The organism is Mesorhizobium sp. AA23, assembly GCF_001672435.1.
Lineage (GTDB): Bacteria > Pseudomonadota > Alphaproteobacteria > Rhizobiales > Rhizobiaceae > Mesorhizobium.
Genome location: NZ_LYTP01000012.1, coordinates 1 through 110,108, shown reverse-complemented (window position 1 = coordinate 110,108; position 110,108 = coordinate 1). Strand labels below are relative to the sequence as shown.

The following is a 110,108-nucleotide window of genomic DNA, read 5'->3' as shown; positions in this document are numbered from 1 at the left end:
CGGCAAGCAGCTCGCCCAGACGCTCGACCGGCTGCAGACCGACCATGTCGACATTTATTTCATGCATCGCGACAATCCGGACGTGCCGGTCGGCGAGTTCGTCGATGCCATGGACCGCGAGGTCAAGGCCGGCCGCATCCGCGGCCTGTTCGGCGGCTCCAACTGGACGATGGAGCGTATGGACGCGGCGATCGCCTATGCCGAACGCACCGGCAAGCAGAAGCCCGGCGCGCTTTCCAACAATTTTTCGCTGGCCGAGATGCTGGAGCCGATCTGGGCCGGCTGCATCACCTCTTCCACCGACGATTGGAAAGCTTGGCTGACGGCGCGGCAGATGCCCAACTTCGCCTGGTCGAGCCAGGGCCGCGGCTTCTTCACCGACCGCGCTGGCCGCGACCGCACCGACAATGAAGAGCTGGTGCGGGTCTGGTATTCGGAAAAGAACTTCGGCCGCCGCGACCGCGCCATCGAACTTGCAAGCAGGCTCGGCAAAAGCCCGATCCATGTCGCGCTCGCCTATGTCCTGGCGCAGCCCTTCCCGTCCGTTCCCCTGATCGGCCCGCGCACGCTGGACGAGCTGGAGGACAGCCTCAAGGCGCTGGATATTGCGCTGTCGCCGGACGATCTGGAGTGGCTGGACAACGGGCCGGAGAGACGGAGGGCGTAGCGCCAATCTCCCCCCTCGAGGGGGAGATGGCCGCAAGGCGGCCAGAGGGGGTCGGTCCGACTGGGCTCGGCCTGCTGCGGCAGATGGAGTTGGCGCTCCACGCGAGGCGACCTCCTCTGGCCTGCCGGCCATCTCCCCACTTGGGGGAGATTGGCAGTTTCGCTGCCCTCACCGATCAACCCGCGTCGACAAGATGATCGACGACGACGTCCGCTCTACTCCCTCCATTGTCCCGATCTGATCGAGCAGCGCGTCGAGATCGCGGATCGACGGCGCGTCGACGATGACGATCATGTCGAAATTGCCGCTCACCGAATGCACCGTCCGGACCGGCGGCATCGCCTCCAGGCTACGCACCACCTTGTCGGCGAGTTTCGGCGTGACGGTGAGCAGCACATGCGCCTTGACCAGACCCTGCTCATAGTCGGGCGACAGCCTGACGCCGTAGCCGGCGATGATGCCGCGCTGCTCCAGCCGCTCGATCCGGCTCTGCACCGTGGTGCGCGACACGCCGAGCTTTCTCGCCAGCTCGGCGGTGGAGGCGCGCGCGTTGGCGCGCAGCAGCGTCAGCAGGGCCTGTTCAGCTTCACTGATCATTTCGACGAAACCCTTCGGCAAATTGTGCTATGTTCATCTTCACTTTGCCAGATTCCGAGCTTCCTTTCGACAGGCAAGCTGCGATGATTCCTGCCAATTCGAACTGACAGGGGTATCGTCATGAAAAACATTGTTGTCGTCGGCGCCGGCAAGATCGGCTCGACCATCGCTGAAATGCTTACTACCACGGGAGACTACCGCGTCACGGTGGTCGACCGCTCGGCGGCCCAGCTCGCCGCAGCCGAATTGCCGGCCGGCGTCGAGAGCAAGGAGCTCGACATCGCCGTGCCCGGCGCGCTTGAGGCAGCGCTTGCCGGCAAATTCGCCGTGCTGAGCGCCGCGCCCTTCCACCTCACCACCCGCATCGCCGAGGCTGCGGCGAAGGCGGGCGTGCATTATCTCGACCTCACCGAGGACGTCGCCAGCACCCGTCGGGTCAAGGAGCTGGCGCGCGAGGGCAAGAGCGCCTTCATCCCGCAATGCGGCCTGGCGCCGGGCTTCATCTCGATCGTCGCCAACGATCTGGCCAGCCGCTTCGACACGCTGGAAAGCGTGCGCATGCGCGTCGGCGCGCTGCCGCAATATCCGTCGAATGCGTTGAACTACAATCTCACCTGGAGCACCGACGGCGTCATCAACGAATATTGCGAGCCATGCGAGGCGATCGTCGAGGGCGAGCTGGTCGAGGTGCCGCCGCTGGAGGAGCGCGAGGAATTCTCGCTCGACGGCGTCACTTATGAGGCTTTCAATACCTCCGGCGGTCTCGGCACTCTGGCCGAGACGCTGAAGGGCAAGGTGCGGACCCTGAACTACCGCACCATCCGCTATCCCGGCCATGCCGCGATCATGAAGGCGCTGCTCAACGACCTCGGGCTGCGCCACCGCCGCGACGTGCTGAAGGACATTTTCGAGAGCGCCCTGCCGGCGACGCTGCAGGATGTCGTCATCGTCTTCGTCACCGTCTCGGGCCGCCGCAACGGTCGCCTGCTGCAGGAGACCTACGCCAACAAGATCTATTCGCACCGCGTCGGCAACCTCGTTCGCAGCGCCATCCAGATCACCACCGCCTCCGGCATCTGCGCCGTGCTCGACATGCTGGCCGACGGCACGCTGCCGGCGAAAGGTTTCGTCCGGCAGGAAGACATCGCGCTCGACGCATTTCTGGCCAACCGCTTCGGCCGAGCCTACGCCCAGCACGAGACGGCGAGCCGCCTGGCGGGCTGAGCTGTGTGATCTCCCCCCTTGAGGGGGAGATGTCGCCGAAGGCGACAGAGGGGGGTCCTCTCAGCCAGTGCAGCGCATGTGAAAGCCAAAGAGGAAGTCAGCGCTTCACGCGCGGCGACCCCCTCTGGCCTGCCGGCCATCTCCCCCTCAAGGGGGGAGATCACGCTCCCTCTAAACATGCAGCGCGTGCCCGAGCGCCTTCAGCGCCGCTTCCTGGAAGCCCTCGCCCTGGGTCGGATGCGCATGAATGGTGCCTGCTATATCCTCCAGCCGCGCGCCCATTTCGAGCGCCAGGCCAAAGGCCGCGGCCAGTTCCGAAACGCCCTGCCCGACCGCCTGGATGCCCAGCACCAGATGGTTGTCCGCGCGGGCGACGATGCGCACGAACCCGTCCTCGCCTTGCCTGGTCATGGCGCGGCCGTTGGCGGCGAACGGAAAATGTCCGATCTTGATCTCGCCGGCGAGCGCCTTCGCCTCGTCCGGCGACAGGCCGGCGGTGACCAGCTCGGGATCGGTGAAGCAGATCGCCGGGATCGCGCGCTTGTCCCAGCCTCGCTTGTGGCCGGCGACGATCTCGGCCACCATCTCGCCCTGCGCCATCGCCCGGTGCGCCAGCATCGGCTCTCCGGTGACATCGCCGATAGCGTAGATGCCCCGCATCGAGGTGCGGCACTGGTCGTCGATGCGGATGAATCTTCCGACCATGTCGAGGTCGATCTGCTCCAGCCCCCAGCCCTCGGTGAGCGGCTTGCGCCCCACCGTCACCAGGACCCTGTCGGCGGCGATCTTGGCGTTCTTGCCATCTGCCGTCTCGACCAGCAGCGCATCGCCCTTGGTCGACAGCCCCTTGGCCTTTGCACCCAGCATCACCTCGATGCCGAGCTCGCCGAGCCGCTTCAGCACCGGCCGCGTCAGCTCGGCATCATATTGCGCAAACACGCGCGGCAGGGCTTCGACCACGGCGACCTGGGCGCCCATCTTGGCGAAGGCCATGCCGAGCTCGAGCCCGATATAGCCGCCGCCGACGACGGCGAGCTTGTCCGGCACCTCGCTCAGCGCCAGCGCTTCGGTCGACGAGATGACCGGGCCGCCGAAGGGCAGGAACGGCAGTTCGGCCGGCACCGAGCCGCTGGCGATCACCACCGCCTCGGCGCGGATCACCTGGCTTCCCGTCTCGGTCTCGACCTCGACGGTCTTGCCGTCGCGGAACGTCGCCCAGCCCTGCACGGTCTTGACCTTGGCTTTCTTCAGCAGGCCAGCGACGCCGCTGTTCAGCCGGCTAACGATGCCGTCCTTCCATGCGACCGTCTTGGTCAGGTCGAGCGTCGGCGGGGCGACCGCGATGCCGAGCGGCCCCTTGCCGCCGGCCATGTTCGCGATCTTCTCGAACTCTTCCGCCGCATGGATCAGCGCCTTGGACGGGATGCAGCCGACATTGAGGCAGGTGCCGCCCGGCTTGCCGAACTCGACGATCACCGTGTCGACGCCGAGCTGCCCGGCGCGGATGGCGCAGACATAGCCGCCCGGACCGGCGCCGATGACGAGCAGCTTGCAGGAGATCTCTTTCATGGGCTTCTCGTTGCTGAGCACGGGGATTTTGGCAGAGGGTTAGGGCCTGGCGAACGCAGACCGTGGCGATTGGCCGATATCCGTGGAATCTCGTCATCCTGGGGCTGAGCAAGGAGCGTAGTGACGCGCGTAGACCCCAGGATCCATGCCGTGACGTGAAGGCGTTGCAACGCTCCAGAATTCTGGTCCGCCGCGCCCTTCGGGCGAGGTCGCGGCATGAATCCTCGGGTCAAGCCCGAGGATGACGAGGGGGCAACGTCGTCCGTATCCATACGACTATTCCACGAAGATCAGCGCCGGCGTCTCAAGCAAGGCCTTGATTCGCTGCACGAAAACCGCGGCGTCCCAGCCGTCGATGACGCGATGGTCGAAGCTGGACGACAGGTTCATCATCTTGCGCGGGATGAACTGCGTGCCGTCCCACCCCGGCCGCACCATGATCTTGTTGACGCCGACGATCGCCACTTCTGGATAATTGATGACCGGCGTGGTCGCCACGCCGCCCATCGCCCCGAGCGAGGTGATGGTGATGGTCGAGCCGGAAAGCTCATCGCGCGTCGCCGTGCCGGACTTGGCCGCGTCGGCAAGCCGGTTGATCTCGGCGGCGCTTTCCCAGAGATCGCGGGCCTCGGCATGCTTGACCACCGGCACGACGAGCCCGGTCGGCGTCTGGGCGGCGATCCCGACATGGATGCCCGCGTGTTGGTGGATAACGCCGGCCTCGTCGTCGAACAGCGCGTTGAGGTTCGGCTGATCGGCGATCGCCTTGACCATTGCCCGCATCAGGAACGGCAGCAGCGTCAGCTTCGGCCGGTCTTGCCGCTTCTCTTTGTTGAGCGCCGCGCGCAGTTCTTCCAGCGCCGTGACGTCGATCTCCTCGACATAGGTGATATGGGGAATGTGCGACTTTGCGAGCGCCATCTTCTCGGCGATCTTGCGCCGCAGCCCGACGACCTTGATGTCCTCGATGCCCTCCTTGCGGGCAAGGCCGGTCGCGCGGGCAAGCTGCGGGCCGCGCGCCAGGAAGGCCTCGATGTCCTCATGGCTGATGCGCCCGGCCGGACCGCTGCCCGCAACCTGGCGCAGATTGATGCCGGCTTCCTTGGCGCGCAGTCGGACGGCAGGAGAAGCCAGCGGCTTTTCGCCTTCCGCGCGCGGCGCGCCGATGATGGACGCCGGGCGCCCAGCCTTCGGCGCCGCGACGGAAGGCTGGGCCGGGATCTGTGCCGGTTTCGGCGCCGCTTTCGAGGCGTCCGACAGCGGTTGGGACTTTGCCTCCACGGGGTCGGCGGGCGCTTCTGCCTTCGGCGCGGCCTTGGCACCGCTGCCTGCTTTCACGTTGCCTTCGCCGGCGATTTTGAGCCGCACGATCGGCGAGCCGATCGCCACCGTGTCGCCGATCTCGGCGCCGAGCCAGAGGATCTCGCCATCGACGGGCGAGGGAATCTCGACCGTCGCCTTGTCGGTCATGACGGCCGCCAGCACCGCATCCTCGCGCACCAGGTCGCCGATCTTGACATGCCATTCGACAAGCTCGGCCTCGGCGACGCCTTCGCCGACATCGGGAAGCTTGATGACATATTCGCCCATCGTCCGGCCTCCCTCAGGCTTCCATGGTCTCGACGAGCGCGCGCCCGACCCGCGCGGGGCCGGGGAAATACTCCCACTCCTGCGCATGCGGATAGGGCGTGTCCCAGCCGGCGACCCGCGCCACCGGCGCCTCCAGATGGTAGAAGCAATTCTCCTGCACCAGCGCCGCGAGCTCGGCGCCGAAGCCGGAGGTCAGCGTCGCCTCATGTACGACGACGCAGCGCCCGGTCTTCTTCACCGAGGCGACGATCGTGTCGAGGTCGAGCGGCAGGAGCGTCCTAAGGTCGATGATTTCGGCATCGATGCCGGTTTCCGCGGCCGCGGCCTGCGCGACATAGACCATGGTGCCGTAGGCGAGCACGGTGACCGCCGAGCCTTGCCGGCGGATCGCCGCCTTGCCGAGCGGTACGGTGTAATGGCCATCCGCCACCTCGCCGAGCTCGTGCTTCGACCAAGGCGTCACCGGGTTGTCGTGATGGCCGTCGAAGGGGCCGTTGTAGAGCCGCTTCGGTTCCAGGAAGATGACCGGGTCCGGATCCTCGATCGCGGCGATCAATAGGCCCTTGGCGTCATGCGGATTGGACGGCACCACTGTCTTGAGGCCGGAGACATGCGTGAACAGCGCTTCCGGGCTCTGGCTGTGCGTCTGGCCGCCGAAGATGCCACCGCCGGTCGGCATCCTGACGACGATCGGGCAGGTGAAATCGTTGTTGGAGCGATAGCGCAGCCGCGCCGCCTCCGAGACGATCTGGTCGTAAGCCGGATAGACATAGTCGGCGAACTGCACCTCGACGCAGGGCCTCAGCCCATAGGCGGCCATGCCGATCGCCGAGCCGACAATGCCGGATTCGCTGATCGGCGCATCGAAGCAGCGGTTCTTGCCGTATTTGGCCTGCAGGCCCTGCGTGCAGCGGAACACGCCGCCGAAGAAGCCGACATCCTCGCCATAGACGATGACGCGCTCGTCGCGCGCCATCGAGACATCCATGGCGTCGCGGATCGCCTCGATCATGGTGCGTCTGGGCATCGATCAGACCCCCGCCTGCTGGCGTTGGCGCCTGAGATGCGGCGGCGTCTCGGCATAGACGCCTTCGAACATGTCGCGCGTCGACGGCTTGCCGCCGGCATGCAGCGTGCCGTGGCTTTCGGCTTCCTTCTGCGCCGCGATCACGGTTTCGAGGATCTCGGCTTCCGCCTGAATGTGGCGCTGTTCCGTCCAGACTTGCTTGTGGATGAGATGGTTCTTCAGCCGGATGATCGGGTCGCCGAGCGGCCAGGCGTCCGATTCCGCCTTCGGCCGGTAGGCCGACGGATCGTCCGAGCTCGAATGCGCGCCGACACGATAGGTGACATATTCGACCAGGGTCGGCCCGAGATTGCGACGCGCCCGCTCGATCGCCCATTTGGCTACCGCATGGACGGCGAGATAGTCGTTGCCGTCGACCCGCAGCGACGGGATGCCGAAGCCTAGACCGCGCGCGGCGAAGGTACCGGAGCCGCCGCGGGCAATGCCCTGGAAGGTGGAGATGGCCCACTGGTTGTTGACGACATTGAGCACGACCGGGGCCTTGTAGGTCGAGGCGAAGACCAGCGCCGCATGGAAATCGGATTCCGCGGTCGAGCCGTCGCCGATCCAGGCCGCGGCGATGCGGGAATCGTTGGAGATCGCCGAGGCCATCGCCCAGCCGACCGCCTGAATGTACTGCGTCGCCAGATTGCCGGAGATCGAGAAGAAGCCGTGCTCCTTCGAGGAGTACATGATCGGCAGCTGCCGGCCCTTCAGCGGATCGGCCTCGTTGGAATAGATCTGGTTCATCATCGCAACCATCGGATAGCCGTCGGCGATGAGCAGGCCGGCTTGCCGATAGGTCGGGAAATTCATGTCGCCAGGCTTGAGTGCCTTGCGGAAAGCGCAGCTCACCGCCTCTTCACCCAGATGCTGCATGTAGAAGGAAGTCTTGCCCTGGCGCTGCGCCATCTGCATGCGCGCATCGAAGGTCCTGAGCGTCATCATATGGCGCAGGCCTTCGAGCAGATCCTCGTCGGTGAGCAGCCCGGCCCATGGCCCGACGGCTTCGCCGGCGCGGTTAAGCACGCGGATGATGGAGAAGGCCATGTCGCGGATGGTGCGCGGATCGACATCGACCTCCGGCCGCGGCACCGAACCGGCCTTGGGGATTGTCACATTCGAGAAGTCGGGCGTGCCGCCGGGCCGAACCTCGGGCTCGGGAACATGAAAGCGCAACATTCCAGCATCGGCCATGACCTTCCTCCTCCAATGTTGCCGGTGCGATAGTTGCACATCCGCGCCGCCATTTCATCGGGCGAGATGGCGGCCGTCCTCCCGGTCATCAGCCTCGTCGAGCCGATGCGGCACATGGCCGACAAGATGCAGATATGGCACCGAAATTTCTTGTCGATGTTTGCAAGCGTCGCGCAATTTGGCGGAAGTTTGCGGAGCGTTTGCCGCCACAAAAGACAATCAATGCATGCGCGCCGGCCGACGCAGCTAATCTCCACCCTCGTGGGGAGTTGCTCGGCAGGGCAGAGGGGCGTGACAGACTCGGCTTCAGGGTCGTCATTCCAGGGCGGAGCAAGGAGCGGAGCGACGCGCGCAGACCGTGGAATCCATGCCGCGACGTTGACGCGTTGCGGCGGTTGGAGAATATTCTGCACCCTGGCGCTCCCCGGCAAAAGTCACGGCATGGATCCTCGGGTCAAGCCCGAGGATGACGAAGAGAGGCCGGCCGCTTCTCCGTTCACTCCGTCTCCGCCTCATGCTAACTCATCCCGCATGGCACAGAAGAAGGGATACGAGGTCGATTCGTGGCTGGCGCGGCCGGACCCGGCCATGGCCATCGTCTTGCTTTACGGCCCCGATCGCGGCCTGGTCGCCGAGCGGGCCAAGACCTTCGCGTTGAAGACCGGGCTGCCGCTCGACGACCCTTTCTCAGTGGTCAAGCTGGATGGCGCGGAAGTCGACCGCGACGAAGGCCGTCTGCTCGACGAGGCGCGCACCGTGCCGATGTTTTCCGACCGGCGGCTGCTTTGGGTCCGCAACGCCAGCGGCCAGAAGGCGCTGGCCGACGACATCAAGGCGCTGACGGCGGAGCCGTCGCCGGATGCTCTCATCCTCATCGAGGCGGGCGACCTGAAGAAGGGCACTGGCCTGCGGGCCATCGTCGAGGCAGCCGGCAACGCCATCGCCTTGCCCTGCTATGCCGACGAGGCCCGCGATCTCGACTCGGTGATCGACGACGAGCTGCGCAAGGCCGGCATGTCGATGACGCTCGACGCCCGCCAGGCGCTGCGCCGCAATCTCGGCGGCGACCGTCTGGCCTCGCGCGGCGAGATCGACAAGCTGGTGCTCTACGCCCATGGCAAGAAGGAGATCGACCTCGACGACGTCAACGCCTTGTCCGGCGATGTCTCCGGCGCCTCCTTCGACGGTGCGGTCGACGCGATGCTCGACGGCAAGGTCGGAGATTTCGACATTGCCTTCACCCGGCATTGTGCGTCCGGCGGCCATCCTTTCCTGGTGCTGTCCTCGGCGATGCGGCAATTGCAGGCGATCCAGGTCATGCGCGGCCAGATGGAATCCGGCGGCCGCAACGCCGCCTCTGTCGTAGCGGGAGCGCGTCCACCGGTCTTCTTCTCGCGCCGCAAGCTGGTGGAAAAGACGCTCGAGCGCTGGAACAGCGAAGCCCTCGGCCGCGCGCTGAACCGGCTGCAGGCAGCTGTGCTGCAAACGCGCAAGCGGCCCGACCTGTCGGAGGCGCTAGCCCGTCAGGCGCTGCTCGGCATCGCGGTGGAAAGCGCGAGATTGGCGCAGAGGTAGGCGATCAGCCCTCCCCTGTGAGGCGATTGGCCGGCGCCTCGGCTTTCGCCTATCGCGGGCGCCGCAAAAAAGAAGAGGCCAACGCAGCGGCCGGCCCTTGTTGTGCCTATCACCAATATATCAGCCTAGATCTAATCTTAAGCCAGAACTTTATTAGTCGGCTAATTTCATGTAATTCAGCTACTTATCGGTCGTCCTTCAGCCGCCGGCACAACTCATCGAGCTGATCCAGCGACCGGTAGTCGACCCGCAGCGTGCCGCCCTTGGCCTTATGCTCGATCGAGACAATCATGCCGATCGTGTCGGTCATCAGCTTTTCCAAGGCCAGCGTGTCGGGATCCTTTCCCGGCGCGCTCGGCGCAGACTTCACTTTGGCCGGTGTTGGTCCGGCGGGCATTTGCGCCAGCGCCTCGGCCTGGCGCACCGAAAGCCCCTCCTCGACGATGCGCTTGGCGAGCCCCGCCGGATCGCCGGCTGTGACCAGCGTGCGGGCATGGCCGGCCGACAACGCGCCGTCGACCAGCATGTCGCGGATGACGTCAGGCAGCTTCAGGAGCCTCAGCGTGTTGGCGACATGACTGCGGCTCTTGCCGATCACCTGGCCGAGATCGGCCTGCGTGTAGCCATGCTCGTCGATCAGCTGCTGATAGCCCTGCGCTTCTTCGACCGGATTGAGATCGGCGCGCTGCACGTTCTCGATGATTGCCAGCTCCAGCGCGGTGCGGTCGTTGACGTCGCGCACGATGAGCGGGATTTCGGTCAGCCCCGCGCGCTGCGCGGCGCGCCAGCGCCGCTCGCCGGCGATGATCTCATAGCGGCCGGGCTGCGACGGCGAAGGCCGCGCCACCACCGGCTGCACCACGCCATGCTCGCGGATCGACTGGGCGAGGTCGGTGAGTTCGGCGTCGCCGAAATGCCGACGCGGGTTCTTCGGGTTCGGGCTGACGAACTCGATCGGCACCTTGCCATCCGCCGCGACCGCGCTCGGCTTTTCGGGCGCGACGGGACGATCGATCTCGCCGATCAGCGCGGCCAGGCCGCGGCCCAGTCTTTTTCTCGATTGGTCTTCACTCATTCTTCTGTCCAGATCGTTTCGGAATCGAATCGGCTATTGGAAATTGCCTGGGCTATTCAGGCGGCGCGCAGCTTGCGCTCGCGTCGGATCACTTCCGAGGCAAGCTGCAGATAGGCCTGGCTGCCGGAACATTTGAGATCGTAAAGGATTGCCGGCTTGCCGTAGGACGGCGCTTCGGAAACGCGCACGTTGCGCGGGATGATCGTCTCGTAGACCTTGTCGCCCATATGCGCGCGCACATCCTGCACCACCTGGTTGGCGAGGTTGTTGCGGCCATCGAACATGGTGAGCACGATGCCCTGGATGGTGAGGTCCGGATTGATCGTGCCGCGCACCTGCTCGACCGTTTCGAGCAATTGGCTAAGGCCTTCCAGCGCGAAGAACTCGCATTGCAGCGGCACCAGAACGGAATCGGCCGCCGCCATTGAATTCAAAGTCAAAAGATTGAGCGACGGCGGGCAGTCGATCAGCACATAGCCGAACGGCGCCGCGCGCGCGGCTGCCGCACGCAGCGCATTGCGCAGGCGCAGCACCCGGTCTGGCGCCGAGGCGATCTCCATTTCGATGCCGAGCAGATCGAGGGTTGAGGGCACGATGGACAAACCCGGCACCGCGGTCGGCACCGCGGCCGCCTCCAGCTCGAGATCGCCGGTCAGCACGTCATAGGACGAGACGGTGCGATCCTTGCGTTCGATGCCGAGCCCGGTGCTGGCATTGCCCTGCGGATCGAGGTCGACGATCAGCACGCGCTCGCCGATCGCGGCCAGCGCCGTCGCCAGATTGATCGCCGTGGTCGTCTTGCCGACGCCACCCTTCTGGTTGGCAACGGTGATGATACGCGGTCCAGTTTTCATGGGTCGATGCCAGTGATTCATTGCGGGGTCGCCGGGTGCAGATCGGTGATTTCCAGAATGACGCCATGAGCGTCTGTCATGCTTGGATGTTCTACCAGATCGAAGCTCCAGCGGTGAGCGCTTTCTTCCACTTCGGCCCGGTAATCCCGGCCTTTGTGAAAAAGCGAACGCGCGCCCTTGGTCAGCCAGGGTGCGGCAAGATCGAGCAGGTCCGGAAGCGCCGCCAATGCCCGCGCCGTAACAACTTCCGGTGCAGAAACAAGTGGATAGCTGTCATCGATGCGTCGCGCCAGCACGCGCGCCGGTAGGCCGAATTGGCCGACGACCGATTGCAGGAACGACGCCTTCTTGCGGTTGCTTTCAACCAGATCGATCGTGGCGCCCGGCCGCTCTGCAAGCAGAAAACCGAGTACCAATCCGGGAAAGCCGCCGCCCGAGCCGAGGTCGACCCAGCGCATTGCGGTCGGCGCGATTCGCGCAAGCTGGGCGCTGTCCAGGATGTGGCGGCGCCAGACGTCGTCTAGCGTCGATGGCGCCGCCAGATTGATGCTGCGGTTCCATTTTTGAAAATGCCGCTCGAAGGCCTGCAGCCGCTCGAATGTTTCACGTGAAACCGGACCCGCTGCCTTCTGCAGGTCCGCCCAGGCATCGCCACTCACGCGACCGACCTTCGTGCAGCCAGCTCGGCATTGCGAACATGCGCGACAATGATCGCCAGAGCCGCTGGCGTCATCCCTTCCATGCGCTGCGCGTCGGCAATCGAGCGCGGCCGGCGTGCCTTCATCTTCTGCTTCAGCTCATTGGAAAGGCCTGGCACGTCCGCGAAGTCGATGGTCTCCGGAATGAGCCGCGATTCCTCGTGCCTGATCTGCGCCACGTCAGCCTGTTGGCGCTCGAGATAGACGGAATATTTCGCCTCGGTCTCAAGCCGCTCTGCCGTTTTGGGGTCGAGTTCGCCAAACCGTGGCTCGATCCGCGTCAACCAGACCATATCGACGCCGGGATAGGCGAGAAGGTCGTAGGCGGAACGCCGAACGCCGTCCCGGTTGATCTCCAGTCCATGCCGCGCGGCTTCATTCGGCGTGAAGGCGATCGACTTTGCCAGCGCGCGGGCAGCGTCGAGCTTCACACTGATCGCGCCGAAACGTTGCATCCGCTCGGAGGAGGCGATCCCCAAGCGGTCGGCCAGCGGCGTCAGTCGCTCGTCGGCATTGTCGGCGCGCAGCGAAAGCCGGAACTCCGCCCGCGAAGTGAACATGCGATAGGGCTCGGCAATGCCGCGGCTGGTGAGGTCGTCGATCATCACGCCGATATAGGCTTCGGTGCGGCTGAGCACGACCGGCTCGCTTGACGATGCCCCGCGCGCGGCGTTGATGCCGGCAAGCAGGCCTTGCGCGCCGGCTTCCTCGTAACCGGTGGTGCCGTTGATCTGCCCGGCCAGAAACAGCCTGGCGACGCGTTTCGTCTCCAGCGTCGGCTTGAGCTCGCGCGGGTCGACATGGTCATATTCGATGGCGTATCCCGGCTGCAGCATCGTCGCCCGTTCCAGCCCGGGGATCGTCTTCAACATGTCGAGCTGCACCTTTTCCGGCAGCGAGGTCGAGATGCCGTTCGGATAGACGGTGTCGTCGTCGAGGCCCTCCGGCTCGAGGAAGATCTGGTGACCCTCGCGGTCGCCGAACTTGACGATCTTGTCCTCGATCGAGGGACAGTAGCGCGGCCCAACGCCTTCGATCGAGCCGGAATACATCGCCGAACGCTTCAAATTGAGGCGAATCAACTCATGTGTCGCTTGCGTAGTGCGGGTGATACCGCAGTTGATCTGCGGGTTCGCGATGCGGTCTGTTATCAGCGAGAACGGCACCGGCTGATCGTCTGCGGCCTGGCGTTCCAGTGAGGCCCAATCGATGGTGCGGCCGTCGAGGCGAGGGGGCGTCCCGGTCTTCAGCCGCCCGAGCTTGAAACCGGCCCGCGCCATCGTCGCCGAGAGCCCATGGCTCGCCTGCTCGTTCATCCGGCCGGCGACGATCTTCTTCTCGCCGATATGGATCAGCCCGCGCAGGAATGTGCCGGTCGTCAGCACCACGGCGCCGCAGGCGAGCCGCCTGTCACCGGAGACCAGCACGGCCGCAACCCGACCGTCCTCGATCTCGAGGTCCAGGACTTCGCCTTCCACCACGTCGAGATTGGCCTGCTCGCGGAGCGCCGCCTGCATGGCAAGACGATAGAGCTTGCGGTCGGCCTGGGTCCGCGGCCCACGCACCGCCGGGCCCTTGCGGCGGTTGAGCAGGCGGAATTGGATGCCGGCGGCATCCGCGATGCGGCCCATCAACCCGTCCATGGCGTCGATCTCGCGCACGAGATGACCCTTGCCGAGTCCGCCGATGGCCGGATTGCAGGACATGACGCCGATCGTCTCGAAGCGCAGCGTCACCAGCGCCGTCCGGGCGCCGGCGCGCGCAGCCGCGCTCGCCGCTTCGCATCCGGCATGGCCGCCGCCCACCACCACCACGTCATAGTGATTGGTCATTGCAAGAATCCGTTTCAGAGATGCTTTGACACATGTCCCCGCCAGCCTCCGCTGTCAAGGATGCAGTCCGTTGCGGAGGTGATCGCCGGGGATGGGCTGCGTGCCAGTGGTCTGCCTGTCCGACCTCGTCCCGAAGGAAGGAAGGCGCTTATCCCACGGACGATTTTTCACTTCTCAAGCGCTGCGAATCAGCGCCATTGGCTTTAGTGGCCAGCCGTCCTCGCCTTCTACGAGGCAGGCAATGAGGGGCAGCGCCGTTTGGCTAGCACGTCACGCGTCTGGAGCCCGGACTCGTTTCACGTGAAACACCATCCGCCGCATCCTGCCGTTGTTTCACGTGAATCATCCGGAGCGCATAGCCGCCCCGCGTTTCACGTGAATCACTTGCCGATGCAGAACTGGGAAAAGATGACGTCGAGCATATCCTCGACATCGACGGCGCCGATAATTCGCCCAAGCCGGTCCGTGGCCACCCGCAACTCTTCCGCGCGCAGCTCCAGGCTTTGCCCCGACAGCGCCGCCGAGAGAAAATCCTTCGCCTCCTCCAGCAGCTCGATATGGCGGAGCCTCGACGGCAAGATCTCACCGGCCCCTCCGACTGCGGCAGCGGCGCGACTCGCAATCTCGTCCAGCAGTTCCGAAATTCCGGTACCTTCCTTGGAAGAGATGGCCAAATCATAGGCCCCTCTGCGCGCTCCCATGAGATCGGTTTTGGTCCCGATGCTCAGGAGCGGAACACCTGTCGGAACCGCGCCGACGGGCTGTGGATGGACCATATCCTCTAGCAGCAAAACCAGGTCGGCGCCACCGGCCTTGGCACGCGCTCGTTCGATGCCGATCGTCTCCACCTTGCCGGCGGCCTCGCGCAGGCCTGCCGTATCGACGACCCGAACTCTCATCCCGTGGAGCTCCAGCACCACCTCCAGCAGGTCGCGCGTGGTGCCCGGCTCGTCGGTGACAATTGCCGCCTCGCGTTGGGCCAGGGCGTTGAACAGACTGGACTTGCCGGCATTCGGCGCGCCGAGGATGACGACCTCGAAGCCATCGCGAATGATCTCGGCCGCCTTGAACCCCTGAATGTGGCGTTCGATCTCGTCGGCCATCCCCGCCACATCGGTCCAGACCGCCTTCGAGACCGAACCCGGCACATCCTCCTCCTCAGCGAAGTCGATTTCCGCCTCGATCATTGCTCGAGCATGGATCAACCGCCGGCGCCACCCCGAATAGAGCTCGCTCTGCGCGCCCTCGAAGTTACGCACGGCAAACCGTCGCTGCGCCTCCGTCTCGGCATTGACGAGGTCCGCCAGCGCCTCGGTCTCGACCAGATCGAGCTTGCCGTTGAGAAAGGCGCGCCGCGTGAATTCGCCAGGCTCGGCATGTCTGACGCCGGCAAAGCCGGTGAGCGTTTCCAGCATTTTTGCCGCAACGGCGCGGCTGCCGTGTACATGGAACTCGCCAACGTCCTCGCCGGTGAAGCTGCTAGGTCCGGGAAAGAACACAACAAGCCCGTGATCGATGACCGAACCGTCCGGTGCCATCACCTTGCGCAACGTGGTAAAGCGATCCTTAATACCGCCACCGACAATCGTTTCGAGTACGAATCGAGTCTTGGGGCCGGAGATGCGAATTACGGCGATGCCGGCGGGCAGGCGACCGCTCGAAAGCGCTACGATAGAATCCTTCGAAGTTGCCATTTGCCCGACCTGCCGAACCACCCTAGGTATCTTCTTTCAGGCGCCGTTCCGGACGTCAGCCGTAGCTTTCCCGGAATTGCCTGCTCATCAACGGCCGAGCCGCTCATTGTGACCTTGCCCGCGCGAAACCTGCTTGCCGAAGAGGCCAGCCCCTATCTGCAGCAGCACAGCGACAATCCCGTGCATTGGCGGGGCTGGTCGCCGGACGCCCTTGCCGAGGCGAAGGAACTCGGACGGCCGATCCTGCTGTCCATCGGCTATGCCGCCTGCCACTGGTGCCATGTCATGGCCCATGAAAGCTTCGAGAACGATGCCGTCGCCGCCGTCATGAACCGCCTCTTCGTCAATATCAAGGTCGATCGCGAGGAGCGCCCGGATATCGACCAGATCTACATGGCGGCACTCCATGCCATGGGCGAGCAGGGCGGCTGGCCGCTGACCATGTTCCTTACGCCCGATGGTAAGCCTTTCTGGGGCGGCACCTATTTTCCGCGCGAGGCGCGCTATGGACGGCCGGGCTTTGTCCAGGTGCTGGAGGCGGTCGACAAGGCCTGGCGCGAGAAGCAGGAGAGCCTTGGCCAAAGCGCCGACGCGCTGACCACCCATGTCGAGCAGCGGCTGGCCGGCGCGAAGGGAAAGGCGGTGCTTGACCGCGGCACGCTTGCCGATCTCGCCGGCCGCATCGAGGGCATGGTCGACGGCGATCTCGGCGGCTTGCGCGGCGCGCCGAAATTCCCCAACGCGCCCTTCATGCACAGTCTGTGGCTGTCCTGGCTGCGCGACGGCCAGACCGCCCATCGCGACGCCGTGCTCATCAGCCTGGAAAAAATGCTCGCCGGCGGCATCTACGACCATGTCGGTGGCGGTCTCAGCCGTTACTCGACCGATGCCGAATGGCTGGTCCCGCATTTCGAGAAGATGCTTTACGACAACGCCCAGCTCATCCGCATGTGCAATTGGGCCTTCGCGGCAACAGGCAATGAGTTGTTTCGGAAGCGAATCGAGGAAACCGTGGCCTGGCTGCTGCGGGAAATGCGCGTCGAGGGCGGCGCTTTTGCGGCCAGCCTCGATGCCGACAGCGAAGGCGAGGAGGGGTTGTTCTACACCTGGAGCGGGGAAGAGGTTGAAGCCGCACTCGGTGCTGATTCCGCTCGCTTCTTCCAATATTTCGAGCTCGCCGCTCCGCATGGCTGGGAAGGCAAGCCCATCATCCGCCAGAGCGAGGCACAGCAGCGCCAGGGGATCAGCGATGACGCTCAGCTCGCAGCGCTGAAGGCGAAATTGCTAGCTGCCAGAGAAAATCGCGTCAGGCCCGGCCGCGACGCCAAGGCACTTACCGATTGGAACGGATTGATGATTGCGGCCCTCGCGGAAGCGGGCCGCTCCTTCGGGCGAGCCGACTGGGTGGACGCCGCCGTCAAGGCCTTCGCCCACATCGTCGAAGCCAGCAAGGACGGCCGCCTGCCGCATTCGATGCTCGGCGACAAGAAGCTTTTCCCGGCGCTGTCGAGCGACTATGCCGCCATGACCAACGCGGCGATCGCGCTGTTCGAGGCAACCGGCAGTTCTGCCTATATGGACCATGCCCGGCAGTTCATCGATCGGCTCGACCGCTGGCATCAGGATCCTGAAAAGACCGGCTATTATCTGACGGCGTCCGACAGCGTCGATGTGCCGATCCGTATCCGCGGCGATGTCGATGAGGCAATCCCCTCCGCCACGGGCCAAATCATCGAGGCGCTGGTCCGGCTCTCGTCCCTTATCGGCGATCCCGATCTTTGGGCAAAGGCCTGGACGACAGCCGAACACGCCATGGGTCGCGCCGCGCAGCAAGCCTATGGCCAGGCCGGCATCATCAACGCCTGCGCCCTGGCACTCGAGCCGCTGAAGCTCGTCATCATAGACAAGCCTGATTCCTCAGGCCTCGTTCCGGTGGCGAATCGAAGTTCCGATCCACGCCGGGTCGATATCGTACTGCCCATCGGTACGGAAGCGAATCAACCGCTTTTGCCGGGCGGCGTGCTGCCGCCGACGGACAAGCCGGGAGCCTGGTTCTGCAGCGGACAGACATGCCTGCCGGCGGTTACGGATGCGGGCGAGTTGGAGAAGCTGTTGCGGCGGGAATAAACAGCTTCGTCTCCTCGGTTTGACCCAGGATCTATGTCGCGGCGCTTCCGACGAATGCGGCGGTGCGGAATTCTGCACCGCCGCAAAGCTCATGGACTTAGGGTTCTGCGCAGCGTCGCCTCGCTCCTTGCTCCGCCTTGTATGCCGAAGAAAGGACCGGTCCCTCGGCGCCCGATCAGGTATTCATCGAATCGAAGAAATCCGCGTTGGTCTTGGTCTGCTTGAGCTTGTCGATGAGGAATTCGATCGCATCGGTCGTTCCCATCGGCGCAAGGATCCGGCGCAGCACGAAGATCTTCTGCAGATCCGAACGCGGCACCAGAAGGTCCTCCTTGCGGGTCCCGGACTTGAGGATGTCGATCGCCGGGTAGATGCGCTTGTCGGCCACCTTGCGGTCGAGCTGGATTTCACAGTTGCCGGTGCCCTTGAACTCTTCGAAGATGACTTCGTCCATGCGGCTGCCGGTGTCGATCAGCGCGGTGGCGATGATCGTGAGCGACCCGCCTTCCTCAATGTTGCGCGCGGCGCCGAAGAAGCGCTTCGGACGCTGCAGCGCGTTGGCGTCGACACCGCCGGTCAACACCTTGCCGGATGACGGCACCACGGTGTTGTAGGCGCGTCCGAGGCGGGTGATCGAATCGAGCAGGATGACGACATCGCGCCCATGCTCGACCAGGCGCTTGGCCTTCTCGATCACCATTTCGGCGACCTGCACATGGCGCGCTGCCGGTTCGTCGAAGGTCGAGGAAATGACTTCGCCCTTGACCGAGCGCTGCATGTCGGTGACTTCCTCCGGACGCTCGTCGATCAGAAGAACGATCAGGTAGCATTCCGGATGATTGGCGGTGATCGAGTGCGCGATGTTCTGCAACAGCACCGTCTTACCGGTGCGCGGCTGAGCGTTGATCAGCGCGCGCTGGCCCTTGCCGATCGGCGCCACCAGGTCGATCACACGCGGCGAGATGTCCTTGGTCGGGGGATTGTCGACCTCCATCTTCAGCCGCGAGGTCGGGTAGAGCGGCGTCAGGTTGTCGAAGTGGATCTTGTGCCGGATCTTCTCCGGATCATCGAAATTGATCGTGTTGACCTTGAGCAGCGCGAAATAACGCTCGCCCTCTTTCGGGCTGCGGATCGGCCCTTCGACCGTATCGCCGGTCTTCAGCGAAAAGCGCCTGATCTGCGACGGTGAAATATAGATATCGTCGGGACCCGGCAGGTAATTGGCGTTGGCCGAGCGCAGGAAGCCGAAACCGTCCTGCAGTACCTCGACCACGCCTTCGCCGATGATCTCGACGTCCTGGATGGCGAGCTTCTTCAGGATCGCGAACATCAGCTCCTGCTTGCGCATGACGCTGGCGTTCTCCACCTCGAGCGATTCGGCGTAAGCGATCAGCTCCGGCGGCTTCTTGTTTTTGAACTCTGCGAGTTTCATTTCTTGCATTAGATGGACTCTGGGTAGGCTTTGGGGAGAAAAAATCGGCTGGATGCGACAAATGCCGGGCGCGGCCGAAAGCGAGAAAGGGGCGGCGCATGACGGGAAGGAAGACCCGTCTTTTATCGTCGGTCGCCTGAAAGAGCAAGCCGCCTTTTGCCGGGTATGGGGAAGCCTCAGAACGGCTTCACGATGACCAGGATGACGATGACGATCATCAGCAATGTGGGGAGTTCATTGACGATCCGCCAGTGCCTCGCCGGCTTTTCGTTCTTGTCCTCGGCAAATTTTCTCACCGCGCCGGCGAGATAGCCGTGCAGACCCGAAAGCAGCAGCACGGCGAGGATCTTGGCGTGCAGCCAGCCGCCCTGGAAACCGAAGCCCTTCCAGGCGAGCCAAAGCCCGAACACCCAGGTCACGGTCATCGCCGGGTTGATGATGGCGCGCAGCAGCCGGCGCTCCATCACCTTGAAGGTCTCGGACTGCGCGGAGCCTTTCTCGGCGTCGACATGATAGACGAAAAGCCGGGGCAGATAGAGCATCCCGGCCATCCAGGCGATGACGGCAATCACATGGATTGCCTTCGCCCAGGGATAGAAGCTGTCCGGCGCCACAAGGAAGAGCAGGGCGGTCAGGACGACCAGCAGGACGATGCCGATCAACATGCGCTTCATCGCCTGGCCGGCGCTGTTCTCGTTGATCGTCTCTGTCATCGATGGCTCCGCACCATTTTCACCATGGCCTCGACATGTGCCACAGGCGTTTCCGGCGTGATGCCGTGGCCGAGATTGAAGATCAGCGGCCCGTTGCCCAGCGTGCGAAGGATGGCGTCGACGCCGTCGGCCAGCGCTCTGCCGCCGGCAACCAGGCGAAGCGGATCGAGATTGCCCTGCACCGCGCCTTCGCTTTGCAATTCCTTTGCCATCGACAGCGGCACGGTCCAGTCGAGCCCGAGCCCGGTGATCCCGGTCTTCTTCCTGTAATCGCGATAGCGCTCGCCGGCGCCCTTGGGAAACCCGATCACCGGAACATCCGGATGCGCGGCCTTCACTTGCCGGACAATCTCCGCAACGGGCTCGATGCAAAACGCCTCAAAGGACGCTTCATCGAGAACACCCGACCAGGAGTCGAAAATCTGCACCACATCGGCGCCGGCCTCGATCTGGCGGATGAGATAGGCGGCCGAATGGTCGGCCAGTATCTTCAGGAGCCGCGCAAGGGCCTCCGGCTCGCGATAGGCAAAAAGCCTGGCCGGTCCCTGGTCCGGCGTGCCGTGGCCGGCAATCATATAGGTCGCCACCGTCCAAGGCGCGCCGCAGAAGCCGATCAAGGTCGTTTCAACCGGAAGCTTCGCACGCAGACGGCGGACCGTTTCGTAGACCGGTTCGAGATTCACGTGAAACGTTTCGCCGTCCAAGGTCTCGATTTCGGCTGCCGCAATCGGCTTGAGGATCGGCCCGTATCCCTCTTCGAAGCGGACATCTCGTCCCAGCGCATCGGGCACAACCAGGATATCGGAGAACAGGATCGAAGCATCGAAGCCGAAGCGCTCGATCGGCTGCAGCGTCACCTCGACGGCAAGATCCGGATCATAGCAGAGATCGAGGAAAGAACCGGCCCGCTTCCGGGTCTCGCGATACTCCGGCAGATAACGCCCTGCCTGACGCATCATCCAGAGCGGCGGCGGTGAAACCGTCTCGCCCTTGAGGACGTCCAGCACGATCCGTTTCCCAGCCATCCAGTGCTCGCCCTCTCCAGGTCTCTTAAATCAAATATCTATTTTAAAAGAGTCTTCTGATTCTAAGAGTCTGTTGGTTGTGGTGGTTGTGACCTGTCCCGCCTGCCGCTCGAAAAGGCCAGTCAGCATATTGTCGCGCAGCCGCTTTCTCAATTTGGAGCGATCTGGGGACGAACTGGATTCAGGCTTTCGAGTCAGCGCCTTGGCTCTTCTGCTGCGGACCTCGAGCTGTGGATGAAATCGGCCAAGAAAAGTTGGTCCCCGGTTTTGTCCCCAGCGCCCCGACAAAGCCTACAGCGGGGCGAATTGTGGACAAGGTGGCATCTGATACAGTCGCCTTCGACGTCACGACCTTTCTGTCCAACCTTGTCCACATCTGCCCACAGTCTGGAACCAACTCTTGTGAACAAACCCCAGAGCTTCTTCCATCTGCATCTGATTTCCGACGCCACCGGCGAGACGCTGCTGGCGGCAGGCCGCGCCGCCTCCGCGCAATATAAGGACGCGCGCGCCATCGAGCACATCTATCCGCTGATCCGCACGGAAAAGCAGGTCGCCAAGGTGTTCGAGGATATCGAGGAGGAGCCCGGCATCATTCTCTACACCGTCGTCGACCAGAAGCTCGCGCGCAGCATCGACGAGCGCTGCGCCGCCATGGGCCTGCCCTGCGTCTCGGTGCTGGAGCCCGTGCTCAGCGTCTTCCAGTCCTATCTCGGCACGCCGGCCGGCCGGCGCGTCGGCGCCCAGCATGTGCTCGACGCCGAATATTTCCGCCGCATCGATGCGCTGAACTTCACCATGGAGCATGACGACGGCCAGTTGCCGGCCAACATGGACGATGCCGATGTCGTGCTGATCGGCATCTCGCGCACCTCCAAGACGCCGACGAGCATCTATCTCGCCAATCGCGGAATCAAGACCGCCAACATTCCGATCGTGCTCGGCGTGCCGCTGCCGGAAAGCCTGATCAACGCCAGGACGCCGCTGATCGTCGGCCTCGTCGCCACGGCCGAGCGCATCTCGCATGTCCGCCAGAACCGCATCCTCGGCAACAGCAACAACTACGTGCCGACCGACTATGTCGACCGCGCCGCCATCGCCGAGGAGCTCGCCTATGCGCGTCAGCTCTGCACCAGGCATGGCTGGCCGATGATCGACGTCAGCCGGCGCTCGATCGAGGAAACCGCGGCGGCGATCGTTGCCCTGCGGGGCAAGACGCGCTAGGGCAGGCGATATAAGTGAGCATTCCGTCCTGAGAGAAGGTGGCTCGGCGCATAGCGCCGAGACGGGTGACGGGCGCTGGACGGATCGCAACCGTTGGTGAACCAGTATGGCCGGCAAAATCGTCCTCGCTTCGGGCAGCCCGTTCCGCAAGGCAATGCTTATCAATGCCGGGCTCGACATAGAGGCGGTGCCGGCAGACGTCGACGAGCGCGCGCTCGAGGCGCCCTTGCAGGACAGCGGCGTGTCTCCCGAGGATGTCGCTTCGATCCTTGCCGAAGCCAAGGCGACCGAGGTCAGCGAGCGCCGGCCGGGCGCGCTGGTGCTCGGTTGCGACCAGACGCTGTCGCTTGGCGACGAAATTTTCCACAAGCCGGCCGATATGGAAGGGGCGCGGAGGCATCTCCTGGCCTTGTCGGGCAAGACCCATCAGCTGAACAGCGCCGCCGTGCTCTGCCGCGATGGCGAAGTGCTGTGGCGCCATGTCGGCATCGCCAGCCTCACCATGCGCAAGCTCGATCCCGCCTTCATCGGCCGCCACCTGGCGCGCGTCGGCGCCAAGGCGCTGGCGAGTGTCGGCGCCTACCAGATCGAGGGCGAGGGCATCCAGCTCTTCGAAAGGATCGAGGGCGACTATTTCACCATCGTCGGCCTGCCGCTGTTGCCGGTGCTGAAGGAGCTGCGCGCATTGGGAGCGATCGATGGTTGAGAAGCGGGCCTTCGTCACCGGCCACCCGATCGCGCATTCCCGCTCGCCCAAGATCCACCGCTACTGGCTGGAGGAATACGGCATCGACGGCAGCTACCAGGCAATCGACATTCGGCCGGAGGATTTCGCAGCATTCCTGAAATCACTCGGCGAGAATGGCTATCGCGGCGGCAATGTCACCATCCCGCACAAGGAAGCAGCCTTCGCCTTGGTCGAACGCCGCGACGAGGCCGCCGAAGCCATCGGCGCGGTCAACACGCTGTGGCTGGAAGACGGCGTGCTGTGGGGCGGCAATACCGACGCTCTCGGCTTTGCCGGCAATCTCGATGAACACGCCCCCGGCTGGGCGGCGAATGGTCCGGCCGTGGTGCTGGGCGCGGGTGGTGCCTCCGGCGCCGTCATCCACGCGCTGAAGGACCGGGGTCTCAACGACATCCGCATCGTCAACCGTACGCTGGCAAGGGCTGAGGAACTCGCCGACCGGTTCGGCGCCGGGGTTTCCGCGCATGGCGCCGGCGCGGTCGGCGAATTGCTTTCCGACGCCGGCCTGCTCGTCAACACCACCGCGCTCGGCATGCATGGCAACGAGATCCTTGCCGCCGATCCGGCCGGTCTGCCCGGCCACGCCATCGTCATCGACATCGTCTATGTACCGCTGGAGACGCCGCTGCTTGCTGCCGCCAGGGCGCGCGGCCTGAAGACCGTCGATGGCCTCGGCATGCTGCTGCACCAGGCCGTGCCCGGCTTCGAGCGCTGGTTCGGCAAGCGGCCGGAAGTGACGGCGCAGTTGCGGAGGATGATCGTCGCCGACATCGAAGCGCATTGATATGATCGTGCTCGGCCTCACCGGATCGATCGGCATGGGCAAGTCGACCACGGCAAAGATGTTCGCCGAGGCCGGCGTTCCGGTGCATGATTCCGACGAGACCGTGCATCGCCTCTATGCCGGCAAGGCAGCACCCTTGGTCGAACGAGCCTTTCCCGGCACGACAAAAGCGGGCGTGGTGGATCGTGCAAGGCTCGCCGAGACAGTGCTGGGCGATTCCGCCGCGCTGAAAAAGCTGGAGGCGATCATCCACCCGCTGGTGCGGGCCGACGCCGACGCCTTTTTGGCCCGCCATCGTGCGGCCGGGGCGCCGATTGCGGTGCTCGACATTCCGCTGCTGTTCGAGACCGGCGGCCGCAATCGCGTCGACAAGGTCGTGGTCGTCACCGCGCCGGCCGAGATCCAGCGCGCCCGCGTGCTCGCCAGGCCCGGGATGAGCGAAGATAAATTCGCTTCAATCCTCGCCAAGCAGGTGCCTGACGCCGAGAAACGCCGTCAGGCGGATTTCATCGTCGACACCGGCCAGGGTTTTGATGCCGCACGTGCGGCGGTGGCAGCCATCGTCAGCGAATTGACCGGGGATAAGTCCGGCAAAAACGCTTCCTGACGGCCGCTGTCAGCAGTCCCCATTGCCATTTTGTTCCGGTTGGTGATTCTGCTCTTTAGAGCGGATTGATTCGAATGCGTGAGATCATCTTCGATACCGAAACCACCGGCCTCGATTTGCGCGACGACCGCATCATCGAGCTCGGCGGCGTCGAACTGGTCAACCGTTTCCCGACCGGCCGCACCTTCCACAAGTTCATCAATCCGCAAGGCCGCGCCATTCACGCCGAGGCGCAGGCCGTGCATGGCATCAGCGCGGCGGATTTGGCCGGCAAGCCGACCTTCGCCGAAATCGCCGAGGAATGGCTGGCCTTCACCGACGGCGCCAAGCTGATCGCCCACAACGCCACTTTCGACCTTGGCTTCCTGAACCTCGAATACAGCCGGCTCGGTCATCCGGCCATCGATCCCGGCCGCATCGTCGACACGCTGGCGATCGCGCGCCGCAAGCATCCGATGGGTCCGAACTCGCTGGACGCGCTTTGCCGCCGCTACGGCATCGACAACACCCGCCGCACCAAGCACGGGGCGCTTCTCGACTCCGAATTGCTGGCCGAGGTCTATATCGAGCTCATCGGCGGCAAACAGGCGGCGCTGGTCCTGGAAACCGTGGCCGTGCAGATGAACGGTAGCGGCGAAGTCGCCGATATCGACATCTCGATCGGCGCAAGGCCGATCGCGCTGCCGCCGCGCCTCACCGAGGCGGATCGGGCGGCGCATGCCGGGCTTGTCGGCACGCTCGGCGAAAAGGCGCTATGGCTGAAGGTGGCGTCTGCGGGTTGAGCCGGGGCGCTCCCGGCGGCAACCGACGCGATTAGCCGAACCGCCCATCCGTTCGCCATACTCGGGCTTGACCCGAGTATCCATGCCGTGACCCTTGCGCAGAGTGCAACGGTGCAGAATTCCTTCACCGCAGCGACGCCTTAGCGTCACGGCATGCATTCTAACGTCGCTCCGCTCCTTGCTCCGCCCCAGAATGACGACCTAACGAATGCCGTCGCTAATTTCAGACGCCCCAACAAAAGCCCGGCGCGAAGCCGGGCTCCCGATACGATGGGTGGCGCGCCCCCTCAGCTCACCTGGACCTTGCTGGCGGCCTGGTCCTCGGCGATGCGCTGCTGGAACATCTGCGCGAAATCGATCGGGTCGAGCATCAGCGGCGGGAAGCCGCCGTTGCGGGTGGCGTCCGCGATGATCTGGCGGGCGAAGGGGAAGAGCAGCCGCGGGCATTCGATGAACAGGATCGGCAGCATGTGCTCCTGCGGGAAGCCGCTGATGGCGAAGACGCCGCCATAGACCAGTTCGACGTTGAACAGCACTTCCTGGTCGAAGGAGGCCTTGGCATTCAATGTCAGATTGACGTCGAACTGCTTGTCCGAAAGCGGGTTGGCGTTGACGTTGACATTGATGGCGATGCCCGGGGCCTTGTCGCGGCCGCGCAGCGAATTCGGCGCGCCGGGGCTTTCGAAGGACAGGTCCTTCACATATTGCGCAAGCACGTTGAGCGAGGGCTGTTCCTGTTTGCCGTTGCCATTGGCGGCGGCTGCCGCGGCATCATCATTGCTGGCCATTAGCCTTTGTCCTTTTGCCTGGGCAGCATTGCTGACCGGATTGAAATCGGGGGTTCGCTATCATGCTCGGCAGGACAAGACAAGTTTTGCGCGCCGCCTGAAACTGCGCAGCCGTTTCGGGGCGACGGCGCGCATGAGACAGCTATTCGAGCGGACCCTGAAGAGAGCTAGTCGTCTTTCAGCCGCCGCCAAGGGGAATTGTGATCCGGCCCGCGCTTGTAGTCGTCCTGGCGCGAAAAGTCGCTGTCATCGAGATCGATGACCCTGTCGCGGCGGCGGGCCGAAAAGCCGCTGCTGAAGCTGGTCGCCATCACGATGCGGTTCTTGAGCAGGCGCCAGGCAAGATCGCGCACCGGCGGCAGGAGCAGCAGGATAGCGACAATGTCGGTGATGAAGCCCGGAATGATGAGCAGGAGTGCCGCCAGCACGATCATCGCGCCATGCGCGAGTTGGCGGCTTGGATCGCGCCCGGCATCCATTTCCGTCCGCACCCGCGCCATCACGCCGAAACCCTGGTGCCGAAGCAGGAGGCTGCCGGCAATGGTGGAGAGGATGACGAGCCCGATCGTCGCCAAAGCGCCGACTTCGCGGCCGACGATGACGAAGCCGGCGATCTCCAGAAGCGGCAGCAGGAGCAAGAACAGGGGAATGAATGAAATGCGCAAATTGAGACCGGTCGCTTTCTTCTTTTGCGGGCCTCGCGGGAAATCGCCGCTGGCACTGGGACCTTTAGATAGGTATGGCTGGCTTTGATTTGAATGATTGCGCCCGCCGTTCTATATGCTTTGGGTAATGAACGCTATGCGACCGCCGCCATTCTAGGGGCTCTGGTGGTCCGGCCTGGACAGGGATCGAATTGGCGGAAGATATGGGTTTCTTCGACTTCGGCACGATTTTCTTTTTGATTGCGGCGGTTGTGATCTTCTTCCAGCTTCGCAACGTGCTGGGCCGTCGCACCGGAAACGAACGCCCGCCCTTCGATCCTTATTCGGCAAGCCGCACGCGCGAGCAGGACGCGGCGCAGAAGTCCGAGAATGTGGTGTCGCTGCCGCGCAAGCGCATGCCGGGGGAACCGGCGGCGGAGACCTATGCCGCGATCGACGCTTTCGCCAAGCCGGACAGCGATCTCAACAAAGGCCTGCGCGCGATCAAGGACAACGATCCGTCCTTCGATCCGAAGACCTTTATCGACGGCGCCAAGATGGCCTACGAGATGATCGTCATGGCCTTTGCCGACGGCGACCGCAAAACGCTGAAGAACCTGTTGTCGCGCGAGGTCTATGACAGCTTCGTCGCCGCGATCGGCGAGCGCGAGGCGAAAGCGGAAAAGATCCAGTCTTCCTTCGTCGGCATCGACAAGGTCGATGTCGTCGCCGCCGAGATGAAGGGCACCGAGGCGCATATCACGCTGCGCATCGTCAGCGAGCTGATCTCGGCGACCCGCGACAAGGTCGGCGCCGTCATCGACGGCGATCCGGAAAAAGTCGCCGAGGTCAAGGACGTCTGGACCTTCTTCCGCGATACCCGGTCGCGTGATCCGAACTGGAAGCTGGTCGCCACGGAAGAAGAAGATTGACCTAGAGCATGATGCCGAAAAGTGTGGAGCGGTTTTCGGACGCCATCATGCTCCATCTCTTTAATATGGAGCCGGATTCAGATTTCAGGTCGATCCGGCCTGAAATCATCCGGCTCTAGTGGCGGCTGTCATGTCGCTGTCTTCGGCATTCAAGGAAAAATCCTTCGGCGACCTGCCCGGCTGGGACGAGGATGATCACCTCGCCGCCTTCGCGGCGTTCAAACGTTCGGCTTGCCACGTCCTGACCAAGCCCTATCGAACAGGCTCGCTCGGCGTCGCGTTCGCCGCTTTCGCCGAGGCCTACACTGAGACGCGTTCCGTTTCGCCGGCGAATCGGTCGGAGGCGCGGTCCTTCTTCGAGCGCCATTTCGCTCCCGCTTTGGTGGCGGCCGAAAGCGGCGGCGCCGGCCTCGTCACCGGCTTCTACGAGCCGGAGGTCGAGGCCTCGCCGGTGAGGACGGAGCGGTTCACGGTGCCGCTGCTCTCCCGTCCCGCCGATCTGGTCGACATCGACGATAAAAATCGTCCCCTCGGGATGGATGTCTATCTCGCCTTCGCGCGCGCGACGACGACAGGTCCGGTCGAATATTTCGATCGCGGCGCCATCGAGCGCGGCGCGCTGTCGGGGCGGAGCCTCGAGATTGCCTGGCTCGCCGACAAGGTCGATGCCTTCTTCATCCATGTGCAGGGAGCGGCGCGGCTGAAGATGACCGATGGTCGGCTCTGCCGCGTCACCTATGCCGCAAAATCCGGCCAGCGCTTCACCGGGCCGGGCAGGATCTTGAGCGAGACCGGCGAAATCCCGCTGGAAAAAGTGACGATGCAGTCGATCCGCGCCTGGTTCAAGGCGCATCCTGAGCGGGTCGACGAGATCCTCTGGCAGAACCGCTCCTACATCTTCTTTCGTGAGGCGCCGGTCGACGACCCGGAGCTCGGTCCCATTGCCGCCGCCAAGGTGCCGCTGACGCCCGGCCGCTCGGTCGCCGTCGACCGGCTGCTGCACACCTTCGGCACGCCCTTCCATATCGTTGCGCCAACGCTCACCGCTTACGGCGGAAAACCGTTCCGGCGGCTGATGATCGCGCAGGACACCGGCTCGGCCATCACCGGAGCGGCGCGAGGCGATCTCTTCGCCGGCTCGGGCGATGCCGCGGGCGAGATCGCCGGCGTCGTGCGCAACGTCGCCGACTTTTATGCGCTGGTCCCGCGCGGGCTGTTCGATAGGGGGCACGCGTGAACCGCCGCCACGACACGCTGAGCGACGACGATCGCATCCTCTGGAACCTGGTGGCGCGCACGACGCGGCCCCTCAAAGGCAAGGCCGCGGTCGAGATTCCCGATATTGTCGAGCCGACGCCGGCACCGGCGCCTACGCCGGCCAACGGCGTTCCCACCGCTGCCGCCAAGCCGAAGCCGCAGCACGTCGCGCATTCGCTTGACGACCAGACGCACGAGAAACTGAAAAAAGGCCGGCTGCCGATCGAGGGCAGAGTCGATCTGCACGGCATGACGCAGGACGAGGCCTATTCGCTGCTCCTCACCTTCCTGCACCGCGCCCATGCCGGCGGCATCCGCTATGTGCTGGTCATCACCGGCAAGGGCTCATCGTCCGGCGGCGACGGCATCCTGCGCCGCTCGGTGCCGCACTGGCTGTCGACCCCGGCTTTCCGGCACCTGGTCTCGAGCCACGATCACGCCGCCCGCAACCATGGCGGCTCGGGCGCGCTCTATGTGCGGCTCAGGCGGACGCGCGCATGAGGATGCCGGCCATGAGGACGCAACTGTGACCCCGTTCGGCGAAAGGCTAAGGGCGCTGCGCGCCGAGCGCGGCGTCAGCCAGAAGGCGATGGCGCAGGCCATCGGCGTCAGCGCCGCCTATCTGTCGGCGCTCGAGCATGGCCGCCGCGGCGCGCCGACCTGGACGCTGATCCAGAAGATCATCGGCTATTTCAACATCATCTGGGACGACGCCGAGGACCTTGCCCGCCTCGCCGAAACCTCGCATCCACGGGTCAGGATCGATACGTCGGGCCTGTCGCCGGCCGCGACCGAACTGGCCAATCTTCTGGCCGAGAGCATCGAGAAGCTGGACGAGGCGGAGCTGCGCCGCCTCAGCGCGTCGATTCGTGCGGCGCTGAGAAGGTAGGTCCCGAGATCTACTGCACCGAGCCGACCAGCAGCTGCTGGCCATCGCGGATCGACACCCAGCGGCCGGTGTTGTCGATCGCCTGGCGCTTGAGATAACGGTAGCCGGTCTCGTCCCAGGCTTGGACCTTGTCGGTCAAATTGTCGAGGATGTAGTCACCCTTGTCGGTGCGCACCGTCAGCACGGAATGGCCTTCGCCGTCGGGCTTGCGCACGACGGTGATCAAGAGATCCGCAAGCGAGATGCCCATGCGGTAGAGCTGGCGCCGCTTCTCCAGCACATAGTCCTCGCAGTCGCCAAAGCCGTTGTCCGGATAGGTCCAGACCTCGTCCTTGCCGTAATTGTCGAGATCGCTCATCGGCTTGACGGCGGCGTTGACCCTGGCGGTCACGTTGATCAGCTTGCGCCACAGAGCATCGGTCAGCTTGGCCGGCGCGAGATTGGCCGGGCGAATGTTGCATTCGCTCGGATGCGTCTTGCAGAAATCATAATGTCCGATCGGCTGCGAGGTCAGGCCGCCGGTGGCCATGGCGCCGGCAGCCCATGCCGGAACCGCCCAGTGGGCCGAGATCGCCAGCCCTGCGACTGCACACAAACGCAGCATCCGCGCCATCGGTGAGGAAGTCATTGTCCCCCGGGGTCCGCCCTTGTTTATTAACGAAACGTTAAGGGGGATTTACAGTCCGTGTCAATTGAAGACAACGGCTAGTTTGGTGGCATGGTTACCCGCCAGGCCCGCATAGCGGCAGTTTGGCAACAGCGGCCTGGGACGACTCAAGAACCCGCCCGTCGCCGGTCAGCCCTGAACATTGGTTGCACGGAAAGGTCACGCGCTTTGAGCGGCGCCGAGTTGCGTCCGCTTCCCGCTCAGCTCTTGGCGGAACGGACCAGCTTCGGCTTCGCCGCCAGGCGGGTCTGGCGGCCGTAGCTGGAGATGAAGTCCAGAATGCGCGGCACGATCTCCGACCGGAACCGCGAGCCGTTGAAGACACCGTAATGGCCGACGGCCGGCTGCATGTAGTGGGCTTGACGGTCGGCCGGGATGTTCACGCAAAGCTCATGCGCGGCCTGGGTCTGGCCGAGCCCGGAAATGTCGTCGTTCTCGCCCTCGACGGTGAACAGCGCGACATTGCGGATCGCCTGGGGATCGACGGCCTCGCCGCGATGCGTCATCTCGCCCTTCGGCAAGGCGTGGCGGACGAACACCGTGTCGACGGTCTGCAGGTAGAACTCCGCCGTCAGGTCCATCACCGCCAGATATTCGTCATAGAAGTCACGGTGCTTCTCGGCGCTGTCGCCGTCGTTTTTCACAAGGTGCATGAAGAAGTCCTTGTGGGCGATGATGTGGCGATCGAGATTCATGCTCATGAAGCCCGAAAGCTGCAGGAAACCGGGATAGACATCGCGGCCGAATCCGGGCACCGGCCAGGGCGCCTGCATGATGACGTTCTCGCGGAACCAGTCGGTGCCCTTTTCCCCGGCGAGCAGATTGACCGCGGTCGGATTGCGGCGGGTGTCGATCGGCCCGCCCATCAGCGTCATGGTCGACGGCACGAAGGGGTCGCCGCGCTTTTCCATCAGCGCCACCGCCGCCAGCACCGGCACCGAGGGCTGGCAGACTGCCATCACATGGGTATCGGGACCCAGCGCGTGGAACATCTCGATGACATAGTCGATATAGTCGTCGAGATCGAAGCTGCCCTGCGACAGCGGGACCATGCGGGCGTCGACCCAGTCGGTGATGTGCACGTCGGCGTGAGGAAGCATCGCCTCGACCGTGCCGCGCAGCAGCGTCGCATAATGGCCGGACATCGGCGCCACTATCAGTAGCTTCGGATCGGGCTTGCGGCCCGCGGGAAGCTGGCGCTCGAAGCGGACGAGGTTGCAGAACGGCTTCGACCACACGGTTCGTTCGGCGACGTCGACGCTCTTCCAGTCGACCACCGCCTTGGTCAGGCCGAATTCAGGCTTGCCGTAGCGGCGCGTCGTGCGCTCGAAGAGTTCCGCGGCTGCCGCGACCGAGCGTCCGAGCGCCGTATGCGAAACCGGATTGAGCGGGTTGGAATAGAAGAACCGCACCGCATCTGCGTAAAGGCGGGCGGGCTGCAGCGCCGCATGGTTCAGTTCGTAGAGCTGGTAGAACATCAAGAACCCCGCTGCTGCCTGACGACCAAAGGGCCGACGAGCAGCGCCGAGCCTTGAATGTCTCGCAGTGAGGTTAACAAGATATTGTTGCGATGCAATACGTCAATTGGAGTGACGAATGCTGCTTTGGTCCAAACTGTTGAAAACTCGCCACGTATGGCGGAGCCGGCTCACTGTGCGCTGCCGCAATGTGTAGGAAATATGTCCGGCTCCCTCTTGCCGGACACCGACATCTTAAACGCGCGCCATGCAGACTGCGGTGTGGCCCGAGCCGATGAAGCCGAGCTGGGTGGCGGCGCCGCGGGAGAGGTCGAGCACGCGGCCCCGGACGAACGGGCCGCGATCATTGATGCGCACGACGACGCTGCGGCCGTTGTTCTTGTTGGTGACCCTGAGCTTAGTGCCGAACGGCAAGCTGCGGTGCGCCGCAGTCAGCGCGGCGGGGTTCATGCGCTCGCCGGAGGCGGTTCTGGAATGCAGCGCGTACCAGGAAGCGCGGCCGCATTGTGCGGCGGCTGAAGAGGCGGAAGAGGCGCCAGCCATCAGGCCAGCCGCGATCGTTGCCGCGACAAGCGCGGTGCGGTTGGTTTTATTCATCTTTTAGGGGTGGGCTCCGTTATAGACAACCCGCCGTAAGTGCCGAATGAGGCATGAAATGCGGCAAGCGTCTGGCGGTTCCATGGCAAAGGCACACGTTTGGAGTCGCCGCGAAACAGTTTGTCATGACATCTCCCGCGAGCGCCAGCGTATTCTTCATGGAGGCCGACCCGGTTTTGCAGGAAGTCCCGAGTAGGAGCGGCCCTCGGGGCGCAAGTAAAAGCGGGAGCGATTGCTTCGCTTCCTTCTACTCCTTTACTGCGCGCGCGTTCCGGTGAAGGATCGACTTTGCGTGGGGATCTCGCCGATGCGACTGATCAGGAATTTACTGGCGCTGATCGTGCTGGCGATCGGCGTGCTGTGGTCGCTGCAAGGGCTTGGGCTGGTCCAAGGCAGCTTCATGACCGGCCAGAGGGAATGGCTCTATATCGGGCTCGTCACCACGCTGCTCGGCCTGCTCGGCCTCCGTTGGGCAAACCGCCCGAGCGTTTGATCCGACCGGCAAGATGGCGCCGCGCGTCCGCTTGGACGGACGGCGCCTTGATGGCGTCGTTTCAACCTTGACAGCCACGCAACGACCCCGCCGCCCGTGAAATTCCATTCCGCCACTCGTCGCCGGAATGGCACGATCTATCTTCTTTCCGGATGAAAAGGGCTGGAAAAGACAACAGCGTGTGATCTGCGAACCCGGCATGGAGTTCGGCAGCCATCATGCGCAGACTGGTGACGGCTGATCCCGTCGGAACTGCTTCCCATGGAGGGTCCGAGATGAGCGTGCACAGGAAAGCGGCGCCGGACGGCGCGGAAGGCGCTTTGTCACGGCTGCGTCCGCCTTACGCCTCCGTGCTCGACCTGATCGGCCAGACGCCGGTGGTCGAGCTCACCAAATTCGACACCGGCAAATGCCGGCTGTTCATCAAGCTCGAGAGCCAGAACCCCGGCGGCTCGATCAAGGACCGCATCGCGCTGTCGATGATCGCGGCCGCCGAGAAGGATGGCAGGCTGAAGCGCGGCGGCACCATCGTCGAGGCCACCGCTGGCAACACCGGCCTCGGCCTCGCCCAGGTCGGCATTCCCAAGGGCTACCGCATCATCCTCATCGTACCCGACAAGATGTCGCGCGAGAAGATCCAGCATCTGCGCGCTTTAGGCGCCGAGGTGCGCATGACCCGCTCCGATGTCGGCAAGGGCCACCCCGAATATTACCAGGACATGGCCGAGAAGATCGCCGCCGAAATTCCCGGCGCTTTCTATGCCAACCAGTTCGCCAATCCCGCCAATCCGCTGGCGCACGAAAGCACCACCGGCCCGGAAATCTTTTCGCAGCTCGAAGGTGATGTCGACGCGGTGGTGGTCGGCGTCGGTTCCGGCGGCACGCTCACCGGTGTCGGCCGCTTTTTCGCCAAGCATTCGCCGAAGACCGAAATGGTGCTTGCCGATCCGGTCGGCTCGGTGCTGGCGCCGTTGATCAAGACCGGCAAGATGACAGAGGCCGGCAGCTGGACCGTCGAAGGCATCGGCGAGGATTTCGTGCCGCCCAATGCCGATCTGTCGCTGGTCAAGAAAGCCTATTCCATTCCGGACAAGCAGAGCATGCTGGCGGTGCGCGACCTGCTGTCCAAGGAAGGCATCCTGGCCGGCTCGTCCTCCGGCACGCTTCTGTCGGCGGCACTGCGCTACTGCCGCGATCAGACGACGGGCAAACGTGTGGTCACCCTGGTCTGCGACAGCGGCAACAAATATCTGTCGAAGGTCTTCGACGACATCTGGCTCGCCGAGCAGGGCTTGGCCGACCAGGAGCAGCACGGCGACCTGCGCGACCTCGTCATGCGCTCGCCGCGCACTGGTGACATCGTGACCGTTGGTCCCGAGGAAACCCTGCTCAACGCCTACGGCCGCATGCGCCGCTCCGATGTCTCGCAGCTCCCGGTGCTGGAGGACGGCAAGCTCGTCGGCATCGTCGACGAAAGCGATATCCTGGCCAAGGTCGACGGCCCCTATGACGGCCGCTGGGATCGCTTCAACGCCCCGGTGCGCACGGCCATGACGTCCAACCTGCACACGCTGCAGGCCAGCCAGACGCTCGACGCGCTGCTCCCCGTCTTCGACCGCAACGAGGTCGCCATCGTCTTCGACGGCGACGAATTCATCGGCCTGATAACCCGTATCGACCTGATCAACCATCTGAGGCGTCGCGCAAAATGACTTCGAACGGCAAGAACCGCCCGGCCTTTTCCACGCGCACCATCCATGGCGGCCAGAGCCACGATCCGCTGACCGGCGCGGTGATGGTGCCGATCTACGCCACCTCCACCTACGGCCAGCAGTCGCCCGGCGTGCACAAGGGTTTTGAGTATGCCCGCAGTCAGAACCCGACGCGCTTCGCCTTCGAACGGGCCGTCGCCGATCTCGAAAGCGGCACCGCGGCCTTCGCCTTCGCCTCAGGCCTGGCCGCGATCGCCACGGTGTTGGAGCTGTTCGACGCCGGTGCCCATGTGGTGGCCACCGACGACATCTATGGCGGCTCGTTCCGGCTGATGGAGCGGGTGCGCAAGCGTTCCGCCGGCCTGCAGGTCAGCTTCGCCGATTTCACCGATCTCGCCGCCGTCGAGAGAGCGATCCGCCCGGAGACAAAACTGCTCTGGGTCGAGACGCCGACCAACCCGTTGCTGCGCGTCGTCGACCTCGAAGGCGTCGCGGCTTTGGCCAAGCGCAAAGGCCTGCTGACTGTCGCCGACAACACTTTTGCCAGCCCCTACATCCAGCGGCCGCTGGAGCTCAGCATCGACATCGTCGTCCACTCGACGACGAAATACTTGAACGGCCATTCCGACATGGTCGGCGGCGTGGCGGTCGTCGGCGACAACAAGGATTTGGCCGATCGGCTGAAATTCCTGCAGAACGCCATCGGCGCCATTTCCGGCCCGTTCGACAGTTTTCTGGCGCTGCGCGGCATCAAGACCTTGGCGCTTCGGATGGAGCGCCATTCCGCCAACGGCCTGAAGATCGCGCAGTGGCTGGAAGCTCGCAAGGACGTGCGCCGCGTCGTCTATCCCGGGCTGGCGAGCCACCCGCAGCACGAGATCGCCAAGCGCCAGATGCACGCCTTCGGCGGCATGATCTCGGTCGACCTCGACCGCGACCTCGCCGGCACCAAACGCTTCCTCGAACGCACGCAGCTTTTCACGCTCGCCGAAAGCCTCGGCGGCGTCGAAAGCCTGATCGAGCATCCGGCGCTGATGACGCACGGCTCGATCCCCGCGGAAAAGCGCGGGGCGATCGGGATATCGGATTCGCTGGTGCGGCTGTCGGCCGGTATCGAGGATGGCGATGATCTGATCGCGGATCTGGAGCAGGCGTTGCGGGGGTGAGTGCCTTCGAGGATCAATCGTTGTGATCCTTCGCGCCCCCTCTGTCCTGCCGGACATCTCCCCCACGAGGGGGGAGATTGGCTGTTTCATCGCCTCACCCTTGCTGCAACGCCGGTAATTTGCGAAAGCCGCCGTGACATCTGATCTCCCCCCTTGAGGGGGAGATGGCCTACAGGCCAGAGAGGGGCGCTGTCCCGGCGACATCTCGGTGCCTGTGCCATTGCAGACCGCAATCCACCGACTAAACTGCCTGCCAACATGCGATCTCCGGAGGCGTGATGCGCGTGATCGTGTTGGGTGGCGGCGTTGTCGGCGTCACCACCGCCTATCAGCTGCAGAAGGACGGGCACGAGGTGGTCGTCCTCGAGCGCCAGAGCCAAGTCGCCGCCGAGACCAGCTGGGGCAATGCCGGCATGATTGCGCCGGGACATTCCTTCGTCTGGTCGTCGCCCAGGGCGCCATTGGTCCTGTTGAAATCGCTGGTGCTGAAGGATCAGGCGCTGCGCTTCAAGCTGTCGGCCGATCCGAGGCTTTACAGCTGGTCATGGCTGTTCCTGATGGAATGCACGGCCGAGAAGGCCAGGCGCAACACGCTGCTCAAGCATCGGCTTGCCGTCTATTCGCAGAGCGTGCTGCACGAGGTGATTGCCGACGAGCAGATCGACTACGACCGCAACGGTCGCGGCATTCTCTATTTCTATCGCAGCCAGCAGGCGCTCGATAAAGGCGTCGAGCACATGCGGCTGCTGGAATCAGACGGCCAGCTGATCAAGGTGCTTGACCGCGACGCCATCGTCGCGCTCGACCCGTCGCTGGCTTCCGCGCGGGAAAAGATCGCCGGCGGCATCCATTGCCCGACCGACGAAACCGGCGACCCGGCGAAGTTCACCCGGGCGCTTGCCGCGAAGGTCGCCGAGCGCGGCGGCGAGATCCGTACCGGCACGACCATCACCGGCATCGAGACCTCGGGCGATCGCGTCGCACAGGTGCTGACCGACAAGGGCAGCGTCAAGGGCGACGCCTATGTGCTGGCGCTCGGCTCCTACAGCCCGCTGATCGCGAAGACGGTCGGGATCAACCTGCCGATCTACCCGATCAAGGGTTATTCGCTGACCATTCCGATCGGCAACCAGCCTCGGCCGCCGACCATCGCGGCGATAGACGAGCACAATCTGGTCGCCGTGTCGCGCTTCGGCGACCGGCTGCGCGTCACCGCGACGGCGGAATTCGCCGGCTACGACACCAGCCACAAGCCGGCCGATTTCGCCTTCATGAAGGGCGTGACGCAGGAGCTTTATCCCGAGGGCGCCGACTATGACCGCGCCGAGATGTGGGCGGGCTTGAGGCCGATGACGCCGAACAATCTGCCCGAGTTCGGGCGCCGCCGCCTCGGCAACCTCTATCTCAACACCGGGCACGGCCATATCGGCTGGACCATGTCGCATGGCTCGGCGCGCATCACCGCTGACCTGATCGCCGGCCGCAAGCCGGCCATCTCGATGGACGGTCTTTTGAATTGAGAGCATGATCCCGGGGGATCGGGCAAGAAAGGGAATGCCATGTCCATCAGCGCGGCTGCTACCCGCCCTCAATCTTCGGGACCGGTCGATCCCAAGCCGGTCGATCTGGGCGTGCTTCCGTCCGAACTCGACGGCGGCCTTGCCTCGCGCGCGGCGATCGGGCTTGCGATCCTGGCCACCGACCAGACGCTGGAGCATGAGTTCCGCGCGTTGGTGCGCATTCCGGGCGTCGCCTTCTACGAGGCCCGCCTGTTCAACGACAACGACATCACCCCCGACACGCTGCGCGCCATCGGCCCGCGCATCGCGCCCACCGTCGACCTCATCCTGCCCAGCATCCCGCTCGACGTCGTCGGCTTCGGCTGCACCTCGGCCACCATGACGCTCGGCGAGGAAGCCGTCTTCGCCGAGATCAGGAAGGCGCGGCCGGGCGTCGCCTGCACCACGCCGGTGACGGGCGCGCTTGCCGCCTTCAAGGCGCTCGGCGCCAAGGGCATCGGCCTGCTGACGCCTTATGCCCCCGAGATCAACCAGGGCCTCGTCACCTATTTCACCGGACGCGGCCTCGACATTGCCGCCGTCGCCACTTTCGACCGGCGCGACGACCGCGAGGCGGCCCGCATCTCGCTCGCCTCGATCGAGGCCGCGGCCGAGCGCATGGCGGCGGCGCCCGGCGTGGACGCGATCTTCATCTCCTGCACCAGCCTGCGCGTCGCCGAGGCGGTGGCGGAACTGGAGCAGCGCATCGGCATTCCCGTCACCTCGTCCAACCACGCCATGGCCTGGCACTGCCTGCGGCTCGCCGGCATCGACGACGTCGTGCCTTCCGGCGGCCGGCTGTTCGCGTTGCCCGTTGTTCCTTCCACCCGCCGACCAGAGCCGACCGCCCTTTGACAGCATGCCAGGAAGGCTAGCCCCTTCTTTGAGCGTTTATGCTCGGTGCTATCCCTTATCTCCGACCAATCAGCGCCACGGCATCGGCCCGAGCCATGGAAGACAGGTCCAAGATCGTTGCCTGCGAACTGGTGACCATCTCGACTGGCCATTCGGTCAGGACCTGGCGCATCTGGTAGGCGAGCAGAGCTTCATTGGCTTCCTCGATCGAGTAAGCGAGCGGCCAGCCGATGCGGTCGAGAATCGGTTTCACCTTACCCGTTCCCTTGATCTGGTCGATGGCGATCACCGGCTTGCCTTTTGAAAGCCCATAGAGCGAGCCGTGCAGCCGCGTTGTCAGTACCAGGTCAACGGTCTCGAACTGTTGCTCGATCTTTGTTGCCTCATTCCCGGGCCTCAACACTGTGTCGATCGGCTCGGTATCGAGACCGAAGGTTTCGGCAAGTTGCAACAAAAGACGCTCAGCTTTCGCCCATTCGGTCATGCCGTCGCCGTAATCCCGCTGGTCGCCACGCAAGCACAGTCCAGCCTTCAGCCGCTTGCCGGGCTCAGGTGCCGCGCAAGGCAGAGAACGCGAAATGGCGAGATCGAAGGATTGTCTTGATAGGCCGTCGCGCGCCAGTACGGCTTCGAAGCGGGCAGCCATCTGCCGGTGCCGGGAAATGACGCTGACGCCAACCGCGAGCTTCCTCGCTTTCCGGTGCACCGCTAGCAGGTCTACCAATTCGTCGGTCTGAACGATGGGGCCGCAGACGAACACTAGCGTTTCGATTTCGCGGCGCACGTCGAACAGGTCCCTCACCTGGCAGTGGTCCACAATGCCCAAGGCCGGATGGCTCAGAACTTGATGGTCATGGCCGGCCCGGCGTAGCGCCGCCGATAGGTTTTCTACCGCATGCAGATCGCCGACAGTCGCCCCGCCGCCGCCTTCGAAACTTCCCCACCAAACAAGCGAAATAGGCGAGGCGGCGGTGCGCCTCAGCAATCTGTGACGACGCTTAAAGGACCGGCATTTGCGGCTGAGCAACGACATACGATTGAGTTTCTCTCGAGATCAATTAAGACAGCCGCCTCCTGCAAGTCGGGAGGCGCCCCTCTGCGTCGCATAGAGAAACAAGAGAAGGCGGGCAACATGGCTGCTCCTGCAGTGAACATGCTTTGGATTGGCGACAGACTCGGTCGTGTTGAATTGCTGTCGATAGCCTCCTGGCTGGCCTGCGGACACGCCGTGCGCCTGCATGTTTACAACCCTGTTGCAAACGTGCCGGCCGAAGTCGATCTGATCGACGCCGAGCTCACTGTTCCCTTTGCCAGCATGAAGCGTCTAGGGCATCGGGAGACCGGCTCTTATGCGCTCGCCTCCGACTACTTCCGCTACCGGCTTCAGCTGATCGATGGCGGGCTGTGGTCCGACCTCGACGTGGTTTGCCTCAAGAAGGTGAACATTGACGGAGATTGCTTGTTCGGTCTTGAGAGCGCGACTCTCATCAACGGCGCCGTCCTTTACCTCGATGCCGGTCTGCCGATGACGGCCGAGCTGGAGGGCCTTTTCTGCAACAACTACTTTCCGCCTTGGACGCGCAAGCGGGGAGCGCGCATGGCCCGGTTCAAGAACTTCATTGGCCTGCCGGTGCGCCCAGCCGACCTCCCCTGGGGAACGTACGGCCCTGGCGCGATAACGGCGCTGGCCCGCAAGCATGGACGGTTTGAGTCGGCACTGCCACGAGGAGTCTTTTATCCGCTCGATTATCGCCAAGCGCAGGCGGTCTATGATCCGACGTTCTCGCTAGACGCGGTTCTGAGTGAGCAGACACTGACCTTGCATCTGTGGAACGAGAAGCTGCGCGATGTAAAGCACACACCGCCACCGGCTGGTTCGCCGCTGGCACAGCTTTATACCAAGTTTGGCGTTTAAAAATGGGTCGCTTGTTGAAAACGGCCTTTAACGCGCTCCAAGCGATTGTTTTATCGTGCCCGATATCCAAGCCCTTTGGAGTCCGATCCTAGGGCAGCATTCGTCACGCCGCTTTGTTGCGAAGGCGGGCAGCCTCTATTCTATCGAGCACTACCTTCTGGTTCGTGGCAGCGCGGCTCGGATCGGCAGGCTTGTGCCAGATATGCAGCACCTCGGTCGCCCAGGTGCCGGCGCGCCGGATGATGCCCTTATCCTGCAACCGGAAAACGAAGTCGGCATCTTCATAACCCCAGCCTGTGAAGGTCTCGTCGAAGCCGCCGACCGACAGCGCATCGCTTTTCCAACAGGCGAGATTGCAGCCCTTAATGCGCCGGAAGACGAAGGAACGATAATCCGACATCGTCCGCCAGGGCAGCCGCACGAAAAACGCGACGATCTTGGAAATGTCGCCTTTCAACCGGTGCCGCAGGATATTCCGGCGGAATGCTCGGTAGTTCCACGTCCCTGCCGCCAGCAATTGCTTGCTGAATTCCTGGCTGAGCAGAATGCGGCTGCCGGTGATGACGTAGTTCGGCTTGGCAAGCGCCCGATGCTGGGCAACGAAGTCGGGCTGCAGAATGCAGTCTCCGTCGACGAAGATCAAATAGGGGCCGCACGCCTCGCCTATCGCCTTGTTCAGGATTGCGGAACGGCGAAAGCCGATGTCTTCGTGCCAGACGTGCCTGACTGGGATCGAGGCGGAGTCGGTAAAGAGCTTGATCACATCGGCCGTGTCTTGGCGCGATCCGTCGTCAGCGATGATCACCTCGAAGCAGCGGTCGGTTTGGGAGGCGAGCGACTGGAGACTGAGCTTCAGCGCCCCTGGCCAATTGTAAGTATTGACGATCACCGAAACCGATACAGATCCGGCGGGGGTCATGAAAATACCCCAGCCGCTTCTTCGCGTTGATCAAAACTGTTTCGGATACGACTGCAACAACGCAGTCTTCCGCGCGCAAATATTGCGCGCACCGTCTCCCCAAGCATTCCCCGCACCCCACCAAGAACCCACCTCCTTTCTATTGACGTTAAACCGCCATCGTCAATGTAATTAGAATTCGCTTATTTTCGGAATATCTGATCGGCAAAGTGCCAAGGCGACTGGCCGACCAGTCGACCACCGATTGGCAGATTGGCCTGTTCGAAATCCGCCGGTTAACGTTTGCGGAAAAGGTTGCTTAACGCTTCGCTACTATGTCCCGCTTCGGGAGGCAGGACAGAGTGAGCGCGATGAACGACAGCCCCGGAAAGCGCAATGAATGGCGCGCCATCTTCTACGTGCAGGCGCGTGTGGCGATCCTGTTCGTCCCGATCATCATCAGCCTGCTGATCATCGGCGCGCTTGCCGGCAACGACCGCGATCACGTCGTCATCGACCGGACCGTCACCAGCTCGGTGAAGTAGGCGACCCGGCAAGAGGCTCGCGGTATTCCGTGCACGCTAGACAAAGCGCGGGATCGGGCCGTTCTGCGCCGTCGTGCGGTCGCCGAGGTCGATGAACACCTCGTCGACATAGCACCAGCCCCAGCCTTCGGGCGGATCGTAGCCTTCGATGACCGGATGCTGAGTGGCGTGGAAATGCTTGGTGGCGTGGCGGTTGGGCGAGTCGTCGCAGCAGCCGACATGGCCGCAGGTGCGGCAGAGTCTGAGATGCACCCACCAGGAGCCGCTCTTCAGGCATTCCTCGCAGCCGAGGGCGCTCGGCACCACATCCTTTATGTCGTCCGTATGCCTGCATTCGTCCATCAGGGTCTCCTTTCGGGCTGAGCAGCACGCCCGCCGTTGCGCGCAAGATAGGCATGCAGCGCCGCCACCACCTGAGCGCCTTCGCCGACGGCGGCCGCGACACGCTTGGTCGAGCCGCAGCGCACATCGCCGATGGCGAACACGCCGCTGCGGCTCGTCTCCATCGGGCCGTGTCCCGGCGCCACATCCGGTCCGGTGCGCACGAAGCCCTTAGCGTCGAGCGCCACGTCGCAGCGCGCCAGCCAGTCGGTGTTCGGGTCGGCGCCGATGAACAGGAAGAGGTGGTGGATGGTCCGCGTCGTCGCCACGCCGGTGACCCCGTTGCGCCAGCACAGCTGGTCGAGGTTGCCGTCATGGCCGTCGAGCGCCTCGACCTCGGTTTCCGTCAGCACCTCGATGTTCGGCTGCGCCACGATCCGCTCGACCAGATAGCGCGACATGGTGGCGTCAAGGCTGTCGCGCCGCGCCAACAGCGTCACCTTGCGCACCTGGCTGGCGAGAAAGACGGCCGCCTGGCCGGCCGAGTTGCCGGCGCCGACCAGCGCCACTTCCTGGTCCCGGCAGAGCCGTGCTTCGATCGGCGAGGCCCAGTAATGCACGGACGTGCCCTCGAACTGCGCGATATTGGCGATGTCGAGGCGACGGTAGCGCGCGCCGCTGGCGATCACCACGGTGCGCGCGCGCAGGGTCTCGCCGTCGCCAACGTCCAGCCGGTAGCCGGCCATGTTGTCGGCGGCGCCGAGCAATTTGGCTTCATCGGGGATCACCATCTCGACCCCGAACTTCTGCGCCTGGTTGTAGGCGCGCGCCATCAGCGCCATGCCCGTAATGCCGGTCGGAAAGCCGAGATAGTTCTCGATGCGCGAGGATGCCCCCGCCTGCCCGCCGAAGGCGCGGCAGTCGAGCACGATGGTCGACAGCCCCTCGGAGGCCGCATAGACCGCGGCCGCCAATCCCGCCGGCCCGGCGCCGACGATGGCAACGTCGTAGATCTTGCCGGCGTCGAGCGGCCGCAGCAGCCCGACGCAGCGGGCGAGATCGCTTTCGCCGGGATTGTGCAGCAGCTTGCCGTTGGGACAGAGCACGATCGGCAGATGGTGCGGATCGACATGAAAACGCTCGATCAGCGTCTTGGCGCAGGGATCGGTGTCGGAATCGAGCGCGCGGTGCGGCAGGCCGCTGCGGGTGAGGAAACCCTGCAGCCGCAGCACATCGCCATTGCTGGGACGGCCGATGACGATCGGCCCGCTGGTGCCGCTCTCGAGCAGGCCGACACGGCGCAGGATCAGCGCGCGCATGACGCGCTCGCCGAGATTCGCCTCCTGCACCATCAGATCGCGCAGCCGCTGCGAGGGGATGACGATGGCTTCGACCGGCTCGGTCGCCTCGGCATTGACGAGCGACGGCCGGCTCGAAAGCTGCGCCAGCTCGCCGATGAAATTGCCCGGACCATAGGTGATGATCGCCTCGCGCGGGCCAAGACCGCTGGCCTGCGTGATGTCGACCTTGCCCGACAGGATGACGACCAGTCCGGGCGAGACCGTGCCGGCCGTCACGATATGCTCGCCGGCGCCGTAGGCTCTTGGCACGCCGAAGCGGCGCATGCGCTCGATGTCCGCATCGGCGAGCACGGGGAACATGTGGTCGCGGCGGGCGGCGATGGTCGGGCTGACGGAGGGGGCCATGACCGGACCGTAGCGCCCGGGGCAGCGGGTTTGAAGCGGTTTGTTCGGGGACTGGCTGGAAGGGCAGGTTGGCCGCTACGCTTTCATCTATCCGAGCGACCTCGCCAGCTTGCGCAGCGCCCCCTGCGGATCATCGGTGATGACGGAGCCATGCGAGACAAGGATGCGCTTGAGCGCCGGCAGGTCCGCCCATCGTCTCAATTGCGCTGCGAGTGCCGCCTTGTCGCCGACCATCGTCAGCTTGACCGGCCAGGGTATACGCGGCTCATCACCGGCAAATCCCATCATGCGCAATGCCCAGCCGGCAAAGCCGGACGCGTCGCGGATGTTGCCGACGATATCATTGAGAACCAGCGTCGTGCCGTTCGGTCCGTCAATTTGCAACGCCGCCTCGCGATCACGGGTTCCGGGGACGGTGACGAGCTTGACGTCGGGATCGCCAAAGTCGCCGCGTGCCGCATCGACATGCACCGCCTTCTCGACGCTGTTGCGCGCGCCCGCCGGTGCAATCACCTGCAGGGTGGGATAGCGATCTTTCCATGGCTTTGCATCGAGCCGGTGATGATCGTTAGGGACGATCAGGAAGGCCGGCTCCCCAAAGGCCTCGATCGCGCGCATCTGTTCGTCATCGAGCGCGATGGCGCTGAAGATGACGGGCCGTCCGTCGCGCAATCGCACCACGGTCATGCGCCGTTTCAGGTTGCCGACCGGCATCGGTATGTCGCCCGTCACCGTCAGAATATCGTCGTCGACAGGAGAGAGCCTGCCATGCGGCAGAACCTTCCACTCCTTGAACGGCGCGGGCATCACGGAACCTCGGCTTAACAGACAAGATAGGAACGGTTTAATCCGAGACGAGTTGCAGGCACAAAAAAGCCCGGAAAATCCGGGCTTTTTGCTCATCGCGTCAGAACGTCTGGAACGGGAATTTTGGTGCCCAGAAGAGGACTCGAACCTCCACTCCTTGCGGAACACGGACCTGAACCGTGCGCGTCTACCAATTCCGCCATCTGGGCTGGTGGGCGCTCATGTAAGCGGGCAAACGAAGCGTGTCAACGCGGTTTTTTCGAGGAGCTCAAGACTGACCAGAGGGCAGCTGGGGTTCATTTCAGGCACGGACGGCAATTGTCGGCGTCGGCCCCGCCCCTCATCGCCCTGCCGGGCACTTCTCCCCGTATAGGACGGGGAGAAGGGCTGGCCGCGGCGTTGGCGTCCTCTTGAGACGCTGGCGATTGGCGAAATCGGCGGCCGGAGCTTTCCTCTCCCCGTCACTATACGGGGAGAGGATGCCGGCAGGCAGGTGAGGGGCGGCGCCGACGCTGGTCAGTTAACGGCGAGACGGAATTCCGAGCTGAAGCGGTTGTCCCGAGACGGCCACCCGTTCCGAGCGGGGCCGGAACGATAGAACCCCTCACCCCTCCAGCACTTCCTTCTTTGCCACGGTGGAATCGGCGTTGAGCTTGTAGATCACCGGCACGCCGGTGCCGAGCTCCAGCTTGACGATCTCTTCGCCCGACTTGCCGTCCAGCGCCATGATCAGCGCCCGCAGCGAATTGCCGTGCGCGGCGACCAGCACCGTCTCGCCGCGCAGCACATGCGGCTGCACGTCGTGCAGGTAATAGGGCCAGACACGCGCGCCGGTGTCCTTCAGGCTTTCGCCACCGGGAGGCGATACGTCGTAGGAGCGGCGCCAGATATGCACCTGCTCCTCGCCCCACTTCTTGCGCGCGTCATCCTTGTTGAGGCCGGAGAGATCGCCATAGTCGCGTTCGTTGAGCGCCTGGTCGCGGACGGTCTCGAGCTTGCTTTGGCCGACCACGTCGAGAATGTGCTGGCAGGTCTTCTGCGCCCGCTTCAGCGCCGAGGTGTAAGCGATGTCGAATTTCAGCCCGCGCGCCTTGAGCTTCTCGCCGGCGGCAAGCGCCTCCGCATTGCCCTGGTCGGTGAGGTCGACATCGCGCCAGCCGGTGAACAGGTTCTTCAGGTTCCATTCGCTCTGGCCGTGGCGCACGAGCACGAGAGTTCCCGACATGTTTGCTCCTGATACGTGGTTGGATTTGAGCAATTCCAGGAAAAGTGTGTAGCGGTTTTCAGCCCGGAATTGCGGAAGAAAAGCAGAAAAAACCGCCTCAGCCCAGGCCGAGCACGTCCCGCATGGAATAGAGGCCCGGCTTCTTGCGTCGGCCCCAGAGCGCCGCCTTGACCGCGCCGCGGGCAAAGATCGCCCGGTCCTCGGCCTGGTGGGCGAGCGTGATGCGCTCGCCGGTGCCGGCCAGGATCACGCTGTGCTCGCCGACCACCGAGCCGCCGCGCAAGGTGGCGAAGCCGATCGTGCCGGCCTTGCGCACGCCGGTTTGGCCGTCGCGCACACGCACGCTGTTGTCCTTGAGCGCGATCTCTCGTCCTTTGGCCGCCGCTTCGCCGAGCAGCAGCGCCGTGCCGGACGGCGCGTCGACCTTGTGCCTGTGGTGCATCTCCAGGATCTCGATGTCGAAATCCTGCGCATCGAGCGCGCGCGCCGCCTGCTCCACCAGCACCGCCAAAAGATTGACGCCGAGGCTCATATTGCCGGATTTTACGATGGTCGCGTGGCGCGCCGCCGCGGCGATCTTCGCATCGTCATCGGCCGAACAGCCGGTCGTGCCGATGACATGGACGATGCGCGCCTGCGCGGCATAGCCGGCGAATTCGACGCTTGCGCCTGGGGCCGTGAAATCGAGCACGCCGTCGGCCTTGGCGAAGACCGGCAGCGGGTCGTCGGCGATCGGCACATTGATGGTGCCGATGCCGGCGAGCTCGCCGGCATCCTTGCCGAGGTGCGGCGAGTCCGGCCGCTCGACGGCACCGGCAACGCGCGCGCCGGGAATGGAGTGGATGGCGCGGATCAGCGTCTGACCCATCCGGCCGGCGGCGCCCACCACCACCAGGCCCATATCGCCCGTATCGCTCATGCGCTTCTCCCGACGGTTTTCTTGGCGCGGCTGCGCGGCGCCGGGGCCGAAGTCTGGCTTGTCGTGGCGTCATCGACAAGCCCTAGCCCCTTCTTGCCCTGCACCCGGTGGAAGCGGGCATAGACGCTGTGCGGGTCGGCCATCAGCGAGGCGTGTGTGCCTTCCTCGACCAGCCGTCCCTCTTCCAGCACGATGATGCGGTCGGCATTGACCACGGTCGACAGCCGGTGCGCGATGACGATGGTGGTGCGGCCTTCCATGACATGGGTGAGCGCTTCCTGGACGCGCGCTTCGGCCTCGTTGTCGAGCGCCGACGTAGCCTCGTCGAGCAGAAGGATCGGCGCCTGGCGCACGATGGCGCGGGCGATCGAGACGCGCTGGCGCTGGCCGCCGGAAAGCGTCGAGCCGCCTTCGCCGACCGGCGTGTCGTAGCCTTGCGGCTGCTGGCGGATGAACTCGTCGGCGGCGGCCTGTTTCGCCGCCTGCTCGATCTCCGCGTCGGTGGCCGAGAGCCGGCCGTAGCGAATGTTGTCGCGGATCGTGCCTTCGAAGAGATACGGCGCCTGCGAGACATAGGCGATCGATTGGCGCAGCGACCGCTTCGTCACCTTCGAGATGTCCTGGCCGTCCACCTCGATGCTGCCCTCGTCGACGTCATAGAAGCGCTGCAAGAGCGCCACCAGCGTCGACTTGCCGGCGCCCGAAGCGCCGACGATCGCCGTCACCTTGCCGGCGGCGGCGGTAAAGCTCAGATCCCTCAGCACCGGCATGTCGGCGCTATAGCCGAACGTCACATCGCTGAAGGTCACTTCGCCGGAAATAATCTTCGCTTCGGCGGCGTCGGGCGCGTCGCTTTGTTTCGGCTCGAGGTCGAGCAATTCATAGATCATGCGCGCGTTGACCAGCGCGCGTTCCATCGCCACCTGCATGCGCGCCAGCCGCCGCGCCGGATCATAGGCCAAGATCAGTGCGGTGATGAAGGAAAAGACCGCGCCCGGCGGCTGACCGAGATACAATGCCCGATAGCCGGAATAAGCGATGACGGCGGTCACGGCGAGGCCGGCCAGCATGTCCGAAATCGGCGACAGCCGTTCCGAGACGCGGGCAATCTTGTTGCTGCGCTGTTCGGCCGTGTCGGCCATGCTGCCGATGCGGCGCTTAAGCTCGTCCTCCAGGGTGAAGGCCTTGACGATGGCGATGCCTTGGGTGGCCTCCTGCACCGACCCGCTCAGCCGAGAATTGATCAGCACGGATTCCCGATTGATCTTGCGCACCCGGCGCGTGATGTAGACGACGGCCCAGATCAGCGGCGGCCCGATCAGCAGCGAGCTCAGCGACAACACCGGATCCTGGTAGACCATGAGGCCGACCAGGCCGACGAGCGTCACTGCGTCGCGAGTGATCGAAATCAATGTCAGCGACAGCAGGTCGCGGATGCCGCCGATATTCTCGTCCAGCTGCGCCGCCAGTCGACCCGAGCGCGTGTCGTTGAAGAAATTGACGCCGAGCTTCATCAGTTGGTCGAAGCTGCGCTTCTGGTAGCGGGCGACCAGATTGTTGCCGATCGTGGCCAGCATCACCGCCTGGCCGTAGCCGGCGAAGCCGCGCACGAGGAAGGCGCCCATGAAGCCGGCGCAAATCCACCAGACGGCGTCGCTGCTCCGCTCGTAGAAGATCTGATTGACCATCGGCGCCATGACCCAGGCCGAAAAGGCGGTCGCGCCCGAAACCAATAACGAGCAGACGATGACGATCGCGTAGGACCAGCGATGGTCATAGCCGTTCTCGGCGATGATACGGCGCAGTACCGCCGTTACCTCGCCGGGCCGGGCCTTTAGCTTGTTTGGATTTTGAAATGTCAAATCGGCAGCGCTTCGTGGGTTCTCGTCAAAGGTCGGGGAGCATGTCGGCACCCTCTTAGCGCCCCGGCTACGGCTTGCCTATGGCGAAACTTCGTCGCGGTGGCCGATTGCCATCCCGAACCCGGGCGCGCTCATGCCCGCCAGTGCCGTCCGGCGGTCTGAACGCCGAACAGCGACGGGGTTCTGGCATAGGCGGCCAGCCCGAGAAGCGCGGCCAGCGGGTGGGTGATGACATAGACCGGCATCGTGCGCATCAGCGCGCTGTGCGGCGCCTTGTCCTCGAACGCGGCGCGGAAATTGCCGGCTTTCAATGCCGGCACGATTTTTTGCGCGATGCCGCCGGTCAGGAAAACGCCGCCGCGGCTCATGAACACCAGCGCGAGATCGCCCGCGGTGCGGCCGAGGCAGGTGACGAACAGTTCCAGCGCTTCCTGAGCCACCGGATCGGATTTGGCGAGCGCGGCCGCGGTAACTTCCGCCGGCGTCGTGAAAGGCGTCGGCTTTGCGTCGGCCCTGGCCACCGCGCGATAGACATTGACCAGTCCGCGGCCGCACAGGATCTGCTCGCCGGAGATGCGACCCTCGAGCTTTTCGATATGCGGAAACACTTCGAAGTCGCGCGGCGTGCGCGGGCCGATATCCATATGCCCGCCCTCGCCCGGCACCGGTATCCAGCGGCGCAGCGCGTAGATCAGCCCCGCGACGCCGAGCCCCGTCCCCGGGCCGAGCACGACCCGGCCGGCATTCGGCTCCGGCGTCCCGCCGCCGATCTTTTCCATATGCTCTTCGCCCAGCGCCACCACCGCCAGCGCCTGCGCCTCGAAATCGTTGAGCACGACGATCTCGCTCAAGCCCAGATTGGCAAACATCTGGTGCGGCTTAACCACCCACGGGCAGTTGGTCAGCCGGATCTCGTCGCCGTCGACCGGCCCGGCCACCGCCAGCACCGCCGAATGCGGCTGGATCGACGAGCGGTCGAGCACCGCCGCCTGGATCGCCTCGTCGATCGTCTTGAAATTGGCCGTCTGGACGATTTGCGGCTCGGTCGCTTCCGAATTGGCGTCGAGCACGATCGAGAAACGCGCATTGGTGCCGCCGATATCACCGATCAGGACCGGAAACCGCAGCGCTGTATCGTCTTCGCCAACCATGCTTTTTGTCCCGTTCGTTCCCGCTCCGTCGCTGACTAGCGCATGGTCCTGCAAAGGGAAAGCGGCTTTGGTGCCTATCTCGAGCGTCGGCGCCGCCCCTCACCTGCCTGTCGGAATCCTCTCCCCGTCAGTGACGGGGAGAGGGGCACTGTCGCCAATGGTTTCGCCAATCGCCAGCTTCGCAAGAAGAAAGCCCGCATTGCGGCAGCCAGGCGGATGTGGGGCGCCGCCGGCCTCGACCATCTGGACGCCGTGGCGTGGCCTCAGTTCCCCGGCCTTGGCCGGGGCACTGGAATGCCGATTTTGGGCGTCGGCGCAAAGGAGCTCGCCGCCGCCGGCAGCGTCGCCGCATCGCTGGAGATCGTCTCCGCCGGCTCGGTCGCTTTCGATTTGGCCGCCGCCACCGCTGCCGCGCCGTCGCCCTGATAGGTGACCGCTTCCAGAGAAGGCGCGTCCGGCGCCGCAAGCACCGCCTGGCACTCCTTCGGCAAATTGGCCATGGTCATCAGATCGCGCGCTTTCGGCGCATCCGGGTTCTTGTTGGGCCGCCACGGCTCCTCGGTGAACCACCAGGCAAGCGGTTTGCCGCAGCCGTCATCGGCCGGCGTCGCCTCCTGCGCCTTGCAGCCGGGCGAGCCCGCCTGGCAGCCGATACGCATGTGGAAATGATAGTCATGGCCCCAGAACGGCCGGATCTTGCGCAGCCAGGAGCGATCGCCGGTGACCGTGTCGCAAAGTTTCTTCTTGATGCCCGGATTGACCAGGATGCGCTCGACCTCAGGGTAGCTCGCCGCACGCTTCAAAAGCCGCGTATGGGACGGCGTCCACAGCGCGTCCTTCACCAGATGCGTCTTCTCGTCGACCATCAGCGTCGCGCTCATGCTCTCGCGCTGCGCCATGGTCAGCGGCCGCCGCGGCATCGGCGTCAGCCAGATGTCGGCATCGAGGCCGATCTGGTGCGAGGCATGGCCGGTCGTCATCGGGCCGCCGCGCGGCTGCGAGACATCGCCGACCAGCAGCCCCGGCCAGCCATCCGCCTGGGCGTCTCGAGCGAGCTTCTCGATCAGCGCAATCATCGCCGGATGGCCCCAGCGGCGGTTTCGCGAGGGGCGCATCACCTCCCAGCTCGGCCCGTCCACCGGCAAGGCGACCCCGCCGGTGAAGCAGCCTCTTGAGTAAAAGCCGAACGATTGCGCGTGCGCCACCGCCGGCAGCTTCTTGGCGCCAAACAGGTCTTTTGCGCGCGGTTCGGCCGAGATCGCGGCCGCCGCCAGCCCGGCTAAGGTCACCAGGGCAAGCGCGGCGGTCAGGAACGGCTTCCTGTCGGGCAGCGGTCGCAACGTCATCAGGTCGGGTCCCCTCTCCAGTGGCGCGACGCAATCTCAGGCGGCATGCTAAAACATGTCTCCGGAAAGTGGGACCCGGTTTCGGGACAAAGACATGCATAAAATCAAACCTGGAGCGCATGGAGCGAATCCGAAAGATTCGCGAGCACTTCAGGCGCGAATCATATCACGCCATGCACGTCGCTTCGCTCACGAGCGTTTCATCGGGCTGCGCGGCTCTCCGTCCCGCCAGTTGCCGTCGGCCCACATCCGCTCCAGCGCCACCCGGTAATTCGGGAAGCGAAAGCTGTAGCCGGCCGCTTTGATCGCTGCGTTGGCGACGCGCTTGTTTTCGCCGTAGAAGGACCGCGCCATGGGCGAAAGTTGCGCCGTCTCGAAGGGGATTTCCGGCGGCGCCTCCACACCCATCAGCCCGGCGGCGTAGGCGACGACATCCTGCGGCGGCGCCGGCTCGTCGTCGGTGACATTGAAGATGCCGCCGCGATTGCTATCGGCCAGGTGCCACAAGGCCCCGGCGATGTCGTCGCAATGGACGCGGTTGAAGACCTGGCCGGGCTTGACCAGCCGCCTCGCGGTGCCGTCCTCGAGATTGGCCAGCGCGTTGCGGCCCGGGCCGTAAATGCCGGAAAGCCGCAGGATCGCTATCGGCTTTCCGATTTCCCGCCCAAGAGCCAGCCATTCCTGTTCGGCCGCCACCCGCATTACCGAGCGCTTCGAAACCGGCCTGCACTCGGCGCTCTCGTCCACCCAGGCGCCGCCATGGTCGCCGTAGACGCCGACAGTGGAAAGATAGCCGATCCATTGGAGCGCCGGCATCTTGTCCCAGATCGCCTCGCCGACCGCATTGAGCACCGGATCGCCCGCTTCGTCCGGGGCGACCGAGATGATGAGATGTGTTGTGTGCCGAAGCGCGTCGCTGATTTCCGCCGTCAACGAACCGTCGAAGCTTGACGGCTCGATGCCCGCCTCTCGCAAGGCCTCGAACTTTCCCGGCGATCGCGTCGTCCCAAGGATCGGCGCGCCATCTTCATTGGCTCTCGCAAAAGCCCTGCCGGAATAGCCGGCGCCGAAAATGAAGAAGCATCTCTCGCCCATCAAGTAAATCCTCTTCTTCAATGGTCCTTTGCGGGAACCGGCAACGCTGACAGCCATTCCTCGCGCACCGTTGCATCGCCTTCGGACTGCAAGGCTGAAGCGGCGAGCTCCGCAAAATCGCGCCGCGGCATCAGTCGCGATAGCGCCCATACTGCCGCACCCCGCACCAGGGGCGAGCCGTCGTCGATTAGGCCCCGCGCGACCGGCGTCAGCGAAGCATCGCCCGAATTGCCGGCGGCGATCAGCGCGTTGCGGATGAAACGGTCGCGGCCGATGCGCTTGATCGGCGAGCCGGAGAAAAAGGAGCGGAACGTCGCATCGTCGAGCAACAGCAGCTCCGACAGCCGCGGCTCGCGCAGATCTTCGCGAGCGGCAAGCTTGGCCTCGGCGGCGACGCCGGCGAATTTGTTCCACGGACACACGGCGAGGCAGTCGTCGCAGCCATAGATGCGGTTGCCGATCGCCTCGCGAAATTCGCGCGGGATCGGCCCCTTGTTCTCGATGGTGAGGTAGGAGATGCAACGCCGCGCATCGAGCCGGTAGGGCGCCGGGAAGGCATCGGTCGGGCAGATGTCGAGGCAGGCGCGGCAGGAGCCGCAATGGTCGATCTCGGCTTTGTCCGGCTCAAGCTCGGCCGTGGTGAAGATGGTGCCGAGGAACAGCCATGAGCCATGCTCGCGGCTCACCAGGTTGGTGTGCTTGCCCTGCCAGCCCAACCCCGCGGCTTCGGCAAGCGGCTTTTCCATCACCGGCGCCGTGTCGACGAAGACCTTCACGTCGCCGCCGGCACGCGCGACGATCTTGCCCGCGATTTCCTTCAGCCGACCTTTCATCACATCGTGATAGTCGCGATTTTGCGCGTAGACCGAGATCGCACCGCGATCGTGTTTGTCGAGGACATCGCGCGGATCCCGGTCCGGACCATAGTTCATGGCGAGCACTATGATCGAACGCACTTCCGGCCACAGCGTCGAAGGCTCGGCGCGCCGCCCGATCGTCTCGGCGATCCAGTCCATCGAGCCGTGAAATCCCTCGGCGACAAACTCGGCCAGGCGCGCGGGAGCCAGCGGGATCGCGTCCGGCCGGGTGACGGCAACGGCGTCGAAGCCGGCGCGGCGCGCCTCCGCGTCGATCAGCGCGCGCAGCTTCGTCGTGTCAGAAATCGAGGTCCGCATAATGCGATACCGGCGACAGGCCGCGCACGCGATCGGTGAGCAGCGGCCGGAACGACGGCCGTGATTTCACGCGAGTATACCATTCGCGCGCCGCCGCGTGCTCGCGCCAGTCGATCTCGCCGAGATAGTCGAGCACGGAAAGCGTCGCGGCCGCGGCGAGGTCGGCATAGGTCACCTTGTTGCCGGCCAGCCAATGACGCGTGCCGGCCAGCCAGTTGGTGTATTTCATGTGCTGGCGGATGTTGGCGCGCGCGGCGCGGATCGCGCCCGAATCGGGTGAACCGCCGCCCGCCGTCTCTGGCATCACTGGCTTCAGTACCCGCTCGCGCACCAGATGGCGGGTGACCTCGCTTTCGGCCTTGCTGAGATACCAGTCGGTCAGTCGCCGGATTTCGGCGCGCTGCATCGGGTCCTCGGCAAACAGCCGCCTGTCGCGCTTCAGCACCCCGCGTGTCTCGTCGAGATATTCGGCAATGACCATGGCGCCGACGATTGGCACATCGCCTTCGGCCAGCAGGATCGGCAGCGTGCCGGCCGGATTGAGCGCCAGAAACTCCTTGCGCCGGGTCCAGGGCTTCTCCTCGATCAAGGCCAGCTCCTCGCCATACTCGCCGAAGGCGAGGCGGACGAACCGGCAGGTGGCGAACATCGGGTGGTGAAAAAGCGTCAGCATGGTTCCGCGATGATAGGGCGCACTGGCAAATTGGTGTGAGCGCCGGTAAGTCTTGGCGGCCCGATTCCAGGGACTGTCATGTGTTGCGACCTATAGGGGGACTTCCGCGCCATGACAAGCAAGCCCTTCTCCTTAGCCGTCACTCGAAGCAGAGGTTGCCATGGAAAGCCAGACCATCGTCGAAGCGCTGCTGCTTGGTCTGATCGAGGGCCTGACCGAATTCATCCCGGTCTCGTCGACCGGCCACATCCTGCTCGCCGGCCATTTCCTCGGCTTCCATTCGACCGGCAAGGCCTTCGAGATCCTGATCCAGCTCGGCGCGATTCTTGCGATCTTGAGCGTCTATTTCCGCCGCCTCTGGAAGATGCTGCTCGAACTGCCGCATGACCGGCTGACAAGGCATTTCGCCATCGGCATCCTCATCGCCTTCCTGCCGTCGGCGGTCATCGGCGCGCTGGCGCATGACTTTATCAAGACCTTCCTGTTCGAATCGCCGCGCCTGATCTGCATCATGCTGGTCATCGGCGGCGTGGTGCTGCTCGCCGTCGACCGCATGAACCTGAAGCCCGTCTACCGCGATGTCGAGCGCTTCCCGACCAGGCTTTATCTGCAGATCGGCCTGTTCCAGTGTCTGTCGCTGATACCCGGCACCTCGCGCTCCGGCTCGACCATCGTCGGCGCGCTGCTCTTGGGCGTCGACAAGCGCGCGGCGGCGGAGTTTTCCTTCTTCCTCGCCATGCCGACCATGGTCGGCGCCTTCGCCTTCGATCTGTTCAAGAACCGCAACGTGCTGACCTCGGCCGACCTGCCGATCATCGCCGTCGGCTTCATCGCCGCCTTCGTCACCGCGCTCTTCGTGGTGCGCTTCCTGCTCGATTACGTCTCGCGCAAGGGCTATTCGCTCTTCGGCTGGTGGCGGCTGGTGGTTGGCGGGCTCGGACTGGCGGCGCTGATGATCTGGGGGTGAGCTTATCCTCCCACGAGTTGGGAGGGTAAGCCCCTCAATTCCGCCCGTAAAATGCATTCTCGACATGCACTGGCCAGCGCCAGGGCAGCACCGCCACCATGTCGAAGCGCACCGACAGCCGGCCATAGTCCGGCTGGCGCGACAGCCAGAGGTCGGCGGCACCCTCGATGCGCCGTTCCGAGGCGTGGGCGATCGCTTCCATCGCCTCCATCAGCGTGCGCCGCGCCTTGACCTCGACGAACAGCACCAGGTCGCCGCGCCTGGCGATCAGGTCGATCTCGCCGAGCTTTGTGCGATGGCGGCGCGCAAGGATGCGATAGCCCTTCAGCATCAGCGCCAACGCCGCCAGCCATTCGCCGCGATGGCCGCGCCGATAGGCTTTTCGCCGATGACCGACGGTGCGCTCAGCCACCGCCGTCCGCCTTCAGCTCGATCAGCCGGCGATAGAGCGCCTGTTTCTGGCCGCCGGTCATCTTCGCCGCTTCCGCCGCCGCCTTGGAGGCCGGCATTTCGGCGGCTAAAGACAACAGCAGCCGGTCGATGTCGGCCGGCTGGTCCTCGGCCGCCTCCGGCCGGCCGACGCAGACCACGATTTCGCCCTTGGGCGTCTCGGCCGCCGCGTAGTGATCGGCGAGCTCTCCGAGCGTTCCCGTTCGCATCTCCTCGAACGCCTTGGTGAGCTCGCGGCCAATCGCCGCTTTGCGCGCTCCGCCAAGCGCTTGCGCCATCGCAGCAAGCGTCTCGGCCAGCCGGCGCGGCGATTCATAGAAGATGAGCGTCGCCGGCACCTGCCTGAAGCTTTCGAGCTTGGTGAGCCTCTGGCCCGCCTTGGCCGGCAAGAAGCCGGCGAACAGAAAGGTGTCGGAAGGCAGGCCGGAAGCGGTCAGCGCGGCAAGCGCCGCCGACGGTCCGGGCACCGGAATAACGCGGATGCCGCGCTCCAGCGCCTCGCCGACCAGCCGGTAGCCGGGATCGGAAACCAGCGGCGTGCCGGCATCCGAGATCAGCGCCACGCTTTGTCCGGCAGCGAGCGACTCGATCAGCTTCGGCCCGGCCTCGGCTGCATTGTGCTCGTGATAGGCCGTGGTGCGCCGGCGAATGCCGTAGCGTTCGAGCAGCACGCGCGAGACGCGGGTGTCCTCGCAGGCAACGATGTCGGCGCCGGCCAGCGTCTCCAGCGCACGCAGCGTGACATCGGCGAGATTGCCAATCGGCGTCGCCACCAGATAGAGCGCCGGCTCCAGCGGCCGCGCCGCAATTTCGGTCTGCCCGATTACATAGCTGCGTTTGTCGCCGGTCAATTGAGGCCCTCCCCACGCGCCACTGTTTGCCACGGCTGATCTGCGGTTGCAAAACGTGATGGCGATGCAAGGGAATCGCCATGCCTTTGCCACGATGCGGAACCAAACCGCGTAAGGCGGATTTTACCCCTGATTCCCGAGGAGGAGGACAGGATGGACAGCCTGATCATTCAAGACGCTTTCACGCCCTATTATTCGGGCTGCAAGCGCTTTGCCGGATCGGAGAAGGTTGCCGGTTCGGAGGATCGGGAACCCTCCGCCAGGACAAAGGACAAGGAAGCGATGAAGCCGCTTCCAAGCCCCGCGGTTCAAGACGCCTCGACCGAAACCGAAAGCACGACGGAGCACTGACCGGACGATGCCCAATCGCTTCGACATTTTCATCACACGACTCGAAAGCAAGACCGCCCGCGAGGGCATTCCTTCCCATCCGATCGCCGCCCAGCACGGGAACCGCCGCGACAAGACCGACCTGAAGCAGGGCCGTTCCGGCGAGGCGCATGCGGAAAAGGATCGCGGGAAGCAGCGCCAGAAGCACGACGCCTAGAGCTGCTGCGACCCTTCGCGATCTCTCGCCTCGTTATCCCAGGCGGAGCGAGGAGCGAAGCGCCGTGCTTAGCCGTTCAACCACGCCATTCAGCCCAGATATTTAGTGACCTTGGCCTCCAGAAGTCGCACCAGCTCCGGGTCCATGAAGGCGTAATTGTCCGGAATGTCGAGGGAGATCACTCTGGCGGCCTTCAGGCTCGACCGGAACTTCTTTTGCAGCTTGGCCCGATGGTGCCTTCTCCATGACGAAGATGATGTCGGCCCACGCGACGAGCTCCTGCGTCAGCGGGTTGTCCGCGTCGTGATTGGTGCCGGCCGATTCGACCCCGAGGTCGCGGCGCCTGGAAAACACCTACTCGGCGGTGGGGCTGCGCAGGCGGTTCTGGCTGCAGACGAAGAGAACCTTTTTCACCGCGCGAGGTCTGCCACCACCGCATCGAGCACGATCATGCCGGCGGTCGTGGCGCGGAGGCGGGCGTTGCCGACCGGCGCCACCAGCCCCTCTTCCTGCAGCACCGACAATCGGTCGCTCGCCAGACTACGCCCGGCAAGCGTCTCGTAGCGCTGGAGGTCGATGCCTTCGGCCAGCCGCAGCCCCATCAATAGGAACTCGTCGGCTTCTTCGGCGCGCGTCAGCACCTCGCCGCCGGTGACGCCATGGCCCCTGGCTTCGACCAGGTTGGCCCAGGTCTCAGGCATCTTTTCCGCGACCGTCACGGTACGGCGGCCGTTCTCGACGAAGCGGCCATGCGCGCCGGGTCCGACGCCGACATATTCGCCGTAGCGCCAATAAGTCAGGTTGTGCCGGCTTTCCGCGCCCGGCCGCGCGTGGTTGGAGATTTCGTAGGCCGGAAGCCCGTGCGCCGCGGTCACCTCCTGCGTCAGCGCGTAGAGGTCGGCGGCATGGTCGTTGTCGGGCAGGACGAATTTTCGCGCTGAGTGGAGTGCATGGAACGGCGTGCCCTCCTCGATCGTGAGCTGATAGAGCGACAGGTGGTCGGCGGCGTGCCCGATCGCTTCCTCAAGCTCTAAAGCCCAAGCCTCCGGCATCTGGCCGGGCCGCGCATAGATCAGGTCGAAGGAGAGCCGCGGAAAGATTTCCCGCGCCAGCCCGATGGCCTGCAGCGCCTCCTCGACATTGTGCAGCCGGCCGAGGAAGCGCAGGTCCTTGTCGTTCAGCGCCTGCACGCCGAGCGAGACACGGTTGACGCCGGCCGCCCGATAACCGCGGAAGCGCTCCGCCTCGACCGAGGACGGGTTGGCCTCCAGCGTCACCTCGATCCCGGCAGGCACCGTCCAGTTCTTCGCTACGGCTTCCAGAACCGCTGACACCGTTTCCGGCTTCATCAGCGACGGCGTGCCGCCGCCGAGGAAGACGCTGGTCACCTCGCGCGGCCCGGTGCGGGCGCGCATCGTCTTGAGCTCCGTCTCGAAGGCCCGCGCAAAACGCTCCTGGTCGACCGGCTGGTGGCGAACGTGGCTGTTGAAGTCGCAGTAAGGGCATTTGGCCGCGCAGAACGGCCAATGGATATAGACGCCGAAGCCGGGGCTGCGGTCGAGCGGCATGGTCTGGCCTGTTCCGATCATTTTGACCTGAGCCGCGCCAGATCCAGCCGCGCCAAATCCAAGCGGGCCTGGGCAAACTTCTGGAAGGCGCGGGCGCGGTGCGACAGGGCTGTTGCCTGGCCGGGCTTCCAGCCATGCTTTTGCTCGGCGCTCATCTCGCCAAAAGTCTTGGCGAAGCCGTTGGGCAGGAACACCGGATCGTAGCCGAAGCCGAGCGTGCCGCGCGGCGGCCAGACCAGCGTGCCTTCGGCCTCGCCGCGGTAATATTCGGCCTCGCCATCGGGAAAGGCGAGGCAGATGACGGCGACGAAACGGCCGGTGCGCTGCGCCGGCTCGGTCGCGCCGACCTCCTGCAGCGCCACTTCGGTGCGCTGCATGGCCATGCCGAAATCGCGTGTGCCGTCCGCCGTCTCGGCCCAGTTGGCGGTGTAGACGCCGGGCGCCCCGTCGAGCGCGTCGACGCAGAGCCCCGAATCGTCCGACAGCGCCGGCAGGCCGGTGGCCTTGGCGGCGGCATAGGCCTTGATATAGGCATTCTCCTCGAAGGTCGTGCCGGTCTCGTCCGGTTCCGGCAGGCCGTAATCCTTGGCCGACTTCGCCTCGAAGCCGAACGGGGCCATCAAGTCGGCGAATTCGCGCAGCTTGCCTTCATTGTGGCTGGCGACGACGATCTTTTGTCCGTTCAAAGAATGCATTCAGAGACCCCAGATCCTTGGTTCGGCGAACTCGATCGAATTGCCCGAAGGGTCGCGGATATAGATCGAATGTCCGCCCTGCGGCCACTCGAAATCGCTTTCGATGGCGATGTTCTTGGCCGCCAAATGCTTGCGCCATTGGGCGATCTCGGCCGCAGTCGCGGTGAAGCAAAGATGCCCTTCGCCGACCGTGCCGTGCGGCGGCACCTTCAGCCTGGCGTCGGGCGCCGGCGGAATTTTCGTCGCCTCGGCATTGAAGATGAGCAGCACGCCGTTGCCGCAGCGGAAGAAGACGTGGCGACCTTCGACCTTGCCGAGCGGATCCAGGCCGAGGATGTCGCGGTAGAAGGCTTCGGCAGCGGTTAGATCTGTGACGTAGAGCGCTGATTCCAGAATCGCGGAGGGAATCACGAAGCACCCCCCTCTGCCCTGTCGGGCAGATGGCCGGCAGGCCAGAGGGGGATGCGAAGGATCGTCGACCTCATCGGTGACCCTACGCCACCGCCATCTGCTGCAGGCTGACCAGCCGAGAAATACCCTTCTTGGCCAGTCCCATCAGTGCCGAAAACTGCTCTTCGGAGAAGGGCTCGCCTTCCGCCGTGCCCTGGATCTCGACGATGCCGCCCTTGCCGGTCATGACGAAATTGGCGTCGGTGCCAGCCGAGGAATCCTCGAGATAATCGAGATCGATGACCGGCTGTCCGTCATGGATGCCGCAGGAGATCGCCGCGACATGGTCCTTGAGCACCTTGGAAACGCTGGCCATCTGGCGCGCTTCCATCCAGCGCAGGCAGTCATAGAGCGCCACCCAGCCGCCGGTGATCGAGGCGGTGCGGGTGCCGCCGTCGGCCTGGATGACGTCGCAGTCGACGGTGATCTGCTGTTCGCCTAGCGCCTGCAGGTCGACAACGGCGCGCAACGAACGACCGATCAGCCGCTGGATCTCCAGCGTGCGGCCGCCCTGCTTGCCGGCGGAAGCCTCGCGGCGCATCCGCTCGCCCGTCGAGCGCGGCAGCATGCCGTATTCGGCCGTAACCCAGCCCTTGCCGGAATTGCGCATCCAGGCCGGCACCTTTTCCTCCAGGCTCGCCGTGCACAGCACATGCGTGTCTCCGAACTTCACCAGGCACGAGCCTTCGGCGTGCTTGGAGACGCCGCGCTCGAAGGAGATGGCGCGCATTTCGTCGGGCTGGCGTTTGGAGGGGCGCATTCGGCCTTCTTTCCTATGGTTTTGGATTCGTCGGCGGCTTGTAGACGCATGCGACGGATGGCGCAAAGGAAAAGGGCGCCAAGGAAACGGGGCGCCAAGGAAACGGCGCTAGCGAAAATGGCCCGGGTTGCACCACGGAGGCTTAAGTCTATATCTTTCGATAGGAGGTTTTTCGCTGGAATGAACAAGGCAGTCGATCCCGCATCGCAGCCGCCCGTGCTTCAGTCGCTCGACATGCGCTCGCGCGACATCTTCCGGCGGATTGTCGATTCCTATCTGCGCGACGGCGAGCCGGTCGGCTCGCGCAGCCTGTCGCGCATCCTGCCGTCGTCGCTGTCACCGGCCACCGTCCGTAACGTGATGAGCGACCTCGAGCATCTGGGGCTGATCTACGCGCCGCACATCTCGGCCGGCCGCCTGCCGACCCAGACCGGCCTGCGCTTCTTCGTCGATGCCTTCATGGAGCTCGGCGATCTGTCGGACGACGAGCGTCGCGTCATCGAGGCGCAGGTGCGTGCCTCGGGCTCGGGCGCCACGCTGGAGCATATGCTGACCGAGGCCAGCCAGATGCTCTCCGGCATGTCGCGCGGCGCCGGCCTGGTGCTCGCCGCCAAGAACGAGGTGGCTCTGAAGCACATCGAGTTCATCCAGTTGGAACCCACCAAGGCGCTCGCCGTCCTGGTGTCGCAGAGCGGCGATGTCGAGAACCGCGTTGTCGACCTGCCGGCCGGCATCACCGTCTCGCAGCTGCACGAGGCCTCGAACTTCCTCAACGCCCATATCCGCGGCCGCACGCTGGCCGAGGCGCGGGTCGAGATCGCGCGCATCAAGGACGAGACCAGGGCGGCTCTCGACACGCTGTCGCAGGAGCTGGTCGAGAAGGGCCTCGCGGTATGGGCCGGCGCCGAAAGCGGCCTGCCGGCGCGCCTCATCGTGCGCGGCCGCGCTAATCTTCTGGAAAACGTCACCGCCCAGGCCGATCTCGAGTTGCTGCGCCATCTGTTCGAGGATCTGGAAACGCAGGACGGACTGCTGCAGCTCCTCGACCTCGCCGAGGAAGGTCCGGGCGTGCGCATCTTCATCGGCTCGGAGAACAAGTTGTTTTCGCTGTCCGGTTCGTCGCTCGTGGTCGCGCCCTATCGCGACAAGGATGCGCGCGTCGTCGGCGCGCTCGGCGTCATCGGCCCGACGCGATTGAACTATGCCCGCATCGTTCCGATGGTCGACTATACGGCCCAGTTGATTTCGCGCATGCTGAGATAGGCGAGCCGGAAACGTCGCAAGGAGGGTGGAAATGGCGCTGGAATCGTTCAAGGCCCAGATCAGCCTGCTGCTCGAGGAGATGGTGAACCAGCCGGAAGACGATCACGAGATCCAGGAGCTACTGCGCGAGAAGCTCAGGGAAATGCGCGCCATGGGCCTGCCGCTGCCGGCCGATCTGGTCGCGCTGGAAAAGCAGCTCGACGACGATCTGGATATCGAAGAGAGCTGAACTGCCGACGCTTCCCGTCAAAATTTGCATGCCCGGCTTCTCTTTTGGAGAGCCTGCCCGATATTCGCTGTCTGGTTGCTGATGCACGTTGGCGAATAACGGAGAACAGCATGATACGCATTGCCGGCCTTGCCGCCCTCGCCTTGCTCCTGGTCTCCGGCGCCGTAGCGCAGCAGGCCGACCAGCCCCTGCTCACCGGCAAAAAGGCCTTCGGTGACTGGAAGGCCGACCGGCCCGGCGTGCGGCGCCTCATCAGGCCCGACGATCTCCCGAAGCCGAATGTCGCCGAATCCGCCTCGAACGGCGGCGGTGTCACCGATCGCCCCGAGGATGCCAAGCCAGCCCTTCCACCCGGCTTTTCGGCCGAGCTGGTGGCTTCGGGCATCAGCAGCCCGCGTGTCGTGCGCACGGCGCCGAACGGCGATCTCTTCGTCGCCGACAGCAGGGCGAACCAGGTCCGCGTCTATCGACTGGCCGAAGGCAGCGCCAAGCCCGCCGAGAAGTCGGTCTTTGCCAAAGGCCTGACCCGGCCCTACGGCATCGCCTTCTATCCGCCGGGCGACAAGCCGCAATGGGTCTATGTCGCCAACAGCAACAGCGTCGTCCGCTTTGCCTATCGCGACGGCGACCTCAAAGCTTCCGGCGAGCCGGAAACGATCGTCTCGGACATCCCGTCGAGCCATCACTGGACGCGCGACATCGCTTTTTCGCCCGACGGCAAAACGCTCTATCTCTCGGTCGGCTCGGGCTCGAATACCGCAGAGGGCATTGGAGCGAGGCCGAAGGGCGGCGTCGAAGAATGGGCGAGATCGGCACCGCTCGGCGCTACCTGGGGCGCGGAGGAAGGCCGAGCGGATGTGCTCGCTTTCGATCCTGACGGCAAGAACCGCAGGATGGTCGCCACCGGCCTGCGCAACTGCTCGGGCATGACGGTGCAGCCGGCTACGGGCGCGCTCTGGTGCGTCGTCAACGAACGCGACGAGCTAGGCGACAACGTGCCTTTCGAATATGCGACCGCCGTCAAGGAGGGAGCCTTCTATGGCTGGCCCTGGTACTATATCGGCGACAACGAGGATCCGCGCCACAAAGGCGCGCGGCCCGATCTCGCCGGCAAGGTCACGGTGCCGGACGTGCTGATCCAGGCACATTCGGCGCCGCTCAACATCGCCTTTTACGAGGGCGGCAACTTCCCGGCCGACTACAAGGGCGACGCCTTCGTCACCCTGCACGGCTCGTGGAACCGCAATGTCCGCACCGGCTACAAGGTGGTGCGGCTGAAGTTCAAGGACGGCAAGCCGACCGGCGAATATGAGGATTTCGCCACCGGCTTCGTCATTGCCGACGATGCGGTCTGGGGCCGGCCGGTCGGTGTCGCGGTGGCGAACGATGGTTCGCTGATCCTGACCGAGGACGGCAGCGGCACGATATGGCGCGTCACCTACGGCGACGGCCGGTCCTGAAGCGGCGCTGGTGCAACCGAATCCGGCCGCAAGGCAATTAACGCCGCCCCGACGCCGTGGTAAAAGGCCGCCGCTCTGGATCCCGATCTCGGGATAGCGCTGGGTTCAAGCCATGACACTGACAGGATTTCTCGCCTACAGCGCCGCCCTCGGCGTCGCCGCCGCCATTCCGGGCCCCGGCGTGACGGCGCTTGTTGCCCGCGCGCTCGGCTCCGGCTTCCGTTCGTCGCTCGCTATGTCGTTCGGTCTCATGCTCGGCGACATTACCTACCTCACCGCCGTCGTGCTCGGCCTCGCCTTCGTCGCCCAGACCTTCGGCATGGTGTTTCTCGCCATCAAATGGGCGGGCGTCGCTTATCTCGCCTTCCTTGCCTGGCGCTTCTGGACCAGCGGCATCTCGCCCGAGACGGTCGAGGCGCGCAAGGGCAGAAGCGGCCTGGCGTCGAGCTTCATCGCCGGGCTGACGGTGACGCTCGGCAACCCGAAGACGATGATCTTCTATCTCGCCATCACGCCGACCATCGTCGACCTGAAGACGATCACGCCGGCCGACTACGGCATCCTTGTCGCGCTGACCGTTGTCGTCCTGTTCGTGGTGCTGGTCCCCTATCTGGCGCTGGCTGCCAAGGCGCGCTGGTTCCTGAGATCGCCGCGCGCGCTCAAGGTGCTGAACCGCACCGCCGCCGGCTTCATGATGGGAGCGGCAGCCGCCATCGCGGCCCGTCAATAGGCCACATTCTCAACCGGCCCCCGTTTCGGGGAAAGCATCCCTGAAACGGGCCGATCCGGAAAATGCATTTCCGGCGCGGGGAGGTTTTCAGCAGCCGCCCCACTCGGATATTTTCGGCGGGCAGCCTATCTTGCGCGGCTGAAAGCCTTATTCTGTATGCCTATGCCTTTGCCTTGGGAGCGAAACCAATGAACAAGCCCGTCACCTCCGCGCGCGTCCCCGGCCGCGGCCGCATCTTCAACTCGATCACCGAGACGATTGGAGACACGCCGCTGGTGCGGCTGGATAAGTTCGCCAAGGAGAAGGGCGTCGTCGCCAACCTGCTGGCCAAACTCGAATTCTTCAACCCGATCGCCTCGGTCAAAGACCGCATCGGCGTCTCGATGATCGAGGCGCTGGAGGAGGCCGGCAAGATTGCGCCGGGCAAGACCACGCTGATCGAACCGACCTCCGGCAACACCGGCATCGCGCTGGCCTTCGCCGCCGCCGCCAAGGGTTACAAGCTGATCCTCACCATGCCGGAAACAATGTCGGTCGAACGTCGCAAGATGCTGGCGCTGCTCGGTGCCGAATTGGTGCTCACCGAAGGCCCGAAAGGCATGAAGGGCGCCATCGCCAAGGCCGACGAGCTTGCCGCCACGCTGCCCAACGCCATCATCCCGCAGCAGTTCGAGAATCCGGCCAATCCGGAAATCCACCGCCGCACCACGGCGGAGGAGGTCTGGAACGACACCAATGGCGAGGTCGACATCTTCGTGGCCGGCATCGGCACCGGCGGCACGATCACCGGCGTCGGCCAGGTGCTGAAGAAGCGCAAGCCTTCGCTGCATGTCGTGGCGGTCGAGCCGGAAGCCTCGCCGGTGCTCTCCGGCGGCCAGCCCGGCCCGCACAAGATTCAAGGCATCGGCGCCGGCTTCGCGCCCAAGATACTCGACACCACGATCTATGACGAGATCGTCAGAGTCTCGAACGAGGATTCGGTCGCCAATGCGCGCCTCGTCGCCCGCCTCGAAGGCGTGCCGGTCGGCATCTCGTCGGGTGCCGCGCTGCAGGCGGCGATCGTCGTCGGCTCGCGGCCGGAAAACAAGGACAAGAACCTCGTCGTCGTCATCCCGTCCTTCGCCGAGCGCTATCTCTCGACGATCCTGTTCGACGGGCTGGGGGCGTAGGCGCTCATACCTCGAAGAATGGCCGGGAAATGCCACGGTCCAGAATGGATACCACCTGTCTTATCCGAGATTAACGGAGCCGCTGTTCCTCCTCCGCAGAAAGATCCGCAACGCTTGTGACGTGGAGACGTCAAGGCATGGATCCTCGGGTCTGCGCGCGTCGCGCAGCTCGTTGCTCGCACGTGGATGACCAAAGTCGGGAACGCCACAGCCAATCTCAAGAGCTTGCGAACAAGCGGCACTCCCGGGATGATGCAAGCTGGATCGCTCAAAAAGCGTCTGTGGCAAGCGGAGCCCGGCTTGAGGAAGGCGCCGCTTCCGGTTCAAATCGCCGCCGGCCTCGAATCGGCCGGCGGGAGGATTTTATGTACAAGCTTTACACGCGTCCCGGCAGCGGCGGATTCGTCGTCGAGGCGGCCTTGGCTATGGCCGGCGCGCCTTTCCGGCAGATCGACGTGCCGAAGAAGGATCCGCCCGATCCGGCTTTCCTCGCCATCAGCCCGTTGAACCAGGTGCCGGCGCTGACGTTGCCCGACGGCCGGTCGATGACGGAATCGGCGGCGATCTGCATCCTGCTCGCCGAGCGTCATCCAGAAGCGCATCTGGCGCCGCAAGCGGGCTCGCCGGCCCGCGCCGATTTCCTGCGCTGGATGGCCTTCATGTCGTCGGCGCTCTATCCCGCGATCCTGAGGCTCTATTACCCCTACCGCTACACGGCCGACGCCGATAGCGTGCAGGTGGTCAAGGAGGCGGCTATCGCGGAAATGGATCGCGGCTTTGCCATTCTCGATAGCGCGCTCGCCGGCCGTGAGTGGCTGGCCGGTGAGGAACTTTCGCTGGTCGACATCTATCTCGTGATGCTGGTGGCCTGGCATCCCGACACCAAGAGCGCTCGCGTAGCCTGGCCGAACATCGAACGGCTGTGGGGCAAGTTGCGCCAGCATGCGATCATGCGGAAACTGAACCTTTCTCATGAGATGTGGCCGCAGGACTAGTTGCTGGAACCGCCGTCTCGCCTCAGTTGCGGACCAGCTTCCCCCGCTCGGCCTGCAGGAAATGGCGCAAGGCCGGATCGCGCTCGAGGCCGATCGCCCGGTCGTAAGCCTCGGCGGCCTCGGCCGTCCTGCCGAGCCTGGCTAAGAGCTCGGCCCGCGCCGCCCAATAGGGCTGGTATTCGGCAAGCCGCTTATCGCCGCCGATCTCGTCGAGCGCGGCAAGACCCTCGGCTGCGCCCTCGGCTTCGGCGATCGCGACAGCGCGGTTGATCGCCACCACCGGCGAGCCGGCAATCGCCATCAGCGCGTCGTAAAGCTGGCGGATCGCGGTCCAGTCGGTGCGGCCGCTCCGCCGCCTTGCCGTGTGCGCCGACTGGACCGCAGCCTCCAATTGGTAGCGGCCGATGGTTCCCCTGATCGCGGCGCGCCTGAGCAGCGCTTCCGCCTCGTCGATCAGCTTGTCGTCCCAAAGCGCCACGTCCTGCTCAGCCAGCGGCACGAAGTCGCCGTCGGGACTGCGCCGCGCCGTGCGCCGCGCGTCGGCGAAAAGCATCAGCGCCAGGAGCCCGAGCGTTTCCGGCTCATCCGGGATCAGCGACGCGACCAGCCGGCCGAGCCAGATGCCTTCCGTAGCCAGGTTGCGTCGGCGCGTCTCGGTGCCGGCCGGATCCGACCAGCCCTCGGCGAATGTGGCGTAAATCGCTTCCAGCACCGCATCGAGCCGCTCGCCGAGCTCGGCCCGCTCCGGTACCCGGAAGGGGATGGCGGCCTCGCGGATGCGGCTCTTGGCGCGCACCAGGCGCTGGCCCATCGTCGTCGGCGAGACCAGAAAGGCCGAGGCGATGGTTGCGGCGTCGAAGCCAAGCACGGTCTGCAGGATCAGCGGCGCGCGTACGCTGGCCTCGATCGCCGGATGTGCGCAGGCAAACATCAGCCTCAGCCGCTCGTCGGGCAAATCCTCGTGCGTCATGCGCGCCTCCGCCTCTTCGGCAATCAGCTGCAGGTGGCCGCGGGCCGCCTCGCCGGTCAGCCGCCGCCGCACGGCGTCGACGTCGCGGCGGCGCGCCACCGCCAGCAGCCAGGCCTCCGGCTTTTCGGGCACGCCGCTCTTCGGCCAGCGCTCCAGTGCGGCGGCGAACGCGTCGGCCAACGCGTCCTCGGCGCCGGCAACGTCGCGCATGCGAGCAGCGAGATAGGCAACCAGCTTGCCGTAGCTTTGCCGGGCGGCCGCCTCGGCCGCCGCCCGCGCGGTCTCCGGGCGCTTGTCCATATTGCTAGGACCGGTAGTCGGTCATTTCCCAGATCGGCCGCACCTCGACCGTGCCGGTGCTGGCTGCCGGGCAGCGCGCGCCCCATTCCATAGCGGTGTCGATGTCGGTCGCTTCGATCATGTAGAAGCCGGCAAGCTGTTCCTTTGTGTCGGCATAGGGACCGTCGAGCACATTGGTCTTGCCGTCGGCGAGCCGTATCGAAGTGGCCGCCTGGGTCGGACGCAGCCTTTCGCCGGCGAGGTACGCGCCGGACTTCTTCAAGGCTTCGGTATAGGCACCGTAGGCGGCAAGCGTCTGTTCGGTCTTGTCGCGCGGCGCATTCGCCATTGCCGCTTCGTCATTGTAGATCAAAAGCATGTATCGCATGGTCTTCTCCGTTTTCTCGAAGGCCGCGTCGTCGCGGGCCGACCTATGTCGTGCGGCCACGGCCGATTTCGACAGGCGCCGCGAAAATCTTTCGCCTCCAAAGCAATCGAGCGCAAGCCGGCGCTTTCGCCACCCCTCGATCGTTCGTCTAATGGCTGCAATTGCGGGTTGGCATTTGGCGTCTCCTGTCTAAACTCCCAGCTTCGCGCCGGCAGAGGCGGCGCGGCGCGACCATCAGGAGGAGGAAACAAAATGCTCGATTTCAGGACGAAATTTGTTGCCGCCGGCGCTTTGGCATTGTCGCTCGGCCTCGGCGCCATGTCGGCCGGGGCACAGGAATTCATCACCGTGCTGACCGGCGGCACGTCGGGCGTCTACTATCCCCTCGGCGTCGCGCTGTCGGAAATCTACGGCAAGGGCATCGAAGGCGCCCGCACCCAGGTGCAGGCAACCAAGGCATCGGTCGAGAACCTCAACCTGCTGCAGCAGGGCAAGGGCGAGATCGCCTTCGCGCTCGGCGATTCCGTCAAGCTCGCCGCCGAAGGCAACACCGAAGCCGGCTTCCCCGGCAAGCTCGACAAGCTGCGCGGCATAGCCGCCATCTATCCGAACTATATTCAGATCGTCGCCAGCAAGGAGTCCGGCATCAAGACCCTCGCCGACCTCAAGGGCAAGAGCCTGTCGGTCGGCGCGCCCGCCTCCGGCACCGAGCTCAACGCCCGCGCCATCTTCGCTGCCGCCGGGCTGAAATATGAGGATCTTGGACGGGTCGAGTACCTGCCATTCGCAGAGTCGGTCGAGTTGATCAAGAACCGGCAGCTCGACGCCACGCTGCAATCGGCGGGCCTGGGCGTCGCCTCGATCCGCGATCTCGCAACTTCGGTGCCGATCAACGTCGTCGCCGTGCCGGCCGAGGACGTCGCCAAGATCGGCTCGCCCTATCTTTCGGTGATCATTCCCAAGGGCACCTATGAGGGCCAGACCGAGGATGTCGCCACCGCCGCGGTCGGCAATTTCCTTGTCACCCGGGCCGATGTTTCCGACGAGACCGCCTATCAGATGACCAAGCTGATGTTCGAGCATCTCGACCAGCTCGCCGCCGCCCATGCCGCCGCCAAGGCGATCGATCCGGCCAAGGCGCTGGACGGCATGCCGGTGCCGCTGCATCCCGGCGCGGAGAAATATTACAAGGAAAAAGGGCTGATCAAGTAAGCGAGGATGGCGCGGCAGTCTGCTATGGAGCGCGTCGGATGAGCAAAGCAACGTCTGGAACAACGACCGACGGCAATTCGACCACTTTTCATCTCCCTGTCGCCGAAGAACAGGTCGAAGGCCTGCCGCCGGGCTTCGGCGGCGGCATCGCCAGCAAGGCGGCCTTCCTGATTGCCGTCGCCTTCTCCGTTTTCCAGATCTACATCGCCGCCTATGGCAGCCTGCCCAGCCAGGTGGTGCGCGCCATGCATGTCGGCTTCCTGCTGCTGCTCGGCTTCGGCCTGATCGCCAACCTGCGCGCCACCGGCGTAGCGGCGAAGGCCGCGTTCTGGATGCTCGGCGCGCTCGGCTTCGGCACCGGCCTCTACAACTGGGTCTTCTACGCCGACCTCATCCGCCGCTCCGGCTTCCTCACCACGCCGGACCTGATCGTCGGCACGCTGCTGGTGGTGCTCGTCTTCGAAGCGGCAAGGCGGCTGATGGGGCTGCCGCTCGCGGTGATCGCCTTCATCTTCCTCGCCTATTGCTTCGTCGGCAATCACCTGCCGCCGCCCTTCATCCATCGCGGCTACGATTTCGCCCAGCTCGTCGACACCTTCGCCTTCGGCACCGAAGGCATATACGGCACGCCGGTCTATGTGTCGGCGGCTTACATCTTCATCTTCGTCGTCTTCGCCGCCTTCCTCGAACGCGCCGGCATGATCGCGCTGTTCAACGATTTCGCGCTTGGCCTGGTCGGCTCCTGGCGCGGCGGTCCGGCCCAGGTCTGCGTGCTCTCCTCGGCGTTGATGGGCACCATCTCCGGTTCGGGCGTCGCCAATGTCGTGGCGAGCGGCCAGTTCACCATTCCGCTGATGAAGCGCTTCGGCTTCCGCTCGGCCTTCGCCGGCGCCGTCGAGGCAACGTCCTCGATGGGCGGCCAGATCATGCCGCCGGTGATGGGCGCGGTCGCCTTCATCATGGCCGAGACGCTGAACGTCCCCTACGCCGAGGTGGTGAAGGCGGCGATCATTCCGGCGCTGCTCTATTTCGGCGCCTGTTTCTGGCAGGTGCATCTGGAGGCGGGCAAGGCCGGCCTGCACGGCATGGCCAAGGCTGAGCTGCCCAATCCCTGGGATGCGGTGCGGCAGCACTGGCCGCTGGTGCTGCCGCTTGCCGTGCTGGTTTACCTGCTCTTCGCCGGCTATACGCCGATCTTCGCCGGCACCATGGGCCTGGCGCTGACCATCGTGCTGATCCTCGGCACGCCGCTGGCGGCGCTGATCGGACCGTTCGCCTTCCGCGTCGTCTTCTGGCTGGCGCTCGGCCTTGCCGCCGCCTCCTTCATGCGCTTCGGCGTCAACATCCTCGGCCTCGTCATCGCGGCGCTCATTGTCGCCTGCGTCACTTTCAATGGCGGTCGCGAGACGCTGCGCATCTGCGTCGACTCGCTTGCCGAAGGGGCGAAGAACGCGCTGCCTGTCGGCATCGCCTGCGCCATCGTCGGCATCGTCATCGGCACGCTGACGCTGACTGGCATCGCTTCGACCTTCATCGGCTGGATCATCTCCATCGGCGAGAACAATCTGTTCCTGTCGCTGCTGCTCACCATGCTCACCTGCCTAGTGCTCGGCATGGGTATCCCCACCATCCCCAACTACATCATCACCTCCTCGCTCGCCGGCCCGGCGCTGCTGTCGCTCGGCGTGCCGCTCATCGTCAGCCACATGTTCGTCTTCTATTTCGGCATCATGGCTGATCTCACCCACCGGTGGCGCTCGCCGCTTTCGCCGCGGCGCCCATGGCCAGGGAAAGCGGGCTGAAGATCGGCATTCAGGCGACCAAGCTCGCCATCGCCGGCTTCGTCGTGCCGTTCATGGCCGTCTACACGCCGGCGCTGATGCTGCAGGATGCAGGCCCGATCGCGGCTTCGTTCGGCTATCCGGTCGAGGTCGCCTACGTCGTCGCCAAAGCCTGCATGGGCATCGTGCTCTGGGGCGCCGCCGCCGTCGGCTTCCTCGCCTGCCGCATGGCCTGGTGGGAGCGCTTGGTCGCCTTCGCCGCCGGCGTGCTGCTGGTGGCGGCGCTGCCGCTCACCGACGAAACCGGCTGGGCGCTGGCGCTGCTCTGGATCGGCTGGCACTGCTGGCGCGCGCGCCAGGCATCCGCGGCCGGCCCTGCATGAGCCTGTGCATCCTCGCAGCCGGCAAGTCGGTGACGCTTGCCGTTGCCGCCTTTACCTTGTCCTGGACGCATTCGGTGGAACGGACGCGCTGGCAGGAGGACTGGAAGGTGACGCCGGCAGGTCTGCGCGTCGTCGAAGCGCGCGTCAAGGGCTCCGGCGCCGGCATGGAGCCGCCGGAAGGCTCGGTGCTGCGGGACGGATGGTGGGTCTATGCTCCCAGGGTCCGATCACAGCCGCGTCTGGTGCTCGCCGCATCCGGCGCAACCGGGGGAGGCTGGACCTTGTGCACGGCCAAGGGCTGTCGCGAGCTTGGCGGGACGGCCGGGGATACGGTCGTGCTCGAAGCCTGCGCGGGTTCGAGCCAGCCGCGATAAAATCCGCGTCGCGATCGAACATCACCGGCGCGAGAGCCTGGCCTTGGTGCCGCCTCGTCCTTTGCAATAGACCTCGGCCTTGGCGAGCGAGCGGCCGGCGACGAGCAAGGTCAGACGCGGCTCGCTCTCCAGCAACTGCACGATGCGCCCGCCGAAGGTGCCGTAACCGCCGACAATCAGAAGCTTCATCCGCCCTCCGATCTCAACTGATCAGCCGCTGCCGCAGCTCGGCGGAGGGGATCTCGCAGCTGTCTTTGCGGCCGAACAGCGCATAGCGGTTCTTGGCGATGCGGTCGTACAGCCAGTCGCGCAGCGGCCGCGGCAGGACGATCAGCAATCTCGCGGCGCGCCACGGCCAGCCGAGCGCCGCCATGACGGCGACGAAACTGTCGAGCTTCGTGAAGGCGGCGCCGTCGATGATGGCGAGGTTGCTGTCGTAATCCTCGCTCGGCAGGCCGTGCTCACGAAACAGCGCCTCGCCGAGCGGCGATTGCGCGGTGGCCAAGCGGAAGCGTTTGTTCCGGTCGATCTTGAGGACGATCTGGACGAAGCCCGAGCAGAACACACAGACGCCGTCGAACACGAGCAGCGGCTGGCGGGCATCGTAAGCTTGGCCTGGGAGGAGGGGACGTTTCTGTTCGGACAGGTCGGTCATGTCGGCCGCGGCTGCTTGTGCCCCTAGGCACTAAGCTAGGGGGACACTAAGCCAGCCGGCGGCGGCATCAAAGTCGCGGCGTTGTCGCACGCCTGCCGTCGATGACGGCGGGGCGCTCGTCACGATAGGTCGTGGCGCGGGTGTCGGCGACCGGCTTGCAGATCCGGCTGTTGTGGCGGCTGTCGAGCATCGTGGTCAGTGCGTGCCGATGCCGAGCTGGTTGCCGCGGCGTGCGCAGGCCGGGCCCGGGCCGCGCATGTAATAGCGCTCGGGCCGATAGGTCGGCGCGACGAATTCGCGGATGGCGGCGGCATAGCCGGCGATGTGGTTCCAGAAGTTCATTTTCCCTGTCCCTGTCCCGTTTTCGGATGTCCCTTCCGAATTGCGAGGATCATAGCCTTGAGGCGTGAATAGTCGGTGAACGCGATGTTAATTTCTGGTCCGAAACGCGTTGCATCGTGGCCGGAATGCGGCTGATTCGCGGTGTTTCCACGCCTTTTGTCGCGTTTCCGGCTCGTGTGACTTTTGCATCACATATGTTTCGTCTCTATGTCGCTTGGGCGCGCTTCTGTTTCACGCATCGAAGGTGGCTTGAAATTTCCGTGCGGCGTCGTCCGCCGGCAGGAACCTGCCCTGCGCGGTGACGTTGATCGATCAAGGCCGGGGCCGAACCCGGCCGCGTTGGCGGCGGACCGGCCGCGCAACTTCCAGACAACACCAGACATGGAAGGCAACCGCCATGGGTTTCTTTTCGAAGGACATCAAGACGCTGGACGACCTCTTCGTCCACACGCTGCGCGACATCTATTATGCCGAAAAACAGATCGAGAAATCGCTGCCGAAGATGATCGACAAGGCGACGGATTCGCAATTGAAAGCCGGTTTCGAGAAGCATCTCGCGCAGACCAAGGGCCACATCGAACGGGTCGAGCAGGTATTCGAGCTGCATGGCGTCAAGGCCAAGACCGTCAACTGCCCCGCCATCGACGGCATCCTCGAGGAGGCTGACGACGTGAGCGGCGACGTGGAGGACAAGGAGGTCCTCGATGCCGCGCTGATCGCCTCGGCTCAGGCCGTCGAGCATTACGAGATAACGCGCTACGGCACGCTGATCGCCTGGGCCAAGCAGCTTGGCCGCAGCGACTGCGCCAATGTGCTGGCCAAGAACCTCAAGGAAGAAGAGGCGACAGATCGCAAGCTCACCGAGATCGCGGAAAGCAAGGTCAACCTCCAGGCTGCCGAATAGCTAGTTGTGAGCCCGAAAGGCCGGCGGACAGCCGCCGGCCTTTCGCCTGCCCGGAACCGAAGCGGAGCCTTGGCCGTTGCGATGGCACCCGCCTGCCAGGGAGGTCGCCGTGGCGTCTACGTCCAGGCGCAGATCCGCATAGGAGCACGATGTCATGGCCGGCCTCGAGCAATACCACGCCAAGCGCGATTTCCGGAAAACCTCGGAGCCGGCCGGCCAGCTCGCGCCCGGCAAGAAGACCGACGCCGGCGGCATCTTCGTTGTCCAGAAGCATGCCGCGACGCGGCTCCACTATGACTTTCGGCTCGAGCATGATGGCGTGTTGTGGAGCTGGGCGGTCACGCGCGGACCGAGTCTCGACCCGCACGAGAGGCGGCTGGCGGTGCATGTCGAGGACCACCCGATCGACTATGCGTCTTTCGAGGGCACCATTCCGAAGGGCGAATATGGCGGCGGTTCCGTCCTCGTCTGGGACGAAGGCCGGTGGATCCCCGACGGCGACCCGGCCAAGGGCATGAAGAAGGGCCATATCGACTTCGAGCTCGAAGGCCAGAAGCTCAACGGCCGCTGGCATCTGGTCAGGCTGAAGCCGCGCCCGCGCGAAAAGCGCGACAACTGGCTGCTGATCAAATCCAATGACGCCGCCGCCCGCCCTGGTGAAGACATACTTGTAGAGGCGCCGCAATCGGTAAAGTCGGGCTTGACCATCGAGGAGATCGGCGAAGGCAAGACGGCCAAGGGCGCCAAACCAAGGGTCTGGCATTCCAACAAGCCGGCTGCAGGCAAGGCAAAATCCCCACGCCTCGAATTCGTCGAGCCGCAGCTGGCGACGCTCGAAAAGAATGCGCCTTCCGGCGAGGAATGGGTGCATGAGGTGAAGTTCGACGGCTACCGCATGCAGGCGCAGATCGCCGGCAGCGATGTCCGGCTGCTGACCCGCACCGGCCTTGACTGGACGAAGAAGTTCGAAGGTCCGGTCGTGGCCGAGCTTGCCGGACTGAAATGCCGCGACGCCATCATCGACGGCGAGATCGTCGTGTTGGCCGACAGCGGCGTGTCCTCCTTCGCCATGCTGCAGGCGGATCTCTCGGCCGGCCGCACCGACCGCTTCATCTACTACGTCTTCGACCTGATGCGGCTCAATGGCGAGGACCTTCGCCGCGAGCCGCTGGTCGAGCGCAAACAGGCGCTGGCCGAACTGCTCGGCGAGCGGTCGGAGCAATCCGCCGTCCGCTTCAGCGATCATTTTGCGGAACCAGGCAGCGTCATGCTGCAGCATGTCTGCCGCATGGGTCTCGAAGGCGTGGTGTCGAAACGTGCCGACGCGCCCTATCGCAGCGGCCGCGGCCTCACCTGGATCAAGTCGAAGTGCACGCTGCGCCAGGAATTCGTCATCGGCGGCTACTTGCCCTCGGACAAGACCGGGCGCGGCCTGCGCTCGCTGCTGGTCGGCTATCATGAAGGCGGCAAGCTCAACTATGCCGGCCGCGTCGGCACCGGCTTTTCCGGCAAGGTGGCTGCGGACCTTAAGAAAAAACTCGACAGCCTCAAGACGACGAAGTCGCCTTTTTCTGCCGCCGTGCCGAAGGGCAAGGGCCTCGTCTGGGTCAAGCCCGAGCTTGTCGGCGAAGTGGAGTTCCGCAGCTGGACATCCGACCATATAATCCGCCACGCCTCGTTCCAGGGGCTGCGCGAGGACAAGCCGGCGGAGGACGTGGTGCAGGAAAAGCCGAAGCAAGCCGACGGCAAGACAAAAAGCGGAGCAAAGGCGAGCAGCGGCAGGACCGAGACAAAAACCTCGGCCGGAACGGCGAAGACCTCGGTGAAGCTGTCGCATCCCGACAAGCTGCTGTGGCCCGACGAAAAGGTCTCCAAGCAGGATCTCCTCGATCACTACGCCCTGGTCTGGCCGCGAATTGAGCCATTCGTCGTCAACCGGCCGCTCAGCCTTGTGCGGGCGCCCGACGGTATCCATGGCCAGCGCTTCTTCCAAAAACATGCCTCACCGGGCATGAGCGACAAGATCGCCAGGATGAACGATCCGACCGACGGCGAGGAGATCTTGTTCATCAGGGACTTCGACGGGCTTGCAGCCCTTGTCCAATACGGCGTGGTCGAGGTTCATATCTGGGGCTCGACCGTCGACGAACTGGAAAAGCCGGACCAGATCATCTTCGACCTCGATCCGGACGAGGGCATCGGGGTCGAGGCGGTGCGTGCCGCCGCCCTCGATATCCGAGCCAAGCTGAACGACCTGTCGCTGCCGACGCTGGTCAAGACGTCTGGCGGCAAGGGCTATCACGTGCTGGTGCCGCTCAAGCCCTCCGCCGAATGGGACGAGGTGAAGGACTTCGCCCATGATTTCGCCCGCGCCCTGGAGCAGGCCGCGCCCGACCGCTACACGGCGACGCTGTCGAAGAAGGCGCGCACCGGCAAGATCTTCGTCGACTACCTGCGCAACGGCCGCGGCGCGACCACGGTCGCGCCCTATTCCTCGCGCGCCAAGAAGGGCGCGACGGTGTCGATGCCGGTGACCTGGCCGGAGATCGAGAAGGGCCTGCCGCCCAATGCGTTTCCGCTCGGCGACGCCACGACGCTAAGGCAGCTGAAGAAGGCCGATCCGTGGGCGGATTTCTTCAAGCTGGGCAAACCGCTCAAGCGGGCTTAGCCAACAGCCGAGCCGGCCAGTCCGTCACGCCAGAAATACCCTCTCGAACTCCTGCTTGCCCTTCGGCGAGAACACCACGGCGCGGCTGTCCTTGTCGCGCCGCGCCCATTTTTCGACGATGACCTTGTCGAGGATGGCGGCGCCCAGCGCGCCGGCCAGATGCGAGCGCCGCACGCTCCAGTCGAGGCAGGCGCGGCAGATCGGCCGCTTCGCTTTGCTGTCGATCTCGATGCCGAGCGCGGCGAAATGCGAAATGGCTGACGGCGACAGCCTGATCTCGTTCTCCTGGCGCAGCAGCAGCTTCCGGTCGACCAGACGGTCGAGCATCGCCACCGCCTGCTCGCCGGCAAGATGGTCGTAGCACACCCGCGCCACGCGCATGGCCGCGTCGCGCGGGCCGGGCCGCACCCGCTTCGGGCCGACCGCCTCGGCGACGCCGATGATCGCCTCGAGCATGCCCGCCACCTGCGGGCCGGCAAGGCCGTAGTAGCGATGCCGGCCCTGGCTCGCCAGCGTCAGCAACCCGCCGTCCATCAGCTTGGACAGATGCGAGGACGCGGTGGGCAGCGACACGCCGGCTTCAAGCGCCAGCTCCGACGCGGTCAGCGCCGTGCCGCCCATCAGCGCGTTGAGCATGTTGGCGCGGGCCGGGTCGCCGACCAGGCTGGCGATGCGGGCGATATCGGGTCCTTCACGCATAGTTCGATCCTCATCGAAGCATTCCCGTGAGGGAAGCACTATTCTCAGGCGAGCTCAAGGAGCTCGGCAAACGCTGCTGACACCAGAACGGCTAGCACAGCCGGTGAAGCGATGTTTCGACCGTGGTCGAACCGTCGCCGCCAGCAAGCCCACCGACCCAGTAAGCCAATCGACGAGGAGACCGAAATGACCGTCACCTGCTTCATCCGCTACGAGATCGACCCTTTCGGCAAGGCCGCGTTCGAGCAATATGCGCGCGCCTGGGGTCAGGCCATTCCGCGCTGCGGCGCCGAGCTGATCGGCTATTTCGCGCCGCATGAGGGTTCGGCCACCACGGCTTACGCGGCCTACAACATCGAGAACCTCGCGGCCTACGAAGCCTATCGCGCGCGGCTTGCCGCCGACCCGGCCGGCAAGGCAAACTATGAGTTCGCGCGGCGCGAGAAATTCATTCTCAAGGAAGACCGGATCTTCCTGAAACTGGTCTCGGCACCGCATGGCCCGAGGCAGGTCTTTCGCACCGACGTAACGGTCAAAGAAGGGATAGAGGCATGATCGCCGTCATCTTCGAAGTCGAGCCGGCGGAGGGAAAACGTGACGCCTATCTTGGCATCGCCGCCGAGCTCAAGCCCCTGCTCGACGGCATCGATGGCTTCATCTCGGTCGAGCGCTTCCAGAGCCTGACCGATCCGAGGCGCGTGCTCTCGCTGTCCTTCTGGCGCGACGAGGAAGCCGTCAAGGCCTGGCGCAACACCGAGGAGCACCGGCAGGCGCAGAAGGCCGGCCGTGGCGGCATCTTTGCCGGCTATCGTCTGCGCATCGCCCATGTGGTGCGCGATTACGGGCTAAATGAAAGGGCTGAAGCGCCCGAAGACAGCCGCATAGTGAATGGGTGAAACGCGGCTCTCCCTTCTCCCCTTGTGGGCCTGATGCGTAATTGGCCCGCAAGGGGAGAAGGAGGGTCGGCCCTCACGCATTGCCGATCAGCACACCCGCTCCGAACACCAGCGCGCCGCCCAGCACCACCTGGAAGGCGGCGCGCCAGAACGGCGTCTGCATGTAGCGGTTCTGGATGAAGGCGATCGCCCACAGTTCGAAGAACACGACGATCGCGGCAACGATCGTTGCCGTCCAGAAATAGGGAATGAGATAGGGCAGCGCGTGGCCGAGTCCCCCCAGCGTCGTCATGATGCCGACGGTGAGCCCCCGCTTCACCGGCGAGCCGCGCCCCGAAAGTTTGCCGTCGTCGGAAGCCACCTCGGTGAAGCCCATCGAGATGCCGGCGCCGATCGAGGCGGCGAGGCCGACGAGGAAGGTCTGGAAGGTTGCATGGGTGGCGAAGGCGGCGGCGAAGATCGGCGCCAGGGTCGACACCGACCCGTCCATCAGCCCGGCCAGCCCCGGCTGCACATAGGTGAGGATGAACTGGCGCTGCTCGGTTGTCGCTTCCTCCTCCTTCACCTCGCCCGGGACGTGCTCCTGTTCGAGTTCATGCGCGGAGTTCTCGTGGCCGAGTTCCGCCGCCGCCAGCTCGTCGAGCAGCTTCCGGGTCGACGCATCGGTGGTGCGCTTGGCCGCCTCGACATAGAAGCGATAAGCCTGCCGCTCCATGTCCTCGGCCTGACGGCGCACATGCTCGATGCCGAGCGGCCGCACCAGCCAGTCGGGCTTGCGTTCGTAGTAGCCTCGCACATGCTCGCGCCGGATCAGCGGGATGCGCTCGCCGAAGCGCTTGCGGTGAAGCTCGATGAGGGAATCGCGGTGGCCGTCTTCCTCCTCCGCCATGGCCTCGAACACCTTGGCCGATTGTGGAAACTCTTGTGCCAGCCCGTCGGCATAGGCCCGGTAGATGCGTCCGTCGTCCTCCTCCGACGAAATCGCCAGCGCCAGGATTTCCTGCTCCGACAGCGAATCGAAGGAGCGGCGGCCAAAGCCGAAAACACGGGAAAGCATGAGAAAATCACCCTAGTTTAGAACGATTCTAAACTAGGGAATCGTTTGCCGAGGGTCAATCGCGAACGCCGCGGGACAGGCAGAATTCGTCGATCCAGCTTTCCGCTCGCACCCTTCATTATTGCCGAATGTTCACCTATATGGAACGCATTAGCCAAAAACGAAGGAAACACGGGATGACGGACAAGAAGCCCCCGCACGCATTCGATCCAAAGCCGGTTCTCGATCTCATCGCCAGCATCGAGGCCGACCTGGAGCGGCTCAAAGGCCTGGTCGAGCAGCAGGCCGAAAAATTCGACCCCGCCAATCCGCACAACAAGACGCTGGACGGCAAGCTGACCGAGGAAGGCGTCGAATGCTGCTACCGCATGTTCGACGACGGCAAGTCGCGCTACACGGTCGCCCAGCAGATGAAGATCTCTTTTGCTGCCGCCACGCATCGTTTCAACAGCTGGCGCAAGCTCGGCGGCAAGAAGCGGACGCGCGCGCTGCTGGGGTGAGCAGTGGCCGCCCTTCGCTTCGTCATCCTCGGGCTTGACCCGAGGATCATTCCGCGAGCGCTATCACGGAATGCAGAAGCGAGAGCGCGCTCTGGAGGACCCTGCGAAGAATGTCCGTTCTGCTTCGGCTGCCCGCATCGCGAAGGTGCCGACATGGATTCCCGCGTCGCTTCGCTCCTTGCTCCGCCTGAGACTGACGAAGGTGACGGCCGTCGACGCTATCATCGCCAATATTGTCTCCATCACATTTTTTCGTTGGCGCGCCGCGGCGTTTTCCGTGCAGCATATGTGCATCATTCTCACGAGGCCCACCATGACCGCCCTCCCCGGCATCTCCGACATCCACGCCGCTGCCGCCAGGCTTTCCGGGCTGATCGTCGAAACGCCGCTGATCGAATCGCCGGAGCTCAACAAGCGCTATGGCGGCCGCATCCTGTTCAAGCCGGAGACGCTGCAGCGCACCGGTTCCTTCAAGATCCGCGGCGCCTACAACAAATTGTCGTGCTTAAGCGAAGAAGAGCGCAGCCGCGGCGTCGTCGCCTTTTCGTCCGGCAATCACGCGCAGGGCGTCGCCGCTTCGGCCGCCATGTTCGGCGTCAGGGCGGTCATTGCCATGCCCGCGGACGCGCCGGCGCTCAAGGTCGGCAATGTGCGCAAGATGGGCGCTGAGGTGGTGCGTTTCGACCGCTTCAAGGACGACCGCATGACCATCGTTCGCCCCTATATCGAGAAGGGCATGGCGCTGGTGCCGCCTTTCGACGATCCGGCCATCATTGCCGGCCAGGGCACCATCGGGCTGGAGCTGGTGCGCCAAGCGAAGGCGCTGGGCGTCAGCCTGGACGCAGTTGTCGTGCCCTGCGGCGGCGGGGGTCTGTCGAGCGGCATTTCCGTCGCGGTGAAGGACGCCTCGGCACAGACGCAAGTCTGGGCGGTCGAGCCGGAGCATTTCGACGACACGCGCCGCTCGCTCGCCAAGGGTGACCGGGTCTCGAATGAGCCCGGCCACACCTCTATTTGCGATGCGATCCTGACCGCCGAGCCCGGTGCCATCACCTTTGAGATCAACCGCAAAAACCTCGCCGGCGCCATCGCCGTCTCGGACAAGGCCACGGCGCAAGCCATGCGCGACGCCATGGCGTACTTGAAGCTGGTGGTCGAGCCCGGCGGCTGCGTTGCGCTCGCGGCGCTCGCGTCCGGCGAGATCGATCTGGCCGGCAAATGCCTGGCGGTGGTGCTTTCCGGCGGCAATGTCGATTTCGGCACCTACGCGGAGATCATGGCGGCGGCGGCCTGATCGGTCAGTCGCCGCTCAATCCAGCGTCCGCCGGAACCGCACCAGCGCAACGCCGGCGAACAACGCCACGAACACCACCAGCCAGCCGATCTCGGTCGCCACAGCCGGCAGTTCCGCGCTCTTCAGCATGACGGCGCGGGTGATGCGCAAGAAATGCGTCAGCGGAAAGATCTCGCCAAGGATCTGCGCCCAGCCCGGCATGCCGCGATAGGGGAACATGAAGCCCGACAGCATGATCGAGGGCAGGAAGAAGAAGAAGGTGAGCTGCAGCGCCTGCATCTGCGTGCGCGCGATCGTCGAAATCGTGTAGCCAAGCAGCACCAGCGCCAGCACGAACACCAGCACCGCCGAGAGCAGGAGCGACAGCGATCCCATGAAGGGAATGGAAAACAGGAGCTTCGCCGCTGCCAGCACCACCACCACCTGCACCGCGCCGACCACCAAGTAAGGCAGCACCTTGCCCAGCATGATCTCGAGCGGGCTGGACGGCATGGCCAAAAGGTTTTCCATCGTGCCGCGCTCGGTCTCGCGCGTCAGCGCGATCGAGGTCATCATCACCATGGTCATCTGCAGGATGACGCCGAGCAGGCCGGGAACGATGTTGTATTGCGAGATGCCTTCCGGATTGTAGCGCCGGTGCACGACGACATCGAGCTGGCCGCGCGCCGCCTCCTTCGCCGCTTCCTGCATGCCTTGCGCTCTCAGCAGCGCTTGGCCGGCGACGGTGCTCAGCGTCGAGATGGCACCGCTCGCCACCGCCGGATCGGTGGCGTCCGCCTCGATCAGGATCTGCGGATTGTCGCCGCGCTCCACCCGTCGCGCGAAATCGGCCGGGATGGTGACGACGAAGGCGACATCGCCGCGCGACATCAGGAACTCGGCTTGCGACGCACTTTGCGCCACATGGTCGAAGCGATAGTAGCCGGTGGTCTGCAGCGCCGAGACCATCGCCCGCGTGTAGGGATCGCTGCTGGTCGCGACGAGTGCTGCCGGCAGGCTCTTCGGGTCGTTGTTGATGGCATAGCCGAACAGCACCAGCTGTATCAGCGGCACGCCCAGCATCATGGCGAAGGTGATGCGGTCGCGCCGCATCTGGATGAATTCCTTGATCAGCAGCGCGCCGAGTCTCGAGAAGGAAAAGATCGCTCTCACGCCATCTCTCATGCCATGTTGTCCTTCGAGCCGGACATGAACTGGATGAAGACATCTTCCAGGCTGGTCTCGCCCGGCGCCACCGTCACCCCTTTGTGCTCCTTCTCGACATCGGCGAGCGCCTTTTCGAGGGCTGCCTTGTCGGAGCCGACGACATGCAGCGTGGCGCCGAACGGCGCCACCTGGTCGACGCCCGGACGCCCCTGCAGCGCCTCGGCCACGCGGTCGAGCCGCGGTCCCTGCAGCACGAAGGTGGTAAGGCCGGCATTCCTCACCACCTCGTTCACGGTGCCGGTGGCCAGCATCTTGCCGTAGGAGATGTAGCTGATGCGGTGGCAGCGCTCGGCCTCGTCCATGTAATGGGTGGAGACCAGCACGGTGAGCCCGCCGCTGGCCAGGCGGTGGATCTCGTCCCAGAACTCGCGCCGTGCCTTCGGGTCGACGCCAGCCGTCGGCTCGTCGAGCAGCAGCAGCTTCGGCTTGTGCATGATGCAGGCAGCGAGTGCCAGCCGCTGCTTCCAGCCGCCGGAAAGCGTGCCGGCGAGCTGGTTGCGGCGCGTCGTCAGGCCGAGTTCCTGCAGCGTTTGCGAGACATACTCCTCGACCGGCTTCAGCTGGTAGAGCCGCGCCACGAATTCGAGATTCTCGCCGATCGTCAGATCCTCGTAGAACGAGAATTTCTGCGTCATGTACCCGACTTCGCGTTTGATCTTGAGCGCGTCGGTAAGGATGTCGAAGCCGAGCACCGTGCCCTCGCCCGCATCCGGCGTCAAAAGCCCGCACATGATGCGGATGGTCGTCGTCTTGCCCGAGCCGTTCGGCCCGAGGAAACCGACGATCTCGCCCTCGGCAACCGCCATCGTGACATGGTCGACGACGGTCTTGTCGCCGAAGCGCTTGACCAACCCACGGACGTCGATGACGTTCATCTGTCAATATCCGCCAGGTCGACATCGACGATCTGGCCGGGCTGCAGCGGATGGGCATCGCCCTCCGGCCGCGCCTCGACGAGATAGACCAGCTTCTGCCGGTTCTCGAGCGAGTAGATCACCGGCGGGGTGAACTCGGGATCGGGCGACACATAGCTGACGCGTGCCTTCAAATCCGGCCCGCAGCCGTCGCAACGGACGCTGAGCAGGGTGCCGACCTTGACCGAGGAGAAGGCCGTCTCCGGCACATAGACGCTGAGTTTTACCGCGCCGTCGGGCAGCATCGAGATCACCGGCGCGGTCGGTCCGGCCGTATCGCCGGGATTGCGGATCACGTCGTCGATGCGGCCGGGCGAAGGCGCCGCCAGCACGCGCTTGGACAGGCGCCACTCGGCCTGCCCCAATTCCGATTGCGCCTGCTTGACCTGGTTCTCGGCAGCTCTGATCGTTTCGGCCCGCGCCGGCAGGCCGCCGACGGCAAGGTTCGCCTCCGCCTGGCCGACCTGCGCGTTGGCGGTCTCCAGCGAAGCCGAGGCCGTGTCGTAATCGGCCTGGGTGCCGGTGCCGCGCTTGTAGAGATCGCTGGCGCGGTCATATTTGCGTTTGGCGTCGGCAGCCTGCGCCTTCGCCATGTCCACCTGCGCCTTGAGCACGGCGATCTCTTCCGGCCGCTTGCCCACCTTGAGGTCGGCAAGCTGCGCCTGCGCTTGGGCGAGCGCGGCCTGGGCTTGCGCCACGGCGATCTTGGCATCGGCGCTTTCCAGCGTCACCACCGGCGCGCCCGGCTCGACACGGTCGCCGCGCTTGACCGTCACGGTCTCGACCTGCGCGACTTCGATCGGCGCCAGCAGCACATATTCGCCTTCGACATAGCCGACGGCAAGCGGGGCGGCCGGCGCGCAGGCGCCGAACAGCTGGGCCGCGAGCGGCAGCGAACAGAGTAAGCTCATGATTTGACCTTCCTGCCGGCGGCTGCGTCGCGCGCCGCAAGCATTGCCCTGAGGTTGTCGGTCGCGACCGCCACGACCTTGGCGGCCTCCTTGTCGCCGATCTCGCGCCAGCCCATCCTGCGCATCACCGCCTCGCGTCCGATGCGGAAATAGATGACCTGCCCGATGATGGTGAACACGGTGAGCCTGGTGGCCTCGCTCTCGGCCGGTTCGCCGGTCGCCTGCTCCCAGATCTGGCACAGCCGGCGATGCGTCGGTTCGAACACGCCGGCATAAATGCGGTCGAGCGCCGCCGTCGGGTGCGAGAGCTCGCGCAGTACGAATTGTACGATCTCGCCGGCCTGGGGACTTGCCACGACAAAGCCGACCATCCGCGCCAGCGCGGCAAAGAGCTGCGCCCGGGCGGCTTCCGGGCTCGAAGGGGCCGCCGGCTGGGGTGCGCCGAGCGCCTGGCCGGCGATCCCCTGGATGGTCTCGACGATGAAGTCGGCGGCGGCGGCGCGCAGCCCCTCCTTGCCGCCGAAATGATAGGCGATCGAGCCGATATTGGCCTTGGCCTCGGCCGCGATCTCGCGCGTCGAGGTGCCGTCGAAGCCCTGCCGGCCGAACAGCTTCAGCGCGGCCTGCACCAGCGCCGCGCGCGTTTGATCGGCGGGAGAGGCTTCGCGTTGCGGCCCTTTGGCGTTCGTTTGTTTGCTCATTGCACCAATTTAATCAATCGATTGATTAAAGTCAAATTGAATTCCAACGCGGCTTGCCATCTTCCTGCGGGCGGGCTTTAGTGCGCGGCCATGGGCAAGGAAGTCGAGCGCAAGTTCCTGGTCGCTGATCCCGCCTGGCGCAGCCTGGTCGAGGCGCATATCCGCATTCGTCAGTTCTACGTCGCCGCGCAGCCTGGACGCACGGTTCGCGTACGCATCAGCGACGGAGGCTCCGCCGCGCTGACGCTGAAGTTCGGCAACAAGGCGCGCGAGCGCGACGAATTCGAATATCCGATCCCGCTCGCCGAGGCCGAGGAATTGATGGCCTTCGCGATCGGGCGTGTCATCGAGAAGACACGTCACCATGTTAGGCACCGCGGCTATCTCTATGAAGTCGATGTGTTCGGCGGAGTGCTCTCGGGGCTGGTGGTCGCGGAGTTGGAGACGCCGGAGGACGTGCCTGACGAAATGCTGCCCGACTGGCTCGGGCGCGAGGTCACCGGTGAGTCGAGGTTTTACAACGCGTCGCTGGCCCTCGGCGGGATTCCGGAGATAGCCGCATGATTCGCATCGATCCGCGCTTGCCGCTGACCGGCGAGGTCAGGCGCATATTGGCTGACGAGATCGGCAAGGCGCTTGGCCAACTCGAGACGGCGCGCGACAAGCCGGAGCAGGGACTGCACAAGTGCCGTAAGCGGCTTAAGGGCGTGCGCGCCTTGTTGCGCCTGGTTCGTTCCGGAGACGAACCGTTCTGCCAGACCGAGAACGAATGCTACAAGCAGGTGTCGGCGCTGCTTGCCGGCCCGCGCGAGGCGACCGCTCTCATCGAGACCATCGACCGTCTGGGCTCCGCTTTTCCGGATGAAACCGCGGCCGGCGAGCTCGATCCCGTCCGCGAGCGGCTGGTGCTGCGCCAGCACGAGCTCCATGCCGGCCCCGGTCTCGACGCTGCCATAAACGCCGCGGTCGCTGCCTGCCGGGAAGGTCTGGAGCGTATCGACAGGCTGTCGCTCCCCGATCAGCCCGAGCAGGCGGCCGACATACTGGCCGAAGGCGCCCGCGCCGCCTTGCGGCGGGCGAAAAAGGCGCTGGATAAGGCGAGCTCGCGCGGCGAGGCCGATGACTTTCACGGCCTGCGCAAGGCGTGCAAGACGCATTCGATGCATCTGTCGCTGCTCGGCCGCCTGTGGCCGGCGCCGATCAAGGCGCGCCGCAAGGCGGTTGACAAGCTTGGCGAACGGCTGGGCGAGCTGCATGACGTCTTCGTCATGCGCGCGCTGCTCGTCGCCGCTGGCGAGCCGCTCGGTCCGCCCGAAGACACCAAGCTTCTGCGCAAGCTGCTGAAGCGTGCGGAAAAGAGCCTCAGCAAGACCTGTCTTGCCGATGCCGCCGAATTGTTCGGCGACAGCCCCAAGCGCTCGGCCAGAAAGCTCGCGCGCAAGGCTCGCGACGACCTCGCGCCGCCGCATGAGGAAGCCGGCCGGGTCGCGGCCTGACGCCTACGCCGGCAGCGGCCGCCTTGCTTTCGCCCCGGCATCCGTCCGAGCGCCGGCATCGCGCGGATGCGGTCCGATCGGCATGATCGCCGGAAACGGCGTCGCGCCGAAGGCGAAGGTCCATTTGTAGCCGATGAGCTGCTCTTCCGGCGTGGTGTGCTGGTCGTGATGGGCAAGCAGCCTGGCGCGCTCCGCCAGCTCCTCCGCCTCGCGCCGCACCATCTCCGCCGTTTCCGGCCGCATGCGCCGCGAGAAGCTGACGAAGGTCGCTTCGCGTTCCAGATGGGTTATCGCCCAGCCGACAAAATTCTTGTTGGTCGTCTCGAAATGCGGCCGCAGCGGCCCCTCGAAATCCCACTGGATCGGTGTCTCGACCAGCAATCTTGCCGACAGGCCGCGCCCGAGCGCCACCAGCCCAAGCTCTTCCAGGTCGCGCAGGTAGAGGAACATAGATGCTTCGCTGAGACCCTGTGAGCGCATGATGCCTTCTGGCGTGAATTTTTCGGACAGCATGATGAAGACGAAGAGCAGCGCCGGCCGCGCGGCGAGCTTCCGCTCGATCTCCGGCGCGACGTGGTTGGCCGGTCCCGGTCCCCGGTTCATCGAGCCCAGCACATTCTCCAGTTCCACGTCCGCAGCGGCGCAGATTTGTATCAGCCGATCGAGCTTGCAGTTGCGCTCATGGAAGATGCGCTTCACTGTCGGCTCGGAAACGCCCATGCGCTCGGCCAGCGCCTGGTAGGTCAGGCCCTTGGCCTTCAATGTCCGTTTCAGCGCCTCGAAGATCGGCCCGTTCATGGAATGCACCTCGTTTGCGCGAATTCGTATCGCTCCTCGATACTACGCTCGAACTGGCTTCCGGAAAAGTATCGAAAAACCTAGCTCTTGGCCGTCAACACAGGAGAGCACCATGAAAAACCTCATCGCTTCGACCTTTCTCGCCATCGCCGGCATCGCAACGGCTGCCACCGCCGAGGCCGGCGAGATCTGGCGCGCCGGCGGCTTCGAGCAGCCGGAATCGGCGCTGGTCGATGCCGCCAACAAGCGCATCGTCGTCTCCAACATCGTCGGCAATCCGGGCGAAGCTGATGGCAACGGCTATTTGTCGCTGCTGTCGCTGGACGGCAAGGTCATCAGCCGCCATTGGGTGGACGGCATGGACGCGCCCAAGGGCATGGCGATTGCCGGCGGCAAGCTCTACGCCGCCGACATCACCAAGGTGCGCGTCGTCGACCTCGCCAGCGGCAAGCTGGTCTCTACCATCGATGTGCCCGGCGCCGTCTTCCTCAACGATATGACCGCCGATGCCTCGGGCAAGGTCTATGTCACGGATATGCTCGCCGACACGATCTACCGTATCGACGGCGACAAACCGGAGCTGTTCATCAAGGATGCGCTGCTCGCCTCGCCCAATGGCGTCTTCGCCGATGGCGACCGGCTGATCGTCGCGTCCTGGGGCAGGGGCATCAAGCCCGATTTCAGCACGGCGGCGCCGGGCGGCCTGCTGGCCGTCGACCTCGCCAGCAAGAAGGTGACGCCGCTGCCGGGCGCGCAAAACTTTGCCGACCTCGACGGCGTCATCGCCATCGGCGACACGATCTATGCCACCGCCTACATGACCGGCACGCTCTATCGCTACAAGGGCGGCGGCGCGCCGGAAGCGATCGCCACTTTCAAGCCGGGCAGCGCCGATATCGGCACCGACGGCAACTCGACCATCTATGTTCCGCTGATGAACGAAGGCGCGGTCGCGGCGCTGAAGCTCGACTGAGGACGATTGCGGCGGGAACGAGGTCGATCGGGGCTGGACCGCCATATCGACGGGGCTGCCATCTGGTTCAGCCGCTCGCTCCGGGATATCCGGCAGCAACCGTCACATGGGCCAAGCCGTGAAGACATCCAGCCTGACCGGCGCCGCCGTGTCGCCAATGATCCCGGTGCTCGTATGCGCACTGGCGATCTTCCTTTTGTCCGGGATGGACGCGGCGATGAAGTCCCTGGTCATCGCGGTCGGTGTGTACAACACCGTGCTGTGGCGCAGCCTGGTCTCGACCTTGATCGCGGGCGCCGCCTGGTCGGCGGGGCCGCGCTCGAAGCCGGCTCTTCCGGTGCTGGGGCTGCATGCGCTGCGCGCCGCGGTCGTCGGCATCGTCCTGGTTTCGTTCTTTTGGGGTCTCGCCAGATTGCCGCTCGCCGAGGCGATCGGGCTCAGCTTTGTCGCGCCCCTGTTTGCGCTTTTTCTCGCAGCCTTGTTGCTGGGCGAGAGAATCCGGCGCCAGGCGGTGTGGGCGTCGCTGGCCGGCATCGCCGGCGTCGCGATCATTCTGGCCGGCCAGTTCGGGCAGGCCGGCCACTCGCAGGATGCGCTCCTGGGCACGGCCGCGGTGCTCGTATCGACTGTGTTCTATGGCTACAATCTGATCCTCGCGCGGCGGCAGGCGCTGTTGGCCAAGCCGGTCGAGATCATGCTGTTCCAGAACCTCTGCATCGCGGTCATCCTTGGTCTCGCCGCGCCGTGGCTCGCCGTCGCGCTGCCGAGTGACCTGTGGCTTCACCTGGTCGGGGTGGCGATGCTGTCGCTTGCCGGCCAATTCCTGATGAGTTGGGCCTACGCCCGCGCCGAAGCGCAATATCTCATCCCGACGGAATACTCGGCCTTCATCTGGGCGATCGCGCTCGGCTGGTTCTTCTTCGGCGAGGAGGTGGCCTGGACCACGCTGACCGGGGCTTGCCTGATCGTCGCCGGCTGCCTGATCGCGGCGCGCGCCAACCCGAAACTTGCCGAGCCGATCGAAGCGGCAGTTTGAGAGAACATGTCGCTCTACGCGGACTGCGATTGTGCTTTCAGCTGCGCCCGCGCGTCGCGAATCGAGGCGGCATAGGTGACCAGCGGCCGCTTGAGGCCGTGGTTGATCAGCATGCGCCTTGTCTGCGGCGCGGCACCCGCGATGATGAAGCGCACGCCGGCGCTTCCGGCCTTGTGCGCGGCGCCCTCGAGGACGTTTGCCGCCGTCGAGTCGAGGAACGGCACCGCCGAGCAATCGAGGATGAAATTCTTGCGCTGGTCTGCGATGCGGTCGAGCACGGCGCCGACGGTCGAGGCGGCACCGAAGAAGAAGGCCCCGGAGATTCGATAGATGACGGTATCGGCGTCGGCCGCCTGGCTTGAATCATAAGTGGCGGCGCGATCGGCGACGTCCTCCGGCACCAGCGGCAGATCGGCCTCGACGGCGATGGACTTGGCCATGCGATCGATGAACAGGATCGACCCGAGCGCGAAGCCGACGACGATGCCTTCCGTCAGATCGCGGAAGATGACGATCAGGAACGTCGCCATCAGCACCAGCGCGTCGCCACGCGAGGCTCTGAGCAGCGTGAGGAAAGCCTGCTTCTCGAACATGTTCCAGCACACGACGGCGAGTACGCCGGCCAATGCGGCGAGCGGGATGTAGCTGGCCAAGGGCGCCGCCGCCAGCATCAGGACAAGCAGGATCGCCGAATGCAGCATGCCGGAGACGGGGCCATGCGCGCCGGCCCTCACGTTGGTGGCCGTGCGAGCGATCGTGCCGGTGGCACATATGCCGCCGAACAAGGCTGACGCGATGTTGGCGAAGCCTTGCGCCACCAGTTCGCAATTGGAGCGGTGCCGCCTTCCGCTCATGCAGTCTGCGACCACGGCCGAGAGCAGCGACTCGATCGCTCCGAGCAGCGCGAAGGCGATCGCGTCCGGCAGCACGTGGATCATCCTCTCCAAGCTGACCGGCGGCAGGGCTGGCCATTGCAGGTTCCGCGGGATGCCGCCATACCTCGTGCCGATCGTTTCCGCAGGCAGGGCGAACAGCGCCACGACCAGCGAGGCGACGCCGATGGCGATCAGCATCGCGGGCCATCTCGGCTGCCAGCGCCGCAAAAAGACAATGGTTAGGACAGTCAGCATCGCCACGAAGGTCGCGGCCGGACTGATCGTGCCGATCGCCTCGCCGATCACGGTCAGCTTCGACACCAGCGGCCCGGGCTCCTTGCCGCCGAGTTTCAGCCCGAGCAGTTCGACGATCTGCCCGGAGAAGATGATGACCGCGATCCCGGCGGTAAAGCCGACGGTCACGGGATAGGGAATGAACTTGATGTAGGTGCCAAGCCTGAGGTAGCCGATGGCGAGCAGGAAGACGCCCGCCATCATCGTTGCGAGCAGCAGCCCGTCGACGCCGACGCGCGCCACCGTCGCCGCTACCAGCACGATGAAGGCGCCGGCCGGACCGCCGACCTGGAAGCGGCTGCCGCCAAGCGCGGAGATGATGAAGCCGCCAACGATCGAGGTGTAGAGGCCTCGCTCCGGCGTCACGCCGGACGCGATGGCGATCGCCATGCACAACGGCAGCGCCACGATGGCCACCGTCAACCCCGCGACGGCGTCAGCCCTGAAATGCGCCAGCGTGTAGCCTTCGCGCAGCACCGTGACCAGCTTGGGCGTGAACAGCTCGGCAAAGGACGGCCGCGCCTGGGGGTGGATTGACCGCCGGACCTGATCCATGGACTGCCTTCCGCTCCGTAAGGGCGGCGGGATCGTCGGCAGGGCTGTCGGCGGTCGCCGTCGCGACTTTCTTGTGCGGCTCAGCCTTGGGAGTTCTGCGGCGTGGCAGGCTTGAGACGCACGCCCCTGCCGCCGCGCTCGCTGGCCTGGTTCTCGCCGATCAGCTCCACCCCGGCCTCGTCGAGTCCCTGGATGACCTTCATCAGCGTATCGACCACGCCTCTGACGACACCTTCACTCGCTTCCATGCGTTGGATGGTCGGAAGCGAAACCCCGGCGCGCTCGGCGAGCGTTTTCTGGTCGATACCGGCCAACGCCCTCGCGGCGCGCATCTGCGCGGCAGTGATCATCGGCCAGAACCCCTGTCTGAGTCTGCAGTATCAATGGATAATCCAAAGATCATGATGTTTCAAGCATCATAACAAACAGTTGAAACATGAGTACTCATTCGCTGTCCGCCACCACTTTGCGCCGCTGCAGCAGGCGCGCTGCAAGCCAGCACAACATGGCCCAGGCAAAGCCGGCGCACCAGCCGGCAAGCACGTCGGACGGCCAATGCACGCCGAGATAGACGCGGCTGGTTCCGACCAGCACCGTGGTGAGCACGGCGAGGCCGAGCACGAAGATCTTCGTCCTGCGGTTCGGTAGGAAACGCGCGGCGAGCGAGCCCAGCGTGAGATAGGTCACCGCCGACAGCATCGCATGGCCGCTCGGAAAGGAGAGCGAGGTCTCGTTGACGAGATGCGAGACGAGATCGGGGCGGGGCCGGTCGACCTCGAACTTGAGCAGGCTGGACGCCGCCTGACCGCCCGCCACCGAAACGAACACGAACAGTGCGGTCGCCGGTCGGCGCATCAGCAGAAAATAGACGATCACCGCAGTCGTGATCAGCACCAGCACGCTGGTGCTGCCGAGCGCGGTGATATCGCGCACCGCGCCTTGCAGCCAAAGCGGACCGATCGGGCTGTCCGGCTGCCCGGCATGGCGGAAGGCGAGCAGGATTTCCGTGTCCAACGCATGCGGAGTCGTGGCGCGCGCCACGCCCATGAGTTCCACCAGGCCCCATAGCCCGCAGGCGATGGCCAGCCCGGCCGCAAGCACCGGGAATTCTATTCTGTTGAGCAGCGCCTTGGCGGTCGATTTCATGCCGGGCCTGCTCCAATTACAGCCGCTGCATATAGGGTCCGAGCGTGATCAGCGCGACGGCCGCGATCGCCAGCACGACGCCTGTCGCTTGGAAAGTGTTGAGGCGCTCTCCAAAGAAGACCAGCGCCACGATATTGACTGAGACCAGCTGGATCACTGCCGACAGGCTGAACGACACCGACATGCCGAATTCGCGGATCAGCCTGAGCATGATCAGATTGCCGGCGGAATAGAGCGCCAGCGTCAGCACGATCTTGCCGAGACTCGGCGCCAATCCCCATTGTTTGGCCGCCATCGCGGCCAGCAGGAAAATCACAGTCGAAACGCCAAGCTGCGCCAGTCCCCAGAGACTCACGTTCATCCCTCCCGAAGCGGCCTTCGCCGCGCCGCTCGCCGCTTTTGTTTCCGAAGCGCGCGAAGCCGTCAAGCTGATGGCGTCGGGCAAGCTACGGTGCGACGGGATCGAAGGCGGAATCTCGCAAGGCAAGCCCCGCAGCCATGGTTGGCGTCCTTGCGCCGAGCGCGCTCGGGAGTCTGCTCGCCGTGTGTTGTGGGCCTCGTGTGGCGCCAATGCGTGGGCGAACAGTCATCAGCCGGCAAATTGGCATTGCTCAATGGGGCTGATGTCACGAAAATGTGATCGGGCGCCTATAGGGATCGACCGGTTACCCGTTCCAGCCACCTCAAGAGCCAGAGGACAGCCCATGACCCAACCTGAGATTCGCTTCCGTACCAGCCAGCTCGAGGAGAATGACGGCCCGCCCGTCAATCCTACCGACAACCGCACGATGGGCGAGATCATCGCCGCGCGCTTCTCGCGCCGCGACTTCCTCAGGGGTTCGCTGGCTGTCTCGGCCATCGCCGCCACCGTGAGCCCGCTGGCGCTCGTCGCGGCAGACGAGGCGCGCGCCGCCGAGGTCTCGGCCTTCAAATTCGACGAGCTCGAGGCCGGCATCGACGACAAGCACCACGTCGCGCCGGGCTACGATGCCGACGTGCTCTTGCGCTGGGGCGACCCGCTCTTTACCGATTCGCCGGAATTCGGCCCGGCAAAACAAACGGCCGGAGCCCAGGCAAGACAGTTCGGCTACAACAACGACTATATCGGTTATATCCCGATCGAGGGCTCGGCCGAGCATGGCCTGCTGGTCGTCAACCACGAATACACCAACCCGCATCTGATGTTCCCCGGCATCGTCAAGATCGTCGACAAGGACGGCAAGAAGGCCGCCGAAGTGGCGCCGCTCAGCAAGGAGCAGGTCGATGTCGAGATGGCGGCGCACGGCGGCAGCATCGTCGAGATCCGCAAGGAGGGCGGCAAATGGCAGGTGGTGCGTGACGGCAAGCTCAACCGCCGCATCATGTCCACCACCGAAATGGCGCTGTCCGGTCCGGTAGCCGGCCATGATCGCGTCAAGACCAATGCCGACCCGTCTGGCACCAAGGTCTTCGGCACCCTCAACAACTGTGCCGGCGGCGTCACGCCCTGGGGCACCTATGTGATGGCCGAGGAGAACATCCACGGCTATTTCTCGGGCGAGCTGCCGGAAGGCCACAAGGAGGCCGCCAACTACAAGCGTCTCGGCATTCCGGAGGGCGCCTATGAATGGGGCGCGCATTACGATCGCTTCAACCTCGCCAAGGAACCGAACGAGCCCAACCGCTTCGGCTGGGTCGTCGAGGTCGACGTCAACGACCCGAATTCGGTGCCGAGGAAGCGAACCGCCATGGGTCGCTTCAAGCATGAAGGCGCCGAATCGATCGTCACCAAGGATGGCCGCGTCGTCTTCTATCTCGGCGACGACGAGCGCTTCGACTATGTCTACAAATTCGTCACCAAAGGTACGTTCAATCCGAACGACCGCGCCGCCAACATGAACCTGCTCGACGAGGGCACGCTGCATGTTGCCAAATTCGCCGAGGACGGCTCGGTCGAATGGATGCCGATCGTGTTCGGCGAAGGTCCGCTGACGGCGGAAAACGGTTTCGCCAGCCAGGCCGACGTTCTGATCGAGACGCGTCGCGCCGCCGACCTGCTCGGCGCCACCAAGATGGATCGGCCGGAAGACATTCAGCCCAATGCCGGCAACGGCAAGGTCTATGTCATGCTGACCAACAATTCCAAGCGCAAGGCCGACCAGGTCGACGCCGCCAATCCGCGCGCGGCGAACGCCTTCGGCCACATCATCGAGATCGTCGAAGACGGCGGCGACTTCGCCGCCACCAAGGGCAAGTGGGAAGTGCTGCTGAAGTGCGGTGATCCTTCGGTGGCCGATGTCGGCGCCACCTTCTCGACTGCCACCACCGCCAATGGCTGGTTCGGCATGCCGGACAATTGTGCCGTCGACTCGGCCGGCCGCCTGTGGGTCGCGACCGACGGCCAGGGCCCGAAGGCCACCGGCCGTACCGACGGCCTGTGGGCGGTCGACACCGAGGGCGCGGCGCGGGCGACCTCAAAGCTGTTCTTCCGCGTGCCGATCGGCGCCGAGATGTGCGGCCCGCTATTCGCGCCGGATGACCAGACCGCCTTCGTCGCCGTCCAGCATCCGGGCGATGGCGGCGAGGACTGGGAAGCTTTTGGCCGCCCCTCATATTACGAGGATCCATCGACCCGGTGGCCGGACTTCAAGCCGGACATGCCGGTGCGTCCGGCGGTCGTTGCCATCACCAAGCAGGGCGGCGGCAAGATCGCGGTCTGATTGGCGACTCGCTTAAACAGGGGAAGGGTTGCGGTGATCCGCGACCCTCCTCACCTTGCGATTACTCCACGCCTCGGACCACGGCCATGTTCAGGGTGGTTCTCAACCGGAAGCCGATGGCCTCGTAGAGGCCGACGGCCGGAGCATTGCTGGCATAAGCGTGCAGGTATGGAACCTCGCCCCGCGCCATGATCCGGTTCGCCACGAACAGCGACAGCAGCTTGGCAAGGCCGCCGCCGCGGAAATCCGGATGCGTGCACACGCCGCTGAGCTCGGAGTAGCCGGGCTGCTTCATGCGCTCGCCGGCCATCGCCGCGAGCCTGCCGTCGATCTTCACGCCCCAGAACTCGCCGAGGCTCAAGGCTTCGAGCGTGAACGGGCCGGGCTTGGTGAGCGATGCCAGAGCGAGCATCTCGGCCGCATCGTCCGGCGTCAGTCGCTGCACGCGCTCGTCGGAGGCGGCCTCAACCGGCTGCTCGGCAACCATCTGCACCAAGGACGCGGTCGAAACCGCGGCAAGTTCCGAAGGCAGGGCGATCGGGTCCGTCTGAACCAGGATGGCGCTTTCAAGCGGCGGGAGCAGCTTGCCCAGGGCTTGTAGGCTTTCCGCATCGTCCGCAACGGTGGCGGCGAAGGGAACGATCGAAGGCCGGTACCGCCTGGCAAGGGTATCGCCTTCCGCAAAGGCCTGATGGCGCGTCGCCAATGCGCTCCAGATCGGACGGTCGAGAACATGTTTCATTGTGCGACGGCCTTGGGTGCGACTGCCTTGGCCTTGTCCGCCCGGCGGTCGAGCGGGGTCGCGGCCAGTCGATCCTCGATGGCAGCGAGCTGGCCAAGCAGCGGCCCGGAGAGGTCCGCGCACAATTCCGCGACCGCGCCCTCGATGCGCGGCCAGACGTCGTGCTTCGCGGCATCGACCAGCCGCTGGCCGTCCGCGGAAAGGGAAACGATCCGGCGCCGCTGGTCGTCATCCGATTGTGCGACCTCGACCAGGCCGAGCCCGGTGAGCAGCGACACGGCCCGCGTCACGCCCGGCTGCGCGATGCCGAGCGACTGCGCCAGTTCGCCGACCGGCAGCGGCCCCAGCCTGTCGAGCGCGGCGAGCAGCGGATACTGACTCGACTGGATCCGCACATCCAGGCGATCGAGCACGCGCTGCGTGTCGGCCTGCAACTGCTCGCCAATGCGCTTCAGCCTGCTGCCGAGGCAGAGAAAGCCGAGGGACCTCAGAACATCTTCCATCGTCGAACTGCCGGAACAAAATGGATAACATAATATATAACATTGCATGGAAATTGGCAATATGGTTTCACGATGCAGCCGGAGCGCCGGCTTTGGCCGGTAGACATTCCCTCTTCATTCGCCGCCGATAGCATCCTATATGGCGCTGGCGCGACATGACCGATCCGTCGCGCCAAGGCGACTGATTCGAGGCCCGTGGGCTCCGGGTCCTTCTTCATCGGCATGCGGACGCTTGATGCCATCCCTGCGCATCCATATCGACAGGTTTCTTGACGGCGCGGCGCCCAAGGTGCCGCGGCGCGAGCTGTCGCATCTCGAGCGCCTGGCGCTGGTGCGGCGCCATGGCGACTTCTCGCTCGCCTATTCCACCGCCGTGCAGCAAAAGCTGTCCTACTTCAGCGAAGGCGATGGCTACATCGCATTCGGCACCAAGATGAAGCACCATTTCGCGCTTGGCGATCCGGTCGTCGATCTGCCGGACCGGCCAGGCTACATCAAGCGCTTCGTCGAGGCCGCCGGCGGCCCCTGGTTCGTTCAGATAAGCGCCGCCACGGCAAAGGTGCTGGCCGGGCTCGGCTATCAGATCAATCGGCTGGGCGTCGACACAAGGTTGCAGCTGCCGGCGCATGATTTCTCCGGCAAGCGCAACGAGACCGTGCGCTATTCGGAGCGCTGGCTGGCAAAGAAGGGCTTCACCTTCGCCGAGGACAGGGCCAACATGCTGCTCGACGAGGTTTCGCGGCTGTCCGAGAATTGGCGCGGCGAGCGCATCGTCAAACGTTGGGAGATGGGCTTCCTGAACCGCCCTTTCGCCGACCATCTCGGCGCCGACATGCGCCGCTTCGTCCTTCACGGCCCGCAGGGTGAGCTCGTCGCCATCCTCGATTTCGATCCGCTGTTCAGCAATGGCGAGGTCATCGGCTATACCACCGCCTTCAAGCGCAAGCAGGTCGACGCCACGCCGCATGCCGAGATCGGCCTGACCAAATTCGCCGTCGATCGCTTTCGCGAGGAGGGCGTTTCGGTGGTCACGCTTGGCCTGTCGCCGCTGCTCGACGTCGAGCCGAGCGGCTTTGCCGAATCGAGCTTCTGGCGCAGCACCTTCCGGCGCGCCTACGAGTCGCCCTGGGTCAACCGCTCGCGCTTCAACCTGCAGGGCCAGGCCGCCTTCAAGCGCCGCTTCCACGGGCTGGAGGAGCCGACCTACATTGCCTTCCGCAAGGGAACGCTGATGGAGATGCTTGGACTGCTGCGGCTGATCAAGGCGATTTGAAGCAAGCCCTGTTCGTCAATTCCTCAGCCGATACCCGGTCCTGAAAATCCACGCCACGATTGCGATGCAGGCGGCCAAAAACACCAGCGTCATGCCGAGGCTGACGCCGACCGAGACGTCCGCTTTGCCGTAGAAACTCCAGCGGAACCCGCTGATCAGGTAGACGACCGGGTTGAACAGCGTGATCGTCTTCCACATGCCGGGCAGCATATGGATCGAATAGAAGCTGCCGCCCAGAAAGGTGAGCGGCGTGACGATCAGCAGCGGCACCAGCTGCAACTGCTCGAAGGTCTTGGCCCAGATGCCGATGATGAAGCCGAACAGGCTGAAGGTCACCGCCGTCAGCACCAGGAAGGCGATCATCCAGAACGGGTGCTCGATCCTGAGCGGCACGAACAGCGCCGCGGTCGCCAAGATGATCAGCCCGAGCATGATCGATTTGGTCGCCGCGCCTCCGACATAGGCGATGATGATCTCGAGATAGGAGACCGGCGCCGACAAGAGCTCGTAGATCGAGCCGACGAATTTCGGGAAATAGATCGCGAAGGAGGCGTTCGAGATCGACTGCGTCAAAAGCGAAAGCATCATCAGCCCCGGCACGATGAAAGCGCCGTAGCTGATGCCGTCGATCTCGGTGATGCGCGAGCCGATCGCCGAGCCGAAGACGACGAAATAGAGCGATGTCGAGATCACCGGCGAGACGATGCTTTGCAGCACCGTGCGGAACGCACGCGCCATCTCCATCCGGTAGATCGCCCACACTGCACGAAGGTTCATAGCCGCGTGGCGGTTCATGGCTCTTGCCTCAGCAGATTGACGAAGATCTCTTCGAGCGTGCTGTTCTTGGTGTCGAGGTCGTGAAACTGAATGCCTGCGGCCTCGAGATCGCGGATCAGCGAGGCGACGCCCGGCCGGTCGCTCTGGCTGTCATAGGTGTAGGTGAGTTCGTTGCCGTCCGCCGACAGCTCCAGCGCATAGCGCGACAGGCCCTCGGGCAACGCGCCGAGCGGCGCGCGCAGCTCCAGCGTCATCTGCTTGCGGCCGAGCTTGCGCATCAGCTCCGCCTTGCCTTCGACCAGGATGATCTCGCCGCGGTTTATGACGCCGACCCGGTCGGCCATCGCTTCGGCCTCCTCGATGTAATGCGTCGTCAGAATGATGGTGACGCCGTCCTCGCGCAGCCGCCTGACCATCGCCCACATGTCCTGGCGCAGCTCGACGTCGACGCCCGCCGTCGGCTCGTCGAGGAACAGCACGCGCGGTTCGTGCGACAGCGCCTTGGCAATCATCAGCCGGCGCTTCATGCCGCCCGATAGCGTGATGGCCTTGGCGTCCTTCTTGTCCCAAAGCGAGAGATCGCGCAGCACCTTCTCGACGAAAGCCTTGTCGGGCGCCTTGCCGAACAGGCCGCGGCTGTAGTTCACCGTCGCCCAGACCGTCTCGAAGGCGTCGATGGTGAGCTCCTGCGGCACCAGTCCGATCAGGCTGCGCGCCGCGCGGTAGTCCCTGCCAATATCATGACCGTCGACGGTGACGCTGCCCGACGAGCGGTTGACGATGCCGCAGACGATCGAGATCAGCGTCGTCTTGCCGGCGCCGTTTGGCCCGAGCAGCGCGAAGATCTCGCCGCGCTCGATGTCGAGGTTGATTTCCTTCAGCGCCTTGAAACCGGTGGCATAGGTTTTCGTGACGCCGGAGATGGAGATGATGGATGACATGCTGAAATATGGCCGGCTGGAAAACGTGACCTGATATAGGTCGGATGTCGTTTTATGCAAACCGGCAATCGACCGTGCTCCTGACAGTTCTCGACAGTCGCCGCCATTCGCGACGTCGAACGGCGCCGGCAAGCTGTCACGCGATGCGTGTGTCCATGACCGCCCGACGCTGCGACAACGCGCCTCGCGTGACGCCGCGCCGCTTTGACCGATGCGTGTTCGAAGCCTATCCTTCAAGCCTGAATTGCAGCCGGAGCCCAGCATGGACCCGCTCATCCTGTCGCGCATCCAGTTCGGCGCGAATATCTCGTTCCATATTCTGTTTCCGGCGATCACCATTGCACTTGGCTGGGTGCTTCTCTTCTTCAAGCTCCGCTACAACGCGACCGGCGACTCGGCCTGGATGCGCGCGTATTTCACCTGGGTGAAGGTGTTCGCGCTGTCCTTCGCCATGGGTGTGGTGTCGGGCGTCACCATGAGCTTCCAGTTCGGCACCAACTGGCCGGGCTATATGGAAACGGTCGGCAACATCGCCGGGCCGCTCCTTGCCTATGAGGTGCTGACCGCCTTCTTTCTCGAGGCGGCCTTCCTCGGCATCATGCTGTTCGGCTTCCGCCGCGTCTCCAACCGCATTCACACCCTGGCGACCGTGCTGGTGGCGGGCGGCACCACGGTTTCCGCCTTCTGGATCATCGCGCTGAACTCCTGGATGCAGACACCGGCCGGCTTCGAGATGATCGACGGCAAGGCGCATGCCCTCGACTGGTGGGCGGTCATCTTCAATCCGTCCATGCCCTACCGCCTGGTCCACATGCTGCTCGCCTCCGGGCTCACGGTCTCCTTCCTGATCGCCGGCTGCTCGGCGCTGCGCTACCTTTATGGCGACCGCTCGGAATCGATGTGGAAGGCGCTGCGCACCGGCGTCTTCGCCGCCGCCATCCTGATTCCGATCCAGATCTTTGCCGGCGACCAGCACGGCTTGAACACGCTCGAGCACCAGCCGCAGAAAATCGCCGCCATGGAAGCGAACTGGAACACCGGCGCCCACGTGCCGCTGGTGCTGTTCGCGCTGCCCGACGAGGCGGCCAAGGAAAACAGGTTTGAGCTCGCCATTCCCGACGGCGCCAGCCTGATCCTGCGCCACAGCACAAGCGGCGTCGTACCCGGCCTCAACGACTATCCGGGCAACCACCCGCCGGTCTTCCCGGTGTTCTGGGGTTTCCGCGTCATGGTCGGCACCGGCATCCTGATGCTCATCGTCTCCTGGTCGGCAGCCTTCTTCCTCAAGCGTCGCCGCAACCTGCCTAAGCCGCTGGCCCTGATCATGGTGCCGATGGCGCTCTCCGGCTGGCTGGCGACGCTGGCCGGCTGGTACACGACCGAGATCGGCCGCCAGCCCTGGCTGGTCACCGGGATATTGAAGACGGCCGATGCCGTCGGCCCGGTCGCCGGCAGCCATGTCGCGCTGACCCTGGCCGTCTATCTCATCCTCTATGTGCTGCTCTTGATCGCCTATCTCGGCGTGCTGGTGCATCTGGCGCTGAAGGCGGCCAAGGAAGGCGACACCTCGCCGTTGCCCGGCGTCATGAACGCCGCGATGTCGCAGCCGGCCGCCGGAGAGTGAACATGCAGGAGCAAGACAAGCGGTGCGGTCGGTTCGATGCGGGCCTTTCTTCTGAGGTCGGCGCTGCCCCTCGCGTAGCGGCCGGCACGGGTGCTTCAAACAGTATGGCCGTCTGTCGGACCAATCTCGGTTGGAGGAAAGAAAGATGACCTTCGACTGGCCCACCGCGCTTCCGCTGATCTTCGCCGGCCTGATGGGCCTCGCCATCCTGATCTACGTCATTCTCGACGGTTTCGACCTCGGCATCGGCATCCTGTTCGCAGGCGCCGAAGATGCCGAGCAGGACACGATGATCGCCGCGATCGGCCCGTTCTGGGACGCCAACGAGACCTGGCTGGTGCTGGCGGTCGGGCTCTTGCTGGTCGCCTTCCCGATGGCGCACGGCACCATCCTCACCGCGCTCTATATCCCGGTGTTCCTGCTGCTGGTCGGCTTGATCCTGCGCGGCGTTGCCTTCGATTTCCGCGCCAAGGTGCCGGCCGGCAAGAAGCACCGCTGGAACCGCATCTTTTTTCTCGGCTCCACCATGGCCTCGCTGGCGCAGGGCTATATGCTCGGCGTCTATGTGCTCGGCCTCGATGTCGGCATTGGCGGCATGGCCTTCGGCGCGCTGGTCGCGCTCTGCCTGTCGGCGGCCTACGCCGCCATGGGCTCGGCCTGGCTGATCTACAAGACCGAGGGCGACCTGCAAGGAAAGGCGGTGCGCTGGCTGCGCGTCACGCTGGTGCTGACGGCGCTCGGCATGGTCGCGGTCTCTTTGGCCACGCCCTTCGCCAGCCCGCGCATCTTCGACAGATGGTTCCTCTGGCCGGAGATCCTCTATCTGTCGCCGCTGCCGATCGTATCGGCGCTCTTGTTCCTGTGGCTGTGGCGGCAGACGTTTCATCTGCCCAAGCCCGACGACCGGCATGCGCTGCGGCCCTTCCTGACCCTGGCCGCCATCTTCGCGCTCGGTTTCGCCGGGCTCGCCTGGTCGTTCTATCCCTATGTCGTGCCCGACAAGCTGACGATCTGGCAGGCCGCCTCGGCGCCGGAGAGCCTGGCCTTCATCCTGGTCGGCACCGTCGTCGTGCTGCCGATCATCATTTTCTATTCGTTCTACGCCTATCGCGTGTTCGGGGGAAAGGCGACGGATCTGACCTATGATTGAGGAGAGGCGTTGGTGACGGCGTCTTTCTCCCCGTCACCATACGGGGAGAAATGCCCGGCAGGGCAATGAGGGGCAGCGCAAACCTGTCAAGCAGAGCGGCGGCCCGTTCCTGCAAATGCCGGCGCCGCCCCTCATCCGCCTGCCGGCACCTTCTCCCCGTATAGTGACGGGGAGAAGGCCTAAGATGGTCATCCTCAGCTCTTGCTACTTGCCAGCACCAGCACCGGCTTCTCGCTGTAGAGCGCGGGAAACAGCGCTTTCAAATTCTCGATCTTCGGCAGGTCGTTGTAGACGATATAGGGGTAGGTCGGGTTCAGCGTCAGGAAATCCTGATGGTAATCCTCGGCCGGATAGAAGGTCTTGCCGGTCTCCAGCGTCGTCACGATCGGCTTCGAAAATACCTTGGCGTTGTCGAGCTGGGCGATGTAGCTCTCGGCGATCTTCTTCTGCTCGTCATTCTCGGCGAAGATCGTCGAGCGGTACTGGGTGCCCTGGTCCGGCCCCTGGTAGTTGAGCTGCGTCGGGTTGTGCGCGACCGAGAAATAGACCTGCAGCAGCTGGCCATAGGTGACCTTCGACGGATCGTAGGTGATCTCGACCGATTCCGCATGGCCGGTGCGGCCGGTGCCGACAACCTCGTAGACGGCGTGCTCGGCGCTGCCGCCGGCGTAGCCGGAGACGGCCTTGCTGACGCCCTTGACGTGCTGGAACACGCCCTGCACGCCCCAGAAGCAGCCGCCGGCGAAGATCGCTTTCTCCGTGCCGCTGGCGGACTTTTCATCCAAAACCGGCGGCGGGATCACCACCGCGTCCTCGGCCGAACGCGCCGGCGTCTGCCAGAAGGCGGCCGCGGCCGCTGTCAGCACCAGCGCTGCAAGCGGGGCCAGCGAGCGCCGCGCCGCCTTTTTGTCGATGCCGTTCATGTCGGATCTCCTTGTTCGTTGTTCCACTATATACGAAGCAAGCCGCCGCTGGTTTCTCACTTTGCCGTGCGGCGGCTTATCGCCGACGGCGATTTTTGCCAAGAGACCGGGGCCGCTGACTTATTGCGCCGGCGCCATCGCGTCGGCAGGCTTCATCGCATCCGTCACGGGCTTCATCGCATCCGCCGGCTTCATGGCATCCGTGGCGGGTTTCATCGCCTGGGTCGCCATCGCATCGGGCTTCATTTTATCCGCGGGCTTCATCGCGTCGGTCGTGTCGTCGGCACGGGCGCCGGCAACGAACGCGGCAGCGGCAAGCGCGAAGGCCAGCGTCGGCAGCGTAAGGAATTTGGTCATGCTAGTTCTCCTTGGGTTGCGGCGCGCGGATGCGGGCCCTTGGTTAAGCGTTGCCGCCTGCCGCGGCCCCGCGCGAAAAGAAAAATCAGTTTGCCGCGGCGGCCAGGATCGGCCCGCCGGCCGGCGTCTGCACCAGCACTGCCGTGCTCAAGCCCCCGGGTGCCGCAGGCAGCGGCAGCGTCGTCGCCTCGCCGTTCCAGCGGCCGAGCCTCTGCAGCGAATGCACGACATTGGCATGCGGCAGCGTGCGTCCGGTGTTCTCGCCGCGCGCCACCGGCACCTCGACGACGCCGCGTGCGTAGCGCACCAGCCAGACATCGGCCGCCCCGCCGGGCGCTGTGCCGGCGCCGATGCTCACCTTGCCGTCGCCGAGCGAGAGCGCCGGACCCTTGGCGTACGGGGTTGTCGAGATCAGCCGCTCGATCTCGCCGGGCGCCGCACCGACGGCGTCGGCGCTGCCGTTCACCACCACCTGCGGCGTGAACGGCCCGTCATGGCCGAGCGGCGGCTCGTAGGCGACCTGGCGCGGGGTGAATTCCTGCCGGCCGAAAATGTCCTTCCAGCCGAGATAGTCCCAGTAGGTAACGTTGAAGGACAGCGCCAGCACGCCCGGCCGATCCTTGACCTTGATCAGATTGGCATTGGCCGGCGGGCAGGACGAGCAGCCCTGGCTGGTGAACAGCTCGACCACGGTAAGCGGCTCGGCGGAAGCGGCATCGAGCGTGGCGGCAAGCGCAGCAAATGTCGCGCCGGCAAGCAGGCCGATCCTTGTCTTCATTCCGGTCATGGGAAGCAGTCTCCGTAGCGGGGCAATGCTCCCATTTCGCCGCCGCGGAGGACTTCGTTACAGCTTCACCGGTTTGTGATTGAGAGGCGCCTTCCCCTTCTCCCCTTGTGGGAGAAGGTGGATCGGCGCGCAGCGCCGAGACGGATGAGGGGCGCTCCAGCGGAGTGAGACGCTCGCGAGCGCGTCTGCTAGATTCTTGTCTAGACTTAAGGCGCCGCCAAGCTGGAGCACCCCTCATCCGTCGCCTTCGGCGACACCTTCTCCCACAAGGGGAGAAGGGAGGGCGCTACTGCGTCAGCACGGTCTCGGACGGCCGCTGGTTGAAGGCGCATTTGCCGGTCACATTGTAGAAGAAATCGGCATTGGAAACCGGCGCCGGCACAGGGTTGCCGCCGTCTTCCCAGGCCTGGTAGCCGGTCTGGCCGCAGGGCACCGAGGTGAAGATGTCGACTTTCTGGCCGGTCGCGACCTCGGGCATATCGGTGGCGCTGGTGCCGATATAGAGCCGGTTCGAGGTGTTGGGATCGTTCGACTTCAGCACCTTCGGGTTGCCCGAGGGCACGTCCATTTGCAGATAGAGCTGGTCCATCTGGCTGACATCGATCACCGCGCCGGCGCCGTTGGCCGGATAGAAGGTATCGGCGCAGGTCGTGACGTACTTGTTGCTGCCGCTGGTCTGGGTGATCGCCCCGCTCGGCAGATTGTTGAAATTGTCGACCGTCGAGGTCGTGCAGACCTGTTTCTGCACCACGGTCTTCCTCGACCCGTTGATGGTGCTCACCGTGGTTGTGCCGTAGCCCTTCGGGTCGCCATAGCCGTTGTAGTTATAGCTGATCGTCATCAGCGGCTTGGCCTTGGTCTGGCCGAACTGGGTGCCGTAGAGCGTCATCGTCTTGTTCCAGTAGCCCGACACCTTCGTCACCTTGAAAGTGGACTGCACCAGCGCCGGCATCTTGCGCACCGAGGAGCCGACGCCGACATCGACCGAATTGATCCTGGCGATCTGCATGAAACTGGTTGGCATCGGATAGGCCGCCGTGGCGCTGAACGTCGCCGTGCCGTCGGCGGCGACGTTGACGGCGGTGAGCGTCGCGTCGCCCAGCCCGCTATTGGCGACATAGGCCTGCTGCAGCAGCGTCTGGCGATCGGCCTTGGAGGTCGTGGTCGGCAGCGTGGTGATCGACAGGATCGCGGCATCCAGCGCCTGCTGCATGTTGCTCCTGGTCGTCACCGCCGAGGTGTAGTCGACGGAAAAGCCGACCGCGAGCAGCAGCGGGATCGCCAACAGTGCCATCATCGGCAGCATCGAGCCGCCTTGCGATCGAACGAAATCTCTTGCCGACGAGAACATGCCCCAACCCCATACACACCGGCAATGCAACCTGCCTGCCACCAGAGGTGGAGATATGCCCAAAATGAGTGCATGAAAGTTTAAGTGGATTTGAATTTTTGCGCGGAGGCGCCCTAGCCTTCAAACGCTTGCGCTGCCCCTCACCTGCCTGCCGGCATCCTCTCCCCGTACGGTAACGGGGAGAGGGGCGCCCCCATCGACGATTTCGCCAATTTGGAACGCTGCAAGAAAGGTACCGAGGCGGCGGCCAGTCCCTTCTCCCCGTCACTTACGGGGAGAAGTGCCCGGCAGGGCGATGAGGGGCAGCGCCGGCCTCCGATCATTGGCCGTGTTCAGACATTGGCGAGCGTGTTTGCCTGCTCTGCTCCGATCTCCCCGGGGCCACCGCTTGCCCCTTAAACCCGCCCCTGCTAAAGCGCGCCGCATGACGACGCCCCTCGACCACATCCGCAATTTCTCCATCGTCGCCCATATCGACCATGGCAAATCCACGCTTGCCGACCGGCTGATCCAGCTCACCGGCGCGCTGGAGGAGCGCGACATGAAGGAGCAGGTGCTGGACTCGATGGACATCGAGCGCGAGCGCGGCATCACCATCAAGGCCCAGACCGTTCGGCTCAACTACCGCGCCAAAAACGGCGAGGACTACGTGTTGAACCTCATCGACACGCCCGGCCATGTCGACTTCGCCTATGAAGTGTCGCGCTCTTTGGCCGCCTGCGAGGGCTCGCTGCTGGTGGTCGACGCCTCGCAAGGGGTCGAGGCGCAGACCTTGGCCAATGTCTACCAGGCGATCGACAACAACCACGAGATCGTCGTGGTGCTGAACAAGGTCGACCTGCCGGCGGCCGAGCCCGAGCGCATCCGCGAGCAGGTCGAGGAGGTGATCGGCCTCGACGCCTCCAACGCGGTGCTGATCTCGGCCAAGACCGGCCTGGGCGTGCCGGACGTGCTGGAGGCGATCGTCCACCAGCTGCCGCCGCCGCGCGAGGGCGACATTGCGGCACCCCTGAAAGCCATGCTGGTCGACAGCTGGTACGACGCCTATCTCGGCGTCATCGTGCTGGTCCGCATCATCGACGGCGTGATGAAGAAGGGCCAGACCATCCGCATGATGGGCACCGGCGCAAAGTATCTCGTCGAGCGCACCGGCGTCTTCAAGCCGGCCCGCGTCAATGTCGACGAGCTCGGCCCCGGCGAGTTCGGCTTCTTCACCGGCTCGATCAAGGAAGTGGCCGACACCCGCGTCGGCGACACCATCACCGAGGACCGCCGCCCGACGCAAAAGGCGCTGCCCGGCTTCAAGCCGGCGCAGCCGGTGGTGTTCTGCGGCCTGTTCCCTGTCGACGCCGCCGATTTCGAGGATCTGCGCGCCGCCGTCGGCAAGCTGCGCCTCAACGACGCTTCCTTCTCCTATGAAATGGAGACCTCCGCCGCGCTCGGCTTCGGCTTCCGCTGCGGCTTCCTCGGCCTGTTGCATCTGGAGATCATCCAGGAGCGGCTGGAGCGCGAGTTCAACCTCGACCTCATCGCCACAGCACCAAGCGTCGTCTACCGCATGAACCTCATCGACGGCACGACCAAGGAACTGCACAACCCGGCCGACATGCCCGATGTGGTCAAGATCGCCTCGATCGAGGAGCCGTGGATCCGTGCCACGATCCTCACCCCGGACGACTATCTCGGCGGCATCCTGAAACTCTGCCAGGACAGGCGCGGCATTCAGGCCGACCTCTCCTATGTCGGCAAGCGCGCCATGCTGACCTACGATTTGCCGCTCAACGAGGTCGTGTTCGACTTCTACGACCGGCTGAAGTCGATCTCCAAGGGCTACGCCTCCTTCGACTATCACCTGACCAACTATCGCGAGGGCGATCTGGTGAAGATGTCGATCCTGGTCAATGACGAGCCGGTCGACGCTTTGTCCATGCTGGTGCACCGCTCGGCGGCGGAAAAGCGCGGCCGCGCCATGTGCGAGAAGCTGAAGGAACTGATCCCGCAGCACTTGTTCAAGATCCCGATCCAGGCCGCGATCGGCGGCCGGATCATCGCCCGGGAGACCGTCTCGGCGCTCAGGAAGGACGTCACCGCCAAATGCTATGGCGGCGACGTGACCCGCAAGCGCAAGCTGCTCGACAAGCAGAAAGAGGGCAAGAAGCGGATGCGGCAGTTTGGGAAAGTGGATATCCCGCAGGAGGCGTTTATCCAGGCGCTGAAGATGGGGGATTGAGGGGACGGTTGGCGCGCACAGCGCGCCAAGCCATCGATCCAGTGAATCGATGGCAGGCTTCGAAAGCGGGGGAGCTGCCGGCAGGCAGCGGGCCCCCCGCCAGCGCGGCGCCGAAGCTGCGCGGTGGAGGCTACTCCCGTGGTGGTGCGGTAGGCGAAGGCCCTCCACATTCGCAGCAATTTCTCGATGCCGTCGACATTTGCGAATATCAGCCAACCTAGCCAAGCAGCCACTATACCGCCGGCCAGGCCAATAGAGCGCGCTGCATAAAGCAATTTGGGCTGCGCTCTTGCTAGAGCAAGCAGCAAACGGCCGCGGAACGCTCTTTCCATTTGCTGTAAATACTGTAATAAGCGGACCAAGCACGTGTCGTGCTAGTTGAGCCGCGAAGCTTCACCATGCAGTTGATGTCGCAAGCATCGTCGCCCCTCGCAAACGCCGTCTCCCTAGGGAGACCCTGACTTAGCGCGGCCCAACCCCGCAAGGGTTTAGAAGATGGAAGATGCAATAAGACGAGCAATCGAATTTCAATCAAAGAAGTTACTAAAGAAAGAAGAGCGAAGTCGCTTTGCGGATAGAAAGTATCAGCGAAAGCATAAGCTGAGAACTGGAACTCCGGGGCAAACAGGGGTATACCGCGAGCCACGTATCTGGGGCGTGGCTCCGCATTTCGATCCCAAATATTGCTTGGCTCATTCAAAATTTCTGGCTCGTGTTATCTGGCTGAAGATTCGAGAGCGGGCATATAAGCCGCAACCAGCTGTTAGATATAAGATTGCTAAGGAGTCCGGTGGGTTCCGCGAGATAATGGTTTTCGCGATTCCAGATGCAGCCATAGCAAACATTTTCTACAGGAAGCTTCGGGACAAAAATAGAAATCTGTTTTCGCCATTTAGCTATGCATATATGAAAGAGCGAGGGCTTTTTGATGCAGTTATTCAGTTGAATTCCTATCTAATTGGGTCGACAAAATATGTCATTCAGTTTGATTTTGCTAAATATTTTGATAGCATAGATCATAAATATATAGAGCATCTATTCAATGTGTTGAATTTTTAACATATCAGATACCGAGAAATACGTACTTAGGGAATTTTTGCGACACCCCATCCATGACGCGAAACACTACGCGGCTGGTCCACCGGAAGTTCGACAGATTGGTGTCCCGCAAGGCTCCTCATTGTCTCTTTTTCTCGCGAATCTAGCAGGCCACGAGCTGGATAGGCGCCTTGAGGCAACCAATGGCCAGTTTGTAAGATTTGCTGACGACATCGTTGCGGTTACCAACAACCACGATGACGCACTCAAAATCCTAAAGGCCTTTGAGGACCATTGTAGATATTCCGGTATCAAAATTAATCACCAAAAGTCTCCGGGAATCTCGCTACTGTCGTCGGACATACGTTCCGAGCGCAGATCGTTTTTTGTGAACGACGGCGATGGCGATGACATCATGATCATCGGGGATTTCGATTACATCGGGCACAAGTTTTCAAATAATAAAGTCGAAATCTCGACGAGAGGGTTCAAGAGAACAAAAAGACGAATAAGCAGAATTATATACATCCACTTGTTATACAGCTTAAAGTCGCTCGGCACGATAGACATATCGCGTGTCGTAGGGAAGCATTTTGACTGGGATCTAGTGACATGTGTCAATGAGATTCGTAAGTTCATATACGGAGGGATTACTCAAAGCGAGCTTGCTGGATTCGTTGGCGGTAATAGCAAGTTAGGAAAAATGCGGGGGTTCATAGGTTTTTGTCCGCTTATGGATTCAATCGAGCGGTTCCAGGAACTTGATGGTTGGCTTGTTAATGTTATGAGAAGGGCTCTTTCCGAGAGATATAGGTTGATTGACGCCTTGCTGAAGAAGTCCGGCAAAGGTCCGCTTTCGAAGAAGGTCCCAAGTCATGGGTCGTTGATCTCGGGCGATTGGTACGATGGCCCATCAAAGTTGGAGCTGGAACTCGGACTGCCAAGCTTTGTAATGGCTTGGAGGGCAGCGAGAAAAAAGTACAAGCAATATGGCCTGGATGATTTTGAAAGCCCGAAATACTACTCTCATGCCTCGGACTTTCCTGCTGTTCTAGATCACTATGACGCCTGACGACAAAGGTCGTCAGGCGAGAACGCGGTAGCCAACTGCACGGTGCGACACCACCCTCTGTCGGGCTCACTCCGCGTCACGTCCGCCATCAAACATGACCTTCCAGATCGCCCCCATTCGGTCACACAATCAACGTGCCGACGGATGCCCAGCGCTCTCCGCTTTGATGCCATCCTGCGCTCCTCGTTGGAAGGCCACATTGAAAACCCCCCACATCAGCGTATCCTCTCCCCCGGCTCGGGGAGACATCGCATGCGCTCCACCTTGGACACCATCGCCGCGATCGGCCTCGCCGTCGGCGGCGCGCTGGGCTTGGCGGGCACCTTCGTTGCCAGCGACGCGCTGCGCGAGACGCTGTGGACCATCGATGGCGTGGGGGTCGTCGTCGCGGCGGCGCTGCTCACCATGAAATACCAGCGGCTCGGCAATGATCTCGTCGCGGCCGGCTTCCTCACCTACCTCGCCGGCGAAAGCCTGCTTCTGGCCGGCAATGCGGCGGGCCTTGAGGCCAGCGTGCCTTCCTATGTCGGCGGCATTTGCCTCTGGGCGGCGGGGCTGGTCATGGTCAGCGCGCCAAAAACCTTCGCGCTGTGGATGCGACTCACCGCTTTCGTCGCGGCCCTGCTCTTCGTCGTCTCGGCGGCGATGATCCTGTGGGGCGCGCCGCTTTTGCCCACATCGGCGCCGCTGCCCGCCGCCGGCTATCCGTTCCTGGTCCTCACCTTCGTCGGCTGGATCTGGACGCTGCTGAAACCGGAACGGTGAGCGGGCGAAAATGGCCGCGCCGCTCGAAATCCGCAACAGCGCCTCCGGCAAGATCCTGCCCGCCGTCGGGCCGTTCCTGATCGGCGGCATTTTTGGCTTCGGCGCCCTGCAGGGCGTCGCCTCGGGGACGTCCGGCGGTCATGTGCTGTGGATCGGGCTGCTCGGCGTCGCCTTCCTGGCGCTCGGCGTCTTCATTTCGCGCGGCGCCTTCGACAATTCGGTCAAGGTCACGCTTGATCAGCGCGGTTTTCGCGATGCTCGCGCCGGCGACGTGCTGGTGCCGTGGAACAAGGTGCGGAGCGTCCGCCTCGCCTCGGGCGGCAAGGGTGCGGCGATGCTCAATTTCGAACTCACCGAGGAGCCGCCCGACGCGATCAAATACGCCGCCGCCAATGCCTTCGGCCTGATGCACTTCGGCAAGACCACCGTGCACATGGAGATCTCCTCGCTGGATGCGAGGGGGCAGGACCTGGTGGATGCGGTGAAGACATTCGCGCCGCATGTGGTGGTGAGGCGCTGATCTCCCCCCTTGAGGGGGAGATGTCGCCGCAGGCGACAGAGGGGGTCGCCGCGCGTGGAGTGCCGGCGCCGTGCGGCACGAGATGAGGTCGGCGTTCTACGCGCAAGGACCCCCTCTGGCCTGCCGGCCATCTCCCCCCTCGAGGGCAGGGGAATCGCAG

The 110,108-nt window shown here is 64.4% G+C and carries 111 protein-coding genes, 1 tRNA gene and 2 pseudogenes (1 of these 114 running past the window's edge); 51 read left to right on the top strand and 63 right to left on the bottom strand.

Annotated elements, in window-relative coordinates; genetic code table 11:
• Positions 1-667, top strand: the end of a protein-coding gene (locus A9K66_RS11155; RefSeq protein ID WP_067323537.1) for an aldo/keto reductase. It extends 1,361 nt beyond the left edge of the window; only the last 667 of its 2,028 coding nucleotides appear in the window; its start codon lies beyond the left edge, outside the window; it ends in the stop codon at positions 665-667.
• 168 nt (positions 668-835) lie between these two features.
• Here the strand turns inward: A9K66_RS11155 and A9K66_RS11150 are convergent, their stop codons facing one another.
• A complete protein-coding gene (locus A9K66_RS11150; protein ID WP_067323535.1) occupies positions 836-1,264 on the bottom strand; it encodes an Lrp/AsnC family transcriptional regulator in 429 nt (142 codons plus the stop codon).
• A gap of 120 nt (positions 1,265-1,384) precedes the next feature.
• Here A9K66_RS11150 and A9K66_RS11145 point away from each other — a divergent pair, with 120 nt between their 5' ends.
• On the top strand, positions 1,385-2,488 hold the full coding sequence (locus A9K66_RS11145; RefSeq protein WP_067323533.1) for a saccharopine dehydrogenase family protein: 1,104 nt from the start codon (positions 1,385-1,387) through the stop codon (positions 2,486-2,488).
• 171 nt (positions 2,489-2,659) lie between these two features.
• On the opposite strand, the gene lpdA is transcribed toward A9K66_RS11145, so the two are convergent.
• The 4 genes from lpdA to A9K66_RS11125 all read right to left on the bottom strand — a co-directional run bounded on the left by lpdA (position 2,660) and on the right by A9K66_RS11125 (position 7,910).
• Complete coding sequence (lpdA, locus tag A9K66_RS11140; protein ID WP_067324616.1) at positions 2,660-4,057, bottom strand: dihydrolipoyl dehydrogenase; 1,398 nt, start codon at positions 4,055-4,057, stop codon at positions 2,660-2,662.
• A gap of 276 nt (positions 4,058-4,333) precedes the next feature.
• Positions 4,334-5,647, bottom strand: a complete 1,314-nt coding sequence (locus A9K66_RS11135; RefSeq protein ID WP_067323531.1) for a dihydrolipoamide acetyltransferase family protein — start codon at positions 5,645-5,647, stop codon at positions 4,334-4,336.
• Positions 5,648-5,660: 13 nt separating this feature from the next.
• Positions 5,661-6,674, bottom strand: coding sequence for an alpha-ketoacid dehydrogenase subunit beta (locus tag A9K66_RS11130; protein ID WP_066991514.1), 1,014 nt, complete (start codon positions 6,672-6,674; stop codon positions 5,661-5,663).
• A 3-nt stretch (positions 6,675-6,677) separates the two neighbouring features.
• A complete protein-coding gene (locus A9K66_RS11125; protein ID WP_067323529.1) occupies positions 6,678-7,910 on the bottom strand; it encodes a 3-methyl-2-oxobutanoate dehydrogenase (2-methylpropanoyl-transferring) subunit alpha in 1,233 nt (410 codons plus the stop codon).
• Positions 7,911-8,441: 531 nt separating this feature from the next.
• Between A9K66_RS11125 and holA the strand changes: the two genes are divergently transcribed.
• Entirely contained in the window at positions 8,442-9,485 is a 1,044-nt protein-coding gene (gene holA, locus A9K66_RS11120) for a DNA polymerase III subunit delta (protein ID WP_067323527.1), read from the top strand.
• A gap of 184 nt (positions 9,486-9,669) precedes the next feature.
• On the opposite strand, the gene A9K66_RS11115 is transcribed toward holA, so the two are convergent.
• From A9K66_RS11115 to mnmE, 5 genes are all read right to left on the bottom strand, one after another.
• On the bottom strand, positions 9,670-10,560 hold the full coding sequence (locus tag A9K66_RS11115) for a ParB/RepB/Spo0J family partition protein (RefSeq protein WP_067323525.1): 891 nt from the start codon (positions 10,558-10,560) through the stop codon (positions 9,670-9,672).
• Between the two features lie 56 nt (positions 10,561-10,616).
• On the bottom strand, positions 10,617-11,414 hold the full coding sequence (locus tag A9K66_RS11110; RefSeq protein ID WP_067323524.1) for a ParA family protein: 798 nt from the start codon (positions 11,412-11,414) through the stop codon (positions 10,617-10,619).
• A 17-nt stretch (positions 11,415-11,431) separates the two neighbouring features.
• Positions 11,432-12,073, bottom strand: coding sequence for a 16S rRNA (guanine(527)-N(7))-methyltransferase RsmG (gene rsmG, locus A9K66_RS11105; RefSeq protein ID WP_067323522.1), 642 nt, complete (start codon positions 12,071-12,073; stop codon positions 11,432-11,434).
• Positions 12,070-13,944 (bottom strand): tRNA uridine-5-carboxymethylaminomethyl(34) synthesis enzyme MnmG, encoded by a 1,875-nt coding sequence (mnmG, locus tag A9K66_RS11100; protein ID WP_067323520.1) that lies wholly within the window; start codon positions 13,942-13,944, stop codon positions 12,070-12,072. Before mnmG ends, rsmG begins: the two co-directional genes overlap by 4 nt.
• 380 nt (positions 13,945-14,324) lie before the next feature.
• A complete protein-coding gene (gene mnmE / locus A9K66_RS11095; protein WP_067323518.1) occupies positions 14,325-15,638 on the bottom strand; it encodes a tRNA uridine-5-carboxymethylaminomethyl(34) synthesis GTPase MnmE in 1,314 nt (437 codons plus the stop codon).
• A 108-nt stretch (positions 15,639-15,746) separates the two neighbouring features.
• Here mnmE and A9K66_RS11090 point away from each other — a divergent pair, with 108 nt between their 5' ends.
• Positions 15,747-17,765 (top strand): thioredoxin domain-containing protein, encoded by a 2,019-nt coding sequence (locus A9K66_RS11090; RefSeq protein ID WP_067323516.1) that lies wholly within the window; start codon positions 15,747-15,749, stop codon positions 17,763-17,765.
• A 175-nt stretch (positions 17,766-17,940) separates the two neighbouring features.
• Here A9K66_RS11090 and rho read toward each other — a convergent pair whose 3' ends face one another.
• The 3 genes from rho to hemE form a co-directional block, all read right to left on the bottom strand.
• Positions 17,941-19,206: a transcription termination factor Rho gene (rho, locus tag A9K66_RS11085; protein WP_082953824.1), complete on the bottom strand. Its 1,266-nt coding sequence runs from the start codon at positions 19,204-19,206 to the stop codon at positions 17,941-17,943.
• Positions 19,207-19,373: 167 nt separating this feature from the next.
• Positions 19,374-19,910 (bottom strand): protoporphyrinogen oxidase HemJ, encoded by a 537-nt coding sequence (gene hemJ / locus A9K66_RS11080; RefSeq protein ID WP_067323513.1) that lies wholly within the window; start codon positions 19,908-19,910, stop codon positions 19,374-19,376.
• Positions 19,907-20,935: a uroporphyrinogen decarboxylase gene (gene hemE / locus A9K66_RS11075; protein ID WP_067323511.1), complete on the bottom strand. Its 1,029-nt coding sequence runs from the start codon at positions 20,933-20,935 to the stop codon at positions 19,907-19,909. The genes hemJ and hemE overlap by 4 nt, the downstream gene beginning before the upstream one ends.
• Positions 20,936-21,337: 402 nt before the next feature.
• Here hemE and A9K66_RS11070 point away from each other — a divergent pair, with 402 nt between their 5' ends.
• The 5 genes from A9K66_RS11070 to dnaQ all read left to right on the top strand — a co-directional run bounded on the left by A9K66_RS11070 (position 21,338) and on the right by dnaQ (position 25,080).
• Positions 21,338-22,159 carry a pyruvate, water dikinase regulatory protein gene (locus tag A9K66_RS11070; protein ID WP_067323508.1) on the top strand — a complete coding sequence of 274 codons (822 nt, stop codon included), beginning with the start codon at positions 21,338-21,340 and terminating at the stop codon, positions 22,157-22,159.
• A gap of 106 nt (positions 22,160-22,265) precedes the next feature.
• A complete protein-coding gene (locus A9K66_RS11065; RefSeq protein ID WP_067323506.1) occupies positions 22,266-22,865 on the top strand; it encodes a Maf-like protein in 600 nt (199 codons plus the stop codon).
• Positions 22,858-23,691 carry a shikimate dehydrogenase gene (locus A9K66_RS11060; RefSeq protein WP_067323504.1) on the top strand — a complete coding sequence of 278 codons (834 nt, stop codon included), beginning with the start codon at positions 22,858-22,860 and terminating at the stop codon, positions 23,689-23,691. The genes A9K66_RS11065 and A9K66_RS11060 overlap by 8 nt, the downstream gene beginning before the upstream one ends.
• Position 23,692: 1 nt before the next feature.
• Positions 23,693-24,298: a dephospho-CoA kinase gene (gene coaE / locus A9K66_RS11055; protein ID WP_067323503.1), complete on the top strand. Its 606-nt coding sequence runs from the start codon at positions 23,693-23,695 to the stop codon at positions 24,296-24,298.
• A 74-nt stretch (positions 24,299-24,372) separates the two neighbouring features.
• Positions 24,373-25,080, top strand: coding sequence for a DNA polymerase III subunit epsilon (gene dnaQ, locus A9K66_RS11050; protein ID WP_067323502.1), 708 nt, complete (start codon positions 24,373-24,375; stop codon positions 25,078-25,080).
• Between the two features lie 287 nt (positions 25,081-25,367).
• On the opposite strand, the gene secB is transcribed toward dnaQ, so the two are convergent.
• Together secB and A9K66_RS11040 are read right to left on the bottom strand one after the other, a co-directional pair.
• Positions 25,368-25,868 (bottom strand): protein-export chaperone SecB, encoded by a 501-nt coding sequence (gene secB / locus A9K66_RS11045; protein ID WP_067323500.1) that lies wholly within the window; start codon positions 25,866-25,868, stop codon positions 25,368-25,370.
• 167 nt (positions 25,869-26,035) lie between these two features.
• The gene (locus A9K66_RS11040; RefSeq protein WP_067323499.1) at positions 26,036-26,533 is read right to left on the bottom strand and encodes an FxsA family protein; all 498 of its coding nucleotides are present in this window, start codon (positions 26,531-26,533) and stop codon (positions 26,036-26,038) included.
• A 203-nt stretch (positions 26,534-26,736) separates the two neighbouring features.
• Here A9K66_RS11040 and A9K66_RS11035 point away from each other — a divergent pair, with 203 nt between their 5' ends.
• The 4 genes from A9K66_RS11035 to A9K66_RS11020 all read left to right on the top strand — a co-directional run bounded on the left by A9K66_RS11035 (position 26,737) and on the right by A9K66_RS11020 (position 29,590).
• Positions 26,737-27,444: a Tim44/TimA family putative adaptor protein gene (locus A9K66_RS11035; protein ID WP_066991466.1), complete on the top strand. Its 708-nt coding sequence runs from the start codon at positions 26,737-26,739 to the stop codon at positions 27,442-27,444.
• 130 nt (positions 27,445-27,574) lie between these two features.
• Positions 27,575-28,681 (top strand): murein transglycosylase A, encoded by a 1,107-nt coding sequence (locus A9K66_RS11030; protein WP_067324615.1) that lies wholly within the window; start codon positions 27,575-27,577, stop codon positions 28,679-28,681.
• Positions 28,678-29,202, top strand: a complete 525-nt coding sequence (locus A9K66_RS11025; protein WP_067323498.1) for a Smr/MutS family protein — start codon at positions 28,678-28,680, stop codon at positions 29,200-29,202. Before A9K66_RS11030 ends, A9K66_RS11025 begins: the two co-directional genes overlap by 4 nt.
• A gap of 25 nt (positions 29,203-29,227) precedes the next feature.
• Positions 29,228-29,590: a helix-turn-helix transcriptional regulator gene (locus A9K66_RS11020; RefSeq protein ID WP_066991880.1), complete on the top strand. Its 363-nt coding sequence runs from the start codon at positions 29,228-29,230 to the stop codon at positions 29,588-29,590.
• Between the two features lie 10 nt (positions 29,591-29,600).
• On the opposite strand, the gene A9K66_RS11015 is transcribed toward A9K66_RS11020, so the two are convergent.
• The 3 genes from A9K66_RS11015 to A9K66_RS11005 form a co-directional block, all read right to left on the bottom strand.
• Complete coding sequence (locus A9K66_RS11015; RefSeq protein WP_067323497.1) at positions 29,601-30,218, bottom strand: transglutaminase-like cysteine peptidase; 618 nt, start codon at positions 30,216-30,218, stop codon at positions 29,601-29,603.
• 239 nt (positions 30,219-30,457) lie between these two features.
• Entirely contained in the window at positions 30,458-31,735 is a 1,278-nt protein-coding gene (locus tag A9K66_RS11010) for a polyhydroxyalkanoate depolymerase (protein WP_066991457.1), read from the bottom strand.
• A 234-nt stretch (positions 31,736-31,969) separates the two neighbouring features.
• A complete protein-coding gene (locus A9K66_RS11005) occupies positions 31,970-32,332 on the bottom strand; it encodes a septal ring lytic transglycosylase RlpA family protein (protein WP_066991454.1) in 363 nt (120 codons plus the stop codon).
• A gap of 307 nt (positions 32,333-32,639) precedes the next feature.
• On the opposite strand from A9K66_RS11005, the gene A9K66_RS11000 reads away from it, so the two are divergent.
• The 5 genes from A9K66_RS11000 (at position 32,640) to A9K66_RS10980 (ending at position 38,117) form a co-directional block, all read left to right on the top strand.
• The gene (locus tag A9K66_RS11000) at positions 32,640-32,825 is read left to right on the top strand and encodes a hypothetical protein (protein WP_067323495.1); all 186 of its coding nucleotides are present in this window, start codon (positions 32,640-32,642) and stop codon (positions 32,823-32,825) included.
• A 275-nt stretch (positions 32,826-33,100) separates the two neighbouring features.
• Complete coding sequence (locus tag A9K66_RS10995; RefSeq protein WP_067323493.1) at positions 33,101-34,537, top strand: pyridoxal-phosphate dependent enzyme; 1,437 nt, start codon at positions 33,101-33,103, stop codon at positions 34,535-34,537.
• Positions 34,534-35,703 (top strand): PLP-dependent aspartate aminotransferase family protein, encoded by a 1,170-nt coding sequence (locus A9K66_RS10990; RefSeq protein WP_067323491.1) that lies wholly within the window; start codon positions 34,534-34,536, stop codon positions 35,701-35,703. The genes A9K66_RS10995 and A9K66_RS10990 overlap by 4 nt, the downstream gene beginning before the upstream one ends.
• Before the next feature lie 278 nt (positions 35,704-35,981).
• A complete protein-coding gene (locus A9K66_RS10985) occupies positions 35,982-37,223 on the top strand; it encodes a D-amino acid dehydrogenase (protein WP_067323489.1) in 1,242 nt (413 codons plus the stop codon).
• 39 nt (positions 37,224-37,262) lie between these two features.
• Positions 37,263-38,117 (top strand): aspartate/glutamate racemase family protein, encoded by an 855-nt coding sequence (locus A9K66_RS10980; RefSeq protein ID WP_082953823.1) that lies wholly within the window; start codon positions 37,263-37,265, stop codon positions 38,115-38,117.
• Positions 38,118-38,172: 55 nt separating this feature from the next.
• On the opposite strand, the gene A9K66_RS10975 is transcribed toward A9K66_RS10980, so the two are convergent.
• Positions 38,173-39,150, bottom strand: coding sequence for a polysaccharide pyruvyl transferase family protein (locus A9K66_RS10975; protein WP_127241741.1), 978 nt, complete (start codon positions 39,148-39,150; stop codon positions 38,173-38,175).
• Positions 39,151-39,249: 99 nt separating this feature from the next.
• Here A9K66_RS10975 and A9K66_RS10970 point away from each other — a divergent pair, with 99 nt between their 5' ends.
• The gene (locus A9K66_RS10970; RefSeq protein WP_197507465.1) at positions 39,250-40,032 is read left to right on the top strand and encodes a hypothetical protein; all 783 of its coding nucleotides are present in this window, start codon (positions 39,250-39,252) and stop codon (positions 40,030-40,032) included.
• Between the two features lie 103 nt (positions 40,033-40,135).
• Here the strand turns inward: A9K66_RS10970 and A9K66_RS10965 are convergent, their stop codons facing one another.
• A complete protein-coding gene (locus A9K66_RS10965; protein WP_067323482.1) occupies positions 40,136-40,951 on the bottom strand; it encodes a glycosyltransferase family 2 protein in 816 nt (271 codons plus the stop codon).
• Positions 40,952-41,292: 341 nt separating this feature from the next.
• Between A9K66_RS10965 and A9K66_RS29405 the strand changes: the two genes are divergently transcribed.
• The gene (locus A9K66_RS29405) at positions 41,293-41,475 is read left to right on the top strand and encodes a hypothetical protein (RefSeq protein ID WP_197507473.1); all 183 of its coding nucleotides are present in this window, start codon (positions 41,293-41,295) and stop codon (positions 41,473-41,475) included.
• Between the two features lie 36 nt (positions 41,476-41,511).
• Here A9K66_RS29405 and A9K66_RS10960 read toward each other — a convergent pair whose 3' ends face one another.
• From A9K66_RS10960 to A9K66_RS10905, 12 genes are all read right to left on the bottom strand, one after another.
• On the bottom strand, positions 41,512-41,817 hold the full coding sequence (locus tag A9K66_RS10960) for a UBP-type zinc finger domain-containing protein (protein ID WP_067003235.1): 306 nt from the start codon (positions 41,815-41,817) through the stop codon (positions 41,512-41,514).
• Positions 41,817-43,502: a cyclic nucleotide-binding domain-containing thioredoxin-disulfide reductase gene (locus tag A9K66_RS10955; RefSeq protein ID WP_067323479.1), complete on the bottom strand. Its 1,686-nt coding sequence runs from the start codon at positions 43,500-43,502 to the stop codon at positions 41,817-41,819. Before A9K66_RS10955 ends, A9K66_RS10960 begins: the two co-directional genes overlap by 1 nt.
• A gap of 87 nt (positions 43,503-43,589) precedes the next feature.
• Positions 43,590-44,309 carry a hypothetical protein gene (locus tag A9K66_RS10950; RefSeq protein WP_067323477.1) on the bottom strand — a complete coding sequence of 240 codons (720 nt, stop codon included), beginning with the start codon at positions 44,307-44,309 and terminating at the stop codon, positions 43,590-43,592.
• Between the two features lie 124 nt (positions 44,310-44,433).
• Positions 44,434-44,518, bottom strand: a tRNA-Leu gene (locus A9K66_RS10945).
• 395 nt (positions 44,519-44,913) lie between these two features.
• Complete coding sequence (locus A9K66_RS10940) at positions 44,914-45,534, bottom strand: 2,3-bisphosphoglycerate-dependent phosphoglycerate mutase (protein ID WP_067003230.1); 621 nt, start codon at positions 45,532-45,534, stop codon at positions 44,914-44,916.
• Positions 45,535-45,631: 97 nt separating this feature from the next.
• On the bottom strand, positions 45,632-46,453 hold the full coding sequence (gene dapB / locus A9K66_RS10935) for a 4-hydroxy-tetrahydrodipicolinate reductase (protein WP_067323475.1): 822 nt from the start codon (positions 46,451-46,453) through the stop codon (positions 45,632-45,634).
• Positions 46,450-48,315: an ABC transporter ATP-binding protein gene (locus tag A9K66_RS10930; protein WP_067323474.1), complete on the bottom strand. Its 1,866-nt coding sequence runs from the start codon at positions 48,313-48,315 to the stop codon at positions 46,450-46,452. Before A9K66_RS10930 ends, dapB begins: the two co-directional genes overlap by 4 nt.
• 131 nt (positions 48,316-48,446) lie before the next feature.
• A complete protein-coding gene (locus tag A9K66_RS10925) occupies positions 48,447-49,466 on the bottom strand; it encodes a glucokinase (RefSeq protein WP_067003316.1) in 1,020 nt (339 codons plus the stop codon).
• A 263-nt stretch (positions 49,467-49,729) separates the two neighbouring features.
• Positions 49,730-50,812 (bottom strand): penicillin-insensitive murein endopeptidase, encoded by a 1,083-nt coding sequence (gene mepA, locus A9K66_RS10920; protein ID WP_067323472.1) that lies wholly within the window; start codon positions 50,810-50,812, stop codon positions 49,730-49,732.
• Positions 50,813-51,001: 189 nt separating this feature from the next.
• Positions 51,002-51,907 carry an SDR family oxidoreductase gene (locus tag A9K66_RS10915; protein ID WP_067323470.1) on the bottom strand — a complete coding sequence of 302 codons (906 nt, stop codon included), beginning with the start codon at positions 51,905-51,907 and terminating at the stop codon, positions 51,002-51,004.
• Positions 51,908-51,924: 17 nt separating this feature from the next.
• A complete protein-coding gene (gene queG / locus A9K66_RS10910; protein WP_067323469.1) occupies positions 51,925-53,082 on the bottom strand; it encodes a tRNA epoxyqueuosine(34) reductase QueG in 1,158 nt (385 codons plus the stop codon).
• Complete coding sequence (locus A9K66_RS10905) at positions 53,063-53,755, bottom strand: glutathione S-transferase family protein (protein WP_067003220.1); 693 nt, start codon at positions 53,753-53,755, stop codon at positions 53,063-53,065. The genes queG and A9K66_RS10905 overlap by 20 nt, the downstream gene beginning before the upstream one ends.
• A gap of 160 nt (positions 53,756-53,915) precedes the next feature.
• On the opposite strand from A9K66_RS10905, the gene A9K66_RS10900 reads away from it, so the two are divergent.
• Positions 53,916-54,722 carry an undecaprenyl-diphosphate phosphatase gene (locus tag A9K66_RS10900; protein ID WP_067323467.1) on the top strand — a complete coding sequence of 269 codons (807 nt, stop codon included), beginning with the start codon at positions 53,916-53,918 and terminating at the stop codon, positions 54,720-54,722.
• Positions 54,723-54,756: 34 nt separating this feature from the next.
• On the opposite strand, the gene A9K66_RS10895 is transcribed toward A9K66_RS10900, so the two are convergent.
• Positions 54,757-55,134 carry a YraN family protein gene (locus A9K66_RS10895; RefSeq protein WP_067323465.1) on the bottom strand — a complete coding sequence of 126 codons (378 nt, stop codon included), beginning with the start codon at positions 55,132-55,134 and terminating at the stop codon, positions 54,757-54,759.
• Complete coding sequence (gene rsmI / locus A9K66_RS10890) at positions 55,127-56,023, bottom strand: 16S rRNA (cytidine(1402)-2'-O)-methyltransferase (protein WP_067323463.1); 897 nt, start codon at positions 56,021-56,023, stop codon at positions 55,127-55,129. The genes A9K66_RS10895 and rsmI overlap by 8 nt, the downstream gene beginning before the upstream one ends.
• A gap of 153 nt (positions 56,024-56,176) precedes the next feature.
• Between rsmI and A9K66_RS10885 the strand changes: the two genes are divergently transcribed.
• Positions 56,177-56,374 carry a hypothetical protein gene (locus A9K66_RS10885; protein WP_067003211.1) on the top strand — a complete coding sequence of 66 codons (198 nt, stop codon included), beginning with the start codon at positions 56,177-56,179 and terminating at the stop codon, positions 56,372-56,374.
• 7 nt (positions 56,375-56,381) lie between these two features.
• The gene (locus tag A9K66_RS10880) at positions 56,382-56,570 is read left to right on the top strand and encodes a hypothetical protein (RefSeq protein ID WP_067323462.1); all 189 of its coding nucleotides are present in this window, start codon (positions 56,382-56,384) and stop codon (positions 56,568-56,570) included.
• 89 nt (positions 56,571-56,659) lie between these two features.
• Here the strand turns inward: A9K66_RS10880 and A9K66_RS29395 are convergent.
• The 5 genes and pseudogenes from A9K66_RS29395 to rph form a co-directional block, all read right to left on the bottom strand.
• A pseudogene (locus A9K66_RS29395) lies at positions 56,660-56,924 on the bottom strand (protein tyrosine phosphatase).
• 56 nt (positions 56,925-56,980) lie between these two features.
• Entirely contained in the window at positions 56,981-58,159 is a 1,179-nt protein-coding gene (gene hemW / locus A9K66_RS10875) for a radical SAM family heme chaperone HemW (RefSeq protein ID WP_067323460.1), read from the bottom strand.
• A complete protein-coding gene (gene rdgB / locus A9K66_RS10870; RefSeq protein ID WP_067323458.1) occupies positions 58,156-58,833 on the bottom strand; it encodes an RdgB/HAM1 family non-canonical purine NTP pyrophosphatase in 678 nt (225 codons plus the stop codon). Before rdgB ends, hemW begins: the two co-directional genes overlap by 4 nt.
• Positions 58,834-59,244 carry a VOC family protein gene (locus A9K66_RS10865; protein WP_067323457.1) on the bottom strand — a complete coding sequence of 137 codons (411 nt, stop codon included), beginning with the start codon at positions 59,242-59,244 and terminating at the stop codon, positions 58,834-58,836.
• Between the two features lie 82 nt (positions 59,245-59,326).
• Positions 59,327-60,043 carry a ribonuclease PH gene (gene rph / locus A9K66_RS10860; RefSeq protein WP_067003199.1) on the bottom strand — a complete coding sequence of 239 codons (717 nt, stop codon included), beginning with the start codon at positions 60,041-60,043 and terminating at the stop codon, positions 59,327-59,329.
• A gap of 180 nt (positions 60,044-60,223) precedes the next feature.
• On the opposite strand from rph, the gene hrcA reads away from it, so the two are divergent.
• The 6 genes from hrcA to A9K66_RS10830 all read left to right on the top strand — a co-directional run bounded on the left by hrcA (position 60,224) and on the right by A9K66_RS10830 (position 65,889).
• On the top strand, positions 60,224-61,306 hold the full coding sequence (gene hrcA / locus A9K66_RS10855; RefSeq protein ID WP_067323456.1) for a heat-inducible transcriptional repressor HrcA: 1,083 nt from the start codon (positions 60,224-60,226) through the stop codon (positions 61,304-61,306).
• A 31-nt stretch (positions 61,307-61,337) separates the two neighbouring features.
• Entirely contained in the window at positions 61,338-61,535 is a 198-nt protein-coding gene (locus tag A9K66_RS10850) for a hypothetical protein (RefSeq protein ID WP_067003314.1), read from the top strand.
• Between the two features lie 110 nt (positions 61,536-61,645).
• A complete protein-coding gene (locus tag A9K66_RS10845) occupies positions 61,646-62,995 on the top strand; it encodes a sorbosone dehydrogenase family protein (protein ID WP_067323455.1) in 1,350 nt (449 codons plus the stop codon).
• A 112-nt stretch (positions 62,996-63,107) separates the two neighbouring features.
• Positions 63,108-63,725: a LysE family translocator gene (locus A9K66_RS10840; protein ID WP_067323453.1), complete on the top strand. Its 618-nt coding sequence runs from the start codon at positions 63,108-63,110 to the stop codon at positions 63,723-63,725.
• A gap of 188 nt (positions 63,726-63,913) precedes the next feature.
• Complete coding sequence (cysK, locus tag A9K66_RS10835) at positions 63,914-64,894, top strand: cysteine synthase A (RefSeq protein WP_067003192.1); 981 nt, start codon at positions 63,914-63,916, stop codon at positions 64,892-64,894.
• 365 nt (positions 64,895-65,259) lie between these two features.
• On the top strand, positions 65,260-65,889 hold the full coding sequence (locus A9K66_RS10830; protein WP_067323451.1) for a glutathione S-transferase family protein: 630 nt from the start codon (positions 65,260-65,262) through the stop codon (positions 65,887-65,889).
• 22 nt (positions 65,890-65,911) lie between these two features.
• Here A9K66_RS10830 and A9K66_RS10825 read toward each other — a convergent pair whose 3' ends face one another.
• Together A9K66_RS10825 and A9K66_RS10820 are read right to left on the bottom strand one after the other, a co-directional pair.
• Positions 65,912-67,159, bottom strand: coding sequence for a DUF6596 domain-containing protein (locus tag A9K66_RS10825; RefSeq protein WP_067323449.1), 1,248 nt, complete (start codon positions 67,157-67,159; stop codon positions 65,912-65,914).
• Positions 67,160-67,163: 4 nt separating this feature from the next.
• Positions 67,164-67,526, bottom strand: a complete 363-nt coding sequence (locus tag A9K66_RS10820) for a YciI family protein (RefSeq protein WP_067003312.1) — start codon at positions 67,524-67,526, stop codon at positions 67,164-67,166.
• A 252-nt stretch (positions 67,527-67,778) separates the two neighbouring features.
• Here A9K66_RS10820 and A9K66_RS10815 point away from each other — a divergent pair, with 252 nt between their 5' ends.
• From A9K66_RS10815 to A9K66_RS10805, 3 genes and pseudogenes are all read left to right on the top strand, one after another.
• Positions 67,779-68,738: a TAXI family TRAP transporter solute-binding subunit gene (locus A9K66_RS10815; RefSeq protein ID WP_067003186.1), complete on the top strand. Its 960-nt coding sequence runs from the start codon at positions 67,779-67,781 to the stop codon at positions 68,736-68,738.
• A 38-nt stretch (positions 68,739-68,776) separates the two neighbouring features.
• Positions 68,777-70,902, top strand: a pseudogene (locus A9K66_RS10810) (TRAP transporter permease).
• Positions 70,899-71,276: a DUF1850 domain-containing protein gene (locus tag A9K66_RS10805; RefSeq protein ID WP_067323447.1), complete on the top strand. Its 378-nt coding sequence runs from the start codon at positions 70,899-70,901 to the stop codon at positions 71,274-71,276. The pseudogene A9K66_RS10810 and the gene A9K66_RS10805 overlap by 4 nt, the downstream one beginning before the upstream one ends.
• Before the next feature lie 21 nt (positions 71,277-71,297).
• Here A9K66_RS10805 and A9K66_RS30220 read toward each other — a convergent pair whose 3' ends face one another.
• The 3 genes from A9K66_RS30220 to A9K66_RS29390 all read right to left on the bottom strand — a co-directional run bounded on the left by A9K66_RS30220 (position 71,298) and on the right by A9K66_RS29390 (position 72,273).
• A complete protein-coding gene (locus A9K66_RS30220) occupies positions 71,298-71,465 on the bottom strand; it encodes a hypothetical protein (RefSeq protein ID WP_156751057.1) in 168 nt (55 codons plus the stop codon).
• 13 nt (positions 71,466-71,478) lie between these two features.
• Complete coding sequence (locus A9K66_RS10800) at positions 71,479-71,931, bottom strand: DCC1-like thiol-disulfide oxidoreductase family protein (protein WP_067323445.1); 453 nt, start codon at positions 71,929-71,931, stop codon at positions 71,479-71,481.
• A 195-nt stretch (positions 71,932-72,126) separates the two neighbouring features.
• Positions 72,127-72,273, bottom strand: coding sequence for a hypothetical protein (locus A9K66_RS29390; RefSeq protein WP_082953820.1), 147 nt, complete (start codon positions 72,271-72,273; stop codon positions 72,127-72,129).
• 397 nt (positions 72,274-72,670) lie between these two features.
• Here A9K66_RS29390 and A9K66_RS10795 point away from each other — a divergent pair, with 397 nt between their 5' ends.
• Both A9K66_RS10795 and ligD read left to right on the top strand, forming a co-directional pair.
• On the top strand, positions 72,671-73,177 hold the full coding sequence (locus A9K66_RS10795) for a ferritin-like domain-containing protein (RefSeq protein ID WP_067003177.1): 507 nt from the start codon (positions 72,671-72,673) through the stop codon (positions 73,175-73,177).
• Positions 73,178-73,331: 154 nt separating this feature from the next.
• Complete coding sequence (gene ligD / locus A9K66_RS10790) at positions 73,332-75,845, top strand: DNA ligase D (protein WP_067323443.1); 2,514 nt, start codon at positions 73,332-73,334, stop codon at positions 75,843-75,845.
• Positions 75,846-75,869: 24 nt separating this feature from the next.
• Here ligD and A9K66_RS10785 read toward each other — a convergent pair whose 3' ends face one another.
• Positions 75,870-76,544: a winged helix-turn-helix domain-containing protein gene (locus tag A9K66_RS10785; RefSeq protein ID WP_067323441.1), complete on the bottom strand. Its 675-nt coding sequence runs from the start codon at positions 76,542-76,544 to the stop codon at positions 75,870-75,872.
• 186 nt (positions 76,545-76,730) lie between these two features.
• Here A9K66_RS10785 and A9K66_RS10780 point away from each other — a divergent pair, with 186 nt between their 5' ends.
• Positions 76,731-77,099: an NIPSNAP family protein gene (locus tag A9K66_RS10780; RefSeq protein WP_067003171.1), complete on the top strand. Its 369-nt coding sequence runs from the start codon at positions 76,731-76,733 to the stop codon at positions 77,097-77,099.
• Positions 77,096-77,440, top strand: coding sequence for an antibiotic biosynthesis monooxygenase (locus tag A9K66_RS10775; protein ID WP_067003170.1), 345 nt, complete (start codon positions 77,096-77,098; stop codon positions 77,438-77,440). The genes A9K66_RS10780 and A9K66_RS10775 overlap by 4 nt, the downstream gene beginning before the upstream one ends.
• Positions 77,441-77,513: 73 nt before the next feature.
• Here A9K66_RS10775 and mbfA read toward each other — a convergent pair whose 3' ends face one another.
• Complete coding sequence (gene mbfA, locus A9K66_RS10770) at positions 77,514-78,497, bottom strand: iron exporter MbfA (RefSeq protein WP_067003167.1); 984 nt, start codon at positions 78,495-78,497, stop codon at positions 77,514-77,516.
• A 176-nt stretch (positions 78,498-78,673) separates the two neighbouring features.
• On the opposite strand from mbfA, the gene A9K66_RS10765 reads away from it, so the two are divergent.
• Together A9K66_RS10765 and A9K66_RS10760 are read left to right on the top strand one after the other, a co-directional pair.
• On the top strand, positions 78,674-78,997 hold the full coding sequence (locus A9K66_RS10765) for a hypothetical protein (protein ID WP_067324609.1): 324 nt from the start codon (positions 78,674-78,676) through the stop codon (positions 78,995-78,997).
• Positions 78,998-79,310: 313 nt separating this feature from the next.
• Positions 79,311-80,291, top strand: a complete 981-nt coding sequence (locus A9K66_RS10760) for a threonine/serine dehydratase (RefSeq protein WP_067324606.1) — start codon at positions 79,311-79,313, stop codon at positions 80,289-80,291.
• Positions 80,292-80,306: 15 nt separating this feature from the next.
• Here the strand turns inward: A9K66_RS10760 and A9K66_RS10755 are convergent, their stop codons facing one another.
• Genes A9K66_RS10755 through A9K66_RS10740 form a run of 4 tightly spaced genes read right to left on the bottom strand, consistent with a single transcriptional unit; the run spans position 80,307 to position 84,023 of the window.
• A complete protein-coding gene (locus tag A9K66_RS10755) occupies positions 80,307-81,443 on the bottom strand; it encodes an ABC transporter permease (protein ID WP_067003310.1) in 1,137 nt (378 codons plus the stop codon).
• 8 nt (positions 81,444-81,451) lie between these two features.
• Positions 81,452-82,372, bottom strand: a complete 921-nt coding sequence (locus tag A9K66_RS10750) for an ABC transporter ATP-binding protein (protein WP_067323439.1) — start codon at positions 82,370-82,372, stop codon at positions 81,452-81,454.
• Positions 82,369-83,322, bottom strand: coding sequence for an HlyD family efflux transporter periplasmic adaptor subunit (locus tag A9K66_RS10745; RefSeq protein WP_067003160.1), 954 nt, complete (start codon positions 83,320-83,322; stop codon positions 82,369-82,371). Before A9K66_RS10745 ends, A9K66_RS10750 begins: the two co-directional genes overlap by 4 nt.
• The gene (locus A9K66_RS10740; protein WP_067323437.1) at positions 83,319-84,023 is read right to left on the bottom strand and encodes a DUF1956 domain-containing protein; all 705 of its coding nucleotides are present in this window, start codon (positions 84,021-84,023) and stop codon (positions 83,319-83,321) included. The genes A9K66_RS10745 and A9K66_RS10740 overlap by 4 nt, the downstream gene beginning before the upstream one ends.
• Positions 84,024-84,113: 90 nt before the next feature.
• On the opposite strand from A9K66_RS10740, the gene A9K66_RS10735 reads away from it, so the two are divergent.
• The gene (locus tag A9K66_RS10735; RefSeq protein WP_067323434.1) at positions 84,114-84,587 is read left to right on the top strand and encodes a CYTH domain-containing protein; all 474 of its coding nucleotides are present in this window, start codon (positions 84,114-84,116) and stop codon (positions 84,585-84,587) included.
• Positions 84,584-85,519: a CHAD domain-containing protein gene (locus A9K66_RS10730; protein WP_067323431.1), complete on the top strand. Its 936-nt coding sequence runs from the start codon at positions 84,584-84,586 to the stop codon at positions 85,517-85,519. Before A9K66_RS10735 ends, A9K66_RS10730 begins: the two co-directional genes overlap by 4 nt.
• 3 nt (positions 85,520-85,522) lie before the next feature.
• On the opposite strand, the gene A9K66_RS10725 is transcribed toward A9K66_RS10730, so the two are convergent.
• A complete protein-coding gene (locus A9K66_RS10725) occupies positions 85,523-86,317 on the bottom strand; it encodes a helix-turn-helix transcriptional regulator (protein ID WP_067323428.1) in 795 nt (264 codons plus the stop codon).
• A gap of 112 nt (positions 86,318-86,429) precedes the next feature.
• On the opposite strand from A9K66_RS10725, the gene A9K66_RS10720 reads away from it, so the two are divergent.
• Both A9K66_RS10720 and A9K66_RS10715 read left to right on the top strand, forming a co-directional pair.
• A complete protein-coding gene (locus A9K66_RS10720; RefSeq protein ID WP_067323425.1) occupies positions 86,430-87,290 on the top strand; it encodes an ATP/GTP-binding protein in 861 nt (286 codons plus the stop codon).
• A gap of 106 nt (positions 87,291-87,396) precedes the next feature.
• Positions 87,397-88,326, top strand: a complete 930-nt coding sequence (locus A9K66_RS10715) for a DMT family transporter (RefSeq protein WP_067323422.1) — start codon at positions 87,397-87,399, stop codon at positions 88,324-88,326.
• A gap of 14 nt (positions 88,327-88,340) precedes the next feature.
• Here the strand turns inward: A9K66_RS10715 and A9K66_RS10710 are convergent, their stop codons facing one another.
• From A9K66_RS10710 to A9K66_RS10695, 4 genes are all read right to left on the bottom strand, one after another.
• Positions 88,341-90,050 carry a SulP family inorganic anion transporter gene (locus A9K66_RS10710; protein ID WP_067323419.1) on the bottom strand — a complete coding sequence of 570 codons (1,710 nt, stop codon included), beginning with the start codon at positions 90,048-90,050 and terminating at the stop codon, positions 88,341-88,343.
• 80 nt (positions 90,051-90,130) lie between these two features.
• Positions 90,131-90,400 (bottom strand): helix-turn-helix transcriptional regulator, encoded by a 270-nt coding sequence (locus A9K66_RS10705; RefSeq protein WP_067323416.1) that lies wholly within the window; start codon positions 90,398-90,400, stop codon positions 90,131-90,133.
• A gap of 94 nt (positions 90,401-90,494) precedes the next feature.
• Positions 90,495-91,196: a phosphatase PAP2 family protein gene (locus A9K66_RS10700; protein WP_067323413.1), complete on the bottom strand. Its 702-nt coding sequence runs from the start codon at positions 91,194-91,196 to the stop codon at positions 90,495-90,497.
• Between the two features lie 16 nt (positions 91,197-91,212).
• Positions 91,213-91,551 (bottom strand): hypothetical protein, encoded by a 339-nt coding sequence (locus tag A9K66_RS10695; protein ID WP_067324604.1) that lies wholly within the window; start codon positions 91,549-91,551, stop codon positions 91,213-91,215.
• 349 nt (positions 91,552-91,900) lie between these two features.
• Here A9K66_RS10695 and A9K66_RS10690 point away from each other — a divergent pair, with 349 nt between their 5' ends.
• Positions 91,901-93,895, top strand: a complete 1,995-nt coding sequence (locus tag A9K66_RS10690; protein WP_067323409.1) for a PhoX family phosphatase — start codon at positions 91,901-91,903, stop codon at positions 93,893-93,895.
• 61 nt (positions 93,896-93,956) lie between these two features.
• Here the strand turns inward: A9K66_RS10690 and A9K66_RS10685 are convergent, their stop codons facing one another.
• Together A9K66_RS10685 and A9K66_RS10680 are read right to left on the bottom strand one after the other, a co-directional pair.
• Complete coding sequence (locus A9K66_RS10685; RefSeq protein WP_067323405.1) at positions 93,957-94,637, bottom strand: GNAT family N-acetyltransferase; 681 nt, start codon at positions 94,635-94,637, stop codon at positions 93,957-93,959.
• Complete coding sequence (locus tag A9K66_RS10680) at positions 94,634-95,140, bottom strand: MarR family transcriptional regulator (RefSeq protein ID WP_067323402.1); 507 nt, start codon at positions 95,138-95,140, stop codon at positions 94,634-94,636. Before A9K66_RS10680 ends, A9K66_RS10685 begins: the two co-directional genes overlap by 4 nt.
• 235 nt (positions 95,141-95,375) lie before the next feature.
• Here A9K66_RS10680 and A9K66_RS10675 point away from each other — a divergent pair, with 235 nt between their 5' ends.
• Entirely contained in the window at positions 95,376-96,413 is a 1,038-nt protein-coding gene (locus A9K66_RS10675) for a phosphatidylglycerol lysyltransferase domain-containing protein (RefSeq protein WP_067323399.1), read from the top strand.
• Positions 96,414-96,428: 15 nt separating this feature from the next.
• Here A9K66_RS10675 and A9K66_RS10670 read toward each other — a convergent pair whose 3' ends face one another.
• Positions 96,429-97,190: an ABC transporter permease gene (locus tag A9K66_RS10670; RefSeq protein ID WP_067324602.1), complete on the bottom strand. Its 762-nt coding sequence runs from the start codon at positions 97,188-97,190 to the stop codon at positions 96,429-96,431.
• Positions 97,191-97,204: 14 nt separating this feature from the next.
• The gene (locus tag A9K66_RS10665) at positions 97,205-98,131 is read right to left on the bottom strand and encodes an ABC transporter ATP-binding protein (protein WP_067323396.1); all 927 of its coding nucleotides are present in this window, start codon (positions 98,129-98,131) and stop codon (positions 97,205-97,207) included.
• A 262-nt stretch (positions 98,132-98,393) separates the two neighbouring features.
• Here A9K66_RS10665 and A9K66_RS10660 point away from each other — a divergent pair, with 262 nt between their 5' ends.
• Together A9K66_RS10660 and A9K66_RS10655 are read left to right on the top strand one after the other, a co-directional pair.
• The gene (locus tag A9K66_RS10660; RefSeq protein ID WP_067323393.1) at positions 98,394-99,755 is read left to right on the top strand and encodes a cytochrome ubiquinol oxidase subunit I; all 1,362 of its coding nucleotides are present in this window, start codon (positions 98,394-98,396) and stop codon (positions 99,753-99,755) included.
• Between the two features lie 145 nt (positions 99,756-99,900).
• Positions 99,901-100,905 (top strand): cytochrome d ubiquinol oxidase subunit II, encoded by a 1,005-nt coding sequence (locus A9K66_RS10655; protein ID WP_067323390.1) that lies wholly within the window; start codon positions 99,901-99,903, stop codon positions 100,903-100,905.
• A 194-nt stretch (positions 100,906-101,099) separates the two neighbouring features.
• Here the strand turns inward: A9K66_RS10655 and msrA are convergent, their stop codons facing one another.
• The 4 genes from msrA to A9K66_RS10635 all read right to left on the bottom strand — a co-directional run bounded on the left by msrA (position 101,100) and on the right by A9K66_RS10635 (position 104,323).
• The gene (gene msrA, locus A9K66_RS10650) at positions 101,100-101,828 is read right to left on the bottom strand and encodes a peptide-methionine (S)-S-oxide reductase MsrA (protein ID WP_067323387.1); all 729 of its coding nucleotides are present in this window, start codon (positions 101,826-101,828) and stop codon (positions 101,100-101,102) included.
• Between the two features lie 120 nt (positions 101,829-101,948).
• Positions 101,949-102,185 (bottom strand): hypothetical protein, encoded by a 237-nt coding sequence (locus A9K66_RS10645; RefSeq protein WP_067323384.1) that lies wholly within the window; start codon positions 102,183-102,185, stop codon positions 101,949-101,951.
• A gap of 85 nt (positions 102,186-102,270) precedes the next feature.
• On the bottom strand, positions 102,271-102,972 hold the full coding sequence (locus A9K66_RS10640) for a DUF1223 domain-containing protein (RefSeq protein WP_067323380.1): 702 nt from the start codon (positions 102,970-102,972) through the stop codon (positions 102,271-102,273).
• A gap of 286 nt (positions 102,973-103,258) precedes the next feature.
• Complete coding sequence (locus tag A9K66_RS10635; protein ID WP_067323377.1) at positions 103,259-104,323, bottom strand: pilus assembly protein TadG-related protein; 1,065 nt, start codon at positions 104,321-104,323, stop codon at positions 103,259-103,261.
• A 424-nt stretch (positions 104,324-104,747) separates the two neighbouring features.
• Here A9K66_RS10635 and lepA point away from each other — a divergent pair, with 424 nt between their 5' ends.
• From lepA to A9K66_RS10615, 5 genes are all read left to right on the top strand, one after another.
• Positions 104,748-106,553 (top strand): translation elongation factor 4, encoded by a 1,806-nt coding sequence (gene lepA, locus A9K66_RS10630; protein ID WP_067323374.1) that lies wholly within the window; start codon positions 104,748-104,750, stop codon positions 106,551-106,553.
• Positions 106,554-107,048: 495 nt separating this feature from the next.
• Positions 107,049-107,612 carry a reverse transcriptase domain-containing protein gene (locus A9K66_RS31480; protein ID WP_082953819.1) on the top strand — a complete coding sequence of 188 codons (564 nt, stop codon included), beginning with the start codon at positions 107,049-107,051 and terminating at the stop codon, positions 107,610-107,612.
• A gap of 37 nt (positions 107,613-107,649) precedes the next feature.
• Positions 107,650-108,663 (top strand): reverse transcriptase domain-containing protein, encoded by a 1,014-nt coding sequence (locus A9K66_RS10625; RefSeq protein ID WP_280944346.1) that lies wholly within the window; start codon positions 107,650-107,652, stop codon positions 108,661-108,663.
• 252 nt (positions 108,664-108,915) lie between these two features.
• Entirely contained in the window at positions 108,916-109,428 is a 513-nt protein-coding gene (locus A9K66_RS30740) for a hypothetical protein (RefSeq protein ID WP_067323369.1), read from the top strand.
• Between the two features lie 10 nt (positions 109,429-109,438).
• Positions 109,439-109,948 (top strand): hypothetical protein, encoded by a 510-nt coding sequence (locus A9K66_RS10615; protein WP_067323367.1) that lies wholly within the window; start codon positions 109,439-109,441, stop codon positions 109,946-109,948.
• The last annotated feature ends 160 nt before the right edge of the window (positions 109,949-110,108 follow it).

Bases quoted from the DNA above. Each gene is read 5' to 3' on its own strand.
- A9K66_RS11150 (WP_067323535.1), bottom strand. From the start codon at position 1,264: ATGATCAGTGAAGCTGAACAGGCCCTGCTGACGCTGCTGCGCGCCAAC.
- A9K66_RS11145 (WP_067323533.1), top strand. From the start codon at position 1,385: ATGAAAAACATTGTTGTCGTCGGCGCCGGCAAGATCGGCTCGACCATC.
- lpdA (WP_067324616.1), bottom strand. From the start codon at position 4,057: ATGAAAGAGATCTCCTGCAAGCTGCTCGTCATCGGCGCCGGTCCGGGC.
- A9K66_RS11135 (WP_067323531.1), bottom strand. From the start codon at position 5,647: ATGGGCGAATATGTCATCAAGCTTCCCGATGTCGGCGAAGGCGTCGCC.
- A9K66_RS11130 (WP_066991514.1), bottom strand. From the start codon at position 6,674: ATGCCCAGACGCACCATGATCGAGGCGATCCGCGACGCCATGGATGTC.
- A9K66_RS11125 (WP_067323529.1), bottom strand. From the start codon at position 7,910: ATGGCCGATGCTGGAATGTTGCGCTTTCATGTTCCCGAGCCCGAGGTT.
- holA (WP_067323527.1), top strand. From the start codon at position 8,442: ATGGCACAGAAGAAGGGATACGAGGTCGATTCGTGGCTGGCGCGGCCG.
- A9K66_RS11115 (WP_067323525.1), bottom strand. From the start codon at position 10,560: ATGAGTGAAGACCAATCGAGAAAAAGACTGGGCCGCGGCCTGGCCGCG.
- A9K66_RS11110 (WP_067323524.1), bottom strand. From the start codon at position 11,414: ATGAAAACTGGACCGCGTATCATCACCGTTGCCAACCAGAAGGGTGGC.
- mnmG (WP_067323520.1), bottom strand. From the start codon at position 13,944: ATGACCAATCACTATGACGTGGTGGTGGTGGGCGGCGGCCATGCCGGA.
- mnmE (WP_067323518.1), bottom strand. From the start codon at position 15,638: ATGGCAACTTCGAAGGATTCTATCGTAGCGCTTTCGAGCGGTCGCCTG.
- rho (WP_082953824.1), bottom strand. From the start codon at position 19,206: ATGCAAGAAATGAAACTCGCAGAGTTCAAAAACAAGAAGCCGCCGGAG.
- hemJ (WP_067323513.1), bottom strand. From the start codon at position 19,910: ATGACAGAGACGATCAACGAGAACAGCGCCGGCCAGGCGATGAAGCGC.
- hemE (WP_067323511.1), bottom strand. From the start codon at position 20,935: ATGGCTGGGAAACGGATCGTGCTGGACGTCCTCAAGGGCGAGACGGTT.
- A9K66_RS11065 (WP_067323506.1), top strand. From the start codon at position 22,266: ATGGCCGGCAAAATCGTCCTCGCTTCGGGCAGCCCGTTCCGCAAGGCA.
- A9K66_RS11060 (WP_067323504.1), top strand. From the start codon at position 22,858: ATGGTTGAGAAGCGGGCCTTCGTCACCGGCCACCCGATCGCGCATTCC.
- coaE (WP_067323503.1), top strand. From the start codon at position 23,693: ATGATCGTGCTCGGCCTCACCGGATCGATCGGCATGGGCAAGTCGACC.
- dnaQ (WP_067323502.1), top strand. From the start codon at position 24,373: ATGCGTGAGATCATCTTCGATACCGAAACCACCGGCCTCGATTTGCGC.
- secB (WP_067323500.1), bottom strand. From the start codon at position 25,868: ATGGCCAGCAATGATGATGCCGCGGCAGCCGCCGCCAATGGCAACGGC.
- A9K66_RS11035 (WP_066991466.1), top strand. From the start codon at position 26,737: ATGGGTTTCTTCGACTTCGGCACGATTTTCTTTTTGATTGCGGCGGTT.
- A9K66_RS11030 (WP_067324615.1), top strand. From the start codon at position 27,575: ATGTCGCTGTCTTCGGCATTCAAGGAAAAATCCTTCGGCGACCTGCCC.
- A9K66_RS11015 (WP_067323497.1), bottom strand. From the start codon at position 30,218: ATGACTTCCTCACCGATGGCGCGGATGCTGCGTTTGTGTGCAGTCGCA.
- A9K66_RS11010 (WP_066991457.1), bottom strand. From the start codon at position 31,735: ATGTTCTACCAGCTCTACGAACTGAACCATGCGGCGCTGCAGCCCGCC.
- A9K66_RS11005 (WP_066991454.1), bottom strand. From the start codon at position 32,332: ATGAATAAAACCAACCGCACCGCGCTTGTCGCGGCAACGATCGCGGCT.
- A9K66_RS11000 (WP_067323495.1), top strand. From the start codon at position 32,640: ATGCGACTGATCAGGAATTTACTGGCGCTGATCGTGCTGGCGATCGGC.
- A9K66_RS10995 (WP_067323493.1), top strand. From the start codon at position 33,101: ATGAGCGTGCACAGGAAAGCGGCGCCGGACGGCGCGGAAGGCGCTTTG.
- A9K66_RS10990 (WP_067323491.1), top strand. From the start codon at position 34,534: ATGACTTCGAACGGCAAGAACCGCCCGGCCTTTTCCACGCGCACCATC.
- A9K66_RS10985 (WP_067323489.1), top strand. From the start codon at position 35,982: ATGCGCGTGATCGTGTTGGGTGGCGGCGTTGTCGGCGTCACCACCGCC.
- A9K66_RS10980 (WP_082953823.1), top strand. From the start codon at position 37,263: ATGTCCATCAGCGCGGCTGCTACCCGCCCTCAATCTTCGGGACCGGTC.
- A9K66_RS10975 (WP_127241741.1), bottom strand. From the start codon at position 39,150: ATGTCGTTGCTCAGCCGCAAATGCCGGTCCTTTAAGCGTCGTCACAGA.
- A9K66_RS10970 (WP_197507465.1), top strand. From the start codon at position 39,250: ATGGCTGCTCCTGCAGTGAACATGCTTTGGATTGGCGACAGACTCGGT.
- A9K66_RS10965 (WP_067323482.1), bottom strand. From the start codon at position 40,951: ATGACCCCCGCCGGATCTGTATCGGTTTCGGTGATCGTCAATACTTAC.
- A9K66_RS10960 (WP_067003235.1), bottom strand. From the start codon at position 41,817: ATGGACGAATGCAGGCATACGGACGACATAAAGGATGTGGTGCCGAGC.
- A9K66_RS10955 (WP_067323479.1), bottom strand. From the start codon at position 43,502: ATGGCCCCCTCCGTCAGCCCGACCATCGCCGCCCGCCGCGACCACATG.
- A9K66_RS10950 (WP_067323477.1), bottom strand. From the start codon at position 44,309: ATGCCCGCGCCGTTCAAGGAGTGGAAGGTTCTGCCGCATGGCAGGCTC.
- A9K66_RS10940 (WP_067003230.1), bottom strand. From the start codon at position 45,534: ATGTCGGGAACTCTCGTGCTCGTGCGCCACGGCCAGAGCGAATGGAAC.
- dapB (WP_067323475.1), bottom strand. From the start codon at position 46,453: ATGAGCGATACGGGCGATATGGGCCTGGTGGTGGTGGGCGCCGCCGGC.
- A9K66_RS10925 (WP_067003316.1), bottom strand. From the start codon at position 49,466: ATGGTTGGCGAAGACGATACAGCGCTGCGGTTTCCGGTCCTGATCGGT.
- mepA (WP_067323472.1), bottom strand. From the start codon at position 50,812: ATGACGTTGCGACCGCTGCCCGACAGGAAGCCGTTCCTGACCGCCGCG.
- A9K66_RS10915 (WP_067323470.1), bottom strand. From the start codon at position 51,907: ATGGGCGAGAGATGCTTCTTCATTTTCGGCGCCGGCTATTCCGGCAGG.
- queG (WP_067323469.1), bottom strand. From the start codon at position 53,082: ATGCGGACCTCGATTTCTGACACGACGAAGCTGCGCGCGCTGATCGAC.
- A9K66_RS10905 (WP_067003220.1), bottom strand. From the start codon at position 53,755: ATGCTGACGCTTTTTCACCACCCGATGTTCGCCACCTGCCGGTTCGTC.
- A9K66_RS10900 (WP_067323467.1), top strand. From the start codon at position 53,916: ATGGAAAGCCAGACCATCGTCGAAGCGCTGCTGCTTGGTCTGATCGAG.
- A9K66_RS10885 (WP_067003211.1), top strand. From the start codon at position 56,177: ATGGACAGCCTGATCATTCAAGACGCTTTCACGCCCTATTATTCGGGC.
- A9K66_RS10880 (WP_067323462.1), top strand. From the start codon at position 56,382: ATGCCCAATCGCTTCGACATTTTCATCACACGACTCGAAAGCAAGACC.
- hemW (WP_067323460.1), bottom strand. From the start codon at position 58,159: ATGATCGGAACAGGCCAGACCATGCCGCTCGACCGCAGCCCCGGCTTC.
- rdgB (WP_067323458.1), bottom strand. From the start codon at position 58,833: ATGCATTCTTTGAACGGACAAAAGATCGTCGTCGCCAGCCACAATGAA.
- rph (WP_067003199.1), bottom strand. From the start codon at position 60,043: ATGCGCCCCTCCAAACGCCAGCCCGACGAAATGCGCGCCATCTCCTTC.
- hrcA (WP_067323456.1), top strand. From the start codon at position 60,224: ATGAACAAGGCAGTCGATCCCGCATCGCAGCCGCCCGTGCTTCAGTCG.
- A9K66_RS10850 (WP_067003314.1), top strand. From the start codon at position 61,338: ATGGCGCTGGAATCGTTCAAGGCCCAGATCAGCCTGCTGCTCGAGGAG.
- A9K66_RS10845 (WP_067323455.1), top strand. From the start codon at position 61,646: ATGATACGCATTGCCGGCCTTGCCGCCCTCGCCTTGCTCCTGGTCTCC.
- A9K66_RS10840 (WP_067323453.1), top strand. From the start codon at position 63,108: ATGACACTGACAGGATTTCTCGCCTACAGCGCCGCCCTCGGCGTCGCC.
- cysK (WP_067003192.1), top strand. From the start codon at position 63,914: ATGAACAAGCCCGTCACCTCCGCGCGCGTCCCCGGCCGCGGCCGCATC.
- A9K66_RS10830 (WP_067323451.1), top strand. From the start codon at position 65,260: ATGTACAAGCTTTACACGCGTCCCGGCAGCGGCGGATTCGTCGTCGAG.
- A9K66_RS10825 (WP_067323449.1), bottom strand. From the start codon at position 67,159: ATGGACAAGCGCCCGGAGACCGCGCGGGCGGCGGCCGAGGCGGCCGCC.
- A9K66_RS10820 (WP_067003312.1), bottom strand. From the start codon at position 67,526: ATGCGATACATGCTTTTGATCTACAATGACGAAGCGGCAATGGCGAAT.
- A9K66_RS10815 (WP_067003186.1), top strand. From the start codon at position 67,779: ATGCTCGATTTCAGGACGAAATTTGTTGCCGCCGGCGCTTTGGCATTG.
- A9K66_RS10805 (WP_067323447.1), top strand. From the start codon at position 70,899: ATGAGCCTGTGCATCCTCGCAGCCGGCAAGTCGGTGACGCTTGCCGTT.
- A9K66_RS30220 (WP_156751057.1), bottom strand. From the start codon at position 71,465: ATGAAGCTTCTGATTGTCGGCGGTTACGGCACCTTCGGCGGGCGCATC.
- A9K66_RS10800 (WP_067323445.1), bottom strand. From the start codon at position 71,931: ATGACCGACCTGTCCGAACAGAAACGTCCCCTCCTCCCAGGCCAAGCT.
- A9K66_RS29390 (WP_082953820.1), bottom strand. From the start codon at position 72,273: ATGAACTTCTGGAACCACATCGCCGGCTATGCCGCCGCCATCCGCGAA.
- A9K66_RS10795 (WP_067003177.1), top strand. From the start codon at position 72,671: ATGGGTTTCTTTTCGAAGGACATCAAGACGCTGGACGACCTCTTCGTC.
- ligD (WP_067323443.1), top strand. From the start codon at position 73,332: ATGGCCGGCCTCGAGCAATACCACGCCAAGCGCGATTTCCGGAAAACC.
- A9K66_RS10785 (WP_067323441.1), bottom strand. From the start codon at position 76,544: ATGCGTGAAGGACCCGATATCGCCCGCATCGCCAGCCTGGTCGGCGAC.
- A9K66_RS10780 (WP_067003171.1), top strand. From the start codon at position 76,731: ATGACCGTCACCTGCTTCATCCGCTACGAGATCGACCCTTTCGGCAAG.
- A9K66_RS10775 (WP_067003170.1), top strand. From the start codon at position 77,096: ATGATCGCCGTCATCTTCGAAGTCGAGCCGGCGGAGGGAAAACGTGAC.
- mbfA (WP_067003167.1), bottom strand. From the start codon at position 78,497: ATGCTTTCCCGTGTTTTCGGCTTTGGCCGCCGCTCCTTCGATTCGCTG.
- A9K66_RS10765 (WP_067324609.1), top strand. From the start codon at position 78,674: ATGACGGACAAGAAGCCCCCGCACGCATTCGATCCAAAGCCGGTTCTC.
- A9K66_RS10760 (WP_067324606.1), top strand. From the start codon at position 79,311: ATGACCGCCCTCCCCGGCATCTCCGACATCCACGCCGCTGCCGCCAGG.
- A9K66_RS10750 (WP_067323439.1), bottom strand. From the start codon at position 82,372: ATGAACGTCATCGACGTCCGTGGGTTGGTCAAGCGCTTCGGCGACAAG.
- A9K66_RS10745 (WP_067003160.1), bottom strand. From the start codon at position 83,322: ATGAGCTTACTCTGTTCGCTGCCGCTCGCGGCCCAGCTGTTCGGCGCC.
- A9K66_RS10740 (WP_067323437.1), bottom strand. From the start codon at position 84,023: ATGAGCAAACAAACGAACGCCAAAGGGCCGCAACGCGAAGCCTCTCCC.
- A9K66_RS10735 (WP_067323434.1), top strand. From the start codon at position 84,114: ATGGGCAAGGAAGTCGAGCGCAAGTTCCTGGTCGCTGATCCCGCCTGG.
- A9K66_RS10730 (WP_067323431.1), top strand. From the start codon at position 84,584: ATGATTCGCATCGATCCGCGCTTGCCGCTGACCGGCGAGGTCAGGCGC.
- A9K66_RS10725 (WP_067323428.1), bottom strand. From the start codon at position 86,317: ATGAACGGGCCGATCTTCGAGGCGCTGAAACGGACATTGAAGGCCAAG.
- A9K66_RS10720 (WP_067323425.1), top strand. From the start codon at position 86,430: ATGAAAAACCTCATCGCTTCGACCTTTCTCGCCATCGCCGGCATCGCA.
- A9K66_RS10715 (WP_067323422.1), top strand. From the start codon at position 87,397: ATGGGCCAAGCCGTGAAGACATCCAGCCTGACCGGCGCCGCCGTGTCG.
- A9K66_RS10710 (WP_067323419.1), bottom strand. From the start codon at position 90,050: ATGGATCAGGTCCGGCGGTCAATCCACCCCCAGGCGCGGCCGTCCTTT.
- A9K66_RS10705 (WP_067323416.1), bottom strand. From the start codon at position 90,400: ATGATCACTGCCGCGCAGATGCGCGCCGCGAGGGCGTTGGCCGGTATC.
- A9K66_RS10700 (WP_067323413.1), bottom strand. From the start codon at position 91,196: ATGAAATCGACCGCCAAGGCGCTGCTCAACAGAATAGAATTCCCGGTG.
- A9K66_RS10690 (WP_067323409.1), top strand. From the start codon at position 91,901: ATGACCCAACCTGAGATTCGCTTCCGTACCAGCCAGCTCGAGGAGAAT.
- A9K66_RS10685 (WP_067323405.1), bottom strand. From the start codon at position 94,637: ATGAAACATGTTCTCGACCGTCCGATCTGGAGCGCATTGGCGACGCGC.
- A9K66_RS10680 (WP_067323402.1), bottom strand. From the start codon at position 95,140: ATGGAAGATGTTCTGAGGTCCCTCGGCTTTCTCTGCCTCGGCAGCAGG.
- A9K66_RS10675 (WP_067323399.1), top strand. From the start codon at position 95,376: ATGCCATCCCTGCGCATCCATATCGACAGGTTTCTTGACGGCGCGGCG.
- A9K66_RS10670 (WP_067324602.1), bottom strand. From the start codon at position 97,190: ATGAACCTTCGTGCAGTGTGGGCGATCTACCGGATGGAGATGGCGCGT.
- A9K66_RS10665 (WP_067323396.1), bottom strand. From the start codon at position 98,131: ATGTCATCCATCATCTCCATCTCCGGCGTCACGAAAACCTATGCCACC.
- A9K66_RS10660 (WP_067323393.1), top strand. From the start codon at position 98,394: ATGGACCCGCTCATCCTGTCGCGCATCCAGTTCGGCGCGAATATCTCG.
- A9K66_RS10655 (WP_067323390.1), top strand. From the start codon at position 99,901: ATGACCTTCGACTGGCCCACCGCGCTTCCGCTGATCTTCGCCGGCCTG.
- msrA (WP_067323387.1), bottom strand. From the start codon at position 101,828: ATGAACGGCATCGACAAAAAGGCGGCGCGGCGCTCGCTGGCCCCGCTT.
- A9K66_RS10645 (WP_067323384.1), bottom strand. From the start codon at position 102,185: ATGACCAAATTCCTTACGCTGCCGACGCTGGCCTTCGCGCTTGCCGCT.
- A9K66_RS10640 (WP_067323380.1), bottom strand. From the start codon at position 102,972: ATGACCGGAATGAAGACAAGGATCGGCCTGCTTGCCGGCGCGACATTT.
- A9K66_RS10635 (WP_067323377.1), bottom strand. From the start codon at position 104,323: ATGTTCTCGTCGGCAAGAGATTTCGTTCGATCGCAAGGCGGCTCGATG.
- lepA (WP_067323374.1), top strand. From the start codon at position 104,748: ATGACGACGCCCCTCGACCACATCCGCAATTTCTCCATCGTCGCCCAT.
- A9K66_RS31480 (WP_082953819.1), top strand. From the start codon at position 107,049: ATGGAAGATGCAATAAGACGAGCAATCGAATTTCAATCAAAGAAGTTA.
- A9K66_RS30740 (WP_067323369.1), top strand. From the start codon at position 108,916: ATGCGCTCCACCTTGGACACCATCGCCGCGATCGGCCTCGCCGTCGGC.
- A9K66_RS10615 (WP_067323367.1), top strand. From the start codon at position 109,439: ATGGCCGCGCCGCTCGAAATCCGCAACAGCGCCTCCGGCAAGATCCTG.